Annotated in this window: 77 protein-coding genes and 12 pseudogenes (1 of these 89 only partly in view); 53 read left to right on the forward strand and 36 right to left on the reverse strand. The window is 60.8% G+C overall.

Features of this window, described 5'->3' with window-relative positions; all coding sequences use genetic code 11:
* Window positions 1-786 carry the 5' portion of an acyl-CoA dehydrogenase family protein gene (locus QSV46_RS13995; protein WP_314951813.1) on the reverse strand. The gene continues 384 nt to the left of window position 1, outside the view, so only the first 786 of its 1,170 coding nucleotides appear in the window; it begins with the start codon at window positions 784-786; its stop codon lies off the left edge, out of view.
* A 125-nt stretch (window positions 787-911) separates the two neighbouring features.
* Here QSV46_RS13995 and QSV46_RS14000 point away from each other — a divergent pair, with 125 nt between their 5' ends.
* Window positions 912-1,832: a LysR substrate-binding domain-containing protein gene (locus tag QSV46_RS14000; RefSeq protein ID WP_314951815.1), complete on the forward strand. Its 921-nt coding sequence runs from the start codon at window positions 912-914 to the stop codon at window positions 1,830-1,832.
* Window positions 1,833-2,059: 227 nt separating this feature from the next.
* Here the strand turns inward: QSV46_RS14000 and QSV46_RS14005 are convergent, their stop codons facing one another.
* Window positions 2,060-3,334, reverse strand: coding sequence for a cytochrome P450 (locus QSV46_RS14005; RefSeq protein ID WP_314951817.1), 1,275 nt, complete (start codon window positions 3,332-3,334; stop codon window positions 2,060-2,062).
* Window positions 3,335-3,424: 90 nt separating this feature from the next.
* Window positions 3,425-4,690 carry a cytochrome P450 gene (locus QSV46_RS14010; protein ID WP_314951819.1) on the reverse strand — a complete coding sequence of 422 codons (1,266 nt, stop codon included), beginning with the start codon at window positions 4,688-4,690 and terminating at the stop codon, window positions 3,425-3,427.
* 417 nt (window positions 4,691-5,107) lie between these two features.
* Between QSV46_RS14010 and QSV46_RS14015 the strand changes: the two genes are divergently transcribed.
* Window positions 5,108-6,253 (forward strand): YjgN family protein, encoded by a 1,146-nt coding sequence (locus tag QSV46_RS14015; protein ID WP_314952009.1) that lies wholly within the window; start codon window positions 5,108-5,110, stop codon window positions 6,251-6,253.
* A gap of 3 nt (window positions 6,254-6,256) precedes the next feature.
* Window positions 6,257-7,366, forward strand: a complete 1,110-nt coding sequence (locus tag QSV46_RS14020; RefSeq protein ID WP_314951823.1) for a M48 family metallopeptidase — start codon at window positions 6,257-6,259, stop codon at window positions 7,364-7,366.
* Between the two features lie 17 nt (window positions 7,367-7,383).
* Here QSV46_RS14020 and QSV46_RS14025 read toward each other — a convergent pair whose 3' ends face one another.
* The 5 genes from QSV46_RS14025 to QSV46_RS14045 all read right to left on the reverse strand — a co-directional run bounded on the left by QSV46_RS14025 (window position 7,384) and on the right by QSV46_RS14045 (window position 11,181).
* The gene (locus tag QSV46_RS14025) at window positions 7,384-7,596 is read right to left on the reverse strand and encodes a hypothetical protein (protein ID WP_314951826.1); all 213 of its coding nucleotides are present in this window, start codon (window positions 7,594-7,596) and stop codon (window positions 7,384-7,386) included.
* Between the two features lie 79 nt (window positions 7,597-7,675).
* Window positions 7,676-8,305, reverse strand: coding sequence for a uracil phosphoribosyltransferase (gene upp, locus QSV46_RS14030; RefSeq protein WP_247358081.1), 630 nt, complete (start codon window positions 8,303-8,305; stop codon window positions 7,676-7,678).
* Between the two features lie 57 nt (window positions 8,306-8,362).
* The gene (locus QSV46_RS14035; RefSeq protein ID WP_314951831.1) at window positions 8,363-9,601 is read right to left on the reverse strand and encodes a URC4/urg3 family protein; all 1,239 of its coding nucleotides are present in this window, start codon (window positions 9,599-9,601) and stop codon (window positions 8,363-8,365) included.
* Between the two features lie 5 nt (window positions 9,602-9,606).
* Window positions 9,607-10,863, reverse strand: a complete 1,257-nt coding sequence (locus QSV46_RS14040; protein ID WP_314951834.1) for a GTP cyclohydrolase II — start codon at window positions 10,861-10,863, stop codon at window positions 9,607-9,609.
* Between the two features lie 87 nt (window positions 10,864-10,950).
* Entirely contained in the window at window positions 10,951-11,181 is a 231-nt protein-coding gene (locus QSV46_RS14045; protein WP_314951837.1) for a hypothetical protein, read from the reverse strand.
* Between QSV46_RS14045 and QSV46_RS14050 the strand changes: the two genes are divergently transcribed.
* Window positions 11,180-12,307, forward strand: coding sequence for a threonine synthase (locus tag QSV46_RS14050; protein ID WP_314951840.1), 1,128 nt, complete (start codon window positions 11,180-11,182; stop codon window positions 12,305-12,307). The two genes, QSV46_RS14045 and QSV46_RS14050, sit on opposite strands and share 2 nt — an antisense overlap.
* A gap of 91 nt (window positions 12,308-12,398) precedes the next feature.
* A complete protein-coding gene (locus QSV46_RS14055; RefSeq protein ID WP_314951842.1) occupies window positions 12,399-13,205 on the forward strand; it encodes a class I SAM-dependent methyltransferase in 807 nt (268 codons plus the stop codon).
* A 69-nt stretch (window positions 13,206-13,274) separates the two neighbouring features.
* Here the strand turns inward: QSV46_RS14055 and QSV46_RS14060 are convergent, their stop codons facing one another.
* Both QSV46_RS14060 and QSV46_RS14065 read right to left on the reverse strand, forming a co-directional pair.
* Window positions 13,275-14,090, reverse strand: a complete 816-nt coding sequence (locus QSV46_RS14060) for a DUF2927 domain-containing protein (protein ID WP_314951845.1) — start codon at window positions 14,088-14,090, stop codon at window positions 13,275-13,277.
* An 86-nt stretch (window positions 14,091-14,176) separates the two neighbouring features.
* Window positions 14,177-14,755 (reverse strand): L,D-transpeptidase, encoded by a 579-nt coding sequence (locus tag QSV46_RS14065; RefSeq protein WP_314951848.1) that lies wholly within the window; start codon window positions 14,753-14,755, stop codon window positions 14,177-14,179.
* Window positions 14,756-15,043: 288 nt separating this feature from the next.
* On the opposite strand from QSV46_RS14065, the gene QSV46_RS14070 reads away from it, so the two are divergent.
* The 3 genes from QSV46_RS14070 (at window position 15,044) to QSV46_RS14080 (ending at window position 17,768) form a co-directional block, all read left to right on the forward strand.
* Window positions 15,044-16,591 (forward strand): acetolactate synthase large subunit, encoded by a 1,548-nt coding sequence (locus tag QSV46_RS14070; RefSeq protein ID WP_314951850.1) that lies wholly within the window; start codon window positions 15,044-15,046, stop codon window positions 16,589-16,591.
* A 35-nt stretch (window positions 16,592-16,626) separates the two neighbouring features.
* Window positions 16,627-17,145 (forward strand): hypothetical protein, encoded by a 519-nt coding sequence (locus QSV46_RS14075; RefSeq protein ID WP_314951852.1) that lies wholly within the window; start codon window positions 16,627-16,629, stop codon window positions 17,143-17,145.
* A gap of 140 nt (window positions 17,146-17,285) precedes the next feature.
* Window positions 17,286-17,768, forward strand: a complete 483-nt coding sequence (locus QSV46_RS14080) for a cupin domain-containing protein (protein ID WP_314951854.1) — start codon at window positions 17,286-17,288, stop codon at window positions 17,766-17,768.
* 98 nt (window positions 17,769-17,866) lie between these two features.
* Here the strand turns inward: QSV46_RS14080 and QSV46_RS14085 are convergent, their stop codons facing one another.
* Window positions 17,867-18,190, reverse strand: coding sequence for a hypothetical protein (locus tag QSV46_RS14085; RefSeq protein ID WP_314952018.1), 324 nt, complete (start codon window positions 18,188-18,190; stop codon window positions 17,867-17,869).
* 12 nt (window positions 18,191-18,202) lie between these two features.
* Window positions 18,203-18,436, reverse strand: a complete 234-nt coding sequence (locus QSV46_RS14090; protein ID WP_314951856.1) for a DUF3551 domain-containing protein — start codon at window positions 18,434-18,436, stop codon at window positions 18,203-18,205.
* A 269-nt stretch (window positions 18,437-18,705) separates the two neighbouring features.
* Here QSV46_RS14090 and QSV46_RS14095 point away from each other — a divergent pair, with 269 nt between their 5' ends.
* The 9 genes from QSV46_RS14095 (at window position 18,706) to QSV46_RS14135 (ending at window position 29,015) form a co-directional block, all read left to right on the forward strand.
* Window positions 18,706-19,062: a hypothetical protein gene (locus QSV46_RS14095; RefSeq protein ID WP_314952012.1), complete on the forward strand. Its 357-nt coding sequence runs from the start codon at window positions 18,706-18,708 to the stop codon at window positions 19,060-19,062.
* 151 nt (window positions 19,063-19,213) lie between these two features.
* Window positions 19,214-19,699 (forward strand): hypothetical protein, encoded by a 486-nt coding sequence (locus tag QSV46_RS14100; RefSeq protein WP_314951858.1) that lies wholly within the window; start codon window positions 19,214-19,216, stop codon window positions 19,697-19,699.
* A gap of 47 nt (window positions 19,700-19,746) precedes the next feature.
* Window positions 19,747-20,229: a transcription elongation factor GreA gene (gene greA / locus QSV46_RS14105; protein ID WP_314951861.1), complete on the forward strand. Its 483-nt coding sequence runs from the start codon at window positions 19,747-19,749 to the stop codon at window positions 20,227-20,229.
* Between the two features lie 10 nt (window positions 20,230-20,239).
* Complete coding sequence (locus tag QSV46_RS14110) at window positions 20,240-20,818, forward strand: hypothetical protein (RefSeq protein WP_314951863.1); 579 nt, start codon at window positions 20,240-20,242, stop codon at window positions 20,816-20,818.
* Window positions 20,819-20,968: 150 nt separating this feature from the next.
* A complete protein-coding gene (locus QSV46_RS14115) occupies window positions 20,969-21,646 on the forward strand; it encodes a hypothetical protein (RefSeq protein ID WP_314951866.1) in 678 nt (225 codons plus the stop codon).
* Between the two features lie 878 nt (window positions 21,647-22,524).
* The gene (locus QSV46_RS14120; RefSeq protein WP_314951869.1) at window positions 22,525-23,460 is read left to right on the forward strand and encodes a class I mannose-6-phosphate isomerase; all 936 of its coding nucleotides are present in this window, start codon (window positions 22,525-22,527) and stop codon (window positions 23,458-23,460) included.
* A complete protein-coding gene (locus QSV46_RS14125; protein WP_314951871.1) occupies window positions 23,457-25,739 on the forward strand; it encodes a glycosyltransferase family 4 protein in 2,283 nt (760 codons plus the stop codon). Before QSV46_RS14120 ends, QSV46_RS14125 begins: the two co-directional genes overlap by 4 nt.
* A gap of 34 nt (window positions 25,740-25,773) precedes the next feature.
* On the forward strand, window positions 25,774-27,069 hold the full coding sequence (locus QSV46_RS14130; RefSeq protein ID WP_314951873.1) for a glycoside hydrolase family 130 protein: 1,296 nt from the start codon (window positions 25,774-25,776) through the stop codon (window positions 27,067-27,069).
* A gap of 614 nt (window positions 27,070-27,683) precedes the next feature.
* Window positions 27,684-29,015, forward strand: a complete 1,332-nt coding sequence (locus tag QSV46_RS14135; RefSeq protein WP_314951875.1) for a tyrosine-type recombinase/integrase — start codon at window positions 27,684-27,686, stop codon at window positions 29,013-29,015.
* Here QSV46_RS14135 and QSV46_RS14140 read toward each other — a convergent pair.
* On the reverse strand, window positions 28,960-29,328 hold the full coding sequence (locus QSV46_RS14140; RefSeq protein ID WP_314951877.1) for a hypothetical protein: 369 nt from the start codon (window positions 29,326-29,328) through the stop codon (window positions 28,960-28,962). The genes QSV46_RS14135 and QSV46_RS14140 overlap by 56 nt on opposite strands.
* Before the next feature lie 359 nt (window positions 29,329-29,687).
* Between QSV46_RS14140 and QSV46_RS14145 the strand changes: the two genes are divergently transcribed.
* From QSV46_RS14145 to QSV46_RS14160, 4 genes are all read left to right on the forward strand, one after another.
* Entirely contained in the window at window positions 29,688-30,296 is a 609-nt protein-coding gene (locus tag QSV46_RS14145) for a hypothetical protein (protein WP_314951879.1), read from the forward strand.
* Window positions 30,297-30,609: 313 nt separating this feature from the next.
* Complete coding sequence (locus QSV46_RS14150) at window positions 30,610-30,912, forward strand: hypothetical protein (RefSeq protein ID WP_314951881.1); 303 nt, start codon at window positions 30,610-30,612, stop codon at window positions 30,910-30,912.
* A 97-nt stretch (window positions 30,913-31,009) separates the two neighbouring features.
* The gene (locus tag QSV46_RS14155; RefSeq protein ID WP_314951882.1) at window positions 31,010-31,618 is read left to right on the forward strand and encodes a hypothetical protein; all 609 of its coding nucleotides are present in this window, start codon (window positions 31,010-31,012) and stop codon (window positions 31,616-31,618) included.
* A 227-nt stretch (window positions 31,619-31,845) separates the two neighbouring features.
* Window positions 31,846-32,715, forward strand: coding sequence for a hypothetical protein (locus QSV46_RS14160; protein ID WP_314951885.1), 870 nt, complete (start codon window positions 31,846-31,848; stop codon window positions 32,713-32,715).
* 9 nt (window positions 32,716-32,724) lie between these two features.
* Here the strand turns inward: QSV46_RS14160 and QSV46_RS14165 are convergent, their stop codons facing one another.
* Window positions 32,725-33,150, reverse strand: coding sequence for a hypothetical protein (locus tag QSV46_RS14165; protein ID WP_314951887.1), 426 nt, complete (start codon window positions 33,148-33,150; stop codon window positions 32,725-32,727).
* A gap of 66 nt (window positions 33,151-33,216) precedes the next feature.
* Here QSV46_RS14165 and QSV46_RS14170 point away from each other — a divergent pair, with 66 nt between their 5' ends.
* The 4 genes from QSV46_RS14170 (at window position 33,217) to QSV46_RS14185 (ending at window position 35,988) form a co-directional block, all read left to right on the forward strand.
* Window positions 33,217-33,414, forward strand: a complete 198-nt coding sequence (locus QSV46_RS14170; protein WP_314951890.1) for a hypothetical protein — start codon at window positions 33,217-33,219, stop codon at window positions 33,412-33,414.
* A 223-nt stretch (window positions 33,415-33,637) separates the two neighbouring features.
* Window positions 33,638-34,282 carry a type IV toxin-antitoxin system AbiEi family antitoxin domain-containing protein gene (locus QSV46_RS14175; RefSeq protein WP_314951893.1) on the forward strand — a complete coding sequence of 215 codons (645 nt, stop codon included), beginning with the start codon at window positions 33,638-33,640 and terminating at the stop codon, window positions 34,280-34,282.
* Window positions 34,275-35,159, forward strand: coding sequence for a nucleotidyl transferase AbiEii/AbiGii toxin family protein (locus QSV46_RS14180; RefSeq protein ID WP_314951895.1), 885 nt, complete (start codon window positions 34,275-34,277; stop codon window positions 35,157-35,159). Before QSV46_RS14175 ends, QSV46_RS14180 begins: the two co-directional genes overlap by 8 nt.
* A 223-nt stretch (window positions 35,160-35,382) precedes the next feature.
* Window positions 35,383-35,988 carry a hypothetical protein gene (locus QSV46_RS14185; RefSeq protein ID WP_314951898.1) on the forward strand — a complete coding sequence of 202 codons (606 nt, stop codon included), beginning with the start codon at window positions 35,383-35,385 and terminating at the stop codon, window positions 35,986-35,988.
* Between the two features lie 399 nt (window positions 35,989-36,387).
* On the opposite strand, the gene QSV46_RS41415 is transcribed toward QSV46_RS14185, so the two are convergent.
* The 4 genes from QSV46_RS41415 to QSV46_RS14200 form a co-directional block, all read right to left on the reverse strand.
* Window positions 36,388-36,885 carry a Mov34/MPN/PAD-1 family protein gene (locus QSV46_RS41415; protein WP_377830506.1) on the reverse strand — a complete coding sequence of 166 codons (498 nt, stop codon included), beginning with the start codon at window positions 36,883-36,885 and terminating at the stop codon, window positions 36,388-36,390.
* Complete coding sequence (locus QSV46_RS14190; protein ID WP_314951900.1) at window positions 36,800-38,638, reverse strand: ThiF family adenylyltransferase; 1,839 nt, start codon at window positions 38,636-38,638, stop codon at window positions 36,800-36,802. The genes QSV46_RS41415 and QSV46_RS14190 overlap by 86 nt, the downstream gene beginning before the upstream one ends.
* 271 nt (window positions 38,639-38,909) lie before the next feature.
* On the reverse strand, window positions 38,910-39,302 hold the full coding sequence (locus tag QSV46_RS14195) for an avidin/streptavidin family protein (protein ID WP_314951903.1): 393 nt from the start codon (window positions 39,300-39,302) through the stop codon (window positions 38,910-38,912).
* Between the two features lie 382 nt (window positions 39,303-39,684).
* Window positions 39,685-40,404 carry a serine protease gene (locus QSV46_RS14200; protein ID WP_314951906.1) on the reverse strand — a complete coding sequence of 240 codons (720 nt, stop codon included), beginning with the start codon at window positions 40,402-40,404 and terminating at the stop codon, window positions 39,685-39,687.
* A gap of 874 nt (window positions 40,405-41,278) precedes the next feature.
* Between QSV46_RS14200 and QSV46_RS14205 the strand changes: the two genes are divergently transcribed.
* The 6 genes from QSV46_RS14205 (at window position 41,279) to QSV46_RS14230 (ending at window position 44,549) form a co-directional block, all read left to right on the forward strand.
* Entirely contained in the window at window positions 41,279-41,596 is a 318-nt protein-coding gene (locus tag QSV46_RS14205) for a helix-turn-helix transcriptional regulator (RefSeq protein WP_314951909.1), read from the forward strand.
* Between the two features lie 77 nt (window positions 41,597-41,673).
* Complete coding sequence (locus QSV46_RS14210) at window positions 41,674-42,306, forward strand: ImmA/IrrE family metallo-endopeptidase (protein ID WP_314951913.1); 633 nt, start codon at window positions 41,674-41,676, stop codon at window positions 42,304-42,306.
* Between the two features lie 120 nt (window positions 42,307-42,426).
* Window positions 42,427-42,738 carry a hypothetical protein gene (locus tag QSV46_RS14215; protein ID WP_314951915.1) on the forward strand — a complete coding sequence of 104 codons (312 nt, stop codon included), beginning with the start codon at window positions 42,427-42,429 and terminating at the stop codon, window positions 42,736-42,738.
* Window positions 42,735-43,109, forward strand: a complete 375-nt coding sequence (locus QSV46_RS14220; protein WP_314951916.1) for a hypothetical protein — start codon at window positions 42,735-42,737, stop codon at window positions 43,107-43,109. The genes QSV46_RS14215 and QSV46_RS14220 overlap by 4 nt, the downstream gene beginning before the upstream one ends.
* 1 nt (window position 43,110) lies before the next feature.
* Window positions 43,111-43,728 carry a hypothetical protein gene (locus QSV46_RS14225; protein WP_314951918.1) on the forward strand — a complete coding sequence of 206 codons (618 nt, stop codon included), beginning with the start codon at window positions 43,111-43,113 and terminating at the stop codon, window positions 43,726-43,728.
* Window positions 43,725-44,549, forward strand: a complete 825-nt coding sequence (locus tag QSV46_RS14230) for a ThiF family adenylyltransferase (protein WP_314951919.1) — start codon at window positions 43,725-43,727, stop codon at window positions 44,547-44,549. Before QSV46_RS14225 ends, QSV46_RS14230 begins: the two co-directional genes overlap by 4 nt.
* Window positions 44,550-44,715: 166 nt before the next feature.
* Here QSV46_RS14230 and QSV46_RS14235 read toward each other — a convergent pair whose 3' ends face one another.
* The 3 genes from QSV46_RS14235 to QSV46_RS14245 form a co-directional block, all read right to left on the reverse strand.
* Window positions 44,716-44,997, reverse strand: coding sequence for a helix-turn-helix domain-containing protein (locus tag QSV46_RS14235; protein ID WP_314952016.1), 282 nt, complete (start codon window positions 44,995-44,997; stop codon window positions 44,716-44,718).
* Window positions 44,952-45,383, reverse strand: a complete 432-nt coding sequence (locus QSV46_RS14240) for a hypothetical protein (protein ID WP_314952021.1) — start codon at window positions 45,381-45,383, stop codon at window positions 44,952-44,954. The genes QSV46_RS14235 and QSV46_RS14240 overlap by 46 nt, the downstream gene beginning before the upstream one ends.
* Before the next feature lie 591 nt (window positions 45,384-45,974).
* Window positions 45,975-46,541, reverse strand: a complete 567-nt coding sequence (locus QSV46_RS14245; protein WP_314951921.1) for a hypothetical protein — start codon at window positions 46,539-46,541, stop codon at window positions 45,975-45,977.
* A 160-nt stretch (window positions 46,542-46,701) separates the two neighbouring features.
* Here QSV46_RS14245 and QSV46_RS14250 point away from each other — a divergent pair, with 160 nt between their 5' ends.
* From QSV46_RS14250 to QSV46_RS14260, 3 genes are all read left to right on the forward strand, one after another.
* On the forward strand, window positions 46,702-47,916 hold the full coding sequence (locus QSV46_RS14250) for a Fic family protein (protein ID WP_314951923.1): 1,215 nt from the start codon (window positions 46,702-46,704) through the stop codon (window positions 47,914-47,916).
* A 1,132-nt stretch (window positions 47,917-49,048) separates the two neighbouring features.
* Window positions 49,049-49,354, forward strand: a complete 306-nt coding sequence (locus QSV46_RS14255) for a hypothetical protein (RefSeq protein ID WP_314951926.1) — start codon at window positions 49,049-49,051, stop codon at window positions 49,352-49,354.
* Between the two features lie 255 nt (window positions 49,355-49,609).
* Window positions 49,610-50,716, forward strand: coding sequence for an RES family NAD+ phosphorylase (locus QSV46_RS14260; protein ID WP_314951929.1), 1,107 nt, complete (start codon window positions 49,610-49,612; stop codon window positions 50,714-50,716).
* Between the two features lie 722 nt (window positions 50,717-51,438).
* Here QSV46_RS14260 and QSV46_RS14265 read toward each other — a convergent pair.
* Window positions 51,439-53,115: an ATP-dependent Clp protease adaptor ClpS gene (locus QSV46_RS14265; protein ID WP_314951931.1), complete on the reverse strand. Its 1,677-nt coding sequence runs from the start codon at window positions 53,113-53,115 to the stop codon at window positions 51,439-51,441.
* 276 nt (window positions 53,116-53,391) lie between these two features.
* Here QSV46_RS14265 and QSV46_RS14270 point away from each other — a divergent pair.
* The 6 genes and pseudogenes from QSV46_RS14270 to QSV46_RS14295 form a co-directional block, all read left to right on the forward strand.
* Window positions 53,392-53,575: pseudogene (locus QSV46_RS14270) on the forward strand (HesB/IscA family protein); the annotation flags it as partial.
* A gap of 103 nt (window positions 53,576-53,678) precedes the next feature.
* Window positions 53,679-54,930: pseudogene (locus QSV46_RS14275) on the forward strand (ISAzo13 family transposase).
* Between the two features lie 24 nt (window positions 54,931-54,954).
* Window positions 54,955-55,230 carry a hypothetical protein gene (locus QSV46_RS14280; RefSeq protein WP_314951934.1) on the forward strand — a complete coding sequence of 92 codons (276 nt, stop codon included), beginning with the start codon at window positions 54,955-54,957 and terminating at the stop codon, window positions 55,228-55,230.
* The gene (locus tag QSV46_RS41420) at window positions 55,152-55,667 is read left to right on the forward strand and encodes an FAD-binding protein (RefSeq protein WP_409997171.1); all 516 of its coding nucleotides are present in this window, start codon (window positions 55,152-55,154) and stop codon (window positions 55,665-55,667) included. The genes QSV46_RS14280 and QSV46_RS41420 overlap by 79 nt, the downstream gene beginning before the upstream one ends.
* Window positions 55,609-55,881, forward strand: coding sequence for a hypothetical protein (locus QSV46_RS14290; RefSeq protein WP_314951937.1), 273 nt, complete (start codon window positions 55,609-55,611; stop codon window positions 55,879-55,881). Before QSV46_RS41420 ends, QSV46_RS14290 begins: the two co-directional genes overlap by 59 nt.
* A 340-nt stretch (window positions 55,882-56,221) precedes the next feature.
* Entirely contained in the window at window positions 56,222-56,401 is a 180-nt protein-coding gene (locus QSV46_RS14295; RefSeq protein WP_314951940.1) for a hypothetical protein, read from the forward strand.
* Window positions 56,402-56,932: 531 nt separating this feature from the next.
* On the opposite strand, the gene QSV46_RS14305 is transcribed toward QSV46_RS14295, so the two are convergent.
* A complete protein-coding gene (locus tag QSV46_RS14305; RefSeq protein ID WP_314951943.1) occupies window positions 56,933-57,337 on the reverse strand; it encodes a hypothetical protein in 405 nt (134 codons plus the stop codon).
* A 16-nt stretch (window positions 57,338-57,353) separates the two neighbouring features.
* Entirely contained in the window at window positions 57,354-57,554 is a 201-nt protein-coding gene (locus QSV46_RS14310; RefSeq protein WP_314951945.1) for a hypothetical protein, read from the reverse strand.
* 469 nt (window positions 57,555-58,023) lie between these two features.
* Here QSV46_RS14310 and QSV46_RS14315 point away from each other — a divergent pair.
* The 5 genes and pseudogenes from QSV46_RS14315 to QSV46_RS14335 all read left to right on the forward strand — a co-directional run.
* Window positions 58,024-58,323 (forward strand): annotated as a pseudogene (locus tag QSV46_RS14315) (IS30 family transposase); the annotation flags it as partial.
* A gap of 295 nt (window positions 58,324-58,618) precedes the next feature.
* Window positions 58,619-59,038: pseudogene (locus tag QSV46_RS14320) on the forward strand (IS21 family transposase); the annotation flags it as partial.
* 168 nt (window positions 59,039-59,206) lie between these two features.
* Window positions 59,207-60,227: pseudogene (locus QSV46_RS14325) on the forward strand (Mu transposase domain-containing protein); the annotation flags it as partial.
* 355 nt (window positions 60,228-60,582) lie between these two features.
* Complete coding sequence (locus QSV46_RS14330) at window positions 60,583-60,948, forward strand: hypothetical protein (protein WP_314951948.1); 366 nt, start codon at window positions 60,583-60,585, stop codon at window positions 60,946-60,948.
* A 15-nt stretch (window positions 60,949-60,963) separates the two neighbouring features.
* Window positions 60,964-61,362: a helix-turn-helix transcriptional regulator gene (locus QSV46_RS14335; protein WP_314951951.1), complete on the forward strand. Its 399-nt coding sequence runs from the start codon at window positions 60,964-60,966 to the stop codon at window positions 61,360-61,362.
* A gap of 425 nt (window positions 61,363-61,787) precedes the next feature.
* Here QSV46_RS14335 and QSV46_RS14340 read toward each other — a convergent pair.
* A pseudogene (locus QSV46_RS14340) lies at window positions 61,788-62,683 on the reverse strand (type IV toxin-antitoxin system AbiEi family antitoxin domain-containing protein).
* 258 nt (window positions 62,684-62,941) lie between these two features.
* On the opposite strand from QSV46_RS14340, the gene QSV46_RS14345 reads away from it, so the two are divergent.
* Together QSV46_RS14345 and QSV46_RS14350 are read left to right on the forward strand one after the other, a co-directional pair.
* A complete protein-coding gene (locus tag QSV46_RS14345) occupies window positions 62,942-63,673 on the forward strand; it encodes a hypothetical protein (RefSeq protein WP_314951954.1) in 732 nt (243 codons plus the stop codon).
* A 151-nt stretch (window positions 63,674-63,824) separates the two neighbouring features.
* Window positions 63,825-64,811, forward strand: a complete 987-nt coding sequence (locus QSV46_RS14350) for a serine protease (RefSeq protein WP_314951955.1) — start codon at window positions 63,825-63,827, stop codon at window positions 64,809-64,811.
* A 45-nt stretch (window positions 64,812-64,856) separates the two neighbouring features.
* On the opposite strand, the gene QSV46_RS14355 is transcribed toward QSV46_RS14350, so the two are convergent.
* Window positions 64,857-66,839, reverse strand: a complete 1,983-nt coding sequence (locus tag QSV46_RS14355) for a tetratricopeptide repeat protein (protein WP_314951957.1) — start codon at window positions 66,837-66,839, stop codon at window positions 64,857-64,859.
* A gap of 147 nt (window positions 66,840-66,986) precedes the next feature.
* Window positions 66,987-67,178: a hypothetical protein gene (locus QSV46_RS14360; protein WP_314951958.1), complete on the reverse strand. Its 192-nt coding sequence runs from the start codon at window positions 67,176-67,178 to the stop codon at window positions 66,987-66,989.
* A gap of 643 nt (window positions 67,179-67,821) precedes the next feature.
* On the opposite strand from QSV46_RS14360, the gene QSV46_RS14365 reads away from it, so the two are divergent.
* From QSV46_RS14365 to QSV46_RS14380, 4 genes are all read left to right on the forward strand, one after another.
* A complete protein-coding gene (locus tag QSV46_RS14365) occupies window positions 67,822-68,133 on the forward strand; it encodes a helix-turn-helix transcriptional regulator (protein ID WP_314951960.1) in 312 nt (103 codons plus the stop codon).
* Complete coding sequence (locus QSV46_RS14370; protein ID WP_314951963.1) at window positions 68,130-69,371, forward strand: type II toxin-antitoxin system HipA family toxin; 1,242 nt, start codon at window positions 68,130-68,132, stop codon at window positions 69,369-69,371. The genes QSV46_RS14365 and QSV46_RS14370 overlap by 4 nt, the downstream gene beginning before the upstream one ends.
* A 63-nt stretch (window positions 69,372-69,434) precedes the next feature.
* Window positions 69,435-69,815, forward strand: coding sequence for a hypothetical protein (locus QSV46_RS14375; RefSeq protein ID WP_314951966.1), 381 nt, complete (start codon window positions 69,435-69,437; stop codon window positions 69,813-69,815).
* A 219-nt stretch (window positions 69,816-70,034) separates the two neighbouring features.
* Window positions 70,035-70,739 carry a hypothetical protein gene (locus QSV46_RS14380; RefSeq protein ID WP_314951968.1) on the forward strand — a complete coding sequence of 235 codons (705 nt, stop codon included), beginning with the start codon at window positions 70,035-70,037 and terminating at the stop codon, window positions 70,737-70,739.
* Between the two features lie 450 nt (window positions 70,740-71,189).
* Here QSV46_RS14380 and QSV46_RS14385 read toward each other — a convergent pair whose 3' ends face one another.
* Both QSV46_RS14385 and QSV46_RS14390 read right to left on the reverse strand, forming a co-directional pair.
* Window positions 71,190-71,594, reverse strand: coding sequence for a hypothetical protein (locus QSV46_RS14385; RefSeq protein WP_314951970.1), 405 nt, complete (start codon window positions 71,592-71,594; stop codon window positions 71,190-71,192).
* Window positions 71,595-71,794: 200 nt separating this feature from the next.
* Complete coding sequence (locus tag QSV46_RS14390; protein WP_314951973.1) at window positions 71,795-73,210, reverse strand: endonuclease/exonuclease/phosphatase family protein; 1,416 nt, start codon at window positions 73,208-73,210, stop codon at window positions 71,795-71,797.
* Here QSV46_RS14390 and QSV46_RS14395 point away from each other — a divergent pair.
* Window positions 73,209-73,565 (forward strand): hypothetical protein, encoded by a 357-nt coding sequence (locus tag QSV46_RS14395; RefSeq protein WP_314951976.1) that lies wholly within the window; start codon window positions 73,209-73,211, stop codon window positions 73,563-73,565. The two genes, QSV46_RS14390 and QSV46_RS14395, sit on opposite strands and share 2 nt — an antisense overlap.
* A 31-nt stretch (window positions 73,566-73,596) precedes the next feature.
* Here the strand turns inward: QSV46_RS14395 and QSV46_RS14400 are convergent, their stop codons facing one another.
* The 4 genes and pseudogenes from QSV46_RS14400 to QSV46_RS14420 all read right to left on the reverse strand — a co-directional run bounded on the left by QSV46_RS14400 (window position 73,597) and on the right by QSV46_RS14420 (window position 77,776).
* A complete protein-coding gene (locus QSV46_RS14400; RefSeq protein WP_314951978.1) occupies window positions 73,597-75,330 on the reverse strand; it encodes a phospholipase D-like domain-containing protein in 1,734 nt (577 codons plus the stop codon).
* Window positions 75,331-76,091: 761 nt separating this feature from the next.
* Window positions 76,092-76,614, reverse strand: a pseudogene (locus QSV46_RS14410) (DUF4158 domain-containing protein).
* Window positions 76,615-76,668: 54 nt separating this feature from the next.
* Window positions 76,669-76,953: pseudogene (locus QSV46_RS14415) on the reverse strand (recombinase family protein); the annotation flags it as partial.
* Between the two features lie 22 nt (window positions 76,954-76,975).
* Complete coding sequence (locus QSV46_RS14420) at window positions 76,976-77,776, reverse strand: transposase (protein WP_314951986.1); 801 nt, start codon at window positions 77,774-77,776, stop codon at window positions 76,976-76,978.
* A 50-nt stretch (window positions 77,777-77,826) separates the two neighbouring features.
* Here QSV46_RS14420 and QSV46_RS14425 point away from each other — a divergent pair.
* Window positions 77,827-78,936 (forward strand): annotated as a pseudogene (locus tag QSV46_RS14425) (IS3 family transposase); the annotation flags it as partial.
* Between the two features lie 366 nt (window positions 78,937-79,302).
* Here the strand turns inward: QSV46_RS14425 and QSV46_RS14430 are convergent.
* The 3 pseudogenes from QSV46_RS14430 to QSV46_RS14440 all read right to left on the reverse strand — a co-directional run bounded on the left by QSV46_RS14430 (window position 79,303) and on the right by QSV46_RS14440 (window position 81,971).
* Window positions 79,303-80,238 (reverse strand): annotated as a pseudogene (locus tag QSV46_RS14430) (IS630 family transposase).
* Window positions 80,239-80,366: 128 nt separating this feature from the next.
* Window positions 80,367-81,087, reverse strand: a pseudogene (locus QSV46_RS14435) (transposase zinc-binding domain-containing protein); the annotation flags it as partial.
* Between the two features lie 25 nt (window positions 81,088-81,112).
* A pseudogene (locus QSV46_RS14440) lies at window positions 81,113-81,971 on the reverse strand (tyrosine-type recombinase/integrase).
* Window positions 81,972-82,258: the final 287 nt, after the last annotated feature.

An 82,258-nucleotide genomic window follows, 5' to 3' on the forward strand; every position in this document is an offset into this window, starting at 1 on the left:
GAACCATTTTGCATCGCCGACGCATTCGGCCGCGATCAAAATGCGCTCGGCATTCATGCCGGAGAGGATATAGCGAAAGCCCTTGCCTTCCTCGCCGATCAGATTCTCCGCCGGCACCTTCATGTCGGTGAAGAACACTTCGGTGGTGGCGTGATTCATCATGGTGCGGATCGGGCGGATCTCGAGGCCCTTGTTCTTGGCTTCTCGCATGTCGACGATGAACACCGAAAGGCCGTCGGTGCGCTTCTTGACCTCATCCTTCGGCGTGGTGCGCGCCAGCAGCAGCATCAAATCGGAATGCTCGGCGCGGCTGGTCCAGATCTTCTGCCCGTTGACGATGTAGCCGGCATTGCCGTCCTTGCGCGCAAAAGTCTTCAGCGAGGTCGTGTCGGTGCCGCTGGTCGGCTCGGTGACGCCGAAGGCCTGCAGGCGCAATTCGCCGCTGGCGACCTTCGGCAGATATTTCGCCTTCTGCTCATCGCTGCCGTGCCGCAGCACGGTGCCCATCGTGTACATCTGGGCGTGGCAGCCGCCGCCGTTGCAGCCCGCGCGCTGTATCTCTTCGAGGATCGCGGCCGCGGCCGAGAGCTTGAGGCCGGCGCCGCCATATTCCTCGGGGATCAGCACCGAGAGATAGCCGGCCTGCGTCAGCGCGTCGACGAACGCCGTGGGATAGGCCATCTCGCGGTCGAGCTTGCGCCAGTATTCGCCGGGAAACTGCGCGCAGAGCTTTGCGACGGCTTCGCGGATGTCGGCGTGATCTTCGGTGTGGTGGTCTTCACTCATGGCGTTTTCCGTATCTAGCGGCAGTTAAGATAACGCCGGCCGATCCTCTGGCGTTGTGAAAACATCGCCAGCCCCCTATGCTCATTTGCTATAGCGTATGGAGTAGCCTTCCAGGATTGGCAAGCATGGATTTCCGTCAGCTCAGGACCTTCAGTTGCGTGGCGGAGCTCGGCAGCCTGTCGAAGGCCTCCGATACGTTGCGTGTGGCGCAGCCGGCGCTCTCCCGGCAGATCAAGCTCTTGGAACACGAGCTGCGCGTCGAACTGTTCACGCGCAATGGCCGCGGCATGGTGCTGACCGAGGCGGGGCGCCTTTTGCTCGCACGCACCTCCGGCATCGTGCGGCAGATCGACCAGATCCGCGACGACATCCAGTCGGCCAAGGGGCCGCCGTCCGGGCAGGTCGTGCTCGGCCTGGTTCCGACCGTGAGCTGCGTGCTGTCGGCGCGCTTTGCGCGGCGCTGCGTCGAAAAGTTTCCCGGCATCTCGTTGCGCATCGTCGAAAGCTACAGCGGCCATCTGGTCGAATGGCTGCACCGCGGCGAGATGGATCTCGCCATCCTCTACGGCCGCTCCGCCGATCTGCATCTCAACGTCGAGAGCCTGGGGCGCGACAACATCGTTGCGGTCGGCCCGCGCGGCTGCGGCCTTGCGCGCAAGAAGAGCGTCGATATCGCATGGCTGTTGCGGCAGCGGCTGGTGCTGCCCAGTCATTCCCATGGTCTCCGCGCGCTGATCGAGCATGCGGCAGCCCAGCGCAAGATCAAGCTCGACGTCCAGCTCGAGGCGGATTCGTTCCGCGTGCTGACGAGCCTGGTCGAGGAGGGGCTCGGCTTCGCGCTGCTGCCGCCCTCGTCGGTCCACGGCGAGGTCGCGGACGGGCGGCTGGAGACAGCAGCGGTGTCAAAGCCGATGACGCGCGAGCTCATTTTTGCCTCTCCGATCGACCGCCAGGTCTCGACGGCCTCGCTGGCCGTCACCGCACTCTTGCGCGAGGAAGTCGCCGCCTGCCGCAAGGAAGGCGTGTGGGACATCAAGCTGAGTTAGATGCGCCCGTGTCGTAGAACAGTCGCGCGCGATCGTGCCTTCGCATCTGGCGCGAGCTGTCATGCCGAAATTTTATAGCTGGGGTGGAGTCGCCCGCTCTTTAGCCTTACCCGCGGTGTCATTGCCCGCGAAGGCGGGCAATCCAGTATTCCAGAGGCCGCAGTGCTTGAGCCGAGAAGCCGCGGCGTACTGGATGCCCCGCTTTCGCGGGGCATGACAGCGGGGGCCTATCCCGGAATCCGCACCGGCAGTGACTCATAGCCCTTGATGAAGCTCGAATAGATCCGCTTGGGCTCGCCGACCACCTCGATGCGGTCGAACCGCTTCAGCATCTCCTCCCAGACGATCTTGAGCTGGAGTTCCGCCAGCCGCATGCCGACGCAGCGGTGGATGCCGAAGCCGAAGGAGAGGTGGGTGCGCGGCCGCGGGCGGTCGATGATGAAGTCGTTCGGTTTCTCGAACATCTCCTCGTCGCGGTTGCCGGAGACGTACCACATCACGACCCGGTCGCCCTTCCTGATGTGCTTGCCGCCGATCTCGGTGTCGGCAAGCGCCGTGCGCCGCATATGGGCGAGCGGCGTCTGCCAGCGGATCACCTCGGGCACCATGGAGTCGATCAGTTCCGGGCTGGCGCGGAGCTTGTCGTATTGTTCGGGGTTCTCGCTCAGCGCCAGCACCGAGCCGCTCATGGTGTTGCGGGTGGTGTCGTTGCCGCCGACGATGAGCAGGATGATGTTGCCCATGAGATTGTCGGGATCCATGAAGCGCGTGGCATCGTTATGTGCCATCAGCGACAAGAGATCGTTGCGCGGCGCGGCGTTGACGCGCTCGTTCCAGAGCTTCGACATATAGGCATAGCACTCGTCCATCTCGCGGCGGCGCTCTTCAGCGGAAGCGACGATGCCGCTCTTGGGCAGCGCGGTTGCGACATCCGACCAGCGCGTCAGCTTGCGCCGCTCTTCCCAGGGGAAGTCGAACAGGGTGGCCAGCATCTGCGTCGTCAGCTCGATCGAGACGCGCTCGACGAAGTTGAAGGTCTCGTTGCGCGGCAGATTGTCGAGCACGGTCTGCGAGCGCTGGCGGATCAATTTTGCCAGCTCGTCCAGGTGTGTCGGCGTGAACATCGGCGAGACCGTCTTGCGCTGCGCCGAATGCTGCGGCTGGTCCATCGCGATGAAGCTCGGCCAATCATAGCCCTGCGGCACGTCACGGATCCCGATGCCGCCGAGCGTCGAATCCGAGGAGAAGATGCCGTGACTGGTGTCGACATGCATGATGTCGTTGTATTTCACCACCGACCAGTACGGCTCGATCGGCGCATTGGTGCAGTAATGCACCGGCTCTTCCTTGCGCAGCCGCTCGAACCACGGCCACAGCGTGTCGTCCTGGAACAGCCTGGGTGCGCCGGGGTGGAATTGCGACAGCGGCGTCGCATAAGCCTCCTCGCGCGCCCTGCGCATGCGTTCGGCCTTGTCCACTTTAACCGGCGCTTGGACGTTCATGGTGGTAGCTCCAGTTGGTTCTCTTTTCGCCTCTCGCCACGCTTGTCCGCCGAAGCCTTGGCCAAGGCGGATGCGAGAGAGGGAATTAACTCACGCCGCAATCTTCACCGGCAAGGTTTCCAGTCCCTTTACGAAACTCGAATAGACCCGCCTGGGTTCGCCGACCACGTCAATATGGTCGAAGCGCTTGAGAATCTCTTCCCAAATAATCTTGAGCTGGAGTTCGGCAAGCCGCAAGCCGACGCAGCGGTGAATGCCGAAGCCGAAGGAGAGATGCGTGCGCGGGCGGGCGCGATCGATGATGAAATCGTAGGGCTTTTCGATCGCCTCCTCGTCGCGGTTGCCCGAGACGTACCACATCACGACCTTGTCACCTTTCTTGATCTGCTTGCCCCGGAACTCGAAGTCGGCAAGCGCGGTGCGGCGCATATGCGCAAGCGGCGTCTGCCAGCGGATCACCTCCGGCACGAAGCTGTCGAGCAGCGCGGGGTTCTCGCGCAGCTTGCGATACTGCTCCGGATGCTGGCTCAGTGCATGGATCGAGCCCGACATCGTGTTGCGGGTGGTGTCGTTGCCGCCGACGATCAAGAGGATGAGATTGCCGAGGAAGTTCTTGGCATCCATGTGACGGGTTGCGTCGCTGTGCGCCATCATCGACAGCAAATCGCTCTTCGGCGGCTGCTCGATGCGCTCCTTCCAGAGGCGCGCGAAATAGCCGGCGCACTCCGCAAGTTCGGCCTGCCGCTCGTCTTCGGTGGCGACGAGGCCGTCGGGACCGGGAATGGTGGTGGCGATGTCCGACCAGCGCGTCAGCTTGCGGCGGTCCTCCCAGGGGAAGTCGAACAGCACCGCCAGCATCTGCGTGGTCAGTTCGATCGAGACCTGATCCACCCAGTCGAACACCTCGCCGCGCGGGAGATTGTCGAGGCACTCGGTCGAGCGCTTGCGAATGTTGAGCGCGAGATTGTCCAGATGCGTCGGCGTGAACATCGGCGCCACGGTCTTGCGCTGGGCGGCATGGCGCGGCGGGTCCATGGAGATGAAGCTCTCGCGGCGCAGGTCCGGATCGATGTCGCGGATGGTGATGCCGCCGAGCGCGGAGGCCGAGGAGAACACCGAATGATTGGTCTCGATCTCCATGATGTCGTTGTAGCGCGTCACCGACCAGTACGGCCCGAACATCGAGTCCCTGCAATAGTGCACGGGATCTTCCCGGCGCAGCCGATCGAAATAGGGCCAGAACGTATCGGTCCTGAACAATTCCGGGTCACCCGGATCGAACTGCTCCAGCGGAAGTGACGTCGCCCGCGCGCGCAACGCGTCGAGCTTCGCCGCGCTCTCGATGGTCCCATGCATGACCGCTCTCCCTGACATGAACCGCGCGCGTTTTTTATGAATTCTGCGCTGCGGTATTTGATTTGCAATTACAACCCGTTGTCTGCGCCGGAGCAAGGGAGAGTTTTACCACATGGTCTCGCCTCTAGCCCGGATGGAGCGTAAGCGTAATCCGGGATTCGGGCCGCCACTACCGCTGTCCCGGATTGCGCGGAGCCTGTCATCGGGCGGCGCTTTGCGCCGACCCGTTGGCTCCATCCGGGCTACGAAGCTACTGATCTACCAACGTGATCTCCCGCACGTCGTTTGAAGGCAGATCGTGCAAGAATTCGCCTCGAATCGAGCCAAATCGAACCCGCCCGTCTTGGGGATCGACAAATCTGTGATCTATAGTTGACCCCAACAGGTCCGCATCCCGAGGTTGCCGCCGTGAACGACATGCAATGGGCCCCGATCGGCTCCGAACCCCTACCCCCGCCGCTGCCGCCGACGCGGGTTGATTTCACAGGCAACCGCTCCGGGTTCCGCAAAATGGTCACCAAGGGTGCCATGCTGGAGCCCGTCACCTTCGGCTTCTACCGGTTCTGGCTGGTCACCGACATCCGCCGTCATCTGTGGACCAACACCGCGATCGACGGCGATGCCGCCGAATATACCGGCCGCGGCAAGGAGCTCTTGATCGGCTTTCTGTTCGCACTTGCGATCCTGGTGCCGATCTACCTCGCCTATTTCCTCATCGGCATCGAGTTCGAGCGCTGGCAGGGCTTTGCCTCGACGCCGCTGTTCATCAGCTTCTACGCCTTCGGCCAGTTCGCGATTTTTCGCGCGCGGCGCTATCGTTTGACGCGCACGGTCTGGCGCGGCGTCCGGTTCTGGATGGACGGCTCGGGCTGGGCCTATTCGTTCCGCGCCATGCTGTGGGGCCTGCTGGTGTTCCTCACCCTCGGCCTGGCGCTGCCCTGGCGCGCGGCCTCGCTCGAACGCTACAAGATGCGGCATACCCATTACGGTGATTTGCACGGCGATTTCGAAGGCGACGGCTGGACGTTCTTCAAGCGCGGCTGGTGGCTGTGGCTGCTCAGCCCGATCGCGCTTGTCATCTTCCCGCTCGCCCCGTTCTTCTATGCCGAGTTCAAGGCGCGTGAATGGCGCTGGTGGCTCGACGGCATCCGTATCGGCGGCGTCAGCCTGTCCTCGGAGTTGCCGCACAATGCGTTCTACGGCTTGTACTGGAAGGTGATCGGCTGGTGGCTGCTGCTCTCGACCATCTTCGCTGCCTATATGGGCGGCGCCGCCTTGCTCGTCGTCCAGTTGAGCGGCGTTCCGGCCGAGCAGGTGTTCGGGTCCGACAATGCCGCCAAGAGCATTCCGATGGTGGTGGTGATGGTCATCGGTTATTTCGCCGTGGCCCTTGCCATCAACATCGTGATGCGCGTCTATCTGCAGCGCGATCTCTGGGCCAAGGTGCTGGAAACGGTCGAGGTGCACAACATCGCCGCCGCTGCCGATGTGCGCGGCAGCGGTGAGCTGGCCAGCGCACTCGGCGAAGGGTTTGCCGATGGCCTCGATGTCGCGGGATTCTGAACTGTGAGTGAGCTGTCCACCGCGGCCCCGGCGCAGTCTGCCAAGCCGACGATCTACTTCGACGGCGTGTCAAGCCGCAGGCGTCAGGTGACGCTGGCCCTCGGTGACGCCCTCGAGATCGTCGAGGAGGGCGGAACGCCCCTTCGCTGGGCCTATGCCGACATTCGCCGCACCGACAGTCCCGCCGGCGCGTTACGCTTGGCCTCGACATCCGCGCCGCCGCTGGCGCGGCTCGAAATCCGTGACGCTGCGCTCGCCGCCGACGTGACCGTCCGCTGCATGCGTCTCGACGAACACCAGACCTCGCGCCGGGGTGTCGCAAAAATCGTCGGCTGGTCGGTCGCTGCCGCCGTCTCCATCGTTTGCGTCGTGCTGTTCGGCGTCCCGCTCGCCGCCGACCGCCTCGCGCCTCTCGTGCCGAAACCGATCGAGCGGCGCATCGGCGACGCCTCGGAAGTCCAGGTGAAGACGATCTTCGGCCGCCGCGTGTGCGAGGACCCCGCAGGCAAGGCGGCGTTTGCAAAACTCGTCAACCGCTTGCGCGATGCCGCGGGGCTCGACGACGATACCATGACGGCGGGCGTGCTGCCGACCTCGGTGCCGAATGCGTTCGCGCTGCCCGGCGGCAAGGTGTACGTGCTGAAAGGCCTGCTCGACAAAGCCGAAAACCCGGACGAGATCGCCGGCATCCTTGCCCATGAGCTCGGCCACCTCAAGCATTACGACAACATGCGCGGCCTGATCTACAACGGCGGCACCTCGTTCCTGATCGGCCTGCTGTTCGGCGACGTCACCGGCTCCTCCGCCGTGATCTTCGCCTCGCGCAGCGTGGTCGAGGCCTCCTATTCGCGCGAGGCAGAGACCGCCGCCGACACCTTCGCCATCGAGATCATGCACAAGCTCGGCCGCTCGCCGAAGCCCGCGGCCGAGCTGATGTTCCGCATCACCGGCAAGGAAGGCGGCGGCCTCACGTCGATCCTGGCGAGCCATCCGCTGACCGAGGATCGTCTTGCGCGCATGACGAACGAAGACCGCCCCGCCAGCGGTCCGCCGCTGCTCACGGATGCCGAATGGCAGGCGCTGAAGGGGATCTGCGGCAGCGGGAAAGTGTGAGCGGTCGCCGCCAGCGCCTACTTCGCCGGCGCGGCCGGCGGGTTTGAGCCCGTGGTGACGCTGGGGGCATTGTTGGGGCTGGTGCTGGTCGTCTGGGGACCGAACTCGCGCCCATTGTAGAAGAATACGGCTGCGACCACGGCGATCACGAAAATCGCGCCGATCGCCCAGCCCACCGGGCTGTTTTGGCGCGCCCTGTCGGCCCTTCTGTCGTCATCCTGATAGGTCATCGCGCTCTCCATCGTAGAGGAGGAGAACCTCTCGCGATGGAAGCTGTTCCTAAAGAGAGGCGCTGCGGACCCGAGGCACCTATCGCGTCCCGTAAGCGCGGTCGCCGGCATCGCCGAGGCCTGGCAGGATGAAGCCGTTCTCGTCGAGGCCTTCGTCCACCGCGGCGGTCCAGATCGGCACATCCGGATGCAGTCCGCGCAGCCGTTCGAGCCCTTCCGGCGCGGCGATCAGGCAGGCGAGGCGAATGTCCTTTGCGCCGCGCTCCTTCAGCCGGTCGATCGCGGCGACGGCCGTATTGGCGGTGGCGACCACCGGCGTCACCACGATCGCCAGACGCTCGCTGAGATCGGACGGCGATTTGAAGAAATATTCGACCGCGGCAAAGCTGTGCGGCTCGCGATAGAGCCCGATATGCGCGACGCGCGCGGTCGGCACCAGGTCCATCATGCCATCGACGAAGGTCGTGCCGGCGCGCAGCATCGGCACGAACACCAGCTTCTTGCCGGCGATCTTGGCCGAGTGCATCGTCGCCAGCGGCGTCTCGATCACGGTATCGGTGAGCGGCAGGTCACGCGTCACCTCGTAGCACAACAGCATGCCGATCTCCTTGATCAGCTCGCGGAACGACTTTGTCGAGATCGATTTGTCCCGCACCAGCGTCAGCTTGTGCTGCACCAGCGGATGATCGACGATCGTGACGCCTTGCATGATCGGATGCTCCTGAAATTCATCGATACGCAATGGACTACGCTGCGGACGAATTGATTAAAAAACCGTGCCGTCGCTGATCACCTTGAGCGGCGGGGCGCCGTCGGGACGGCGCGCGAAGGCGATGGCGCGGCCCGCGGCCCAGCTACCGCCTTCCAGAATGCTGGCGAGCGGCAGGGTCTCGGGCGTGCGGCCGAGCTTGGCGCGGACGCGCTCGGCCAGCCGGTCGAGCAGTGCGACGGTCAGCGCGCGCCACTCCACGACGAGCAGCGAATCCACCGCATGCGCACGCTCTGCATCCGCGTCGTCGCGCAGGCGCAGCACCTCATGATCGACGAACAGGCCGCCATTGCGGTATTCGGCAAGCCCGGTCAGGCCGTCGATGTCGGTGACGTCAAAGCCCGCGCGCTGGAGCGGCTCGATCAGCGAATAGCTCAGCCATTGCGACAGCTTGTGCAGGGGAACGAGACCGGCGGTCGCGTCGTCAGCCTTGATCGCCGGATGGCGCCAGCAATCGCCGAGCGGAATGCCCGCGAGTTCGAGGCGCGACGGCCAGATCGGCCCAAGCTCATTCAGCACCGCGGACAGGATGGCGGGCGCGGGAAGCGTGCCGCCTTTCGCCTGCGCCGCGATGTGGTCGAACAAGCCGCCCGGCCGCGGCGTATCGTACATACCAAAGCTCTCCGGCCGTTCCGCCGCCAGGTTGCCGAGACGCCGCAGCAGATCAATGCGCCCTTGGAGGCCGAGCAACGGATTGGCATCGCTGACCTGAAACGCGGAGGTGAGAGAGGCGAGAGGCAATTGCGCGAGCACGTTCGCATCGGCCCTGAACCGCGCACGCGCATCGCCGGAGAAGAGGCCGCTTGCGAACATGTCGAAGCTTGCGATCGCAAGCCCCTCCGATCGGCCGATGCCTTGCCCAGTCACCGCATCGCGATATCGCCACGCCGCGCCCGCGCCGGCATCGAGCAGCACGCTGACGATAGCGAGGTCGAACTCGGCGCGCGCGCGCGCCGCGCGATCGGGCCACGACGCTGCGTCCGCAAGCCGCGCCCAGCGATCGAGGTCGCCGAACACAAAGTGACGCCAGCGCGCATGGAAGGGAATCTCCAGCGTCGGATAGGCTTTTCGCGTGACCGCGACCACGGCCTCCGCAACGCCATCCATGCGGTCGAGATCGACCGTGAAATGGTTGAGCCCACCGGCAAGGCCGAGCTCGAGCATCTCGCCCGCCCGCGCGCGAACCGCTCCTGCGCTGAGCAGCGAGCGGGCCTGTTGTTCCAGAGCGTCCGCCATGACGTTCAGTATTTTTCCAGCGAACGCCCGACGATGTCGTTCACGTCCTTTTCGGTCACTTCGTCGGCGGAGTAATACCCGGCGGCCTTCTTCGCGGCGATCTCGACATAGGCATCGGCCGGAATGAGCTCGGGCGGGATCGGCACGCGCTCGACGATGTCGATGCCTTGCGAGGTCAGCGCGTCATACTTCATGTCGCTCATCGACAGGAAGCGGTCGATGCGCTTCAGCCCGAGCCAGTGGATCGTATCCGGCATCAATTGCTGGAAGCGTGCGTCCTGGACGCCGGCGACGCATTCGGTGCGCTCGAAATAGGCTGCGGCCGCATCGCCGTCCTCCTGGCGCTTGCGGGCGTTGTAGACCAGGAATTTGGTGACCTCGCCGAGGGCGCGGCCTTCCTTGCGGTTGTAGACGACGAGCCCGAGCCCGCCCTCCTGCGCGCCGCGCGCGGCTTCCTCGATGCCGTGGATCAAATAGGGCCGGCAGGTACAGATGTCGGAGCCGAACACGTCGGAGCCGTTGCACTCGTCATGCACGCGGCAGGTGATTTTCGTACGATGGTCCGGCAGCTTGGTGACGTCGCCGAACATGTAGACGGTGGTGCCGCCGATCGGCGGCAGAAACACCTTCATGTCCGGCCGGGTCACGAGCTCCGGGAACATGCCGGCGGTCTGCTCGAACAGGGTGCGCCGCAGCTCGGTCTCGCCGGCGCCGAAGCGCTCCGCGAGGCCCGGCAGGTACCACACCGGATCGATCGCGATCTTCACCACCGACACGCTGCCATTGGCATGCACGACCTCGCCGTCGGCGCGCAGCCGCTTTGCGGCGAGCGCTTCGCGGATCTCCGGCAGGTCCAGCCGTGCGCGCGTCACCGCGATGCTCGGGCGGATATCGATGCCCTCGGCGATGTCCTTGCCGAAATTCTCCGCGACCAGATGCCCCCAGGGATCGAGCGCGACGATCTTTGCGGGATCGCGCCATTGCTCGAACGGCCCGATGGTGGCGGCCGGAAACGTGTTGGTGAGATCGGGGCGCCGGATCGGATCGAGCGCGCCGGCGGACACCGCGAGCGCGCGGTACATCGCATAGGAGCCGCCATGGCTGCCGATCACGTTGCGATCCGCAGCGCGCGACACCGTCCCGATGACCGGTCCCCGGGCGCGCGCATCCGCTGCGCCCCAGTGGATCGGGAAGGCGGCCTTCCGGCCCGGCTCCGGATGGGAGGTCAGGCGGATGTGGTCGGTACGGTTCGCGCGGCTCATGTCCAGGCTCCCAAAAAGCCAACGGCCCGCCGCTCGGACGGGCCTGGCTCGGTCGCGTTGCCGATGGGGAACACCGGCGACGCGAGCTCAATCCAACATATTGTAGCGGCTGGCGACGACAGACAAGTTAATCGTGCCGGGCGGCCAAGCGCCGTTCGGGGGCTCGTCCGGATCGGCGAACGACGCCAGAACGTGCTCTATATCTATGTAATCGTTCGAATTTTTGAAGGGGTGGCGTCCACGCGGCCATCCAAACAGGCGACTGGATAAAACCTGCATATTCGGACATATCGAGCGGATCGCCCCGGAGACCGCCATGCCTATCGCCAGCTACATCGACCCCCGCAACCGAAAGCTCTATCCGCTGGACCAGCCGCGCTGGTGCTCGGACGAGCGGACCCCGCTGCTGGTGACGCCCGGAGACGGGATCTCACGCGAGGATGTCGATGGCCGGACGCGCTCGCTCTGGCGCTACCGGGCAGCGCTGCCGGTCGAGATCGCCAAGCCGATCACGCTCGGCGAAGGCTGCACGCCGCTGGTTCAGCAGGAGTGGGGTGAACTGCGTCCGTTCTTCAAGCTCGAATGGTTCAACCCGACCGGCAGCTTCAAGGACCGCGGCTCGGCGGTGATGCTGTCTTTCCTGCGCCAGATCGGCGTCGACGCCATCCTGGAGGACTCGTCCGGCAATGGCGGCTCGTCGATGGCCGGCCTGGGCGCAGCCGGCGGCATGCGCGTGAAGATCCTTGCACCTGCGTCGACGTCGCCGGCCAAGATCGCCCAGGTGCGCGCCTATGGCGCCACAGTGCAACTCGTCGAGGGCCCGCGCGAGGAATCGGAGGCCGAGGCCATCCGCCAGTCGAGCCAGACGTTTTATGCCAGCCACAACTGGCAGCCGTTCTTCCTCGAAGGCACCAAATCGCTCGCCTATGAGATCTGGGAAGACCTCGGTTTTCGCGCCCCCGACAACGTCATCGTCCCGGTCGGCGCCGGCAGCAGCCTTTTGGGTTGCGCCTTCGGGTTCCGCGAACTGCTGAAAGCCGGCCAGATCGCCAGGCTGCCGCGGCTGTTCGCGGCGCAGCCGCTCAATTGTTCGCCGATCGATGCGAGTTTTCGGGCCGGCGTGGACACGCCGGTCGCGCGCGAGGTGCACAAGACCATCGCCGAAGGTACCGCCATCAAGCATCCGCTGCGGCTGCGCGAGATCATCGGCGCGTTGCGCGAGAGCGGCGGCGTCACCGTTGCGCTCACCGAGGATGAGATCGTCGCCGCCCTCCGCCGCCTTGCGCGGCAAGGCCTGTTCGCCGAGCCGACCAGCGCCAGTGCGGCCGCCGCGCTGGGAAAACTCTCCGCCACCGGCGCCATCAAGGCGAACGAGACCACCGTGGCGGTCCTCACCGGCACGGGCCTGAAGGCCGCAACCACGGTTGCCGATCTCGTGCAGTAGTGGCGACGCGACGGCGCTTGCCTCGATGCGTTGAACCTTCGGCGACCCTTGCCAGCCTCATGAAGATCGACTTCGAGTGAAGGAGAGTTCCATGACCGAGCATGATCCGTTTGCAGGTTTCAAGGCAGTCCAGAAGGAAGCCTGGTCGCTGTTTACGCCGATGGAGGTGTTCACGACGCCGAGTGCCGCCAAGCTCGTCGGTTTTGCCGGCGTTGCCGCCGGCCAAAGGCTGCTCGACGTCGGCTGCGGCACCGGCGTCGTCGCGATCACGGCGGCCCGCCGCGGTGCGAAGGTCAGGGGTCTGGACCTGTCTCCGGTGCTGATCGAGCGCGCCCGCGAGCACGCGCAGCTGGCGAATCTCGATATCGACTTCGCCGACGGCGACGCCGAGAGCTTGCCTTTCGGGGGCAACGAGTTCGATGTGGTGCTGAGCCAGTTCGGCCACATGTTCGCTCCGCGCCCCGATGTCACCATTGCCGAGATGCTGCGCGTGCTGAAGCCGGGCGGCACCGTCGCCTTCTCCACCTGGCCTCCGCACCTCTATGTCGGACGGATGTTCGCGCTGATCGGCCGCCATCTGCCGCCCCCCGAGGGCGTGGCATCGCCGGTGCTTTGGGGCGATCCAAAGATCGTCACCGAGCGTCTCGCGGGCAGGGTGAAGGATCTCCGCTTCGAGATGGACATGATGACACCATCTGCACTCAGTCCGCAGCACTACCGCCGCACCATGGAAACGACCATCGGACCCTTGATCAAGCTTGTCGGCCAGTACAAGGACGAGCCGGACAAGCTGCGGAGTTTTCGCAGTGAGTTCGAGGCGCTGATCTCCGAATATTTCGACCCCGGCAACAACGTCATGCGCCAGCAGTACCTGATGACGAAGGCGACGAAGGTGTAAGGACGCTGCGAGAAGGAGCGACGATCGCGACCGCCGCTCCTTCTCCCACAACAAGGGGAAGGAAGTTCTCTACTCCTTCAGATCATTCACGCGCTTCACCCACGCGCGCACATCCGCGAGCACGCCGGGCAGCACCGCCTTGACTTCCGCCACGGTCATCCCCGCCTTGATGCGGGGGTCGTAGAGCAGATTGAGGATGTACTGGTCGTAGACGTCGAAATAACCCATCGAGACGTTGTCGTTGAACATCGTCCAGGGCACGCTCGCGGTGTCGTTGATCGGGCCGAGCGATTGCAGCAGCTCCTCATAGGCGCAGTCGAGGAAGACGAAGTCGCCATTGTCGACGGTCAGGATGACGTCGGAGTGCTCGATCTCGAAATTGTCGTTCTTGCGGAAGCCGGACAGGCATTGCGGATCGAGCGAGGTGCGGATCTCGCGCGCTTTTTCCGCGCCGTAGAAGCTGCTGATCGTGCGAAACAGATCGCGGTCGCGCACCAGTTTCACCCGCACGTTCGCCGCCTCGCTGGTGTCGATCATGGCGATGTCGAGATGCTGCACGCGCTTGCCGATGTCGGCGACGACCCTGGCGAGCTGCGTCTTGCGGTCGGCGCGCTCGCTCTCGGCGAACACGCGCACCGGCCCGTCGAACTTGCGGATGCGGTCGACGCGGCCGGCGAGGTGGTACTCGGCGCCGAACGCGGTCTTCAGAAACCCCTCGACGATTTCGCCGTCGGTGAAGCTCTTCTTCTCGGTGCGCTGGCGCGCGGCGATCGCGGGCAGTTCGCCCGCGACGGCGATGGTACCGGTGTCAGGGACCGCTATGAGCGCGGCGAGCACCAGCAGGGCGATGCGGACGGCAGCCGAGGGCTGGTTGATTGCGCTCATCGTCACCCGACGCTGCCGCATTCGCGTCGCGCGCACAAGTCCGCAAATTCACGCGCCCTGCGGGTTCCCCCTCCAACCGCGCCGCCCTAGTTGTTCAGCACGACCACGGTGGTGCCGACCGAGACGCGGCCATAGAGGTCGCTGACGTCCTCATTGGTCATGCGGAAGCAGCCCGAGGAGACCGCCTGACCGATCGTCTCCGGCTCGTTGGAGCCGTGGATGCGGTACAGCGTCGAGCCCAGATACATCGCGCGTGCGCCGAGCGGATTTTCGACGCCGCCCTTCATGTGGCGCGGCAGGTCGGGCCGGCGGGCCAGCATCTGCGACGGCGGCGTCCAATCCGGCCATTCCTTCTTGGCGGTGATCCTGTGCACCCCGCCCCAGCGGAAGCCGTCGCGGCCGACGCCGATGCCGTAGCGCAGCGCCTGGCCGTTCTGAAGCACCAGATAGAGGCGGCGTTCGCTGGTGTTCACCACGATCGTGCCGGGGGCATAGTTGCCGTTGTACATGACGGTGGTGCGGGGGACCGGGCTGGCACCGCCGCGGAAGAAGTTCGGGCCGCCGCCCATGATGTCGCGCGAGTCGAACTCTTCGGCGAGCGCGCCGCCCGCGGTGGCCGACAGCAGTGCGATGGCGGCAATCGGTACGGCAAAAAACCGGATCATTGTTTCCCCCAGCAAAAATCGATTCAACGAGAGCCACAGGCCATATTTGCAGGGATTTCGCAAGCCACGGGCCCGTGAGGCAGGCCATCCTGGAGTCGGGCCATGCTTAACGATTGGCGTTACCAAATCGGCAACGGCCCCGTTCCGATTCCATCGGAACGGGGCGTTAGCCAAACCGGCGCGTTGCCGCGCGGGGCAGGGCCGCGACGGCCGCTATTGCTTTGACGGATGCGGCGAACAATGATTGATCGGACCGATTGTGGACATTGCCGGTTGTGGGAGCAGAGAATGAACGGTGCGGAAAGCCTGGTGCGGACGATGGTCAAGGGTGGGGTGGATGTCTGCTTCACCAATCCAGGCACCTCCGAGATGCATTTTGTCGCAGCGCTCGACCGCGTGCCGGGCATGCGCTGCGTGCTCGGCCTGTTCGAAGGCGTGGTGACGGGCGCGGCCGATGGCTATTTCCGCATGAAGGGCTCACCGGCCTCGACGCTCCTGCATCTCGGCCCCGGCCTCGCCAACGGCCTTGCCAACCTGCACAACGCCAAGAAGGCCAATTCCGGCATCGTCAACATCGTCGGCCAGCACGCGATCTACCACATCGGCTACAACGCGCCGCTGACCTCCGACATCGAGGGCCTGGCCCGGCCGATGTCGTCCTGGGTCCGCACCTCGCCGGATTCCAAATCGATCGCCGCCGACGGCGCCGCGGCGATCGCCGCCGCCAAGAGCGCGCCGCCGCAGATCGCGACCCTGATCCTGCCCGCCGACACCGCCTGGAACGAGGCGGACGGCATCGCCGAGGTTCCGGCCGAGCAGCAGCGCGCGAGCTATTCGCCGCAGGCGGTCGAGCAGGCCGCAAAGATCCTGCACGGCGACGGCGAGGGTACGCTCTTGCTGATGACCGGCAGCGCGCTTTCCGAGCAGGGCCTGGCGCAGGCCGAGCGCATCGCGGCCAAGACCGGCTGCACCGTGATGGGCCCGACCTTCCGCCCGAAGATGGCGCGCGGCCGCGGCCGCTTCTCGATCGATCGCATCCACTATGTCATCGATCAGGCACTGCCGATGCTGGCGAACTTCCGCCACATCGTGCTGGTCGAGTCCGATGATCCCGTGGCGTTCTTCGCCTATCCGAACAAGCCGAGTGTACTGCGCCCCGAAGGCTGCGACGTGCATCGCATGACCGCCTGGGGTGAGAATTCGGTCGCGGCGCTCGAAGCGCTCGCTGGCGCCGTGAAGGCCACCGCCAAGGACGTCAAGCCGCAGGCCCTGGCCGAGCTGGTCAAGCCGACCGGCGCGCTCACCCACGCCTCGATCGCGCAGGCGATCGCCTATGCGATCCCCGAGAACGCGATCATGGTCGACGAGTCCCTGACCACCGGCCGCGCCTTCTTCCCGCCGACGGCGGCCGCCGCCCCGCACGACTGGCTGCAGAACATGGGCGGCTCGATCGGCTTCTCGACGCCGCTCTCGATCGGCGCCGCGATCGCCTGCCCGGACCGCAAGGTGATCACCATGGTCGGCGACGGCAGCGCGATGTACACGATCCAGTCGCTGTGGACCCAGGCGCGCGAGAACCTCAACATCGTCACCATCGTGTTCGCCAACCGCATCTACCAGATCCTGCGCGGCGAGTTCGACAATGTCGGCGCCGGCGAGCCCGGCCAGCGCGCCAATGACATGCTGCGGCTCGACCGGCCGACGCTTGACTTCGTGGCGCTGGCCAAGGGCATGGGCGTGCCCGGCCGCGCCGTCACCAATGCGGACGAGTTCAACAAGGCGCTGGCCGAAGCCGTCGCCGAGCCGGGGCCGCGACTGATCGAAGTCCAGATGTAGGCCATTCATCCAGGACGCCGAGGGTCGAGGGCACGATGCAGACCGAGCTGAACAAGGTGATCGCGGCGCTCCGGGACTTCTACGCCCACGAGGGATTTCTGTTCGAGAAGGACATCGGCGAGCGGGCGATCACGCACCGCTTCGCCGTGCACCTGGAGAAGCAGTTCTCCGGCTGGTCGGTCGACTGCAATTACGACCGGCTCGGCGAGCGCACGCTGCATCTGCCGCATGGCACCATCATCTCGACCGACGACCATCTGGGAAAGTCGATCTATCCCGACGTCGTCGTGCACCAGCGCGAGATCCCGAACAATCTGCTCAGCGTGGAGATCCGCAAGGCGAGCAATCACACGCCGCTGGAGCACGACCAGCACAAGCTGAGGGCGCTGACCGATCCGCATGTCTGGTTCGCCTACTGGATCGGCGTGCTGCTGGTGCTGGACAAGCACCATGTGACGATGTCGGAGGTCTATGTCAGCGGCGGCGTCGATCAGCCGCTCTCGCGCTGGTTCGCGGCGCGGCTTGAGGAGAGTGGCCTCGGCGCGACACGTTAGGGCGTCTACTCACAAACGTCAGATCCCGAGGACAAAGCGGAAGTCGCTCCGCTTGGGCAGCATCGACTGCTTATGACCCATGACAGACAAAGACCACTTCGGGTAGAGTATCGGCGCCGGCTATTTAAACGGAGGGCGAGATGCCTTTTTTCAAAAGCGGGATCAGTTTGTTGGTCATACTTGTTACGAGCGGATTTTGTGCGGCGCTGGCGGCGGATAGTTCACTTGAATATGACCGCGTGACGCCGACCGACCTGAAGTGGAGCCCGCTGCCTTCTATGCCCAAGGGGACGCAAACGACGGTGCTCCACGGTCATCCGGGCAAGCCTGGTCTGTATACCGTTCGGCTCAAAATACCGGCGAATTCCAAAATGCCTGTGCACTCTCACCCTGATGAACGCGTTCGCGTGATCATTTCGGGGACCTATTATTCGGCGCTCGGCGACAAGGTCGATGCATCGAAACTCCTGAGCTTTCCACCCGGAACGTATTCGCACGTGCCGCCCAAGGTGTGGCAGTTCGCGGAAACGAAGGACGAAGAGGTGATATTCGAGATTACCGGGATTGGACCGACAGGCATCGACTACCTGAATGCTGAGGATGATCCACGAAAACAAAAATAGTGGTCGTGCTCATTTCCACTGTGGCCCAAGGCCGACATGATCCATGTCGTTTTCAACATCGGCTTCCAAGGGCGAACCGGACGCGACGGGACTGTGAGTCACGCCCCGGAGCGGAATGAGTTCTGTTGAATCGATGCGCGCTCAGGCCGCGGTTCACCTCTCCCGTCGGGGCGAGGTGGACCACAAAGCCGCCCGCGTGATGGGGGCGGCCCTTGCGTCGTCGGTCCATCGCAAGCTCGTTGCAGGGGATCGCCCTGGCCGAGCGCGTAGGCGACGAGGTCCTTCAGCGCGAATCCGGAGCCGGTCATCGGATCGAGCGACAGCACCGAGGAATTGCCGCCGAACATCATGCCCAGGAAGACTTCGGCGAAGCGGATCGTCTTCACGTCAAGATCGTGGCGGCGCGCGCGTCGTGCGCGCACGCCGCGACATCGTCAGTAGTAGCGCGGCTGCGAGAACGCATAGCGTGGATTGATGCCGCAATAGGCCGACGTGCCGGAGGCGCTGGCCTGACACTGCTGATAGCTCGCGAACTGGCAGTTGCCGGGATAGCCCCACATGCGGCCTTGCAGGCAGTACCTGTCGTTGGTGGGGTGGGCCTGGGCCGCCGGGACGCTCGCGGCGATCAAGGCTGCGAATGAGGCGAGCGTGAGGATGGTGCGACGCATTTCAATCTCCTTCAAAGACGTTTGTACAGGGAACATCAGTTTGGTCAGCGTGTTCCGGACGCGTCCGACACTTTGTCGTGCTTGTCCTTGGTGTCCGCAGTGGGCGCCGGGTTCGACATGGGTCTATGATGACGCAAGGTGCGGCGAATTATGTGATCTCGGCCACAGTTCGCGATGGGCTTCCAGCCTATCGTGAGCAGACTTGCACGCGTCGATCCCGGAGGCCTCACGCTTTGCCTCATTCGGATCAGGTCAATTTGGAGGTTCTGATGCAAAAATCATATTTGCTGGCTGCGACTGCCGCGCTGGCGTTTCTCATGCAAACACCGCTGGCACTCGCGCAGACCGCCCCGGCCACCGGGGGAACTGCTGCGCCTGCGGCGACAACCGCCGCGCCGGCGACGGCAACGGCCGCGCCGGCAGCGACGACGACAGCACCGGGCGCAACCACGGACTCCGGCCAGCCCTCCGACGCTAAGAAGAGCGCATCGAAAAAGCCGGCGAAGAAGAAGATGACCCGGCAGCAGGAGATCGATCGTTCGGTCGACAGCGGCACCGTGCCTGCACGCTATCGCAGCTCGGTGCCCAAGCAGTACCAGCAATATATTCCGTTCGATAAGCAGTAGCGGATCGCGCGGCGGCGCGACGCGACGTTGCGCCGCTGGTGCCGACACGAGGCGACCTTAGGATACGGCCTTGGCCAGGCGCGATCCGACCTACATATGTTGTGGTGGTCGACCGGAGCGGTGTTAGAGTAGGCCAAAGCCGGGGGGAGTGATGAGCGAGGACGTGAAGGATGCTGGCCTTATGGCCATGATCAGCAGCATCCTGGGTGGCAACAAGCGCGCAGACACCATTGCACCGCCGCCGCTCACCGAAGTTCCCCCGACAGCGCCGACAGATGGATTTGAGCCGCTCGAAGCATCCATCCCCGACGCCGCACCGGCCATGCCCGAGATGACGTCCGATGCCGCGCCGGCCGCCACCAGGCCGGTCGAGCCGCCGGCGAAAATCGCCACGACACCCGATGGCAAGCAGTTGCTGCCTGCCGAAGCGATCGCCGATCTCGTGCTCGGCGAGTTGCGCAAGATGGAGAATTTTCCGGGGACCGGCGCCACCGTCACGGTCTACGGCTACAGGCACTGGAACGCGATGATCACATTCGCGCCGTTCTCGACCAGTTTCCAGAACGCGACGCGGTTCCGCCAGGCCATGCCGGACCTCGTCTTCAAGCTGCGCCGCTTCGTCGAACTTGAGATATAGATCTGGTATAAACCGTGCCTCGAAACGGCTCGATGGGAATTTGAAGATTGAGCGTCGCCTTTACCAAGGAAGAAAGCGCCGAAACCGCGTCAGAGACGCTGCTGCCGGATCGCCTGATCTCGCCGCATCCGAATCTCGTGACGGAAGCAGGCCTCCAGGCACTGCAGACGCAGCTCCAGGACGCGCGCGAGGCCTATGAGGCCGCGCAAGCCATCGAGGACGTCAACGAGAAGCGCCGACAATCGGCGGTCCCCTTGCGCGACACCCGCTATCTCACCGAACGGCTGCGCACGGCGCAGGTCGTCCCCACCCCGGCTTCGACCGATATCGTCGCCTTCGGCAGCACGGTGACCTTCAGCCGTGCCGACGGCCGCGTGCAGACCTATCGCATCGTCGGCGAGGACGAGGCCGATCCGAAGGCCGGATCGATCTCGTTCGTGGCGCCGGTCGCGAGGTCGCTGATGGGGAAGGCGGTGGGAGACGTCGTGGGGGCGGGCGCGCAGGAGATCGAGATTCTGTCGATCGGGTAGGGACGATCAGATGGGCAGCGGGAACGCAGCCACGACGAGCGTAGGCAACGATCGCTTCGCAATGTGGCCGATCGCATTGACCTGCTGTTTTCCCGTCATCTTGATCTTGCTTTGGAGCGGACCGTTCGAGGTCTCCTTCCTGGGCGTCCCCGTCCTGTTTCTGGCATGGGTCGGCTCGGCATTGCTTGCATTGGGGCTCGCGCTTTTTTCGGCCCGTGCTCGTGACTGGCGGCGCGCCATATCCATGTCAGTTCTACCGCTTGCTACACTTGTCGTTGTCACCAATGCCGGCGTCATTTGGCCACTTGCGATGGAGATCGGGGAGAGAATCCATTTCCAAGCCGTGCGCCGCCTCTATCTTGAGGATGTGGCGAAGCTTCCGTCGTCGGGCGAACCTCGATTCGCGCTGTGGCAGTGGGGTGGATTTGGGATCGGGCACGCTGTTGTCTACGATGAGAGCGATGAAATCTTGCTGCCGGAGCAATCGTCGGCCTGGAAGAACAGGGTTGCGAATACCGAGGTCGGGTCGTGCGGTGCGTGGGGCTCACCGCTGGGCGGTCACTTTTATCTCGTTCGGACCGGTTGCTGAGCTTCATCGGCGAAGCGAGGATGGCGTGGACAAAGGGCGCTATCGACAGGAGCGATCTCATTTGCCAAAAGCATGATCCATGCGTTTCCCTTGTCTTGTCCCGATATCGATGGTCTCCGCTGTGTCCGCGCAACAAAGCCCGATAGCTGGATGAGACGGTTCCTGTCGGGAGCGTTGCCGTTTTACGCACTGGCTGGACTGGCCATGTGCATGTACCTCGTCCTCTACAAGACGAACCTGTTTGACTTGAACGCCATCGTCCAGGATGCGACCGGCTCACCATGGTTTCCGGTCTTCATATTCGTCTGCGTGCTGCTGGAGTCGGTCTTCCCGTATTTTGGCTATTTTCCCGGAACCGCCCTCATCCTGATGTCCGTGGCGCTCAATCCGAGGCCCGCGGATGTCCCGGTTGTCATCGTGGCGTGGCTGGCCATCATCGTGGGCGCCATCTTGAGTTACGGACAGGCTCGTTTCTTCAGACCGTTCCTGCAGCGGGTTGCCTCAAAAGCGGCACTGAGCCGATGTGAGTCCCTCTTCGACGCCTATGGCCCTTATGCGCGCGTGGCCTTGTTCGTTCATCCCAACGCTTGCGCGATGTATTTTACGGCACTCGGACTGCTCGGCCGGAGCCTGGCGCGAGAGCTCGCCTATCTCAGCGTGGGTGCGGCGGCCGCTGTGGGCATTCTGTTCGTCGTCGTGACCAGGCTTGTGTCGTCCGTCGGCCCCACCGATGACGGGGAATTGCAGGTGCTGCTCGCGGCAGCGCTGGTCGCCATCGGGACCCTCGTCGGTCTCTACGCGGCCTTGCGTCCGCCGCGGGCCGCGTAAAACTTGAACGAGCGAGCAGAGCGCCGTCATCGCGGACGGTGCCTCTTAATGGCCGAGACGGCCCTATCCTGGCGGATTTGGCAATACGTCTGCAAATTTCTCGCTATTCGGCCAGAAGTGGTTATACCTGTGGCATCACCGCGCGCCCCTGGCAGTTATCGGTGACTGAGAGCGTTGCGCTCCCGCCCAATCAACGAGGCGGTCAGGTGTCAAATCCAACCAAATTCGATTTGCGTGAATGGGGCATGCCGCCAGCGCTGCTGCTGGTCGTTTTCGTCCTGCTCATCGCTGCCGCGGTTATCTTTTAGCGCCAGTCCTGCTGCGGTCTGGACCGCACAACAAAACCCGCCCGGAGATCGCCATGGCCAACAAAGCAACGATCAGGAATGCATATGGAACGCCGGCCATGTTCGCTGGATCAAAAACAGGAAGTGATGACGCGGCTTTCGTCTTTGTCAGGGTAGGAGATGAGGAGCGCCGTATGCGATGGGCCGAATGGGATTCGCTTCCGGCATGGACCGGGCCTCGTCCTTCCTGGGGACCGAAATCCAGCACTCCGACATCCATCTCCGACTGAGATGACCTTCGACGGCGCATGCCCGCGGCTGTTATTCCGGAAGCCAGGTACCATTTGGCCCTGGATGCGCCGGCGGCAGGCCGTGCAGCATATGAGACGGACGTCGCTGGTTACGAAGAGGCAAGTACAGCGCCCGCGAGAGGTTGTAATCGCGTGCTGGAGTAGCCACTTTGGGAACTCAGCATCCGACCGCCTTGGGCGCCTGTCCGGATTCGCGACGCCTTAGCCACGCCAAATCCTATCGCCGACATCGATCAACGGCACGTCGTCCCGACGTGTGCGTCACGGGTCAGGATCACCTATGCCCACCGAACATGCCGCCGTGCGGGTCGTCCACAAGCCCTGGGGCGTCGACGATCTTAAACCCTGGAGCAATATTGACGGGTCTGGCGCTGCCGTCGGCGAGCTGTGGTTCGAGCGGGCCGACGAGCGCGCGCCTATGCCCGCCTTGCTGCTCAAGCTGCTGTTCACCAGTCAACCGTTGTCCATCCAGGTTCATCCAGACGACACGTTCGCGCGCGCGATGGGGATGCCGAACGGCAAGAGCGAGGCATGGTATATCCTCTCGGCCGAGCCCAACGCGCAGATCGGCGCAGGATTAAAACATCAGGTCACGGCGCAGCAATTGCGTGCATCGATCCAGGACGGTTCGATCGCCGAACTCATTCACTGGCGATCGGTTGCCGCGGGTGATGCCATCTACATCCCGGCCGGCACCATCCATGCCATCGGTGCCGGCATCGTGCTCGCAGAAATTCAGCAACGCAGCGACGCAACATTCCGCCTGTTCGACTATGGTCGGCGGCGTGAATTGCACGAGGACAATGGCGTCGCCGTTGCCCATCCGTGGCCGCTTCGAACGCCTGGCAATTCGGCGGTCGTTACCGCCAACCGGACGATCCTCGTCGCGAGCAAGCATTTCGTCCTCGAACGTATTGAGCTTCCCGAAGGTTCGAGCTGGGCGTTGCTTGCCGAACCGGAGACCTGGATGCTCATTCTCGACGGCCACGCTGCAGTCGGTTTGGCCGCGGCATCCATCGGGGAAGCCATCTTCATTGGTGGCGGCCGCACCAGCATCGAGGTTGGTGACAACGGATTGAGCGCGTTGATTGCGTATCCCGCCAGCCGCCCGGTCGATGTCCTGTTGCAAAGTCTCGACGACCAGCCCGGCAAGCCTGCCCATCCAGCCGCGCATTCAGTTCCGCAACTCGCAGGCATCGCCGAGGCGCGAACTTGACCCCGCTTCGCCGCATCGCCGTCATCGGCAATTCGCTCCCTCGCCGTTGCGGCATCGCGACGTTTACGACCGATCTGGAAAGGGCGATTTCGAATTCACGGCCGGACCTGGAGGTCAGCATCGTTACGATGAACGACCACGGGCAGGCCTATGATTATCCCGCTTCCGTCGCCTTGCAGATCAAGGATGACGCCATCGAAGACTATGTCCGTGCCGCGGCCTTCCTGAACGCGGGCCGCTTCGACGTCGTTTGCCTGCAACATGAATTCGGCATCTTCGGCGGCGAGGCCGGCGCTCACATTCTGGAGTTGCTTTCGGGCCTCAGCATGCCTGTCGTCACGACGCTGCATACGGTGCTGGCCAAGCCAACCGCCGCGCAGCGTGCAGTCATGGAACGCCTCGTCGATGCGTCTTCGAAGATCATCGTGATGGCCAACAAGGGACGCGAGATGTTGCGCAGCGTCTATCGCGTGCCGGATGACAAGATCGAGGTGATTGCCCACGGCATTCCCGATTTTCCGTTTGTCGAACCCGACGCAGCCAAGGCCAAGCTCGGATTCAGCGGGCGATCCGTCATTCTGACCTTCGGGCTGCTGTCCCCCAGCAAGGGCATCGAGGTCATGATCGACGCAATGCCCCTGATCCTGGAACGTCGGGCGGACGCGGTCTATGTCGTGCTCGGCGCGACGCATCCTAATCTCGTGCGCGACCAGGGCGAGGCCTATCGCGAGAGTCTGATGACGCGCGTGCGCGAGCTCGGCATCGACGACCACGTCGTATTCCTCGACCAGTTCGTCGATCAGGCGACGTTGCTGGAATTCATTTCCATGAGCGACGTCTATGTTACGCCCTATCTCAATGAAGCGCAGATGACGTCGGGGACGCTGGCCTACAGCTTTGGATTGGGCAAGCCGGTTGTTTCGACTCCGTATTGGCATGCGCTTGAATTGCTGGATGACGGCCGTGGTGTGATCGTTCCCTTCGGCAATGCGGTCGCAGTCGGCAAGGAAATCGCACGATTGCTCACCGATGCCCCGCGCCGACAGGCGATGCGCGAGCGCGCCTACGCCGTCAGCCGATCGATGACATGGGAGCGCACGGCCGAGCGCTACATGGTCGCGTTCGAAAATGCACGTCATGGAGACTGGCTCAAGGTGGTGGCGCGTACCGGGCCGGTCGCAGTCGCCCACAGCCCGGCGGCGTCTGATATGCAATTGGATCACTTTCTCTCGATGTGCGACGATACCGGCCTGTTCCAGCACGCCGTGCATTCGGTGCCAAACAGGGATCACGGCTATTGCGTGGATGACAATGCCCGCGCCTTGCTGCTGGCGTGCGCCCTCAACAATCCCGGCGAAACGCGCCTGCCCGAAGTGTTGACGGCCCGTTTCGCCGCGTTCATTCAGCATGCGTGGAACCCCGACACCAGACGGTTTCGCAATTTCATGGGCTTCAATCGAAGCTGGCTCGAAGACCGCGGCTCCGAAGACAGCCATGGGCGAACATTATGGGCACTGGGTGAGTGCGCACGCAGGGATGCAAGCCCGTCGCGACGCCGATGGGCTGCCGGCTTGTTTGCCGAGGCACTTCCCGTCGTCGAGACCTTTGGTTCGCCCCGCGCGTTGGCCTTCACCCTGCTGGGTCTGGACGGCTATTGCGCCGCTGTTCGCGATGATGCGCGCGCCCGCGCAATCCGGCTTGCTCTGGCCGACAGGTTGATGGCGAGTCTCGCGTCGGTCGAGACGCCGGACTGGACATGGTTCGAGGAAGGCTTGGCGTACGACAATGCGCGCCTGTCGCAAGCCCTGATCCTCACGGGGATGGCCACGGAAGCCCCCGATTACCTCGCTGCCGGATTGCGATCCTTGCGTTGGCTGATGACGCAACAAACCGCTTCGACCGGACATTTCCGCCCCATTGGCACCGCCGGATTCGGTGAGTTGCGCCGAGCGCCTCGTCCGTTCGACCAGCAGCCGGTGGAGGCCGCGGCGACGATCGCGGCCTGCCTGACCGCCGGGCGCGCGGAAGGTCATGCCGAATGGAAAGCGATCGCGACCAACGTTTTCGCCTGGTTTCTTGGCCGCAACGATTTGTCGATCGCTCTCGTGGATCCCGAGACCGGCAGCTGCCGGGATGGATTGCATCCCGACCGCGCCAACGAAAACCGCGGCGGCGAATCCGTTGTGTCTTATCTGCTCGGTCTTGCGGATATTCGTCAGCTTGCGCGCGTCAATGTCAGCGTGACACCGCCGGCGGCGCTTCGCGTCATCGGCGGCTGAGTTCGGCTGACCTCTCCAACAATCCGAGGACATCTTGTCGCAAGCCAGTTTCCTGCATCGGCAAGCGCTCCATCTGCGCCCCGATCCTACGCGCGTGATCGTTCGCCCGTTCAAGCCGGCAACCGAGCCGCGCGATCTCAACCCGACCGACAAGACGCGCGCCAACCACATCGTCGAACGCGTGTTGGCCCTTGACCCGGAAGTCACCGCCAGCCTGCTGGCGGACGTATTGGCGAACTTCCAGGGCCGGCATCGCAACCTGCTGGAGACGTTCGAGCTCCGCGCCGACGAGATGGAGCGGGCGCTGGCGGCGCACGGCGCTTTTTCCAGCGTGCAGCGCCAGTTGATCGGGGCCTATTTCCTGAACGAATATTCGTTCGAGGCATCCGCCCTGTTTAATCCCAGCATCGTGCCGCATCCCGACCAGTCGGGCGCGCCGAAAGGCGGCTTGCGCTTCGTTCTCAGTCTCCGGGCCGTTGGCGAGGGGCACGTATCTTCGCTGACATTTCGCACCGGCACGATCGCAGCCGATGGCAGCCTGGCGGTCGATCCGACCGCGCGACTGGCCTCCAGTCCCCGGGTCGGAGGCCGCGTGCTCGGGCCATCAGGCGAAACGGTTGAAATTGCGTTCAAGGAAGAACAGGACATCAGCGAACGGGTGATATTTCCGGTCACGGGATCACAGTCTCAAGGCATCGAGGACGCGCGCTTCGTGCAATTCACCGATGGTGATCGCAAGACATACTACGCGACGTTCACCGCCTATACGGGCAGAGCGATACGGTCGGAGCTGATCGAAACGCGCGACTTCCTGTCATTTCGAATGACGCCGCTGCAAGGGACCGCCGCCCGCAACAAGGGCATGGCGCTGTTCCCGCGCAAGATTGACGGCAAATACGCGATGATCGCGCGCCAGGACAACGAGAACCTTTATTTGATCTATTCGGACGATCTGCACCAATGGGACGGCGGTCAAGCCTTCCTGAAGCCGCAGTTTCCGTGGGAGTTCGTGCAGATTGGAAACTGCGGTTCGCCGATCGAACTCGATGAAGGCTGGCTGTTGCTCACGCACGGTGTCGGCCCCGTTCGAAAATATTCCATCGGCGCCGCCCTGCTCGACAAGAAGGATCCGTCCAAGGTGCTAGCTCGTGCGAGCGAACCTTTGCTGCATCCGGAGCCGTCCGAGCGCGAGGGCTACGTTCCCAACGTGGTCTATACCTGCGGGGCGATGCGGCACCATGATCAGATTATTCTGCCCTACGCCGTTTCCGACACCTATTCCAACTTTGCGACGATCAAGATCGCAGCCCTGCTGCAAGCAATGTCCTGATTGCGGACATCCACGTCTAGGGAGACGCGGCCCGAGCGGCATCGAGGCCTCTCCCGGGATCATGCCATCATGCCCGTGTTTTGCCCGACGGAGCAAGCGGATTCGGAAAAGGCGTAACCCATTGATCCGACTGGGGTCGGCTACTGTGCATGGGGTTGTTTTCGATTTTTTGTTGCGGCGGCCCAAAAGGTCGCCATGCGTCGACGATCGTCCGCAACTGAGTATGGTTGGGGAGGATGGATGGTGGGCGCACAAGGGATCGAACCTTGGACCTCTCCCGTGTGAACCACAATCTGTAGTCCCTAGCCAACCCGAGCCAGCCATAGTAAAAAAATAGATAAGTCTATGGATTGTAGGGGATTTGCCATATGCGGCCATAATAGGCCACAACTGACCAAACTACATTTTGTATGCCCCCGCTGTGCCCCCGTGCCATCTTCCCTTGGGGCACACAAATCGGGGAGGGTCTGTGCCCCCTCTGTTCTTCAAGGGCCGTCCTTCAACGCTAGTGTGCCCCGAGGCCGAAAAAGCGAAGGAAAGTCAATGATCACTTTCCCTTCGCTTCGATGGTCCCGGCGGCTGCGGGGCACACCGCGACAGGGAGCACAGGGACCATGCCGGAGCCGACCAACCAGCTGACACTCACCGATGCCGTGATCCGCAACGCGACGTTGCCGCCCGGTAAGGCGCAGCATTATCTCCACGACGACAAGTTGCCCGGCCTTGCATTGCGCATGCGCGCGACCGGTGGCCGAACCTGGGTCTACCTTTTCACGAAGCCGGGGGTAAGGGGGACCCAGCGCAAGACCCTCGGCGCCTGGCCCAAATATAATGAGAAGGCAGCGCGCAAGGCCGCCACCATCGCCGCGGGCGAGGTCTTCAAGGGCATGGATCCAAACGACGCCAAGCGCGAGGCGAGGCGGCAACAGGCAGCCGGGAAGCAGCGCACCACGCTAACCACCCTCATTGTTGAAGATGGTCCCTACCAGGCGTCCTTGACCGAACGCCAGGTCGTCAACTGGAAGCCAGCAATGTCGGCGCTGCGGCGCGGGCTCAAGGAACACGCCGAGAGCGCCGTCGGAGACCTGACGCGGCGGCAGATCATGGCGGCCGTCGACAAGATTGCCAAGACCGGAAAGCGTGGGGCGGCCAAGGACCTGCGCAAGCACACCCACACCTTCCTCGAATGGTGCGTCGGCGAGGGTTATGTCGACCACAATGTGCTCGCTGGTTATCGCGAGCCGAAGGAAACCCGGGCGCAGCGGATCTTGCGTCGCACCAAGGGACGCGCGCTGAGCGATGACGAGATCATCAAGGTCTGGCAGGCTTCCGGCAAGCTCGGCACTTTCGGGCTTCTGGCACGGATGTGCCTACTGGGCGGCCCGCGCCGCAGCGAGCCAACCATGATCGAGTGGTCGAAGCACGTCATGGACGACCGCATCACCTTCGATGCCACATGGACCAAGATGGGCCTGCACCACGACCTGCCGCGCACCCATCTCGTTGACGAGGTGCTCGCGGCCGCGAAACATTTCCAGCGGGCAACCTCCGACTATGTCTTCCCGTCACCAAAGACCGGCGGCCAGATGTCCGGGTTCACCAAGATGGTCAACCGCCTGGTCAAGGAAGCGAGCGTCGCCAAGTTCACCATGCATGACCTAAGGCGCAGCTTGCGCACCATCATGTCACGCTGTGGCTACGACAACGAAATCCAGCGGCTGTGTGTTGGGCAAAAGCCAAGCGGAATCGATCAGGTCCACAATCACGACGAACGGTGGATCATCCGCAAGATGGCGTTCGAAGCGGCTCACGACTACATTGCGGAGTTGGTCGGCGCAAAAAGGGTCGGCAAAATCGTGCGCCTGCAGCGGACGAATCCGCTTGACCCGATCAAGGCCGAGCTCCTCGGGCGTCTTCGCGAGCATTATGCGGCTGAGGGGTCTTAGTGGTTTTTTCGCATTTGGCCAGATAGTCACGCACTGCATCGACACGATAGAGTGGCCGGCCATCGACGTAGCGCCATTTCAGCGGGTGGTTCGGATCGCGCCGCCACTGCTCCAGCGCTCCGGGCGTGCGCCGGATGACCGCGGCCGCCTCTAATGCCGTTAAATTAGAGCTGCCCGGTAGCGCATCGATATCGAAGGTCGCGGGCGGCGGCATGCCACGGTTCTTACGACGCCGCTTCGTGGCGTGTGGCATCTTCCGGCTATTTAATAGCTCTAACGCCTCGATCGGAACCTTTGCGTCCTTGCCGCTCATGCCTCAGTCCCGAACCGTGATCGGTCTGAGCCGATAAGATCGTACGCTGCTCTAACAGGAAAGAAATCAAGTTCGCAGGTGCGGCTGCTGGGTCGCTGTGGCGTACAAATAGGAAGCTTCGATTCGCCTGGGACGTGCCCGGGAGCCCCTTCGCTTCATCCCGAGCGCATAGGATTCAAAATCCTATCCCTGAAACGAAGTTTCTTCTGAATAAAACAATGGATTATCCCGCCTTCGGCGGGTTTTTTCATGTGGGGTAAGGGCACACGTTACCCGGAATTCTTGTGCTCTTACATCGCAATATCAAGGTGTTACAGAGGCGCTCTTCTGATTGGTTGCCGAGCGTTGCAGTTTTCTACATGGCGCGCGTCTGGCGCATGACGAACGTCGAAAATCGTGCGGCCGCTGTCGGAGAAGAGCTTGAGGTGGAAACCAACAAATGCACAGAGCGGACGGTTCAGACCCCTGTCATTATGAAGAGCCTGCAAGTCAGCTTCGCATACGTCAACCATGCCGTTCTGAAGATCGTCTATGAACTGGCGTTTCTCTGGCTGGGTGAGGCTTATCTCGATGATCCCCTCGCCGCTAAGTTGCGGGCCGCTGTCATGAGCAGCGATCCGGACGCCGTCGATCCGTACGCAGGAAATATCTTCGATGCGAAAGATTGCGTGGCGTTTTCCAATTACTGGACACCCCACGGGGGTCACCATATCGCCTACAGCTCGGTTCTTCCTGGGAAGATCGTTGTCTCTATCCGGTTGTTTGACCTTTACGCAGCCGTTATCGTGGTAAGTGAAGAGCCTAGCCGCTATTTCCAATCGCAGGCGGATATGGGCAAGCTGAAGTTTCTTGCCATCGATTCCGTTTCCAAGAAAATGATTCATACAGAGTTCGCGGAGGAGCGCCACCGTCTGGCGATGATGATGACCGCCGAGCGTCGCAAGCCGCCGTTCGCTGATCCGTTATAGTGTTGTCTGGAACCGCGCCAGCAACCCCATCAGGATCCCTTCATTCGCTCAAAGCTAGCGCCGTAGTTCGGCAAGACATGGGCGGGCTCGCTAAAGCCTTCCACGCGTCTTCTCATATCGTTTTATTTTGCGGAAGAGTCTATGATCATCAAGACTCGCTTTAAGGCCGGCCTCAGCCCATTCTTACTGTATTCCATCCCCCGAAAACTCATGGCCTGGCATAGCGCATACTAACCACGCATCAACTCCTCAACGGCCTCCCGGCCGACGAAACGCTGCGTTTTTTGTTACCTTCGCTCGGTTGGAGTTCGCGATGAAGCAGTGCGGCTTCCTCCGCCGGACCCAGCACAACAGGGTTGCCGAGGCTTGCCGGGAAAAACTGTCCGCGCACTTGCCGGGCGACTTCTTTGAAGCCGTCCGGGACGCCCAAATCGCCCCAATCCTGCTCCAGAGACCGCCGAAGAATCTATTTGTGCAGGCCGGTGCAAGGCCGAAGTTTGGCAATGAACTGCCCGCGCTAAGCGGCAGTTACTGGACGCCGTTTGGCAAGTCAGGAACAACCTATTCCATGGAAACAAGCTATACCCGGCCGATCGTGATCGAGATACGGCGCTGATGGATAATGCACTTGCCGTCATCGATGCGATCATGCAACGCGATCAAGGCCTGTCTTCCGCCTTCCATGATCCGCAGCAGTTCTTCTGAGGCAGACGATGACGACAGGCGGTGACGATCACGTACCCGAAGGTGACGAGAACCCGTTTGAAGCAATCTTCCGGGCGATGAAGGTAAAGCGCGAAAACTATGAAAAAGACGTTTTAAATAGCCGCTCGTTTCAGGATGGGTTGTGCTATCTGGAGGGCATCGGCTCCGATCTGCTGGCGGCACAGTCCTATATTCGCCTGCAAGGAACGCGGTACTCTGCCGCTGAAGATTATCTCATGTTCCGCTTCGCCTCGCATCTTAGCGACGCCGTACTCGCGATCACGATGAGCGCGGAGGAAGGCCTGCAAAACACGGCTCGGCGTGAATTGCGGTTTTTGCTTGAAGCTGCGGTCAAGCTGTCCTCTCGCGACTTTCATGCGGACGCGAAGTCGTTCGACGAAAGGCTTGCCGTCCTTGGTGACCGCAGCAAGCGCTTTGAGGATTACGTAACCGAGCTTCGATACTTCGATGAATTCGAGAAACCCGGAGAAGCCAACGCGGCCATCCTGTCGCTTTACAGGGATCTCTCGCTCTATGTGCATGCCGCTGATGCCGCAGTTTCAGAGCGCCATGTCGCGCGAGCGCAAAGGCGAAGGCGCCGGGATGGAAAGCGTTAGCACCTTAAACCGCTTCAACAGCCTCGCCTTTCAAGTCTACGATATCGTGCTTGTACGAATGTTCTACGGACTAGGTCCCAGCATGGCTGGAGACATTTTTACCTCGATCCTTGATGACGAAACGAAATGGCCTTTTCATAAAGCCCCCTTTGTGCGTCGGATGTCTCGTTGCTTCGATTACAAGCACGAGCGCCGCGTCCGGCGCGGCGAAATCTAACGGGGGTACCATGGCATTGCCCTGGCTCAACGATCAACTCGCTGCCTTGAAGCCAAAAGCGATCGACGACTTCTCCCGGACCACGATCACCGGAGCACAACATGCGCTGGCGGATGTCGCCAACCCGCTGCGGCTCAACTTCTTCAGCACAGCCATGCGTATCCTGTTCGAGCATATGATGGGCACGCTCGCACCTGTCGATCAGGTCGTGCAAACGGAGTGGTTCGTTTCCGAGCGCGAAGGAAACGCCCCAACGCGTGGGCAACGCATCGTTTTCGCCATCCAGGGCGGGTTGAGCGATGAGTTTGTAAAGGACACGCTTCAGATCGACATTGCGCCAATCCGCCAAAGACTCATCAAGGCGGTCGACAACCTAAGCAAGCATGTACACGGGCGGGAAGATGCGATCATTGAAGGACATGACGAACAGGATACCGCGGCGTCCGGTACGATTGAGGCGCTGGGAAACTTCCTCGATACGTATCACGAGTGCCGCTCGACGATCCTTAACGCGATCCAACAAGAACTTGACGATGCCGCCGTAGATACGCTCCTCAGCGACACGATTCTGGAGGTCGACGAGCTTGCCACGCATCATTCGGTCGAGGAAGTCTACGTCGGGGATACATCGGTGCGCTCGATCGGCGCGCACTTCATAACCTACCGCGCCACGGGAAGCGTCGCGATTGGTCTTCAATGGGGATCAAATTCGGACCTGCGTCGTGGTGACGGAGCCGAAGCCGATTTGTCGTTTCCATTCTATTGCGACATTCAAGTCTCGCTGGACGATCCCCTCAATATGGCATTCAGCGCCACCAACTACTCGGTCGATGTGAGCTCATGGCGCGATGGCATGGGGCCTGATGATGACGACCTTTAGGCAGGGCTATCATTTGATACGAAAGCCGAAAGGCGAGCGATCCTGATCGCCGATGACGTGAATTTTGCGAAACGGCATCGCGCTAGCGGCTGTGCGCAGATCATCTTCGATCCGGATCCAGCGCTCGTTAGGCACGCTAAGCAACGGGGCTTCGATCAGTAGATCATGCCCTGTGTACTTGGAATGGTTCTTCTTGCGAAGGCAGGACTTGATACCGTTGCCGATGACCGTCAACGCCCCTTCCGCGCTATGCATGATCCGGCCGCGTGCCAAGCGCTCCCGGTACAGCGCTTCCGGATCGTCGTCCGCCAGACCAAGATATCCCGGCACCATCCCCTTCGTTTGGTTCATTAGCTGACCCAGCCGCTGTTGCTCCCGGGATTGCGCCACGGTGATTTCCAGCCCCTGCGGCACGGCGCCCGACGCGCCGCGCAACCAGCAATCCGGAACGTCAGAGTTCAGCTCAAACCGGATCTCACCGCGAGCCTTGGCGAATTTGAGATGATGGACACGTTACCTGGCGTGCCGCTCCTTCAGTCAAAGCAGCAATGGAAGGATTTCAAGACGATGATGAAAACGCTTACGGATGCCGGCATCGACCTTTCGAAGATCGATGGCGCCGGCATCTATTATCCGGAAGGAACAAGTGCCTTGGCTCGGGCAATCGACTGGGTGAGGCGGCGGTTTGGGCGCCCATAAGTTGCGCGGTTAGCCGGCGGCCATGGACGCGATCGCGGCCAGCATGGCCGTGGCCGACCACGACATTTGCGGGCAGCGGGCCATACCGGACGGATTTTGGCCCGTAGGATGTCTATATCTTTCAAGGGGTTGCGGAACGATTTGCGGGTTGTTAGCGGTAGTTCCGTGTGATATGAAATGCAGGATATAAATAAGATATATCCGACAAATCGGATCATAAGCCATGGCCAAGCCATCCTCGACCCAACAAGAGCGTGTCATCGAACTCCTCAAGGAGCGCGGCATCGCGCGCCCTTCCGAGCTTGCCACGGCAGGCATCACGGCCGCGACTATCGCCCGCATGAAGGAAAAAGGCCTCGTTGTCCAACTCGGGCGCGGTCTCTACCAACTGCCCGACGCGCCCATCGATACGCACCATTCCCTCGCCGAAGCCGCCAAACGCGTGCCCAAAGGGGTCGTCGCGCTGACCTCAGCGCTCGCTTTCCATGACCTGACCGATACCATCCCCTCCATGGTTTGGCTTGCCATCGGTCCCAAAGACCGTCAGCCCCTTCCAACCAATCCGCCAATGCAGTTCGTTCGCTTCAACCCGGAGCGGCTTCAGGAGGGCGTGGAGATTCATACGATCGAAGGTTGCCCGGTCAAGATCTTCAGCCCCGCCAAGACCGTCGTCGATCTTTTTCGCTACCGGCGGAGCGCCGGGACACGCTACCGTCACAGCACCGGCCTCAACCTCGCGCTCGAAGGCCTGCGCGAGGCCCTGCGAACCCGCAAGGCCAAGCCTTCGGAGATCGCGGATTTCGCGCGCAAAGCCGGGGTTTGGAAGGCCATGCAACCTTATATCGAAGCGATGACCGCCAATGGCTAACCCGCCCAAGAATGTCGCTGCCTCGGTTCGCGCGCGACTGCTCACGCTCTCCAGAGAGCGCAATCAACCCTTCGACCTTCTCCTCACCCGCTACGTGCTGGAACGGCTCCTCTATCGCCTCGGCTCGACGGATTATCGTAACCGCTTCGTTCTCAAGGGCGCGATGCTGCTCGCGACCTGGGTCGACAACCAGTTCCGGCCGACGCGCGACCTTGACCTTCTCGGCTCGGGCGATCCCGACCCCGACGCGCTCTTGGCGATCTTCAAGGAGATCGCCGCCGTCGACGCCGCCGACGGCGTCATCTTCGACCCGGCCAGCTTCACTGTCGACCGCATCCGCGACGAAAATGAATACGGCGGCGTCCGGATCAAGGGCAATGCCACGGTCGATAATGCCCGCGTTCGCGTCCTAATCGATATCGCATTCGGCGACGCCATCGAGCCCGGCGTGCAGGAAACTGACCTCCCGGTGCTGTTGGATTTTCCGGCTCCCAAGCTACGCTCCTATCCGCGCGAGACCGTCATCGCCGAGAAATTCCAGGCGATGGTCGCGCTTGGCCTCGCCAACACACGCATGAAAGACTTCTACGACGTCTCGGTGCTGATCCGCTCCTACAAGTTCGAGGGCGACACGCTGGCTCGCGCCATCAAGGCGACATTCGCGCGCCGCAAGACCGACATTCCCACCGCACCGCCGGATGCATTCACCTCGGCCTTTACCGAGGATGCCGGCAAGAAGGATCAGTGGGCGGCGTTCACCAGACAGGTCGCGGTCGACCCGGGCCCGCTGACGGATGTGGCCAAGACGCTCGCGGAGTTTTTGATGCCGCGCGCAAAGGAAGCCCGCGCCCTGAAGGACGGGGAGAAGGCGCCTTAGCCGGGGCGATCATGATGATCATCATGATGACCAGCAGCAGCACCATCAGCGTCAGGATGATCATCGCCGTGCCCATGATCACCATGATCGCCAGCAGCAGCACCAGCACCTGCTAGCTGATCATCAACACGCCGATCATCGGTTTCATCGCGATTTTCGCTAGGCGAAGAGGGACGAGCACCTATATATTCGGCGGTATCCCCACACCAATCGAGCCTGCCGCGTGCCACAACGCCTATCTCCCACTGCTGTCATCGTCACCGCCCTCGAGGTCGAGACGCGCGCCGTCTTGCGGCAACTCGGGAAGCACGCTGTCGAGACAGTCAACGGTACCGGCTTCTTCAAAGGGCAGTTCGACGGCTGGGATATTGCGGTGATCGAGGCCGGCCCCGGCAATGCGGGCGCCGCCGCAATCGCGGTCCGAGCCCTTGAGCATTACAAGCCCCATGTTGCGCTGTTTGTCGGCGTCGCCGGCGGGGTGAAGGATGTGGCCATCGGCGACGTGGTGGTCGCAACCAGGGTCTACGGCTATGAGTCCGGCAAGGACACCGCCAAAGGTTTCCAGACACGTCCTGATGTGCAGAATACGGCGCATGCGCTGGAACAGCGCGCCCGCGTTATCCGCCAAGGAAACGACTGGAAATCGCGGCTCGATCCTGCGGTCAAGCAGGGAGGCCCCGCGTTCTTCGTCGCGCCGATCGCGGCAGGCGAGAAAGTCGTGGCTTCAAAGAAGGCCGCCACCGCGACGCTGATCAAGGATCACAATGGTGATGCCGCCGCCGTCGAGATGGAAGGCAGCGGCTTCCTGAAGGGGGTGCATATCAGGTAATCCTCCATCCAGTTGTCGATCCGCAGCAGCGCGGTGCGCGCGTCAGGGATCGGGTTCACACGAACATAGTCGCGCTTGAACCAAGGCTGAGCACCTTGTTCACGACAGCGACGTACAGGCCCAAGCTCTTTTCAAGAACAAGGCTTATTTTTCGCCTTTAACGAGCCGCCGTGCGTTGCTTGGTTACGAAGGTCGCAAGGACGGCCATGCCATCCCTGTTTCGTCGGGCGAGAAAAACGCCCGCGCGGGAATCGTCGGCACTCGCGTAGCGTCTGGTGTTCAGCACGGCACTATCAGTCGAGACTGTGCGCTTGACAGCCGGATGGATCTCAGGGGACCAGCCAAGTAGGCAAAACATAGGCTGTCCGAGCGCAAGCCAGTCCGGTCCGGCGCGACGGGCTATACTGAGAAAAGCTGCAGCTTCGTTGCCTCGATCGAGAGCTGCCAACCCCACCTCGGTTTGAGCGTTGAAACCCAAACCGAGGGAGTCCAGTGCTCGGGGTTTCCGAACAGCACCACCATCAAAGGGCGGCGAGCGCGGGCTTCGCGTGAGTTGATTACGCGCCGGATAGAGCGTCGATCGGTCCAACTGAGGTCCCCCGACCTTGCCTCGGGATGTGTGTGCCAGTCGCCGATATAGACGTGCGAACCCCCAGATCGATGATAGTGAACGGCGATCTGGGAGGCCTCCAACTCGTGGTCGTGTTGGTAAGAAGATCGTCGATGAACCGAGTCCGGGCCAGGTCCTACAAATTCGGTTACGACGACGGTATCAGCGTCGCTCCAGTACCCAATTAGCGCTCCGCCCGTTTCAAGCGGAAACAGTCGATCCGCCTCGGTTCTCAGCGACGACAGTGTTTGGGCCGAAAGCCAAACGCTTACTTGTGACATGAGCATTGGGAATGAGGCGGCAAGCTGTTTTTGCGCCACGCCGGCACGCGTATCCATCTTGGTCTTCAAAGGCGAGGGTGTACACGACAGACGATGATTGAGGAACCCCGCCGGCAAAGAAACCGGCCACGACTCGCATTGCTTGCAGTGAAAGTTCCTGGAGATCGAAGAAAGTGCCGGAAAATGTGCGTTCGGCGCATCCGGTTGGCTGAATCATTTCGGCTTCCGCAAACATCCCGGGAGGAGGCGAAATTCCGCTCCTTTCGTCTTCCCACGCCCATTCGAGGCACACCGGGCAGCCCTTATTTGGCATAAAAAGGGCGACCACGCCGCCCGCGACCGATGGGGATGCATACAGAGCGATCAGGGGACGTGAGCGTGATCGCGCCTGATCCTGGATCAATGACGTTGTCCCGAACGAAGCGGTTCCGTCGATGACAAGATCGACAGCAGCGATCGTCTCATCCAGCGCAGCGAAATCACCGAACTCGGTTTGCGGCACAAAGGTCCCCAAAGCGTGATTTACGTAACTCACCATCGTTGCTGGGTACTCGAGCGCGATGAAGTCGGCCAGGGCTTGGGTTTTCGTGCGGCCCCAAGCAGAAGACCCGATGGGCCATCGGATCGTGTTGCCCGGTTCGACGACATCCGCGTCCAGGAGCTTGAGTTCGCCGACCCCGCTACGTGCCAATTCGATCGTCAGCGGCGCGCCGAGCGCACCGGTACCAAAGAGGGCGATTGACTTGGTTGATAAACCGGAAGTGGCAGGTGCTCGCGAAATTAGATCCTGATGTCCTGCCCGGAGGGTCCTGATGATGAAAGCATCTGGCGGCTCGGGGGCCTTTTTGTTGGGGTAGAACGCGCTACGTCTACCTGCTTCGAGAACGAAGAGCCATGACTCGCCTTGCTTTCGGAACTGAGTTTCCGTGGGATACAGAAAGGCGTGCAGTTGACCCCGCCTCGAATTCGGTAACTCGAACAGGGCGGAGGGATTTGTACGACAATTCAGCAGTTCATCGAGGCCGATATTTTGGTCCTGCAACGAAGGCTTCGGAAGAAGCTCTCCTTCCGAGCGATTCCAGGTGACTTCGATCTCCTTGACCGCGTCGCCCTGCAAGGCCGCGGGCATGGAACCGCTCCAAGCAGCCACCTGCTTGCCATCCGCATCGAGCACATATTTCACGACGGCGCAGAAGACGAACTCACCAGATTTGTGACCCAGTCGGACGGAGTACGCGAGCTTCATCCGTCCCGGCGCTTTCACCCCTAAGAGTGACCAATCTGAGTCGATCAAGCAGTATGAATCTGGACGGCTGCATTGATTCCACCAAACCTCGGCTGGCTCACCTTGTGGATCTTCATGGGGACCGTTCTCGAGAGCTGCTTGAAGTTGATTCCGCAAAAGTTCGGGGACACTCCAGCTCGACGACCACTGGCGTGTATCTCGTCCAAGGAGGCACAGATTTCCGTCGAGCGGCGAGTAATGCCGCTTCGGAAAGAAATTCGGGTCCGTGAGATAAACATGCGGACGAAGGCGAGGGTAACTATCCGGGTAGATGGCCCGAAGCGGGATGCGTTTATCGCCTATAGGCCATTCAAAGCTCAAGTCGAGCCGGCCGCTCGCTAACGCCTTTGGATCGATTGACGGAGCAATTTCCGCTTCAGCAAATGCATCGAGCTCCCACTGAAACCGGCCCGGAAAACGCCGGTCCCAGTGGGGGCGGGGACTATCCTGTTGCTCCGGAGGAGCCTGCATCATTCAGCCAACACGGCGCGGCGGCGGCTTCGGAGGCTCCGGCGGTCCGGGCGGCTTCGGCGGCGGGCCCGGAGGATGGTGGTCATGGTGATGCTTGTCGTGGTCGTGGTGGTGTTTTTCATGCTCGTGGTGGTCATGCCCACCGCTTTCCTTCCCGTGGCCCGACATTTTTCCTCCAGTGGTTCTGCCCGCAATGAACGCCACGTAAGTACGTTTCCCACTATGTTAACGTGCGTCCCAATCCAAGGTCGCGACGTTGCAAGAAGACTCAAAGCTACCATACGCGCGTGAATGTATCCGCGCCCCTCAACTTGCTAGGCTTGCCGTTCTTATCAACGTAGAACAGCGTCCATGACGTCGGCATTTGAGCCCCGTTAATTTTTCCAACCCACCGGGTGAAGGAATTACACTGGGCAAAAGTAACAACAAAATACAGGCCGGTTCGACTAACGGCTCCCGATGCGGGATAAGGGATTCCCTGGCACGCAAACCCTTGAGCATGGTTTGTGAAAGTCCCTTGTATTGCCCCGCTATTGGCGGACCAAACAAACAGTTCTGAACCCCGTTCGTTCTTCCAGTATGAGGGAGCAGCAAGCCCCTGCGCCATGACCTCGGCGGAAAGGAAGAAGAATTGAGCGAGCAGCAAAAGTCCCAGAAGTTTCTTCATATCGAAGCCCCAAAAGAGTTCGCTTAAAAGCAGCAACTTAGGTCACCCAATTTGGTACAACTTGGGGTGAGGTTCACTGCTCTTATCTCGCATTCGGCAGCGGAATGCGGCGCATATCCGCCAAGTCTCGCTGGATCGCGGCGTGGTCGGACTCCGTCGAGCCCCGCGGCACGTTTCCCCGCATCCGGTCACCTGTCGGCCGCGCGCCGAGCCGCTGCTTGATTATGTTGCCGGCGTCAAACTGTGCTGCTTCTTCTGGATAAAGCGAACGACGTTTTCCCTGTCGACTTACAAACTGACTATTTCAAATTAAAATATCGTATGTCGTGATAGCCGCTTAGTCGGCGAGCTGCGCACTCATTGCTAGACCCTGCGAGCGCACCTACGCCTGTAAGAAGTGGTTAGCGCCATACCTCGGCGCTCTTGACCATGAAGCTGATTGCGTCCGCGTAGGGGGACGGATGACTTCGCTCGGGATTGCATAGGTGATTGGCATCGATTGACCTGCCGTCTCAAGGCCGCTTGTCACCATGCCAAGAAAGGCGCCCGATGTTGGATCGCAGACGACACCGCCACTTATGCCGCCCATTGAAATCGTGCTGATTTGGATGAGGCGAGTCTCGGTCTCCTTGGTGGCTGGGATGATTGCGCTGACAATGCCGTCGTAGAAGGTCGGTTGGACGATGCCTCGATTGGTCGAGAGGGCCAGGAACATATCTCTCCCCAATGGATAGCCGCCTATAAGCACCCGGTCGCCGACGCCCAGTTGCGTGGATTCTCCCCAGGTCACGGGGGGAACGTCATAGGGAATCGCGTCATCGCCGACCGCCGTGCTGATCAAGATACCGATATCAACATCAGGATTTCCCCTTTGGATGCGGGGATCGACAAAGCTGAACTGATTTTCAACGCGCCAATAGCCCTTGACCCATACGCCGTCCGCCCGCTGATGTGCCGTTTGGATGTACGCATGGCCCTCTCTTATGTTGAGAGCCTCACAGACCTGCCAGCACGTCGCCAGTTTTCCGCGCCCGACCTGAAAAGCCGTCCCTTGAATGTCCATGAGGTATTGTTCGTAGCCCGGCTCACCAAGGGCGACCATGATTCCGGCGTCCCGCGATGGCAACCGGCCTGGGAAATTGCCGACGGGCAGAACGGAACGGGCGTATCTCAGGTGAAGCCTCGGCCGGTCCCTCGCCGCGCCGTCGCGGTCTCTCGTTCCTTGCGTTTTCCTGACATCAGCGATTGGCCGAGCTGGTCAACAAAGATACCTTGTCAGACCAAACGTCTTCGAACGACCACATCGCGTTGATGCTCCTGCGCTGGAGCCGATTTCAGGATGTCGATACTCGGCCAGACTTACAGCAACCGCTTGCCGGCCTAACCGGCACAGGAAACGTCTTTTGCCTCCCGACCGGCTTGCCGCCTGCGGCATCAGCCAACGGGAGAATACAATGGCCACTAGGTCATCCACCAAGTCGAGGAAGCCTACGCACGAAGCGTCGTCGTCACCGGCGAAGGCGAAAGCGCGTTCTGGACCAAGCTGGGCGCGGCCTGGCCGCCTGACGACGGCAAGGGGTTCAACGTCGAACTGATTGCCGTACCCGTCAGCGGCCGACTTTTCATCCGCGAGCGTAAGGCCGGAAGCGCCTGATCGGCCCCATAGTCGGCCGCATTAGCTGGCGGTTCGCGAAGTCGTCCTGTGCGATTCTTCCCAGAGCAGCGGTTAGGCACGCTGGCGTGGTGAGGGAGACCATCCTCCAAACTCAGAAATGGTCGAAGCCCGTTGAGAGCTGATGACCCGCAACGTGCAGAGCTACCTGCCCCGCATAGAAACTATGCGTGGCACTTCCGCCCGCCAAAAATGTCACCCTAGCGATAGGATCTGCAGTTCCCAGCGCTATCCGTGGGTGACAATCAGCTAATTAGCTGATAAGCTTCCAAAATCGAAGAGGTTCTACAGTATGGGTCTAGATATGTCGTCCTTTGGACGTGCCATTGCCTCCGCGCGCAAGGAGAAGGGCATGAGCCAAAAGGAACTCGCCACTAAGATCGTCAAGGAGGATGGCGAGGCGATAACGCCGCAGTACTTGAACGATATCGAACACGATCGCAGAAGCCCGTCCTCGGACCATTTGGTGAGCGAGTTTGCGAAGGTACTAAAAATAGATCCGCTTGCCTTGTACGGCGTGATCGGGATGCTGCCGGAGCAGGACAGAAAACTGGTAAGAAAATCGACACCGGACCAGATCAATCAGGCGTTTGTCGCCTTTCGAAAGAAACTGAAGGAATAGGCAGCTTGAGGTACGTCCGCGACACGATGCATGGTTTTCGGGAGAGGCCTCATTACGAGCCCGCCGAACTTGATACCATGTTTGAAAAACTCGTGGCGGACCACCTGCGGAGCAAACACGGCAAGGTCGAGTTTCCTATTTCGACTGACGATATAACGACCTTGATTGAGCGGGACGTTACGGATCTGGACCAATATGCGGACCTGACCATGTACGGTGCCGGCGTTGAAGGCGTCACCGAGTTTGCCCGCGCCGGAAAGCCAAGGGTCTCGATTTCCAATGACGTCCACAGGTTCGAGAACCGGCTGCGGACCACCCTCACCCACGAATATGGGCATGTGATCCTGCACGCCTACCTGTTTGGGCTGGAGCAACGCCAGCTACCGGTGGACGGCAATCGGAAGCCCAACGCTATCTATTGCAAGCGGGACACATTGATTTCCGCAAGCAAGACTGACTGGATGGAATGGCAAGCCGGCTATGTATCTGGTGCGGCCCTTATGCCACGGAGCTACCTCAAGAGAGTTGTCGGCGACATACAGCAGCAGCGCAACACTTACGGGCCCTCGTCCCCGACCAGCGAAAATGGCGTCGCGCTGATCGACGCAGTCGTGAAAGGTTTTGCCGTCTCTCGGGAGGCGGCAACGGTTCGTCTGAAGATCCTCGGCCACCTCGGTCAGGAGAAGGCAATCGGCAATCTGTTCACCTGATCAATGCGTTAGCTATCCATTGACTCTCCTGTAGGCAGGACTTATGATACGTCAATCAGCGTATCCGCTGATTGCGCGTCGGGACAACGCGGGACATATAAGCTGGATGGAGAATCGGTCATGAGCGGCAACGAGGATAACAATTCCGACCATGGGAGCGGGCATTCCGGAGGCGGGGGCAATCCCGGCGGCTCCGGAAACCCGGGTCACGGCGGTCCCAACGTCCACATCGAGGTTGATGGGCACAACAAGTCTGTACGGGAGGGCGACTGGCTGGTTAGCGACCTCAAGGATAAAGTTGGTGTCGACCCCGCCAAGGTGCTGGCGGAGATTGCTCCGACAGGGCTCGTCGATCTTGAGGATCAGGCTCATATCGACGTGAAGGTAGGTATGCGCTTCATGAGTCATGCGCGTAAGGGCGGTTCATCATGAGCACCGGGCCGACCAATGGCGGCCTTGATGAAAGTCTCCGGCCCATCGCGCAGCTGTGCGATGGGAAGGTGTCTTTCCAAACCGAGGGATGGCGAAAGTTAATCCATATGGAGAAGCTTCGCTTCAGGGTCGGTTCAAGCAGTCACGTCATGGATGCGATCCTCTGCCTTAACCACGACAATCCCTCCTATCCCACGAAGCTTTATCTGGCGACGAACGTGGGTGGCGAAGGCCTGAACTGGAACGAACAGGCGTACTTGCTCGGCCGCAACTGGCCGACCTTCTCCTGGAAGGATGTGCCGGCAGACCAACCATATGTCGATATTCTTGCCGCGCATCTCTCAGCGCTAAGCAAGGGAAAGGCAGCCTAGCATGTGGCGGCTTCTCTCCGGGCTATTCGGTCGTTCATCCCCGTCGTCGCCTGCAGAGACGCCAGCAGACCAAAGGCTGGTTGGACGTGGCGCATCCACGACATTTCGGGCCACGAGCTCATTTATTCAGGAGATGCGGCGCGATCTATCCCGACCCCATGCATTCGCGCATGAGCGGGTCGGCTTCATTACCGTGCGCGCGGCGTCCGGCGCGGATGGCCTGGTCTTGCTCGCGGAGAACTATTATCCGGTTGCCGATGACGAGTATGTGCGGGACAATACTGTCGGCGCGATGATCGGCCAGGAAGCACTCCGCAAGGCGCTAGAGCTGGCGCTCTTGCAAGGCGTCGGCGTCTTCCATGTGCATATGCACTTCCCTTCGGCGCGGTTGTGGTTCAGCGCCACCGATCTGCGCGAACAAGCCAAGTTCGTGCCTGACTTCTTTAAAGTTTGCCCGCAGATGCCACATGGCGCAGTCGTTCTCAACGATAAGGCTCTCGCCGGACGCATATGGACTGCCCCCACCCGAGTGAAGAACATCGATGAGTTCAACATTGTTGGCACGCGCTCAACTGTGGGGCGCGCCGCTGCCGATGGCAGCACAGATTTCTTCGCATGACAAACGACCGCGATTTTAGCCGCCAGAGCTTCCTCGGTGCACATTCCGAAGCGCTGTTCGCAAACTTGCGAGTGGCTATCGTCGGGCTTGGCGGAGGTGGCTCTCACATCGCGCAGCAGCTCTCCCATCTTGGCGTCGGGCATTTCCGGTTAATTGACCCTGATGAGATCGAAGCAAGTAACCTAAACCGCCTGATTGGCGGCACCCGGGATGATGTCGATCACGAGCGCCCTAAAGTGGAGATCGCCACCCGTATGATCCTTGGCATCCGGCCATGGGCGAAAGTAACCTCCAGGCAAGCGAAGTGGCAGGAGGCGGACGACCTGATCCGGGATGCGCACGTCCTGTTCGGGTGTGTCGACGGCTATCAGCAACGCGACTATTTAGAGACCGCCGCGCGACGTTTTGGTCTGCCATACATCGACATCGGAATGGACGTGACCAGGCTGCATGATGCCAGTTTTGCGGTAGCAGGGCAGATGATCATGACCTTACCGGGCAATCCGTGCATGCGCTGCCTGGGCTTCCTGACTCCCGACAAGTTGGCGCAAGAGGAGAACCGCTACGGCGACGTGGGCATCAACCCGCAGGTGGTTTGGACGAACGGTATGCTAGCCTCGCTTGCCGTCGGTGCATTCGCGAAGCTCTTTACGCCGTGGTTTTCCGCAGAAGAAAACTATACGTGGCTGGAGTTGGACGGTAATGCTCAAACCGTCTCGCGAAGCGAGCAGCCAGGCTACTTCCCGCGGCTATCAGTATGCCCACATCATGGCGGGGCTACCGGCCTCGGCGAATTCGGCTTCGACATTCGTCGAGCGTAACGGGAGGGTCAGCAACCGCACAATAGAACCCGGAGTCCGGCGAGACGCTCCGCGCACCGGGGTACATCCGACGACAAACCGCGTTTAACAGGCTCCTGCTTCGTTTCACCGCCTAAACAGAAGTCCGGAAACTACTCTAAGTAAGCAAGCATGGCTTTTCGTAGGCCTAGGCAGCAACGCGCGAAGCGGCTCGACGAGCCGGCTTGTGCCGGATAACCACATCTACGCGATAGTTGAGCCGATCGAGGCATCGAACAATCCTGTCGATCGAGAACTTCCCTACACGGCCGGTGACCAAGGCAGATACATCGGGTTGCTTAAGGCCCAGCAGTTCAGCAGCCTTTGTCTGGGTCAGCTTACGACGTTTAATAATTGCACGAAGCTCGCGGATAAGCTTCGCTTTCAGGAGTTCTTCTTCAGGATTGGCAAAGTCAAGGTCGGCGAAGATGTTGCGCGTCGTGCTTCCACTGGGCCAGCTCCTCGACGGTAAATCGGTTGATAGGTGTCGGCCAGCCTCCCGCAATTCTGGCAAAGCCAGAGCCCGTTTTCTTGCGCCTCATTGTAGCGGGGGCCTCCGGGAGAAGCCGCGCAGATATGAGCTGCCACGCCCATGATGATCGTGCCGTCCTGCACTGCATAGGCACCGAGAGTCGGCTGCCGGCATTCCGGATTAGAGCAGCGGTAGGGGACGCCCTTGGCAATCTCGGTAACGGTCCGTTCGGTGAAGTTGTCGCGCACGTGCTGCCCAAAACTCGAGGAGCCACTTTCCGGCTCCATGCAAAAAAATGACGAATCCTTTATAAAACCAATAGCATATAAAGCCTGCGGCTGCACGCCTGCGCGATTATCGTTGTTTGTTTGCCTAGGCTTGGCAAGACGGATTGGCTAACACCGGATCACTAATGCCAAAAGTTCTCTCGAGCCACATCGTAAGCGCCATCGATGGCATGTTCTGCTCCAGCCGTAGTGAGGTCGACGGCGGCGCAATCACCCATGTCCATCGCGCCGAAGTTCACGCCTGTTAGGTCTTCTCGATCAAGTTCCAAGCGAATTGGTCGATCTGCCGACGACGGACTACCTTGAGTATTCGCGCTGCCGCGCGGTGCTTGCGACCTCGCTTGCGCGCGGCCTGCACGACACGTCGGCGGCAAGGACGCGGTCGAGCGAATCCGACGGCTCATGAAGCACGTCATGACGAACTGCCTCCGCCAGAGCCTGAGCTGCCCTTTCTTTCGGACACTGATGTTCGCCTTGGCATCGAGGATCGCATTCGGGCCGCGGGGGTGACTGGAAAGGGCATCCACCGACTGTAGAATGGCAAGGCCATGTCGCCCTAAGGCACATTCGTTGTGAAGGCTCATCCGAGCCACAAAGCGAAACCGGCGCCGCTTTTTTTGAAACGGCGCCGGTTTCCTCGTCAAAGGTCTAGTGAGCGACGGCACCTTGCTTGATCGCAGAGGCGAAGCCTTCGACGATGCGAACAAATAGATCGGGATCACGCAGTGCGTTCTTGAGCTCCTCAGCCCAATCAGGATTGGACTCGGTCCACTTGATCAGCGCGGTCGCCTTGACGCCCCGATGCTTGATCAGGAAGTTGGAGATCTTTGCCGGCAACGCGCCCGCGACAAAAGCGGCGTTACCCGGTTCGGCGCGCGCCAGAAGAATGAAGGCCCGTGAGAAGCTCGCGAGATCGTCCTCTTCCGCGAGTTTGGTCAGGAGGTTCAGGACCGGCCCGGAGGGGGTCGTGTAGGCTGCCGAGCCCTGGGATGCGATAGCGTCGGCAATGCGGTGCAGTGTTTCTGGAGACATGCTCTTAATTCCTTCGTCAAGGCCGGCGAGCGCTTTGGCTTTTGCCCTGCGCTCGGCGGCGAGGTTTCTGATGTCGTTTGCGTCTTGTTCGGTCGGCACCCACACGCGGACTTCCTGCCAGCCTTCAGCCAGGCGAACGTCGCGCTGGCGTTTTACTCGCCTAACTACCGTAGGATCGGCCACGAAATGTCTCCGTACTGTCGTTACGGAACATATGGCGTAACGACAGTACGCGCAAGCGTTCCTCAGAAGCGGAACTTTAAAAACTTGCGTAGGATGCCCCCTTCAGCCGTGTTATTGAAGAATAAATAAATAACGTTTATTATGTACCAGAAAATAGATCATGTGCGAAAGGTTTCCTTTGAACCGCGATAATCTCACTCACGCCGTGCGGGAACGATTGAAGCGGCTTCCGGCGCCCCATGCCGCGCATTACGGCGTGGTTCCGCTGCCCCCGCCCAAGGACGGCGTTGCCGTGGGTCCGGTCCTTGCCCGGCTTAGGGCGGCGGATGCCGCCCTGGTGCGCATCGAGACGCTCGCGGCCGAACTAAAGGACCCGTATCTGATCAGCCGCATCTTGCCGCGGCGGGAAGCTGTCAGCAGCTCGGCGATCGAAGGCACCAACAGCACGCTTGACGAATTGCTGTCCGGTGAAGAAAGCGAAGATTCCCAGCAGGGTGAGGCGGTAGCTCAGGTGCGTGATTACGCGCTCGCGCTCGATGACTTCCTGCCGCGGGCCAGACAAGAGAAACTGGAAATCTTCACAAGCGGTTTGGTGCACGATCTGCATCGCGCCGTCATGCGCGGCGACACAGAATACAAGGACAGGCCCGGCGATCTTCGCCAGGTTGTCGTCTGGATCGGCGGCAGGGGCGATATCGCTTACTCAACCTACAATCCGACGCCGCCGTCGGACATTGCCGCGTCCCTTGAGGACACGATGAAGTACATGCGCTGCGAGGGCATGCAGGCAATGTACCAGAGCTTCATCGTGCGAATGGCGGTTGCGCACGCACATTTCGAGGCGGTCCACCCGTTTCGTGATGGCAACGGCCGTGTTGGCCGTCTGCTTTTGCCATTGATGATGGCCGCCGAAGGCATGATGCCGATTTACCTATCGCCGTACATTGAAGCGCACAAGACAGCTTATTATGAATCGCTCAAGGCAGCTCAGCAGCGCCTCGAATGGCACGAAGCGGTCGGGTTCATGGCGGACGCGATTGTCGGCACCACAAATGAGCTCCTGAAGACCCGCGACGCCTTGTCTGCACTTTGCGATTTATGGCGGAAGCGGCGGAAGTTTCGCCAGGGCTCAGCCAGCCTGCGCGCACTCGATGTTCTGCCGCACTATCCGGTGCTGACCGTCAAGCGTCTGGCCTCGCTTCTCAGCATTACGGTGCCTGCAGCGTCGCAAGCGGTAGAGCAACTGGTCGAGAATAAAATCTTGAACGAGCGTACCGGCTATGCGCGCAACCGCGTCTTCGCCGCACCCGACGCGCTGTCGATCATTAACCGCCCCTTCGGCGAAGGGCCCATTCTTCCCGGTGCGGACACCTGACGGCCGCCATGCCGGGCTGACAATCGGTGACGCCGCGATTTGCGGCTTCGCCCCGCCGTCGGTCATGCCGTCGGCTCGGACTTCCTTGAGACCGAGGCGATTTTCAATAGCACGCGATCCCGCAAATGCTCAATGATCACGCCGGAGGAAGGGAGATTCGGTAGATGGTCGAGGCGATTCTCCGAAGGACGCTCAAGAGAGTGGTTGACCTTGCATCGATGCACAGCATCAAGAGTGATGCGCTCATAGCGATGAGCAAGGACGATTAGCAGGTTCTCCGTCGCGCGGCGACACGCGCGCGGCTTGACAGGAAGGCGCGTTTCGTCTGCGCGACATGCGGACATGCCGTCTATGCTCCGCGCGAAGGCCGGACCGGCCAGTCCTACTGGAAACAGCACCCAGGTACCCCCACAACTTTGTCCCTGGTGGACGGGGACGCCGGCCAGCGTCGATATCGTTAGCGCGCAGCAATTTGAGGAGCGCAGGAAAGCCCGTTGCATGCTAAAAAAAATCAAACATATGATCGGTGAGTTATTGACCAAAGAATCCGCGCACGACCGCAGGAAGCGTCCTTGTCGATGAGTATCTCGTCCTAGAGAATGGACGACGGCGGCCGGACGTACGCGCGATCTATGATGGCATGCCACTCGTCGTGGAGGTTCAACTTGCAACTACGCAAATCCCCATCATCTGCAACGCGAAGATTTCTATGAGAACGCGTCCATTCGCCTGATTTGGCTCACCTGGAGATTTGAGCCATCCACGAGCGGCCGATTACTCAGTTCATTTGAGGACATTTTCTACTCCCACGACAAGAACCTGTTTTCAATGGACGATGAAACGATAGGCCTGTCCAGACAGCGGCGAGAAGTAATCTTGCGCGCTTTCTGGCTGGATGGAGACGGGTGGCACGCGAAATTGGTCACGATTTCCGACCTCAATTGGATCGAGGGAGGGCGCGCAAACGCGGTTCCGTCGAGGCCGCCTTGGCATCATGATTTTCTATCGCGCTGGCGCGGCGCGCTCGGAGGAAAAGGTACGAAATGGAAGGAGCGTGAGATCCTGTTTGGCGAACTCGTCGCCAAAGTGGCGATTCGGGGGGGGCGATGTCAACGAACTGCATGCGCGAGACGTGGATGCATTGATCAACTGCATGCTGTCGCTGGTCGACGGTCGACCTGTAGGGTCGCGGCAGCAGAATCTTGTCGAGGTGCTGAACTCCTTCCTCAATGTCGAGCGACGGCAGCGCTATGTGCGCCTCATTCGCACCTTCGCGCAACTGACCAACAGGGATGCTGTCCTTGAAACAAGATCGCCAAAGCACACACAGTGCCGCAAGACGATCGCCAAAGCGTGTCAGGAAAGATCGCGCTGGCGTTGTTCCCGGAGATACTCTCTTCAGCTTGACGCAATGCCAGCAGCGTATCGCAGCGCTTGACGAATCTGCACCGAGATCAAGTGAGTCAAGGGTTGCTGACGGGGCCAGACTGCCTCTGAGGCAGCGACTTGGAAGGGGGCGATGGCGGAATAAGGTGGGAAATATCGTGCATTCCGTAGATAGTGGCGACCTCAAAGCGAAGCACATATGCTACGTCTGCATTGGCGAGCCGTATCTGAGCGATGAAGTTCGCGCAAAGGGCGCGCCAGGTGCAGCTATTGCGAAAAGACGCGTCGCACCTTCAGCCTTGACAAGATGGCCGAGCGTGTGGCGACTGCGTTCGAGCAGCACTACTATAGAACGTCAGATCAACCGAACGACTACGAACATATGCTCCAGCGCGACAAGGAGCTGAGTTACGAATGGAATCGACATGGCGATGATGTCGTGTACGCCATTCAAAACGCGGCCGAAATCCCTGAAGAAGCTACCCACGATATCCAGTCAATCCTGGAGGAGGAGCATAGCGATTTCGACAGCGTGGCGATGGGGGAGGAGACGGAGTTCGCGAGCTATCAGCTATTACGAGGAGAAAAAGGTCAGCGACGATGCATGGCACGAGGAATGGCGTCGGTTCGAGAATTCTCTCAAGACCGAGGCGCGCTTTTTCAGCCGTACTGCAGCTGCGCATCTGGCGGCAATCTTCGACGGGGGCGATGCTTTAAGGACGCGGCAGGGGCAGCCGCTTGTCGTAGATGCGGGGCCGGGAACGGTTTCCATACACTCTCTCGCGCCCGGGTCTTCCAGTCCGACGACAAACTCGAGGCGACGTTGTATCGGCCCGTCCTCCAGCTCGAGTCGCCGCCGACGCTGCTGGCTGCGGCAGGTCGCATGAACGCGCGGGGCATTTCCGTGTTCTACGGCGCCAACGATCCGAAGGCCGCCATCGCCGAGGTGCGGCCTCCGGTTGGAAGCAAGGTTGCCGTGGCGCAATTCGACATCATCCGAAAGCTCCGGCTGATAGATCTGACGGCGCTCAAGAATGTCCAGATGCGCGGAAGCATCTTTGACGTCGATTTTGCGCGCCGGCTGGAACGAGCGCAATTTCTGAAATCTCTGAGCAGCCGTATCACCCAGCCAGTCATGCCCGACGACGAGCCTTTCGAGTATCTGGCAACTCAAGCCATCTCCGATTTTCTCGCAACCGAATCCTCGGTGCCCATCGATGGCATTATTTTCCCGTCGGTTCAGGTCGCCGGAGACGTGCTCAAAATCGTCCTATTCCAAAAGGCTGCGCGCGTTGAGGCGATGGAAATTCCAAGCGGGACCGAGATCAGAGCCAGGACGGGGCAAAGTACCGGGGAGGGGGCTGGGAAGTCGATTACTCGGTTTCGAGGAGGTGCCGCCGGCGCCAAAGGTTGATGAGGAAAAGGTAAAATCGCCAGCATGGCCCGACTTCGATGCCATGCCGGCGTTGGCAGGAGCACGAGTCGATTCCGATCCGCGGGAGCCAAGCCTTCGCGTGATGCCGGACAGCGTTAACGTGCACCATGTGGAGGGTGTCGTCTTCACGACAGACGAGTATCAGGTGCGTCGTTCCCGCTGGGAGAAGGACGAGCGATCGCCTTTCTAAATTTACACCCGGTCATGAGAAGGTGTTTGGCGGCAGGCAGCAAAGGCGCTGACGCATCAGAGCATTCGTCCGCCAGAAGCAGTGGCGCGAAAATTCCCACAACGACCGCGAACGAATCGAGAGACAAACCCCAATACCATTAGCCACGCACTATGCTTCGGAAGAGGGACTTTTCGCCGGCAATCCCGCAGCCGTTCTCGTTCCTTGACGGATGGCGAAACTCCAATTGATCGTCCGACAAGTGCGCCATTCCAGCCTGCTCTTCCGATAAGTGTTCCATGCTACCGCATATGCTCTGCTCATTGTATATCGGCTGTGGCGCCGCGTTGCCTTCGTGATATCGAAGCCCGTGTAGGGGACAGGCCGGCATGGAACATGGTTGGCGGCGATTGTCGAGGCGGTTCGCGTTCACGAACCGCCTCGCTGCTCATCAATCATAGACGCGTCGTCGACACCCGGCGCATGCGGGAGTTGGCGCAGCCCTTGGCGGGTGATCTTCCTCCCTTCGCCTTCATTCAGACCCCGCAGCCATCGCTCCGGCCCCACCCAAGAGCTTCACGTTGAGGCGGCCGCCGGTGAACAGCATGTCGTCGAGCGCCTCCTCGATGTCAGCTGTGGTCACTGAGTTTCCGCCGTCACGAGCGATGCAGGATTGCGCAATGCGTCGCATCAGCTCCTTAATGAAAGCGGCGCTGACGCCCTCAGTGCGGCGCACCGTCTCGGCTACGATCTCCGCCTCAAGCGGCAGGCCCATGCCGTAAAGCCGGATCAGCTTGTCGCGGCCGGTCGTATCAGGCAGCGGCATCTCGATCGCCTGGTCGATGCGGCCGGGGCGACCGGCCAGGGCGCCCTCGAGTTGCTCGGGGCGGTTGGTGGTGAGCACGAAGAGGATGTCAGCGTCTTGCTTCAAGCCGTCCATCTCATTTAGGAGCTTGTTCAGCGCGGCCTCCTCACATGTTGCCAATTGGTCGCGCTTGCTGGCGATCAGATCGACATCCTCGATCACCACCATGGTAGGCTGCAGCAGGCGCGCGAGCGCCATATAGGCGCTCAGCTCACCGACCTCTTCGGCGGTGATGATTAGCGTGGTGTGTCCAGGTAGGTTGGTGGCGAGATAGCGGATGGTGTGCGTCTTACCGGTGCCGGGCGGGCCATAGAGCAGGATGCCCTTGCGGGTCGACTGGCCGAATCGGCGGAGTGCGTCGCGCGTGGCGACAAAACTCAACACGTTGCGATCGAGCAATTTGATAGCCTGTTCCCGCAGGATCACGTCCTCGCGCCTCACTGGTGCCAATCGATGCACCATGATGCCTCTTGAGCGGCCGCTGTAATCCGCACCTTTCTCGAATGAGAGGATCTTGCCGCGATAAGAACGTGCCGCGTGTACCGCCCGTTCCAGTTCGTCAAAGCTGCGCTGAACAAAGGCTTCGCCGCCAGACCCCGCAGGGGCAACGATTTCAATCCGGATCTTCGCCTCTTGCTTGAACTCGAGCTCAGTAGAGAGCACGACGGCATAGAGAAATTCGTTCGCCCGGCAAAGCCACAATCCATTGTACAGGCATTTGACCGGCGCCGTCTCGCCAGTATCGACCTGGTGATATTGCGGCGGCACCAGCGAAATCGCATCCCGTCCACGCCGCTTCATCCGAGCGAATGAAAGCGTCTCGTACCTATGTTCTTCATAGGCGCCGAAGAAGCGGACCGGATCGGCGAATAGCTCATCGATCGCGACCTGAACATCGGCCTGCATGTGGCCTGGGAATTGCCGCACAGTAGTGGCGAGTTCGCTCGGCGGTATATTGGTGAAGTGCCACTCAAGCGCTTCGAAGGCATATTCGAACTGCACGTCGGACAGGTCGCGGCCGTCCGCTTCGCCCCCGGCTTCGCCCGTGATCTGCAGGCGACATCCTTCAGCTCGGATACGCTCTTGCGCCGCCTCGAGGAGCGCCCTTGCGACTGAGGGAGGATAGCGTCCGCAGACGGCCTTGCCCTGCTCCAAGACGAGTTTGGCGAGCGCAATGGCATCCCGCTCCTGTTTGTCGAATACCTCGCGCAGCAGGCGTACCACGAAACCGAGAGTCGTGTTGCCGTCATTGTGTAAAACAAGCTGAATGGACGCGCCGCCTGCGCGGATCTTGTCCACAAAGATTCCCGGTGCGTGTTCTAGTTGTTCGGCAGTGTTCGTCATGAAAGTGCGCTCCGATCTAAGCTAATCACCGGACACTTCGGCCGGCTTAGACACGCTATGCAAGTTGCTTGCCCCCGCGTTCCTTACGCTTTAGCGGCGGAATCCATAAAGAAGACACGCAAAGCCGCCGCAATCCCTCGAAGACCTTTGTCAGCAACCCTACACGCGTCGCAAAGCCAACAGACGCGATCTTGAAAGGGTGAGCAATGTCAAGCTCGGGCGCTTGCATCCGACTTGCCAGTTCTTATGCAAACGACCCAGGCAAAAAGGATAGCCATGATCAATCTGACGGATAGCGCAGTAAATGCGCTTAAGAGCGCGATCTCGGCTTCGGCGCAGCCGACGAGCGGGCTGCGCATCATGGTCGAGGCCGGTGGCTGCGACGAGTTCAAATACCGGATGAGCCTGAGGCCGACGAGACCACAGCATGATCGAGCGCGACGGCGTCAAGGTGTTCGTCGTCGACAATAAGGGCCCGTCCATCTGAGTCATAATTGCCACAGATGGCGAGGATTTTTTGCGCAGGATTCAGAATGATGAGTCGCGCGACGTAGGGTCGTGGGATGATTCGAGCCGCTCAGGCGCACGCCGCGCGGAAGCGCTATCGGGAGATGGCCCCTGTTCTGAATGAACAGAGCCTCGGGCGCTTTGTCGCCCTGGAGGCGAAAGCGCTCGGACACGGCGGGGTCAGCTTGATGTCCGGCATCAGCGGATTGGCGCGGTCGATGATTTATCACGGACTGACATTGGCGACAACTGGCGGTTCCGGCTGGACATGTCCGTAAGGCGGGCGGGGGGCACAAGAAGAAGTCGTCCCCGGATCCAACCCTCGCGGCCGATCTCAAGCGCCTGGTCGAACCGGTGACGCGGGGCGATCCGATGCAGCCATTGTTGTGGACGACCCGCAGCCTGGTGACCGAGCTGGCGAAGGAGGGTCATAAGGTTTGCCCGACGGTGTCAGCAAGCTGCTGCGCGGCATGGGTTACAGCCTGCAAGCGAACAACAAGACACGAGAAGGCGGCCAGCACATCGATCGCGACGCGCAGTTTCAATACATCAAGACGCAGGCCACAACGGTCCTGGCGGCGAACGAACCGGTCATATCGCTCGACACGGAGAAGAAGGAATTGGCAGGCAGTTTCAAGAACAACGGCCGGGAATGGCGTCGCCAAGGCAGGCCTGAGTTTGTCAACATTCATGACTTTATCGATCCCAAGCTGAGCCGCGCCGTGCCGTACGGCGTGTACGACATCACCAATAATGTCGGCTGGGTCAGCGTCGGCACGGACCACGACACCGCCAGCTTCACGGTCAATGCGATCCGCCAATGGTGGCGGACGATGGGCAAGAAGCGTCATCCGACAGCCAAACGCCTGATCACACGGCCGACGGCGGCGGCAGCAACGGGTCTCGTGTGCGCCTGTGGAAGGTCGAGCTTCAAAAACTGGCGGACGAGCTCAGTCGCCGATCACGGTTTGCCACCTGCCGCCCGGCACCAGCAAGTGGAACAAGATCGAGCATCGTCTCTTCTCCTTCATCACCATTAACTGGCGGGGAAAGCCACTGCGTAGCTATCGCACGATCGTCCAGCTGATCGCGACGACAGCAGATGCCGGCCTCAAGGTGCGCGCCGAGCTGGACGAAAAGAAGTATCCCAAAGGCGTCAAGGTTTCCGATCTCCAGATAGCTGCCGTCAACAATGCGCAAGCCAATCCCACCGCGCCGAGCGGGCGTCCGTCCCGGCGGGATCGGTTGAATTCGATGGGGAGGTGCTGGTCCTCGGCGGCGGACCTGCGGGCACTTGGGCGGCCGTGACTGCGGCTGAAAGCGGCGCCCGTTGTGCTCGCCGCCAAGGGTTTTTGCGGCACGCCGGGTTCAAGGCTCCGGCCGGCACGGGCCTCGGTACGCGATCCGGATCCGGCGCTTCGCGAAATCGCGATGGCCAATCGCGACAAGCTTGGCGGACAGCTCCAGGATCGCCGCTGGATGGAACGCGTCCTCGACCAGGCCTACCAACAGAGCAATCGGCTCGCCGATTGGGGCTATCCTTATCCCACCGATGGCCCGGGCAAGTCGCAGCGTACGTCGCTGCAGGGGTCGAATACATGCGGCTGATGCGCAAGTGGACCAAGCAGGCTGGCGTCACCATTTTAGATCATAGTCCTGCGCTCGAACTGATCGTCGACGACAATGGCGCCGTTGCAGGCGCCATCGGGCTGCGCCGCCAGAAGCATGATCGCTGGACCGTGCGCGCCGAGGCGGTCGCAATTGCGACCGGCGGCTGTGCGCTCCTTAGCAAGATCCTGGGATCGAATGTTCTGACCGGCGATGGCTATTTGATGGCCGCGCAGGTCGACGCTGAATTCAGCAGCATGGAGTGCTCCATATGTAATCTCGCCGGCCTTCGGTTCGGTAACCAAGACGCTGTTCTACGGTTGGGCGACATTCACAAGACGGCAGTGTTGTCCCGGTGCGGCGTCGAAGGGTGGGCGCTTGGCCATCGCCCGCGCGCTGCTCGAGGGCGCGGTCTATGCGCGGCTCGACAAGGCTGACGATGACGTACAGCGCCAGGTGCGCGCATCGCGGCCGAACTTTTTCCTGCCGTTCGATCGCGCCGGCATCGACCCGTTTACGGATCGTTTTCCAATCGTGCTTAGGCTCGAAGGCACCGTCCGCGGCACCGGCGGCTTTGCATCTCTGACGACAGTTGTGCGACCAACGTACCGGGGCTCTATGCCGCAGGCAGCGCAGCGACGCGCGAGTTGATCTGCGGCGGTTTTACCGGTGGCGGCAGCCACAATGCCACTTGGGCCGTATCGTCGGGAAGCTGGGCAGGGGAGGGCGCTGCCGATTACGCCAGGCAGCTTGGTACGACCATCAAGCGAAAGCTGTCACCTGCGGGCACCGTCGTCCTTCGTAATCGGTCGCCGCGCGCGTTCGAACCAGCGGCGCTCGCTAGAGCGGTTCTTTCCATATGAATTGAACTACCTCCGGGATGCGTCACGCCTGGATCGAGCACTGGCGCGCCTCGACGTCGCGTGGCTCAGGGTTTCGCAGGCGGATGCGGCGAACGCAGCCGATGTGTTGGAGGTCGCGACGCACGGCCATGCTGGCGACCGCCAGGTGGATGTATCGCAGCGCGCTGGCGCGTGAAGAAAGCCGCCGTATGCACCGCCGCGACGATTTTCCCGACCAGGATGTCGAAAAGCGTCATTACGTGACGACAGGCGGTCTGGACGATGTCTGGACCTCGGTCCGGCCCCACGCTATCGGAGCCGCGGAATGATTGAGGTCATCGATCGAGGTCATCCATATTGAGCGCTGCACATGGTGTGACATCTGTGTCAACCTGTGCTCGACCAACGTCTTTGACAAGACGGACGGAATTCCGGTCAGTGCCGGCCAGGAGGACTGCCAAACCTGCTTCCTTTGCGAGCTATGTTGTCCCGAAGATGCGCTCTGGGTCTGGCCCTTTGCCGATGAGACCCAGCCCATCGACGTCGCCGCGCTCAAGCGAGCGGCGGCGATGGGCGGCTATCGCCGAGCTGACCGAGGAGACGCGGGATCACCGCGGCATCGAACAAAGCTACCTGCTCTTTGGTCAATGAGCGGCGGCGCCTGCCGGGCCCTGTGGAGGCTACGGAATCTTTGCCGCGGGAATCAATAACTTGATTGATCATTTGATTTCGCATCCCTAACAATCTCGCCGCTACTGATGCAGCCAACGGCGCGACGACTGACACGAGTCGCAGACCTATATCCTTGAGCGCCCGAGTAGTGACTTTCAGAGCCGCTCGGAAAACTCGGCGGCTGTTCCTTAAGATGCATGCGCTCGCGCGCGTTCGCGGGCTTCGCGGCGACACTGGCGACGTTCGCGTCGCAGCTTCGCTGGCTCCATTGGCTGCGGCAACGCTGGAACCGGCGGGCCTGCCGTTTCCATTGAGGCCTTCTCAAATGCGTGGTGCTCGCTTCGACGCGCCTCCATGGATTCGAGCACGGCTCGCCCTTTGACAGTAATCCTCCAGCCGCCATTTTGACGCTCAATGAGGCCGTCCGAAAAAATGTCGAGCCCCGGCACGCGCGCGCCCAGTCGCTTGGTGCGCTCGGCCCATTCCGGGCCGCTGGTGGCGAGGATGGCCATGTCGCGCTTGAGGTTCGCCATTACCGCGAATCCTTCCGGGTAACTCACCAGGATCTTCAAAACCGTCACCTGGAAATTCACCCCGCACCTCGCCCGATCAACGCCACATGCTCGGCGCTTGTGTCAGGGCTTTCCGGCCGATCTGCCGCAGCTCGTCCGGTGTCGTTTCGCCGGTTTTTGCGGCTTCCAGGATCTTGCAGGCCACGTGGGTGCGAGCGCCGGTCTCGTCGCGAGGTAGGTTTTCGCAAACCTCGTCGAGTACCGCTCGCAATAGAGCGGTTGTCGCTTGTTCAAACATGGTACGCCCCTCGGAAAGCCCGATCTTAGCGCAAGTGTTTCCATTTTGGGATTCACGAATGTTAACTGATGAACTTTGCCGCACTGCACACGACCAGCGCCCGTGCCAGTAGCGCGGTTCCCAATCAGCACATTACGGCCCCCGGAGACCTGTCTCGTTCTCGCGATGAACGTGGGTCGCCCGGCGAGCCCATTCCTTGCTTTGGCCGCCCAGCGTGTCACGATCAGATCGACACCGCTTTAGGGCGACGGAGATAGTGCCGAGCATTCCAAACTGCAGAGCCGCGTTAGTCGTCGTGTCGACGCACTGCGGAACAAGGCCAGGAAGAAGGCGGCTGTTTTCGGATTCAGCGCCTCAACGACGATGCCTTCGCGCAACGCGGCGGGCGCCGGTCGTCCGGACTTGGGTCGGTGCGGAAACGCGGGCTTCCCTCCAGGCCTTGATGCCGAGCAGATGAGATAGAAGGCGCCGGCTACCCGAAGAGCTGCGTCGCTCGCTTACCTGGGATCAGGGAGCCGAAATGGCTCAGCACGATCGTCTCAAGATCGATGCGGGTGTCCAGGTCTACTTCTGCGCCCCGCAAAGCCCTTGGCAGCGCGGCACTAATGATAACACCAAGGGGTTGCTGCGGCAGTACTTCCCGAAAGGTGCAGACCTGTGCATCCACAGCGCTGAGGAGGTCCGCTGTGGCAGCGGCCCTCAATGCCCGACGAGAAAGACACTGGGCTGGAAAACGCCGGCGGAGGCGCTTGAGGATCTACTGTCATGAGTGAAAGTAACTGGTGTTGCAACGACCGTTTGCATCCGCCCTGCTCGCCGCGATCGGAATGATGGATCAATCCTGTACCGGGCTGCCGTTGGAGTGCGGCGCGGCAATCAGGATGGAAGTGCGTATTGCCGCATGTAGCGATGTTCCCAATAGACCTATTGTTGCCTCATCTATTTTGCTCCCTAGCCAGGGGAGCGAAGGAAGCCGGTCGCACAACTTGTGGGCATTCGAGCGCGCCGAATGTCGCGCTCGGTCCGAGCGGACCGCGCCGTCTGGTGATCGCGGCTGGCCGGTGATGGATGGTTGTTCTCGCCAAAGAGGAATCACCCGTTGCCAGGCTGCCATGTCACCGATCACCAGATGAGGCGCTACATGAAGTTCCGTCAAACCAATTCGCCACCAGTGGCGGCCGCGAAGGTGTCGTTCAGTTCGTCGACCGCTTATCGGCTCGAAAAGGATCTGCGTCTTCCGTCGCAAAAGAAGTCACAGCGGCAAAGGCGCCGGCCAGGCCAACGTCTTCGTCCTGGAGGTCGTGCCGATGCTGAAGGCTGCTCCCGGCATGCGGCCCGTGGCCATCTTCGAGGAGATGCTCCGACACCATCCTGAGCTGGGGGCTAGAATCCGCCGCACGCTCGAGCGCCGGATCCGCGCCTGGCGGGCGATCCACGGCGAGGAGCAGGAGGTCATCTTCCGCCAGACCCATGAAGTGGGCCGGGTCTGTCGCCGGGCTTTGATTTGAGCGTCGGAAGGATGGCGAGCAGCAGCCCGGCAATAGGTCTCGAACGGACGTCCGGTCTATGGGGTGCTGAAGACGGTGCAAAACTATACGCCGTCCGAGGTCCTGTTGAGCATCAGGCAGGCCTTACCTCTGAGATGGCGGCAAGTGGGCCAGGTCGGCCTGTCCGACTTCACCGATATGGGCGAGCTTGGGGTCGCCATCGCTGGCGTGCCGCTCGATCATTGCCTGTATCACTTCCGGTTGGCCTATTGCGGGTTTGAACACGCCCATGTCGTACTCGGTGGCGAGAGCTTCGTCGCATTGGCCGAAGGGCTGCAGAATGCCCTGTGGTCGCTCGGTGGGGCACCGCGGGAGCATCGGACCGACAGCCTGTCGGCCGCCTTCTGCAATCTCGATCGCAATGCGAGGGACGATCTGACCCGACGGTACGAGGACCTCTGCGTCCACCACGGCATGCGGCCTTCCCGAGAGCTCGCATGGCCATCCCCAGCGGACGATCGCCGATACGCTGCTGTTGCGCAGCACTGCCGAATTCGATGATCTCGCCGCCTATCGCGGCTTCATCGACGAGATCGTCAGCCGCCGCAATGCCCGCAACGCCAATCGGATCGACCACGAACGCGCCGCCGTGCAGGCGTTGCCAGATCGCCGCACCTCGGACTATGAGGAGGTGATTGTCCGCGTGACGTCAAGCGGCGGCTTCACCTTGCGCAAGGTGTTCTACACCGTGCCGTCGCGTTTGATCGGGCACCAACTGCGGGTGCGCCTTTACGACGATCGTCTCGACGTGTTCGTCGGCGGCACCCATCTCGTCACCCTGCCGCGTGGGCGGCCGCATCCCAACGGCAAGCACGATCAGGTCGTCGATTGTTGGCACGTGATCCATTCCTTGCGACGCAAGCCAATGGCACTGCTCAATCTCGTCCACCGTGATCGGCTGTTCCCGCGCGATGCCTATGGCCGAACTTTCGATTGCTTGCGCCCACGGCTGCCGGACAGGAAAGTCGATCTGCTCGCTCTGGCGCACGAGCGCGGCTGCGAGGCCGAACTCGCCGAACACCTCGCGGCTGACCATAACGCTGGCCAACTGCCGACCGGACGGCTGTGCGCTTACTTCGCGCCCGATCCGGCCTGCGTGCCGCACGTCGTGGTGCAGCTCGCACCGCAAGTGCAGCGACTCATGATCTTCTTCTACAGGGCCTCTCAATTCATGGGCTCTCTTTTGTCCCGTTCTGGTGTTTTCGATCATGCCGCGCGGGCTGTTGAAGGTCCGGTGTTAGAAGCGAAGCGAACGTTAGGATTCCGATTCCTTTGTAAAAGGCAGGACTGCGAGCAAACCGTCATGAGCGCCGGAAAGTTATCTTCGTTCGCCTGTAAAATCCCTTATTTTGAGGGCTTCCCGGTCTTCACAGTTCCAGTTTGCGCGCTATAGTTGCATCATGCCGTCGACTACATTTATAGCTTCTTTTTCCAACATTCGCCGTTGATTCGGGGTTGACAAAATATAAGGAATTCCCTATATGCTTGTTTCGTTCGACGATCCCGGATTGGGAGACGCGGCTGATGAGTTGGAGCAGCTTGGGCACAATTTCGCTTGCGAGATCCTGCTCTACCTTCAGAAAGTCCACAGCGGATCAGTGGATAGCAGGGATCTGTTGCCCTTCTATACGTATAGGGGCGTGGAGATGTTCCATGCTTCCGCGGCGGCTAAGTTTGCGATCTTCGCTGTCGAAATTGATGATGATGGCGATGTGACGGTAACGCTCATGCTAGCGGCTGAGCATGGCGTGCCGATGTACGCTGGAGGGTGTTCCTGGAATGGCGGCGATTATAACGCCTTGAAGACCGGAATACTGAATGCGCGAGCTTCAGTTTGGTTCGTATGAAGAGTGGAGGCTGCAATGGTCAAACTCAAAGTCGACAAAAGCCACAAACCTAGAGTGCGAGCCGTTGCTGAGGCTAGCAGTAAGGGGCGTGGTCGTTCGCTTGCTGATCTGGTCGAAAGAATCGAACGAGCTGATACAAGCCTTGCAGCTGAAAAGGAACTGTCGAGTGCGGCAATGCGTGCTGGCGAACTAGTTCGGGCTATGCGCAAGGATGCCAGATTGTCTCAGTCACAATTGGCGGATAAGTTGGGTATTAGCCAGGCTCGAATTAGCGAAATCGAATCGGGAGTCGGGACCCAGGGGCCAACTTGGGATCTGATGGAACGAATTTCGGTTGCGTGCGGCAAGACGCTTGGCGTTGCTGCCTCTAGCGATGACCTAGAACTAGCGGCGCACATGCCGATGGCTGTGTAGTCTGTTCCGTCGATGAGAGCCTGAGATACATGGCGTACTCTTGGTGGGACGCTCTCAAAGACGTGCTCGGCGCCACAAGTCCAGTATGTATCGCCGTGCCGTGGTTCAGAGACTTTTGGCTGCGCGCTCGCAGATCGAAACTCGAGCAAGTCGAGGCAACAGGACGGCTTGGCAGGTTGAAGGCGTCTGTCGAAGGTTCAATCCGCCAGAGCATTGCGTCCCCCAAGCTGGCCGACATAGTGTGGACCACACTTGGGCTAGTGCTTATGTTCATAAGCTTCTTGATTGCCATTATTCGAGGCCTCGCTGATCTCTTGGGCGGAACTTAATGCAGCGTTCCCCAATGACGCGTGCGTTCAGAACACTGGTCGGCATCTGCGCGCGGTAGTTGTTGCGGCATGTTTCTCACCAAAGCCAGAACTGCGCTAACCCGATGATAGCTCTGGTGGGCGAGGCTGAGTCGAACCTGCAACCAGAGGGGCACTGAGATCCTCCGGCACAGTGATCAAATATTTCGGATCGAGCCTTCCACCTTTCACCAGCATGCGCTTTCCCGTCCCCAAATCGACCTTGTCACGGTCTATTTGCTTCAGCCATAAATGGTTGTGCCGGTCGGCAAACCAGAAGAACAGCCTTTTGACCTTCACGCTTCGGCAATCGTCCAGCAGCTTTTGCAGCTTGCGGGGACTGAGGTTGCGCAAGCCCTCAACAAGCATGTCAGCCTGGTGGAAGCTCTCGCTATTCGGCAGCTCGTCGAGCAGTTCGAGCAACGCGCGCTCGGGCGATGAGACGGTGAGCGGCCATTCGCCCTGGCCCCATATCTGCTTGAATGGGCCTGCCTGGAATTCATCGGCGGCTGCGCCGGTATCGTTCTGGACGTTCCAGGCGAAGTTTTTGAGTACCTTCGTAACCGGATCGGCTTTGAAGCGCGTTGTGCTCTAAGGGAAAGTGAAGCGCTCTTTGAGCGGAAGCTTCAAGAGCCATCCGGGCGGACTATCCGGACCATACAGATAAACGACGGTCGGCCCTTCAGTCCGGAGGTAGTGCGAAACGCCTTGCAGTTCGAGCGCTGTTCGCCCTCCGACGACCAGGCGGCATTCAAGCAGCGTCTGAAGCGATATGACGGCCTTCTGCCATGTCAGGTGCCCAGCGGACGCTTGAAAGTCCCTCGCGTCGGCTGAACCAGCCAGCCAGCCGAGACATACTGGCTGCGCAAACCTGTCGAATAGCCATGCTTCGTCATCCACCCGGCATCGACCAACAGGCCTTCCGGTAGGGTACGTTCAAGGAGGTTTAGCTTTCCTTCAGAAGGCTTAGTCATACTTAGCAAAGCCTGACTATGCGGAAAGCTCATCCTCAAAACCCGTCTTGCCGGGCGCGGCAATCCCATTCCGAACTCCAACGTGCAGCCATGGGTGAAGCAAAGCGAAAAAGGGAAGCCGTCTTAAACGGACCGTGTCCGTGCAGCTCGAGGAAGACCGCGCGCCTTTGTTGCTTCAACGGGCAGGGCTGGCACAAGTCGCCCGCTGTCCTTGGACTCCGCGCACTGCCTGCCACGGGACGTGTCGAAAAATGCTACATGAAAGAATTGGGATCATGTGTTCCCCCGATCTCGGCCGAACACATCATTTCGGATTCTGTCTGCCGCGTATTGATGGGCGACGGCGAGTTCTCGATCGCAGGCGTTCCGTGGCTGGAAGCGGGCGAAACGAAGATCATGGCCCCACCTCAGGCAAAATGCCTTTGTACCAAGCACAATAGCGCGCTGAGCCCGCTCGATGCCTCCGCACATTACTTCTTCGCCTCGCTCAAATCTTATCTCGAACACGGCGGGTCGCGACACGCCATTCTATCCGGGCATGACCTCGAACGCTGGATTTTGAAAACCGCCAAGGCAGCGGCTGTGTCCCGGAACCTGGCACGCGGAAGAGAACGACTGTCGGGCGCGTTCTCGCGGGATGAGGCAATTCTCGACATGCTTGACGACCCTCGGCATTGGCCCCAAGGGGCGGGGCTGTACTGCACCATGAAGACCGGCAACATCATGGAAAACATGCCGCGCTTTCAGTTCCAACCGCTGACGGACGAGCAGGATGATATTAAAGCGTTGGCGATTAACATCATGGGATTTCGCTTCGAGTTGCTGCTCGAAGCGCCTGATCTGAGCAAGCATCCGTCCTTGGCCGGTGCCAGATATCGACCCAGTCGAATCCTGATCTCGTATCCAACATCAACGAATTGGGTGACCCTGAGCTGGGAGGACGGCAAGCAACATCAGGAATTGACCGTCCAATGGCTTCAACCTCGTTGATCCATCGCAACGGACAAATCGTTCTGCGTTGGTCGCCACAAGGGCCGGGATGGAGCGAGCCGCCCATCAGGGCTGGCTGTGCCAAAAAGGCGCCGCCGCTTTGGCGTTTCCAGTTGCAGCTGAGCCAGTCAGATGCGTGTGGAGGCGATGCGTGAGCTTCCCGGTCGAGCCCGGGCCCGGAGAGGTGGACGACCGGGGGCTCTTTCTCGTGCAGGCCCCAGACATCCGCACCAGGGTCTTGCCGCTGTTTAGCTTCGATCCGGGGCGATCCGACGACCGCCCCGTCGGCCACGGCACGGCCTTTCGCATCGATCCATGGTCCCGCTGTCTCACGGCATTCCACGTCCTAGAAGATCTCTTCGAGGTTGATGAAGCCCGTACGGGGGCGGTGCTTCAGCCAGGGCTGCGGCTCGCAGCGCTCGAGGTCGAAGAGACAGGGTTCGGCTTGATCGGACTACGCGCGGACGCTTGGCGACCACTGGCTGGATCGTACGCCTTCTGCGGCGTCGAGGCCCCGCCGTTCCAGACGCAGCGTCTTCGGAATCTGACGGAACTGGTCGTGTTGAGAATCCGCCCTGCGACGCAATCCTCCGAGGGCACACCGTACTGGCCGCTCGATCTGCGGCGATGGCGGCCTGTGCGCGGCGAGCGCGTGCTCGCACTCGGCTTCCCGGACCTTGATGCTGAAGAGGGCAGCGAGGAACGACCGATCTCCCAATACCTGTATGGATCCTTCGGCGAGATCACGGACGTGGAGCCGGCGGACGGGGCACGCGGCCGCCCCTGGCCGGTGATAAGAGTCGCCGCCGAATGGCCGGGCGGCATGAGCGGCGGCCCGGTATTCAACGAGACCGGCAACGTCATAGGCGTGGTCAGCAGCGGTATCGCCGGCGGGACCGGTACGGCAACCTTCTTCTCAGGCTGGAACATGGCCGAGCGGACCTTGGGTTCGATTGATCCCAACAATCCCGGACGCTTCCTGTGTCACGGCGTTTTTGACGATGCAGGCGAGCTCGTCCACGCGACGCAGGATGCCGAGCAAGCGAGGCGCTTCGCCGAGACTCGCGGACTGAGAGACCACGCCGTCGTTTCTGTCGACCCACACCAAGAAGGCTGGATGCGCGTGAATGGGCGATAGTCACGCGCATGAGTCGGGAGCGTTACCACCGCGAGACTTCCCCTTCTAACGAGCGCCATCGCCGGGTTGCCCGGCAGCTGGATCACCAAACAAGAACGAGAAATCGCACTGAAGCTTGGCGCTGAGTTCGTGGTCAGGGAAGCGCTCCATCGCCGCCGTCCAAACCTTCGCTGCCGTTGCCGCGTCACCGCTGTTCCAGTGAGCGCCACCCAGATCGAACATCGCAACAGCATAGTCTGGATCGAGCGCAAGCGCCTTTTCGTAGGCCTCGATCGCCTCTCTCCACCTATCGAGGTTGGCGTAAGCCGCAGCCAGCTGAAGCCAGCTCATGGCGTCGGGTTGAATGATCTGGGCCTGCTCCAGCAGCAACGGCACGCTCTGATCGAACCGCTCCAGCGATTTGAGGGCAATCGCCAGGCAATAGCCGTAGTCGCCGCCCGCCAATTCATAGGCCCTGCGAAAACAGCGCTCCGCCTCCGCCCAGTCCTCCTCATCCTGCGCCCAGTGGCCCAGACGATCCCAAGGCAGCGCAGCGTTCCCGGAGTCGATGTGCGCGATGTGGCGATCAAATTCCTCGCGGAACTCGCCGTAGCTCTTTCCGATGTTCTCCCCTCGGCCGCGCAGGTAGAACATTGTCATGAGAAGCTCCCACCTCGCGGCGGGGTCTTCGGGGTTCGCCCTTACATAGCGTTGCCAGAACGGCGCGGCTTGGCGAGCGTTGTCCACACTCGCGCGACCAAAGCCAGCGACCAGACGGCGACACCAGGGCCAAATCCAAAGGTGGCGATCGGCCTGAGCCACCAGGCCATTGATTTCGCGAAACGCTGCACGGCCGTCGCCAAGGTTGAAAAGGACGTTGGCGCGCCAGCCCGTGACCGCAGAGATCCGGCCCTGCTTTTGATCCGAGAAGACGACCTGGTCGAGATGACGCAAGGCGTCCTCGTACTTGCCCAGGCGGACATAGTGGGTGCCCAGCGCGTTGTGAGCCTCCGCAAGGTCGGGATCCAACCGTAAAGCTTCGTGGTAGTGATCCACCGCGTGCTCATGATCACCGAGCAGCGCGTGACTGGAGCCAAGATTCTTGTGGATTTGAGCCGCCAGTTGGGGTGACGCGGCGAGCGCCGGGTCCGCCAGCGCGGCTTCGAAGGCGCGCTTCGCTTCCTGCTCATTGCGGAGAGCGTGGAAGGCGTTTCCGATCGTATAGTGCACGTCGCCGCGCTGGGAATGATCGTCGGCCAGCCTCGTCCGGAAAAAGCTGATGGCCTCCTCGATCCGCTCTGGGTGGCGGCTCATGCCGTCCATGCCGAGGTTGATCTCGGACATGTAGCAAATGCCCATTTCGTCGCTGCCAACGCCAAGAACGGCCGCAAATTTAGCGAAGCCGGCGCTAATCGCCTCGTCGGCATTCTTCTCGTAGAGTTGTACAAGCAACTTGCGCGCCAAGACTGGCTCCTCGGGAACGTGAACGTCCGGCGGAGACTTCAGAACATGACTGGACAGGTCCGCCGAGGCCGCACCGATTTGGTCTACGCGCCGATCACGTGATGACTTTGCGCCGGCACGGGCGAGATCCGCGAGGCGGCCAAGACGCTCGACCGTCAGCTCTTCAGCGAAAGAGACGGTCAGCGACCGCTGGTGGGTCCAGTTGGTCCCGCCATGCTCATATTGATGAGCAACACTTTCCGCCGTGCGGATGCGCAAGGAGCCTGTCGGCGCGTGATAGGCCACGTAAACGCTGTAGGGCTGCATAAGCAGGTAGTTGAGGTTAGTGCGGCGCACCTCGATACTGAGCGAGCCGTCAGCGTTCAGCGCACTCTCAGTTCCCTTAAGCTGGACGTGGGCACGGATATTGGTCGCCTGCCCATCAGCCATCACCTCGATCTGGCAGTCAGTCCCGTAGTCCTTGCGATCCGGCGCCTGCAGAATGAAAGCGCCACTTTCGGTCAGCCGCGTCTGGAAGGCCGCGATCGCCTCGCCCTCGATCTCGTGATTTCGGTCACGACGCGGTAGATCGTCAAAGTGACTCATAAGCCTAGCTCGATGGGGGCATTCGGTTGTTTCTATTGCCGCCGATGGTATCGTACGCTGCAACCCTGCCGGATGCCCACGCGATCTTATCCAGACGGGACGCAAGGAGTCCGAGCCGAAGAGGGGCGCGTGAAGCCTCCGGAATCGCTACATGTAGAAGCTATAGCTGACCTGCGGCTTCTCAGTCGGGCTGACGTATTTCATGATGTCTCCGATCTTCCGCGCGCACTCCAGCGTGATCGGCAGACGACCGTCCATCTGAGTGTTGTTCCACTTCATCTTGGTCAGCCCCAGTATCTCATTGCAGAGGCTCTCAAGCGACGAATCTTTCTCGTACACCGTGACCTTCAGCGGAGCCGGCACCTACATGCCGGGATAAGTCTTGTAGAAGTCCACAGTACCTCGCGTGTACAGCACGCCCTCCGTCTCGGAGATCGTCATCAGCGTGCCCCGCTTCGGCGGATATCCCAGTTGACCGCGGCAAGGGATGACCGACCATCGCTGCGACCGTTGGGGCGTGTTGGGCCTTTGCCCAAGCTATCATGATGTATCTCCGGAAAACCTGTTCGGCCACCAGCGCTGCTAGCCGTCCTTTCATTTCGATTTCCATCGAAGGGCATAGATAAATCTGCTGCTCATTCACGTCTTAGCCGTCCAGCGACCTAATGAAAGCACCCCGTTAGGCTTCGATAAGGGCTCTTACTTCATCCCACTGCTTCCGCTCGGATGTTGATTGGGGGAGATCGACCAAGTGCGGAGCAGTGAATTATCGGATCAGTCTCGTGCCAAGTGAGGAGAAGCGTCGCCGCGACCCGTGAACTCCGTAATGTGGCCAGATGCCCGGCGGCCAGGTCGCTGTTGGTCAGGCGTGATATGTTTAGAGATCATGGATAATGTAAAAGATCCGTTTACGTTTCCTCTTGACCATTGGTCTTGATCTGTTTACGTGTCGTTATAGCTCAAAATGATCTGAGAACATATCATGATTTCCGCTCCGGACCCGCTACTTAAGGAGCTCGGTCTGCGCCTCCGAAAAGCCCGTATGGCTGCTGGCTTGTCTCAGGAGCAAACCGCTCTTCGGGCGAACATCAGCAGGCCCCGCTATCGCGATATTGAAACGGGCGCCGCCGCCGCCCGCGCAACGACGCTCGTCAACGTCGCCCGGGCCCTTGGCATGGAAATGATGTTGATCCCGCAGGCGATGGTCCCCGCCATTCAGTCGATGTTGCAGCCCCCAGCCGATGATGATCGCCCCGCGTTCACATCAGACGTCGAAGGGCAGGAACGGTCATGAATCAGACTGTCCTCGCGGCTGAACGCATCCAATCGCTCGATATCTCATTGAATGATCTTCCCGTCGGCACACTCGTCCGGACGCCGGGTGACTACAACGCGTTCAACCTTTTGCCCGATTACCGGAGCATGAAAAACCCACCGATCTTCAGCCTGTCGCTTCGCTCAGCGGATGGAGGCCTCCGGCGGGATCCCAAACCGATACGCGGCGCGCTGCCGCCATTCTTTGCGAACCTGCTGCCAGAAGAAAAACTGCGCGAGGCGATGGAGAAGCACCACGCCGCGTCAGTCAGACCGGGAAACGACTTCGATCTCCTGGCTGCACTGGGAACTAACCTGCCAGGAGCGGTACGCGCTCTGCCAAGTGACGGTATCCCCGTGCCAGCCGGCCCGGACGCTGAGGGCAAGAAGGCGCGCTTTTCGCTCGCCGGTGTTCAGATGAAGCTTTCTGTGATGAAGAACACAGGAAAGGAGGGTGGGATCACGCTCGCCGTCGACGACGAGCAAGGGCAGTACATCGCGAAATTTCCTTCCCTCACGCACATCGGACTCTCGGAAAACGAATTCGCGATCCTCGCCTTGGCAGAAGCGTTGGGGATGGAAGTGCCGGCGCGCGAACTCGTCGACAAAACGGATTTCGCGGGCATTCCGGAAGAGTTCAACACGATGTCAACGGGCAAGGTGCTACTTGTCCGTCGCTTCGACCGCGGCGCTGACGGCGGGCGCGTGCATATGGAGGACTTCGCGCAGGTCTTCGGCCGCTATCCGTCCGAGAAATACACTGGCGCGGCGTATCACAACATCGCCGCTGCGCTGACCAGCGGGGTCTCGTTCGATTCATCAATCGAGTTTGTTCGGCGCCTTGCACTCACCGCAATCACCGGGAACGGCGATATGCATCTCAAGAACTGGTCGTTGCTCTATCCCGGAGATGGCCGGACGCCAACGCTGTCGCCTGTTTACGACGTGCTTTCAACAATTCCCTACATCCCGAAAGACGGCCTCGCCCTCGGCTTAGCCGGTGAAAAGTCGTTCAAGGCGCTAACTCCAGAGCGCTGGCGCAATTTCGCGAACCGAAGCCGCCTCCCGGAAGGAGCCGTCATGACAGCCGTCGCCGAAACTGCGGTGGCCGTGCAGGACAAGTGGTGGGTTCTTCCAGAACGAGACGTCGTGCCCAAGCAGGTCCTTGAGCGGATCGATGCACATGTCGATGAAATGGCAGCCATCCTCGCCCCGTAGAGCTGCTGGCAGGCTTGGAATGCACACCGTCTGATTCCGCGACCGCATAAGTGATGTTGACGAATGCGCTGCCTCACGGATTTCCTGGCCAGCCTTCCCGGCATCATGCCAATCAAGATGCGGCGGCTCATTCTCGAAGGCGGTCTCCTCACCACCGTTGAGTGCGGCGACATTCCCTCGCGCGACAGGTCGTTTCTTGATCTTCTCGAGGTCGGCCCCGATGCCGCAACGGTGATCCTTGCTGCATATAAAAGCGGGCGTCTTCCCATGAAGAAGGGCGCGAAACCGGCGAACGCTCGGGAGGCAGAAACTTATCTCGCGCGATCCGACGAACTCACGAAGCAAATCGCCGAACGGGAACGACGTGAGCGCGCAGTCAAGGATCACGTGATGCGATTCTGGCATAATCTTGCAGCACTGATAACGCGCCCCTCAACTCCGTAGAGGTTTTCTCCCAAAACTTAGGGCGTTCGCTTTGGCGAGCAGCCTATTTTCTTGTTCACATCCGCGCTTCCAATGCTAGGCGCCTCGCGATGCGGATAGTCTGGAAAAATTCCGGGTAGGCTCGACAAGCCGCCAAGGGTGTACTGGCGACGCCGGCCCTAGTAATATCTGGCGAATGGCTGAAATAGCCTGGTCGCCGCTAGAAACGAGGACGTTTAAATGGGAGAAATTAACATCCCCCGCGACCAACAGATTGCCCTCGCATCGATCGACGCCAGCGAGTTGGACAGACTCATTGAGCAGGCAATCCGGGAGGAACGGTCCGGCGATTTGCACCGTCTCGCTCTCTCGAACTGCGGCTCCTACGTTGCAACAAAGCTCCATTTCTTCGAGCGGGCGTTGGCAAAGCACCGCGAGGCCAAGGCACTGCGAAAGCGGGCGGAAACAGAAAGCACCCTTCGACGCGCAGGCCATGATTTGTCCTTCGCTGTCGGGGCTATGCAGCGGCGGATGGAAACCGAACAGAAGGAAGCGCAGCTCTTCGTCGTCGACGACCAGATCATGCCGCCTCATCGCTTCAGCAAACATCTAAGTGTAAGGGTAAGCTATCGGTGGCGTCGGACTGTCGATGACGAGTGGAGGTTCGGCAGCATAACGTTCATCCATGAGGTCGATCTACGTCCGGACTATACGACGCCGTTCCCCAAGCGAAAGCCGAGCGCTGCCAAACAGGAACAGGACCAAGAAGACAGGCTCTACCAAAATTGGGAGCACCTTATGAGAGGTGCGCTCTGTTCAGTCAGGGACTATTTCAGGGAGGGTGGTGACGGAGACAAGATCCCGGAGACCTTCCAGGCGACAGTCGATTCTCACTCCCGCGCCCTGAACAACTACAGCACACGGTTCGGGCGCCCGCAGCCTTGAATTCTTTCGCTCGTCACCGCGTAGCGCGTCGCACCCGCCGACCGTAACGCTCGCTATCGCTCGGATCAGGGTGCTTACCGCCCCCCTTCCAGTCGTCAGAGATCAGCCAGTCCTCGAAATAATAGAGCCACGTTGTCGCCCAAGGTACGAATGTCTGATCGATCCGAACCGTGCCAGTCCACTCGTGCGTTCCTGGCAATGTGAGGCTCAGGCGTAGAGGCTTGTGATAGACGTGCGGCAGAGGGCGCCCGCCTGCCAAAGCCGAAAGTTCGGGGTCCGTGACAAACACGCATGGCGTTTCGCCCCGCTGAAATGTGATGCGCATGGAGTATTCGAGACTGAGGGGTGTTGGCCTATCGCGATAATCCCAAATCAAGCCGGTCGCATGCAACCGGCCTGTCCTCACACAAATTGGGTTAGCGCGCAGAAACATGAACTGTTGCGCTGGTGTTAGATCAGGTCGGCTGCGCGAAAACACCTATTCCCCGAAGAACGTGTTAGAGCGAACCGGCATTGCATTCGCCGCGCTGGAGAGTGTGAGCCCGACCGTCGGCGCGACGTAAAGCTTCTTGGCGGCGCGCGCCTGCGAGTGCCCTCGGTGCGGGCATCGATCGCTTTGCGCACGACCGAACTCCCGAGGCTGCTTTCCAAGCTTTTGCCGATAACGTCGATGCCTTGCAAATTCGGGAGGGCCTCGAAGTCCGCCAGCGCCTTCGTATGCCACTCGTAGAATGCGGCGACACGAGCCGGCTCGGTATTCCAGCGTTCGGCAAAGTTCTGGCCGACCGCGGTTTCGTTGGCTACGACATAGATACGTCGGCCATTGACTACCGGCTTTTCGATGAAGTGCGGCATCAGCCGAACCGTCTCGCAACCAGAACGTCGAGTTCGGAATCGAAACAAAGCTCCTGACGCAATACTCATACGACTGCGCCGCGAGCGTGGTGATAATGATGGAGATCGGTGCAATCTCCTCGACGACCTCCATGCATATCACGGTGCCGCGCTTGGAGACGTAAATGCTACATCATCCGCAAATTGCAGGTTAGACGACTTTAAAAATTCAAGGTGGCCTTCAGCGGACAATGATCCGAGATTGCCAACAGCGGGTCCGGATGCTTTGCCGTCGCGGGGCGCGTTCCGCCGAAACGGCCAATGGCTACCTTGGTGGCAGGGCTGGCAGCCGACAGGCTGGCGCTAACAAGCATTTGGTCGAGGGCAATCGGGTTGCGGCAACCGAGACTGTCCGCCCGCGTCAATGGCTTGAGAGCGTCCTGGTCAAATAGCTCGCGTTTCGATCGTTCGCACATCTGCCTGGCGACCGCGTTCACCGGGCATTCGGGTTCGAGATGCCTCAACGCGCTATCCGCCGGCGCGCCGTCGTTTACTTCGCCCGATAGGCTGCGGACGAGGACACCAGCGGGCAGGGCCGAGGTCGGATCGCTGCCATTGGAGCGAATGGCCGAAACGGCAATCGAGCTGTTCTCGTGGGAGAGGTTGCGATTGAAGTCACCCATCAAGATGACTGGATTGCCCACCGACCTGGACTCAAGCCATGCTTCAAGCGGACGTATCTGCTGCTGAAGGATCGGACAGGCAGGCCCGCCCCCGTCAAGCTTCCCTCCGTCCTCAAGCGGGCTGACGCATGAAGACTTGAGGTGCACCGTCATGATCCTCAGGGGTTTGCCATCGATTTGCAGCAGAAGTGACAGGCCGGGCCGCACTTGGTCGGTCGGATTGAGCTGGGGCAGCGAAAGCGTCGGCTCGACCGCGCAACCGGACGACGAACCCAGGGACCGCTTCCAGGCAATCGCAAGGCGTTGAACCTTGAAACCATCGAACGAGCAAATCTCGTAGTCGGCACCATTGTTGGGTAGGATCTCTCGAACGGCTGCGTCGCCGCTCACCTCCTGAAAAGCGATGATATCAGCATCGACATTCGCTTTGATGAAGTCCCTGATCTGTTGCGCCCGCTTCTGATAGGCGACTTCCGTCACTGGCACGATCTTGTGAAACCCGGTTTGAAACACGTCGCATGGCGGCTTTAGTGCGATATCCCACTTGATCTTGGCATTTCGTCCCCACCGAAGCTCCCAGCCGGGTTTCGTGGCGCCCGTCGTGGAAGGCTCGAAAAGGCCGGTCGCCTGATTGAGCGCAAAGGGCTGTCCGCATTCGCGTATCCAGTCCTTGGCCTCGGCCTGGCTCAGGTGCCACCCGAGATTCCACGTTGCGACCGTCAGGTCGCGGGCCTGCACCGCCTGCGATACTCCGACGACGAGAAAGGTTGCTAATGCAATGAGCCTGTGCAATTTCATGTCGATCTCCAAAATAATGTCAAAGCTGCCGCGAATTAGACCATTGGTTGATGACGCTTCGATAGTGACCGGAAACTGCGCGAGATCAGGACAGTGCCGCCATGGACGCACCGCTCGACTTAATTCCGGCCCAGTCCATTCTGTTTCGCTTCGCATGGACCGGCTCGCTCGTCTGGCGCTGCTTGCCGATGCGTGCGTCGACATCATTCTGATGGACCTTCGGTTCACGCCGGCGGTGCTCACAACGGAAAAAGTCGAGAGCGCCCGCGCGACGGTCCAGCTTATAGAGGACGCCGCGGCGGGAGCGCGTGTGCCAGTGAATGTCTTCAAACGCTTTGAGCTGATGCGTCGATGGCACGAGATAGAGAAAATCTCGTTTGACCGTCTGGTCGACCCGTTGGACGCCGATCGGCTGCATCACAGCGACTGGAGCGCGACGCGCATGGCCGAAGCGCTCGCGGACGTGATGATCAAGGCTACCGCCATGCCGGCCGCCAACCCCGCGGCTTAGAATACGCTCGGCCGCTTCGATCGCCACGGCGCTACAGCCCGCGTTCACGCGCAAGGGACGTTTTGGTTCGTTTGTTATAGGCGCCTTTCACCCACTCATCGCGGGTCGTTTTGAGAACGAGCGGATCGGCCTCGCTACCCGCTTTCGGCTTTTGCCCCTTCTTTTCATGCGTCCTGTTCCAGATCGCTCGAGCGCGATAGTGGTTGTAGAGCCGCATGAATTCCGCAACGTAAGCATGGGCGAGCCCCACATTGCCCTTGATCTCGAGCACGTTCTCGTCGTTCGAATTCTCTGACGCCTTGCTAAAATTCGGAGAGCCCGTGTAGATGGTCGGCGCATCCGTATCGCCGTCGATGACAATGAATTTGTGGTGAACGTGAATAGGCGGTGGACCGCCGGACTTCTTCTTTGCGGCTTTGGTTTTGCTTTTCTTGAGCGATGCGTCATACGTGCTGACGTCGATCGTCTTCAGCTCGGGCAGGAAGCCGCGGGGCGCATTTACACCGAAGGCCGAATAAGGAAGCGTGTCGGGGTTCTCCCGCGACCGGTGAAAGATCGTGCTTGCGATCTCCGGAAGCTTCCGCTTTCCGCCTTTTTTGGTTGGTTTGTCGGGATCATCGATGCTGTTGAGGAGTCCGTAGATCAGGTGCTTTGAGGAGTCGCCCTTCGCAAAGATCTCTTCCATGAGCGCCTTGTCGGAGGCAGTATACATGCAGAAGAGCACCGACGATTTAGCTTTGCTTACGGCTGCCGTAACGGTGTTGAGGAAGTCCCGGCTCGTACCGGGCTCCGGCAGGAAAAACACCCGGATTTTGGTTCCGGCAACGTCGCTCACGTCCTGCCAGGCGGGTGCATCCAAATCCTTCTTGCCAACGTTCTTTGCAAGAAGATTGGCCCGCTTGGCGTAGAGCGCCGCGAGCTCATGGGAGTAGATGATGTGAAGGAGGTTGGCCTGGATCGTCTGAGCTTCGGGCGTGAAATTCGTTGAGCCCATCAGCACCGCTTGCTCATGATTTTTCTTGTAAGAGATGATAAACTTGTCGTGCATCAGCTTCGAGATCGCGTCCCGCTTGTGAATGGAGATGTTGTGGCGCTCGTCCGCAATCAGCTTTGCGGCAGTGCGTGATTTCGAATCATCCGCCTTGTCGAAATAGGTAATCGACCCGCGCCCTTTGAACGCGGTGAAAGCCGGAATGACCCAGCGGTTGTCGCTAAGGTGATAGATGGCGCAGTCAAACGCATCGCTCTCGTCGAGAGTTTCCGGAATGGCGTTTTGAAGGCCGTTGGCCAACCAATCCATCCGCTTCTCAAGCGGCTTATCTTTCAGCTTGGTAAAGCTCTGCGCGCTCACCACCGCCCGGTTGAAATACGTGGCGATTTGTCCATCGAGCGCCTTTGGCACCGAGACAGATATCATGCCGGCGGCGCCCGTTTGAAGTGACAGATCCTTCGGGCCCGTGCCAAGGATCGGAAAAACGGTGTATTTGAAGGTTTTTCCCTGATCGTCGGTATTGATACCGCCGTCCCACCAATTGAATTTCTGAATCGGCGCCACGTCGCTGCCCTTGGGGCGGGCGCCGTCGGCCAGGGGGATAAAATCAAGCTTGTTGAACAGGAATTGGGGTTTGCCGTCTGCCCCGTAACCCGGACTACGCTGAATAGCGAAACCCAAAAAGTCGGGATGGCTTGCCCCATCAGTCCAATCAAATGCCAGGAGAACGCAGCTTGCGCTCGCATAGGCCTTCACCGTAACCGTAGCGACCATAACTTCCCCCCCACAGACGACGCCATATCATGCACGATTATGTTGCTCGCGCAATACGTGCATCGCCTATATAACGCGACCTGAAGCGCCGTTCCTCATCCTCCATGCAGCCTAGGAGTGCCCGCCGATGTCCCCAAAAGCGCCCTACATAGCGAAGGATCTGTTGGAAATTCTGTCTTGCGATTGTCATGGGAAACAGCGAGCGTTGCCGGCTGTCTTTTGAATTGGGTACACCTTCAACGTATTCTTTATCAGGATGCCGTTATGACGGGCACACGCAATCGCATTTCAATGTTTTGATCGCCGTCATTGTTGCAATAATTGGCGGGCGCGCCGCCCGCGGTCTGGATCTCTCGGTGGCACCTGCGAAAGATCGACACCACCTCGCGCTAGCACGTCAACCGAAATGTTCACCCACGAATTTGTCGTCTTGCCACCCGGCCGCCTCGAATACGGTCAAGACCCATCTGAGGCCTGCCGGTAGCGCACCCAGGCATAGCACAGCAGATAGAGGTGGGTCTGATCGGCCTTCAGATTGCGCAGGTCGTGGATGGTGCAGAAGTTCGCCAGGCTCGCGTAGTACAGAAGGTTTTGCTGCGAGACGCCGAGCTAGGGCAGCAAAGCCTTGGCGATCCCGTGCAGCGGCTCCAGCGTGGCGCGCTTCTCGCGCTCGCGAGCCATCTACCGCCGGCCAAAATCCTTAGCGTCCTGCCTGAGTGCCGCAAGTTGGGACAGGGTGCCGTCGCGCACCAAGAGGTGACTCAGCGCGGCCTTGGCCTGTTCGTCCAGCATTCCGCCAGCAGACTGCGCAGCCGACGACGCTCGGCGGACAGGGCTTCGCTGACCAGCTCTTGCAGGGTGGTGTAGCCGGGCCGGATGGTTTTGTGCTCATTGAGCCAGCCAATCAACTCGGTGGCGACGAATCCTGGCGTCACGTCGCGCCGAACGATTTGCGCAGCTTGCTGCGCGAGCTGCGGAAGTCGGCCGCCCACGGCTGTAGCAGAGCAGCGCAGCGATTCGCTCGCGCTGGGTGTAGTGTTCGTGCTTGGTGATCAGCTTGCGCTCGAACGCATCGCCGTGGAAATAGCGCCTCAGCACGAAGGCGCAATCGTCCTCGACCTCGTTCCAGTCAAAGCGAAAGAAGGCATGCTTGGCCCTGAAATAGCCGATCTGCAAGATGCAATAAACCCGAGCGGTGAGGCCGGGGCGGCTGCTGGCAAGCGCCAGTTCGGTTTCGGTCAAGGCCAGGTACTCCAGCCGCTGGGTGTCGTCGAAATCCGGCACACAGGGCTTCCTGCTCGGCGTCCGGTAGGACGCTCAAGCGTTCGCTCTTGGTCGTCATCGCGATGACGCTCCACGGGAGCGCATCCAACTGACCCGTGCCAGGGTCTCCATCAGCGTGGTTCGCTAGACGCCGAAGTTGCGACATACCGCCGCTTTGGACATGCCGCCGTCCAGCGCGGCGATGATGGCGTCCAGCTTCTCGCCGGTGATCGCCTGCGGCCGGCCGCCGATCCGGCCGCGTTTGCGTGCGGCGGCCAAGCCGGCGACGACACGCTCCTGGATCAAAGCGCGCTCATGCTGCGCGAGCGCGCCGAACACCTGGAATAGGAATTCGCCCGACGAGGCTGGGCAAGAACTGCTATTAGCGGGTCGAGATAGAAAGGATGGCGAAGAGTTGCTCGTTACTCCAGAGTGATCTTGGAGCGATCTGGAAGAGACGTAGGATCGCCGCGAGGGCCTGCTGGAGCGTTGCAAGCAGCTTCGCGACGCGATCAATGAAGTCCGCGAAGCCGATAATATTGAGCACGCGGGTGAGATTGTCGCAGAGGGCCATCAGGCTCCATTCGCCGCGAACCTTGTCGAAGCCGCGAACGAGAAAGTGACGATAGCCGGCCCTGCATTTGAGTGTACCGAAGGGATGCTCGACAATGCCGGAACGACGGCGCATCAGCTCGCCTGCGCCTTCCATCCGCTCGCGATGACGCTCGAGCACGTCCTCGTGCTCCCAGCGGCTGATAACCCGCCTGATCGCCTTCGCAGAGAGACAACGAGCCTTTAACCTGCACGTTCCGCAAGTCTTCTTGCCACCCGCGTAACGGACCTCGATTCGGCCATTGGCACTCGTCCGGCGTCCTTCCATCGCATGCAGTCGTTCTCCGGCAGGGCAGGCATATGCATCTGCTGCAGCATCGTAGCTGAAGCTCCTGAGGCCGAAGCGCCCTTCCTTCTCTAGCCGCCGGTTGCCATCCGAGGTTGGCACATAGGCTTCGATGCCGTCGTCCTCACATCCCTTTAGGCCCGCACTGCTATAGTAACCCTCGTCGGCCAGCACCTGTATTGTCTTCGCTTCGAGGACTTCTTGAGCTGCCCTGGCCATCGCATGGAGCTGGTTGACGTCGCTGCTGTCATTTACGACTGAAGTGGACCCCGGAAATAGGACCAAACGTTAAGGTGTGAAGGGTCCTGCTCTGTCTCAACCGATGGAGTACGGATATGACCAAGTCACGCAAGAAATTCGATGCCGCGTTCAAGGCCAAGATTGCCCTGGAGGCCCTGCGCGAGGTAGCGACGATGCCGGAATTGGCGAAGCGGCATGGCGTTCACCCGAACCAGATCTATGGCTGGAAGAAGCAGGTTCTCGACAATTTGACGAGCCTTTTCGCGCGCGGCGCGAGTGCCTTGGGGGATGGTGAGGAGGAGCATGAGCGCGAGACGGCGAAGCTCTATACCAATATCGGCCGGATGACGGTTGAAAGGGATTTCTTGGCCAGGAGCCGGGCGATGAGTGTCCCTGAGCGCAGGGCGATGGTCGAGCGGCCTGGCGAGAATTTGTCGGTTCGCCGGCAATGTGCGCTGCTGAATCTGGCGCGTTCGGGCGTCTATCGTCCCGGGCCGGTCACCGGCGCCGACGATCTAGCCATGATGCGGCGGATCGACGAGTTACATCTGAAGTGGCCGTTTTACGGCTCGCGGCGAATGGTGTTCGAACTCAAACAGGCCGGCCACGGCATCAACCGCAAGCGCGTGCAAAGGCTGATGCGCGTAATGGGGATCGAGGTGCTGGTCCCGCGCCCCGGCACCAGCAAAGCCGCGCCCGGCCACAAGACCTATCCCTATCTGCTGCGCGGGGTCAGCATCACCGCGCCTAATCACGTCTGGGCCGCCGACATCACCTATATTCCGATGGCGCAGGGATTCTTGTATCTGGTGGCGATCATCGACTGGGCCAGCTGGGCGGTGCTGGCGTGGCGCCTCTCGAACAAGATGGACACGGGCTTTTGCATCCAGGCGCTCGACGAAGCGCTGGCGCGGCACGGCACGCCGAAAATATTCAACACCGATCAGGGCGCGCAGTTCACGAGCTCAGCCTTCACCGGCAGGCTCGAGGCCGCGGGCGTCGCGATTTCGATGGACGGACGCGGTCGTTTCATGGACAATATTTTCATCGAACGGCTGTGGCGCTCGATCAAGTACGAGGAAATGCATCTGAACGCCTATGCTGACGGGCGCGAAGCGCGAGACGGCATCCGATCATGGATGAACTTTTACAATCATCTCCGCCCGCATCAGGCAATGAACAACCAGTTTCCCATGGCGGCATGGCGCGCCGGCAAGGACGTGACCGAGGCGGCGAGGACTGTGGATGTGACGCTTCGCTTGGACAACGCAAACGCGTTGCCCACATACCCACAGCAGACGCAAAGCAGCAGCAGGAAGCTGCTTGATTTGAAGGACAGGGCAGGCCGGATCACACCTCAACTTCGCCGATCCCTGGTCCCAGCTCCGGGGTCCACTTCAGCCCGCCTTCCTACGGTACCTGCACGACAACGGCTATCACGTCGTTCACATCGGTTCCGACAGCGCCGCTGCAGAGGAATGCCGACACGCATTGATGGCGGAACGTCACGGTGCGCAGAGTGGAGTAATCCCGAATCAACTAAGCCTTGGTTCATGCTAAAGGTGATGGCATTAAGTTCGATAGCCTGAATTTTTGAGGTAGTTGGCGCATTCTTCGGGGGTGAAGTCGAGTGCGCGGCCGATTGCGGCGCAGATGCGTCGACGGTTCGCGCGGCAGCTTTGCGGAGCAGATGCTTGAGCTTGGCAAAGACCTGTTCGATTGGGTTCAGGTCGGGTGAGTATTTGGGCAGGAAGAAGAGTTTGGCGCCGACCGAGCGGATGAGTTGGCGAACTGCCTTGCTCCTGTGGCTACCGAGGATATCCAAGACGACGATGTCGCCGGGTCGAAGGACGGGCAGAACAACCTTCTCGACATAGGTGCGAAAGCTTACGCCATCGATCGGGCCCTCGATGAACCATGGCGCATCGATCTGGTCATGGCGCAGGGCCGCCAGGAAGGTCATGGTCTTCCAGCGGCCGTGGGGAATCGTGGCAGGAAGGCTGTGCCCGCGCGGAGCCCATCCCCGCAAAGGCGCCATATCGGTTCTGGTCCAGGTCTCGTCGATGAAGACCAGCCGCTCAGCTTCGACGCGACCTTGATACTTTGTCCATTGGAGGCGCCGCCGCGCCACGTCGGGTCGATCGCGTTCGCCAGCCACCACGCTTTTTTTTGAAGCTGAGCTTCTCGGCATGCACGAAATCCCACACCGAGTGGTAGTCGACCTTCAGACCGCGTCCGGCAAGCTCGGCAACGAGCCCCCGTATGGTGAAATCGCCGTCCTTGATCCGTTGCGACAGCCAAACCGCGTGGTCTCCTGAAACCGCCTTCGGCTTATGACCGCCCATCTGGCCAGGCTCAACGCTGCCGGTCTCCTCGACCCGCTGCATCCAACCGATTGCGGTGCTGATCGCGACCCCAAACTGCTTGGCTGCCTGATTGCGGGACATCCCGCCCTCGATCGCGGACAGGACACGCTTGCGAAGATCCAGAGAATAAGGCTTGCCCATCCATGCTGGCCTCCAACCCAGCCAGTATGGTGAATCAGAAATGCACAGATTTGGGAATCTGGAGGGTTCTGTGAGGTCGCGCTCACGCGAGGGCGCGGCAAGCGCTTATCACGCGACCTCATTGAAGCCGGATTGAACGAAGGCGCGGGGGCAGCAGGCTCGGCCAGGGATGCGAGATCGCCGAACAAGTTCAGGGTGCCGGCGTTGAAGGCAGGTCAGACGTTCGAGGAACAGGCGTCTGAACAGCCGGGCAAGCGGTTTGACGGCCAGGAAGAAGTTTGGTCGGCTGGCGATCCAGCGCGGCGCGCTATCGGGCGAGAGGCCGCCGCCCGGCACGACGCAGTGGACATGGGGGATGGTGCGTCAGCGCCTGCCCCAGGTGTGGAGGACGGCGACGACGCCGATCCCGGCGCCGAGCCGGCGTGGATTGGCGGCGAGCGTCAACATCGCCTCGGCGGCGGCTTTGAACAGGACCGCATAAACGATGGCCTTGTTCTGAAACGCGATCGCGGTGGTCGGAGCCGGCAGTGTGAAGACGACGTGGAAATAGGGAACCGGCAGCAGGTCGGCTTCTCGCGCGGCGAGCCACGCGGCCCGGGCTGGCCCCTGACACTTCGGACAGTGCCGGTTGCGACAGGAATTATAGGCGACGCGTGTCGTGCCGCAGTCGTCGCAAGCCTCCATGTGGCCGCCGAGCGCCTCGGTCCGGCACGCCATGATCGCGCTCATCACGCGCCGCTCGACCCGCCCGAGATGACCGGCATGTACACGGCGATAGGTGTCGCCATGCCGGCGCAGAATATCGGCAATCTCGATGGCGGGCCTGTTGGCGCGGCTGTCGGGGCGGATTCATCACCCCGCATCCCGCCGCGGATCATCCAGGTGGCGTCACCCCTGGCGACAGGCGATCGAGCGGGCTCTGCGTCGCCCGGATCGTATCGGTGGCGACCTGCGTGTAGCGCGCTGTCGACGACAAATTGTTGTGCCCGAGCAAGACCTGGATGATCCGGACATCGGTTCCGTTCTCGAGAAGATGCGTCGCGAAGCTGTGGCGCAGCGTGTGGAGCGTGACGCGCTTGGTCAGGCCCGCAGCCTTCACCGCCGACCGACAGGCGGCGTGCAACACCGTCTGATCGATCGGATGATCTTCGTCACGACCAGGGAACAAATAAAGCCGCGGCCGGGCGAGCCGCCAGTAGGTGCGCAGGATGCCAGCAGCTGGGGCGACCGCATCACGTTGCGATCCTTCGCGCCCTTGCCGTGGCGCACCTGGATGACGCCGCGGGCGCTGTCGATGTCTTCGATCCGCAGTCCCGCGACTTCGGAGGCCCTGAGTCCGGCCGCATAGGCCGTGGTGAGCGCGGCGCGGCTCTTCAGGCTCGACACGGCCTCGAGGAACTGAACCACTTCGTCGGCGCTGAGCACGACCGGCAGCTTGCGCCGTTCTCGCGCATAGAGAATGCGCTCCGGGATCAGCGCCTCGCCGAGCGTGACGCCGTAGAAAAACCGTGGCGCGCAGACGATCTGGTTCAGCGCCGGCCATGAGATGCCGGTCGAGACCAGATGCACCTGGAAGGCGCGGACGTCTTCCAGCTCCAACCGGTCAGGCGATCGGCCAAAATAGCGGCTGAACTTCGAAACCGCGCTGTGTAGGATCGTTGCGTCGCCGGCGACAGATTGCGGACGGTCATGTCTTCGATCATGCGGCGGCGAAGAGGGCTCAAATCGGCCATCTCGATAAACCTGTCTGAGGGGGATGGGCTCCAACACCCACATCCTCTCAGCCAGGAGGCGATCTACGCCACCTTGCCCCTCACGCCGCGGCAGCGGCTTCGTTCAATCCAAAAACGCAAGAAAACCAGGAGTACCCACGGCTTTCTTGAAAATCGAATACTTGCTCGCGTCAAATCACTGCGACAGATCAATCGCTTCCGAATTCTTCGGCGTAATCGCGGCTGACGTCTTCTTGCGGACACGAGGGTTGGTAGGATCGGCTTTACAGATTATCGAAAGGGAGCAG

This window comes from Bradyrhizobium cosmicum (assembly GCF_032290525.1).
Classification (GTDB): domain Bacteria; phylum Pseudomonadota; class Alphaproteobacteria; order Rhizobiales; family Xanthobacteraceae; genus Bradyrhizobium; species Bradyrhizobium cosmicum_A.

Bases quoted from the DNA above. Each gene is read 5' to 3' on its own strand.
- QSV46_RS14065 (WP_314951848.1), bottom strand. From the start codon at position 14,755: ATGATCCGGTTTTTTGCCGTACCGATTGCCGCCATCGCACTGCTGTCG.
- QSV46_RS14375 (WP_314951966.1), top strand. From the start codon at position 69,435: ATGCGCTGCCTCACGGATTTCCTGGCCAGCCTTCCCGGCATCATGCCA.
- QSV46_RS14040 (WP_314951834.1), bottom strand. From the start codon at position 10,863: ATGAGCCGCGCGAACCGTACCGACCACATCCGCCTGACCTCCCATCCG.
- QSV46_RS14175 (WP_314951893.1), top strand. From the start codon at position 33,638: ATGGCCAAGCCATCCTCGACCCAACAAGAGCGTGTCATCGAACTCCTC.
- QSV46_RS14150 (WP_314951881.1), top strand. From the start codon at position 30,610: ATGAAGCAGTGCGGCTTCCTCCGCCGGACCCAGCACAACAGGGTTGCC.
- QSV46_RS14090 (WP_314951856.1), bottom strand. From the start codon at position 18,436: ATGCGTCGCACCATCCTCACGCTCGCCTCATTCGCAGCCTTGATCGCC.
- QSV46_RS14250 (WP_314951923.1), top strand. From the start codon at position 46,702: ATGTGCGAAAGGTTTCCTTTGAACCGCGATAATCTCACTCACGCCGTG.
- QSV46_RS14005 (WP_314951817.1), bottom strand. From the start codon at position 3,334: ATGAACGTCCAAGCGCCGGTTAAAGTGGACAAGGCCGAACGCATGCGC.
- QSV46_RS14195 (WP_314951903.1), bottom strand. From the start codon at position 39,302: ATGAAGAAACTTCTGGGACTTTTGCTGCTCGCTCAATTCTTCTTCCTT.
- QSV46_RS14135 (WP_314951875.1), top strand. From the start codon at position 27,684: ATGCCGGAGCCGACCAACCAGCTGACACTCACCGATGCCGTGATCCGC.
- QSV46_RS14330 (WP_314951948.1), top strand. From the start codon at position 60,583: ATGCTTGTTTCGTTCGACGATCCCGGATTGGGAGACGCGGCTGATGAG.
- QSV46_RS14000 (WP_314951815.1), top strand. From the start codon at position 912: ATGGATTTCCGTCAGCTCAGGACCTTCAGTTGCGTGGCGGAGCTCGGC.
- QSV46_RS14080 (WP_314951854.1), top strand. From the start codon at position 17,286: ATGCCTTTTTTCAAAAGCGGGATCAGTTTGTTGGTCATACTTGTTACG.
- QSV46_RS14190 (WP_314951900.1), bottom strand. From the start codon at position 38,638: ATGATGCAGGCTCCTCCGGAGCAACAGGATAGTCCCCGCCCCCACTGG.
- QSV46_RS14215 (WP_314951915.1), top strand. From the start codon at position 42,427: ATGAGCGGCAACGAGGATAACAATTCCGACCATGGGAGCGGGCATTCC.
- QSV46_RS14220 (WP_314951916.1), top strand. From the start codon at position 42,735: ATGAGCACCGGGCCGACCAATGGCGGCCTTGATGAAAGTCTCCGGCCC.
- QSV46_RS14210 (WP_314951913.1), top strand. From the start codon at position 41,674: ATGTTTGAAAAACTCGTGGCGGACCACCTGCGGAGCAAACACGGCAAG.
- upp (WP_247358081.1), bottom strand. From the start codon at position 8,305: ATGCAAGGCGTCACGATCGTCGATCATCCGCTGGTGCAGCACAAGCTG.
- QSV46_RS14115 (WP_314951866.1), top strand. From the start codon at position 20,969: ATGAGACGGTTCCTGTCGGGAGCGTTGCCGTTTTACGCACTGGCTGGA.
- QSV46_RS14265 (WP_314951931.1), bottom strand. From the start codon at position 53,115: ATGACGAACACTGCCGAACAACTAGAACACGCACCGGGAATCTTTGTG.
- QSV46_RS14310 (WP_314951945.1), bottom strand. From the start codon at position 57,554: ATGTTTGAACAAGCGACAACCGCTCTATTGCGAGCGGTACTCGACGAG.
- QSV46_RS14355 (WP_314951957.1), bottom strand. From the start codon at position 66,839: ATGAGTCACTTTGACGATCTACCGCGTCGTGACCGAAATCACGAGATC.
- QSV46_RS14295 (WP_314951940.1), top strand. From the start codon at position 56,222: ATGCTGGCGACCGCCAGGTGGATGTATCGCAGCGCGCTGGCGCGTGAA.
- QSV46_RS14110 (WP_314951863.1), top strand. From the start codon at position 20,240: ATGGGCAGCGGGAACGCAGCCACGACGAGCGTAGGCAACGATCGCTTC.
- QSV46_RS14145 (WP_314951879.1), top strand. From the start codon at position 29,688: ATGGCGCGCGTCTGGCGCATGACGAACGTCGAAAATCGTGCGGCCGCT.
- QSV46_RS14060 (WP_314951845.1), bottom strand. From the start codon at position 14,090: ATGAGCGCAATCAACCAGCCCTCGGCTGCCGTCCGCATCGCCCTGCTG.
- QSV46_RS14335 (WP_314951951.1), top strand. From the start codon at position 60,964: ATGGTCAAACTCAAAGTCGACAAAAGCCACAAACCTAGAGTGCGAGCC.
- QSV46_RS14385 (WP_314951970.1), bottom strand. From the start codon at position 71,594: ATGCCGCACTTCATCGAAAAGCCGGTAGTCAATGGCCGACGTATCTAT.
- QSV46_RS14050 (WP_314951840.1), top strand. From the start codon at position 11,180: ATGCCTATCGCCAGCTACATCGACCCCCGCAACCGAAAGCTCTATCCG.
- QSV46_RS14170 (WP_314951890.1), top strand. From the start codon at position 33,217: ATGATGGACACGTTACCTGGCGTGCCGCTCCTTCAGTCAAAGCAGCAA.
- QSV46_RS14370 (WP_314951963.1), top strand. From the start codon at position 68,130: ATGAATCAGACTGTCCTCGCGGCTGAACGCATCCAATCGCTCGATATC.
- QSV46_RS14230 (WP_314951919.1), top strand. From the start codon at position 43,725: ATGACAAACGACCGCGATTTTAGCCGCCAGAGCTTCCTCGGTGCACAT.
- QSV46_RS14380 (WP_314951968.1), top strand. From the start codon at position 70,035: ATGGGAGAAATTAACATCCCCCGCGACCAACAGATTGCCCTCGCATCG.
- QSV46_RS14225 (WP_314951918.1), top strand. From the start codon at position 43,111: ATGTGGCGGCTTCTCTCCGGGCTATTCGGTCGTTCATCCCCGTCGTCG.
- QSV46_RS14025 (WP_314951826.1), bottom strand. From the start codon at position 7,596: ATGACCTATCAGGATGACGACAGAAGGGCCGACAGGGCGCGCCAAAAC.
- QSV46_RS14155 (WP_314951882.1), top strand. From the start codon at position 31,010: ATGACGACAGGCGGTGACGATCACGTACCCGAAGGTGACGAGAACCCG.
- QSV46_RS14365 (WP_314951960.1), top strand. From the start codon at position 67,822: ATGATTTCCGCTCCGGACCCGCTACTTAAGGAGCTCGGTCTGCGCCTC.
- QSV46_RS14200 (WP_314951906.1), bottom strand. From the start codon at position 40,404: ATGGTCGCCCTTGGTGAGCCGGGCTACGAACAATACCTCATGGACATT.
- QSV46_RS14345 (WP_314951954.1), top strand. From the start codon at position 62,942: ATGAAAGAATTGGGATCATGTGTTCCCCCGATCTCGGCCGAACACATC.
- QSV46_RS14045 (WP_314951837.1), bottom strand. From the start codon at position 11,181: ATGGCGGTCTCCGGGGCGATCCGCTCGATATGTCCGAATATGCAGGTT.
- QSV46_RS41415 (WP_377830506.1), bottom strand. From the start codon at position 36,885: ATGCTCATGTCACAAGTAAGCGTTTGGCTTTCGGCCCAAACACTGTCG.
- QSV46_RS14120 (WP_314951869.1), top strand. From the start codon at position 22,525: ATGCCCACCGAACATGCCGCCGTGCGGGTCGTCCACAAGCCCTGGGGC.
- QSV46_RS14100 (WP_314951858.1), top strand. From the start codon at position 19,214: ATGAGCGAGGACGTGAAGGATGCTGGCCTTATGGCCATGATCAGCAGC.
- QSV46_RS14180 (WP_314951895.1), top strand. From the start codon at position 34,275: ATGGCTAACCCGCCCAAGAATGTCGCTGCCTCGGTTCGCGCGCGACTG.
- QSV46_RS14395 (WP_314951976.1), top strand. From the start codon at position 73,209: ATGGACCGGCTCGCTCGTCTGGCGCTGCTTGCCGATGCGTGCGTCGAC.
- QSV46_RS14095 (WP_314952012.1), top strand. From the start codon at position 18,706: ATGCAAAAATCATATTTGCTGGCTGCGACTGCCGCGCTGGCGTTTCTC.
- QSV46_RS14390 (WP_314951973.1), bottom strand. From the start codon at position 73,210: ATGCGAAGCGAAACAGAATGGACTGGGCCGGAATTAAGTCGAGCGGTG.
- QSV46_RS14260 (WP_314951929.1), top strand. From the start codon at position 49,610: ATGGCCGAGCGTGTGGCGACTGCGTTCGAGCAGCACTACTATAGAACG.
- QSV46_RS14055 (WP_314951842.1), top strand. From the start codon at position 12,399: ATGACCGAGCATGATCCGTTTGCAGGTTTCAAGGCAGTCCAGAAGGAA.
- QSV46_RS14070 (WP_314951850.1), top strand. From the start codon at position 15,044: ATGAACGGTGCGGAAAGCCTGGTGCGGACGATGGTCAAGGGTGGGGTG.
- QSV46_RS14160 (WP_314951885.1), top strand. From the start codon at position 31,846: ATGGCATTGCCCTGGCTCAACGATCAACTCGCTGCCTTGAAGCCAAAA.
- QSV46_RS14075 (WP_314951852.1), top strand. From the start codon at position 16,627: ATGCAGACCGAGCTGAACAAGGTGATCGCGGCGCTCCGGGACTTCTAC.
- QSV46_RS14035 (WP_314951831.1), bottom strand. From the start codon at position 9,601: ATGGCGGACGCTCTGGAACAACAGGCCCGCTCGCTGCTCAGCGCAGGA.
- QSV46_RS14010 (WP_314951819.1), bottom strand. From the start codon at position 4,690: ATGCATGGGACCATCGAGAGCGCGGCGAAGCTCGACGCGTTGCGCGCG.
- QSV46_RS14205 (WP_314951909.1), top strand. From the start codon at position 41,279: ATGTCGTCCTTTGGACGTGCCATTGCCTCCGCGCGCAAGGAGAAGGGC.
- QSV46_RS14400 (WP_314951978.1), bottom strand. From the start codon at position 75,330: ATGGTCGCTACGGTTACGGTGAAGGCCTATGCGAGCGCAAGCTGCGTT.
- QSV46_RS14015 (WP_314952009.1), top strand. From the start codon at position 5,108: ATGCAATGGGCCCCGATCGGCTCCGAACCCCTACCCCCGCCGCTGCCG.
- QSV46_RS14140 (WP_314951877.1), bottom strand. From the start codon at position 29,328: ATGAGCGGCAAGGACGCAAAGGTTCCGATCGAGGCGTTAGAGCTATTA.